At 62.8% G+C, this 115,343-nt stretch carries 92 protein-coding genes, 1 tRNA gene and 2 riboswitches (2 of these 95 cut by a window edge); of the genes, 62 read left to right on the top strand and 31 right to left on the bottom strand.

The window, feature by feature from the left end:
* Nucleotides 1-489 carry the final stretch of an aminotransferase class I/II-fold pyridoxal phosphate-dependent enzyme gene (locus Q7P63_13960; GenBank protein MDP0501195.1) on the top strand. The gene continues 654 nt to the left of window position 1, outside the view, so the window shows 489 of its 1,143 coding nt (coding positions 655-1,143); the start codon falls outside the window, past its left edge; its stop codon occupies nt 487-489.
* A gap of 106 nt (nt 490-595) precedes the next feature.
* A complete protein-coding gene (locus tag Q7P63_13955) occupies nt 596-1,756 on the top strand; it encodes a histidinol-phosphate transaminase (protein ID MDP0501194.1) in 1,161 nt (386 codons plus the stop codon).
* Nucleotides 1,757-1,926: 170 nt separating this feature from the next.
* Here the strand turns inward: Q7P63_13955 and Q7P63_13950 are convergent, their stop codons facing one another.
* Both Q7P63_13950 and Q7P63_13945 read right to left on the bottom strand, forming a co-directional pair.
* A complete protein-coding gene (locus tag Q7P63_13950; GenBank protein MDP0501193.1) occupies nt 1,927-3,117 on the bottom strand; it encodes an MFS transporter in 1,191 nt (396 codons plus the stop codon).
* A 14-nt stretch (nt 3,118-3,131) separates the two neighbouring features.
* Complete coding sequence (locus Q7P63_13945; GenBank protein ID MDP0501192.1) at nt 3,132-5,489, bottom strand: TonB-dependent receptor; 2,358 nt, start codon at nt 5,487-5,489, stop codon at nt 3,132-3,134.
* 464 nt (nt 5,490-5,953) lie between these two features.
* Between Q7P63_13945 and Q7P63_13940 the strand changes: the two genes are divergently transcribed.
* The 9 genes from Q7P63_13940 to Q7P63_13900 all read left to right on the top strand — a co-directional run bounded on the left by Q7P63_13940 (nt 5,954) and on the right by Q7P63_13900 (nt 16,248).
* Complete coding sequence (locus tag Q7P63_13940) at nt 5,954-8,731, top strand: TonB-dependent receptor (protein MDP0501191.1); 2,778 nt, start codon at nt 5,954-5,956, stop codon at nt 8,729-8,731.
* 194 nt (nt 8,732-8,925) lie between these two features.
* On the top strand, nt 8,926-9,690 hold the full coding sequence (locus Q7P63_13935) for a DUF3450 family protein (GenBank protein MDP0501190.1): 765 nt from the start codon (nt 8,926-8,928) through the stop codon (nt 9,688-9,690).
* 13 nt (nt 9,691-9,703) lie between these two features.
* A complete protein-coding gene (locus Q7P63_13930) occupies nt 9,704-11,128 on the top strand; it encodes a MotA/TolQ/ExbB proton channel family protein (GenBank protein ID MDP0501189.1) in 1,425 nt (474 codons plus the stop codon).
* Between the two features lie 22 nt (nt 11,129-11,150).
* Nucleotides 11,151-11,786: a MotA/TolQ/ExbB proton channel family protein gene (locus tag Q7P63_13925; GenBank protein ID MDP0501188.1), complete on the top strand. Its 636-nt coding sequence runs from the start codon at nt 11,151-11,153 to the stop codon at nt 11,784-11,786.
* 9 nt (nt 11,787-11,795) lie between these two features.
* On the top strand, nt 11,796-12,203 hold the full coding sequence (locus Q7P63_13920) for a biopolymer transporter ExbD (protein MDP0501187.1): 408 nt from the start codon (nt 11,796-11,798) through the stop codon (nt 12,201-12,203).
* 66 nt (nt 12,204-12,269) lie between these two features.
* On the top strand, nt 12,270-12,950 hold the full coding sequence (locus Q7P63_13915) for an energy transducer TonB (protein MDP0501186.1): 681 nt from the start codon (nt 12,270-12,272) through the stop codon (nt 12,948-12,950).
* Nucleotides 12,951-12,962: 12 nt separating this feature from the next.
* Entirely contained in the window at nt 12,963-14,330 is a 1,368-nt protein-coding gene (locus Q7P63_13910; GenBank protein MDP0501185.1) for a tetratricopeptide repeat protein, read from the top strand.
* A 138-nt stretch (nt 14,331-14,468) separates the two neighbouring features.
* Nucleotides 14,469-14,909, top strand: a complete 441-nt coding sequence (locus tag Q7P63_13905; GenBank protein ID MDP0501184.1) for a heavy metal-responsive transcriptional regulator — start codon at nt 14,469-14,471, stop codon at nt 14,907-14,909.
* 19 nt (nt 14,910-14,928) lie between these two features.
* A complete protein-coding gene (locus Q7P63_13900) occupies nt 14,929-16,248 on the top strand; it encodes an SO_0444 family Cu/Zn efflux transporter (GenBank protein ID MDP0501183.1) in 1,320 nt (439 codons plus the stop codon).
* Between the two features lie 95 nt (nt 16,249-16,343).
* On the opposite strand, the gene Q7P63_13895 is transcribed toward Q7P63_13900, so the two are convergent.
* On the bottom strand, nt 16,344-17,549 hold the full coding sequence (locus Q7P63_13895) for a PatB family C-S lyase (protein MDP0501182.1): 1,206 nt from the start codon (nt 17,547-17,549) through the stop codon (nt 16,344-16,346).
* Nucleotides 17,550-17,672: 123 nt separating this feature from the next.
* On the opposite strand from Q7P63_13895, the gene Q7P63_13890 reads away from it, so the two are divergent.
* From Q7P63_13890 to Q7P63_13870, 5 genes are all read left to right on the top strand, one after another.
* Nucleotides 17,673-18,383: an SDR family NAD(P)-dependent oxidoreductase gene (locus tag Q7P63_13890; protein MDP0501181.1), complete on the top strand. Its 711-nt coding sequence runs from the start codon at nt 17,673-17,675 to the stop codon at nt 18,381-18,383.
* Nucleotides 18,384-18,459: 76 nt separating this feature from the next.
* Nucleotides 18,460-18,900 (top strand): arsenate reductase ArsC, encoded by a 441-nt coding sequence (locus tag Q7P63_13885; GenBank protein MDP0501180.1) that lies wholly within the window; start codon nt 18,460-18,462, stop codon nt 18,898-18,900.
* Nucleotides 18,897-19,964 (top strand): ACR3 family arsenite efflux transporter, encoded by a 1,068-nt coding sequence (gene arsB / locus Q7P63_13880; GenBank protein MDP0501179.1) that lies wholly within the window; start codon nt 18,897-18,899, stop codon nt 19,962-19,964. Before Q7P63_13885 ends, arsB begins: the two co-directional genes overlap by 4 nt.
* Before the next feature lie 316 nt (nt 19,965-20,280).
* Nucleotides 20,281-21,783: a DUF1800 domain-containing protein gene (locus Q7P63_13875; protein MDP0501178.1), complete on the top strand. Its 1,503-nt coding sequence runs from the start codon at nt 20,281-20,283 to the stop codon at nt 21,781-21,783.
* A 19-nt stretch (nt 21,784-21,802) separates the two neighbouring features.
* Nucleotides 21,803-23,041 (top strand): DUF1501 domain-containing protein, encoded by a 1,239-nt coding sequence (locus Q7P63_13870; GenBank protein ID MDP0501177.1) that lies wholly within the window; start codon nt 21,803-21,805, stop codon nt 23,039-23,041.
* A gap of 30 nt (nt 23,042-23,071) precedes the next feature.
* On the opposite strand, the gene thiE is transcribed toward Q7P63_13870, so the two are convergent.
* Both thiE and thiM read right to left on the bottom strand, forming a co-directional pair.
* Nucleotides 23,072-23,692, bottom strand: coding sequence for a thiamine phosphate synthase (thiE, locus tag Q7P63_13865; GenBank protein MDP0501176.1), 621 nt, complete (start codon nt 23,690-23,692; stop codon nt 23,072-23,074).
* Nucleotides 23,689-24,495, bottom strand: coding sequence for a hydroxyethylthiazole kinase (gene thiM, locus Q7P63_13860; protein ID MDP0501175.1), 807 nt, complete (start codon nt 24,493-24,495; stop codon nt 23,689-23,691). The genes thiE and thiM overlap by 4 nt, the downstream gene beginning before the upstream one ends.
* A gap of 53 nt (nt 24,496-24,548) precedes the next feature.
* Nucleotides 24,549-24,645, bottom strand: a riboswitch (TPP riboswitch).
* 228 nt (nt 24,646-24,873) lie between these two features.
* Here thiM and ileS point away from each other — a divergent pair.
* The 4 genes from ileS to Q7P63_13840 are packed head-to-tail and all read left to right on the top strand — an operon-like array spanning nt 24,874 to nt 30,043.
* Entirely contained in the window at nt 24,874-27,636 is a 2,763-nt protein-coding gene (gene ileS, locus Q7P63_13855; protein ID MDP0501174.1) for an isoleucine--tRNA ligase, read from the top strand.
* A 42-nt stretch (nt 27,637-27,678) separates the two neighbouring features.
* The gene (locus Q7P63_13850; protein ID MDP0501173.1) at nt 27,679-28,626 is read left to right on the top strand and encodes a TraR/DksA C4-type zinc finger protein; all 948 of its coding nucleotides are present in this window, start codon (nt 27,679-27,681) and stop codon (nt 28,624-28,626) included.
* 11 nt (nt 28,627-28,637) lie between these two features.
* Nucleotides 28,638-29,132, top strand: a complete 495-nt coding sequence (gene lspA, locus Q7P63_13845; protein MDP0501172.1) for a signal peptidase II — start codon at nt 28,638-28,640, stop codon at nt 29,130-29,132.
* Nucleotides 29,129-30,043, top strand: a complete 915-nt coding sequence (locus Q7P63_13840; protein MDP0501171.1) for a phosphodiester glycosidase family protein — start codon at nt 29,129-29,131, stop codon at nt 30,041-30,043. Before lspA ends, Q7P63_13840 begins: the two co-directional genes overlap by 4 nt.
* 516 nt (nt 30,044-30,559) lie before the next feature.
* On the opposite strand, the gene acs is transcribed toward Q7P63_13840, so the two are convergent.
* Nucleotides 30,560-32,521 (bottom strand): acetate--CoA ligase, encoded by a 1,962-nt coding sequence (gene acs, locus Q7P63_13835; GenBank protein ID MDP0501170.1) that lies wholly within the window; start codon nt 32,519-32,521, stop codon nt 30,560-30,562.
* A gap of 142 nt (nt 32,522-32,663) precedes the next feature.
* Between acs and Q7P63_13830 the strand changes: the two genes are divergently transcribed.
* Nucleotides 32,664-33,233: a TlpA disulfide reductase family protein gene (locus tag Q7P63_13830; protein ID MDP0501169.1), complete on the top strand. Its 570-nt coding sequence runs from the start codon at nt 32,664-32,666 to the stop codon at nt 33,231-33,233.
* Between the two features lie 72 nt (nt 33,234-33,305).
* A complete protein-coding gene (locus tag Q7P63_13825; GenBank protein MDP0501168.1) occupies nt 33,306-33,818 on the top strand; it encodes a DUF3016 domain-containing protein in 513 nt (170 codons plus the stop codon).
* Nucleotides 33,819-34,029: 211 nt separating this feature from the next.
* Here Q7P63_13825 and Q7P63_13820 read toward each other — a convergent pair whose 3' ends face one another.
* Entirely contained in the window at nt 34,030-35,544 is a 1,515-nt protein-coding gene (locus Q7P63_13820) for a sigma 54-interacting transcriptional regulator (GenBank protein MDP0501167.1), read from the bottom strand.
* A gap of 190 nt (nt 35,545-35,734) precedes the next feature.
* Between Q7P63_13820 and Q7P63_13815 the strand changes: the two genes are divergently transcribed.
* On the top strand, nt 35,735-35,914 hold the full coding sequence (locus tag Q7P63_13815; GenBank protein MDP0501166.1) for a hypothetical protein: 180 nt from the start codon (nt 35,735-35,737) through the stop codon (nt 35,912-35,914).
* A 48-nt stretch (nt 35,915-35,962) separates the two neighbouring features.
* Nucleotides 35,963-36,232, top strand: a complete 270-nt coding sequence (locus tag Q7P63_13810; protein MDP0501165.1) for a hypothetical protein — start codon at nt 35,963-35,965, stop codon at nt 36,230-36,232.
* A gap of 65 nt (nt 36,233-36,297) precedes the next feature.
* On the opposite strand, the gene Q7P63_13805 is transcribed toward Q7P63_13810, so the two are convergent.
* The 3 genes from Q7P63_13805 to Q7P63_13795 form a co-directional block, all read right to left on the bottom strand.
* Complete coding sequence (locus Q7P63_13805; protein MDP0501164.1) at nt 36,298-38,034, bottom strand: alpha-amylase family glycosyl hydrolase; 1,737 nt, start codon at nt 38,032-38,034, stop codon at nt 36,298-36,300.
* Nucleotides 38,035-38,215: 181 nt separating this feature from the next.
* Nucleotides 38,216-39,013 carry a PEP-CTERM sorting domain-containing protein gene (locus Q7P63_13800; GenBank protein MDP0501163.1) on the bottom strand — a complete coding sequence of 266 codons (798 nt, stop codon included), beginning with the start codon at nt 39,011-39,013 and terminating at the stop codon, nt 38,216-38,218.
* Between the two features lie 156 nt (nt 39,014-39,169).
* Nucleotides 39,170-39,406 (bottom strand): ferredoxin, encoded by a 237-nt coding sequence (locus tag Q7P63_13795; GenBank protein ID MDP0501162.1) that lies wholly within the window; start codon nt 39,404-39,406, stop codon nt 39,170-39,172.
* Between the two features lie 149 nt (nt 39,407-39,555).
* Between Q7P63_13795 and Q7P63_13790 the strand changes: the two genes are divergently transcribed.
* Nucleotides 39,556-40,470: a rhomboid family intramembrane serine protease gene (locus tag Q7P63_13790; GenBank protein MDP0501161.1), complete on the top strand. Its 915-nt coding sequence runs from the start codon at nt 39,556-39,558 to the stop codon at nt 40,468-40,470.
* A 25-nt stretch (nt 40,471-40,495) separates the two neighbouring features.
* Here Q7P63_13790 and Q7P63_13785 read toward each other — a convergent pair whose 3' ends face one another.
* Together Q7P63_13785 and Q7P63_13780 are read right to left on the bottom strand one after the other, a co-directional pair.
* Nucleotides 40,496-41,230: a glycosyltransferase gene (locus Q7P63_13785; protein MDP0501160.1), complete on the bottom strand. Its 735-nt coding sequence runs from the start codon at nt 41,228-41,230 to the stop codon at nt 40,496-40,498.
* A complete protein-coding gene (locus Q7P63_13780) occupies nt 41,227-42,438 on the bottom strand; it encodes an aminotransferase class I/II-fold pyridoxal phosphate-dependent enzyme (GenBank protein MDP0501159.1) in 1,212 nt (403 codons plus the stop codon). Before Q7P63_13780 ends, Q7P63_13785 begins: the two co-directional genes overlap by 4 nt.
* Before the next feature lie 129 nt (nt 42,439-42,567).
* On the opposite strand from Q7P63_13780, the gene Q7P63_13775 reads away from it, so the two are divergent.
* On the top strand, nt 42,568-43,380 hold the full coding sequence (locus tag Q7P63_13775) for an ABC transporter permease (GenBank protein MDP0501158.1): 813 nt from the start codon (nt 42,568-42,570) through the stop codon (nt 43,378-43,380).
* 102 nt (nt 43,381-43,482) lie between these two features.
* Here Q7P63_13775 and rsmG read toward each other — a convergent pair whose 3' ends face one another.
* The 4 genes from rsmG to Q7P63_13755 are packed head-to-tail and all read right to left on the bottom strand — an operon-like array spanning nt 43,483 to nt 45,381.
* A complete protein-coding gene (gene rsmG, locus Q7P63_13770) occupies nt 43,483-44,211 on the bottom strand; it encodes a 16S rRNA (guanine(527)-N(7))-methyltransferase RsmG (GenBank protein MDP0501157.1) in 729 nt (242 codons plus the stop codon).
* Nucleotides 44,212-44,220: 9 nt separating this feature from the next.
* On the bottom strand, nt 44,221-44,583 hold the full coding sequence (locus tag Q7P63_13765) for a hypothetical protein (GenBank protein MDP0501156.1): 363 nt from the start codon (nt 44,581-44,583) through the stop codon (nt 44,221-44,223).
* Nucleotides 44,584-44,602: 19 nt separating this feature from the next.
* Complete coding sequence (locus tag Q7P63_13760) at nt 44,603-44,848, bottom strand: AbrB/MazE/SpoVT family DNA-binding domain-containing protein (protein ID MDP0501155.1); 246 nt, start codon at nt 44,846-44,848, stop codon at nt 44,603-44,605.
* 41 nt (nt 44,849-44,889) lie between these two features.
* A complete protein-coding gene (locus tag Q7P63_13755) occupies nt 44,890-45,381 on the bottom strand; it encodes a MarR family winged helix-turn-helix transcriptional regulator (protein ID MDP0501154.1) in 492 nt (163 codons plus the stop codon).
* A gap of 199 nt (nt 45,382-45,580) precedes the next feature.
* On the opposite strand from Q7P63_13755, the gene Q7P63_13750 reads away from it, so the two are divergent.
* Nucleotides 45,581-47,071: a succinate CoA transferase gene (locus Q7P63_13750; protein ID MDP0501153.1), complete on the top strand. Its 1,491-nt coding sequence runs from the start codon at nt 45,581-45,583 to the stop codon at nt 47,069-47,071.
* 218 nt (nt 47,072-47,289) lie between these two features.
* On the opposite strand, the gene Q7P63_13745 is transcribed toward Q7P63_13750, so the two are convergent.
* From Q7P63_13745 to Q7P63_13720, 6 genes are all read right to left on the bottom strand, one after another.
* On the bottom strand, nt 47,290-50,256 hold the full coding sequence (locus tag Q7P63_13745) for a glycoside hydrolase N-terminal domain-containing protein (protein MDP0501152.1): 2,967 nt from the start codon (nt 50,254-50,256) through the stop codon (nt 47,290-47,292).
* Nucleotides 50,257-50,396: 140 nt separating this feature from the next.
* Nucleotides 50,397-51,830, bottom strand: a complete 1,434-nt coding sequence (locus tag Q7P63_13740) for a pectate lyase (protein MDP0501151.1) — start codon at nt 51,828-51,830, stop codon at nt 50,397-50,399.
* 148 nt (nt 51,831-51,978) lie between these two features.
* Nucleotides 51,979-52,659, bottom strand: coding sequence for a hypothetical protein (locus tag Q7P63_13735; GenBank protein MDP0501150.1), 681 nt, complete (start codon nt 52,657-52,659; stop codon nt 51,979-51,981).
* 29 nt (nt 52,660-52,688) lie between these two features.
* Entirely contained in the window at nt 52,689-56,846 is a 4,158-nt protein-coding gene (locus Q7P63_13730; GenBank protein ID MDP0501149.1) for a hypothetical protein, read from the bottom strand.
* 195 nt (nt 56,847-57,041) lie between these two features.
* Nucleotides 57,042-58,910 (bottom strand): right-handed parallel beta-helix repeat-containing protein, encoded by a 1,869-nt coding sequence (locus Q7P63_13725; protein MDP0501148.1) that lies wholly within the window; start codon nt 58,908-58,910, stop codon nt 57,042-57,044.
* Between the two features lie 185 nt (nt 58,911-59,095).
* Nucleotides 59,096-59,944 (bottom strand): helix-turn-helix domain-containing protein, encoded by an 849-nt coding sequence (locus tag Q7P63_13720; GenBank protein MDP0501147.1) that lies wholly within the window; start codon nt 59,942-59,944, stop codon nt 59,096-59,098.
* A 158-nt stretch (nt 59,945-60,102) separates the two neighbouring features.
* Between Q7P63_13720 and Q7P63_13715 the strand changes: the two genes are divergently transcribed.
* The 15 genes from Q7P63_13715 to Q7P63_13645 all read left to right on the top strand — a co-directional run bounded on the left by Q7P63_13715 (nt 60,103) and on the right by Q7P63_13645 (nt 82,011).
* The gene (locus Q7P63_13715; GenBank protein ID MDP0501146.1) at nt 60,103-61,524 is read left to right on the top strand and encodes an L-fucose/L-arabinose isomerase family protein; all 1,422 of its coding nucleotides are present in this window, start codon (nt 60,103-60,105) and stop codon (nt 61,522-61,524) included.
* A gap of 7 nt (nt 61,525-61,531) precedes the next feature.
* Nucleotides 61,532-62,383 (top strand): transketolase, encoded by an 852-nt coding sequence (locus Q7P63_13710; GenBank protein MDP0501145.1) that lies wholly within the window; start codon nt 61,532-61,534, stop codon nt 62,381-62,383.
* Between the two features lie 17 nt (nt 62,384-62,400).
* Nucleotides 62,401-63,381, top strand: a complete 981-nt coding sequence (locus tag Q7P63_13705) for a transketolase C-terminal domain-containing protein (GenBank protein ID MDP0501144.1) — start codon at nt 62,401-62,403, stop codon at nt 63,379-63,381.
* A gap of 67 nt (nt 63,382-63,448) precedes the next feature.
* Complete coding sequence (glpK, locus tag Q7P63_13700) at nt 63,449-64,939, top strand: glycerol kinase GlpK (protein MDP0501143.1); 1,491 nt, start codon at nt 63,449-63,451, stop codon at nt 64,937-64,939.
* A 6-nt stretch (nt 64,940-64,945) separates the two neighbouring features.
* On the top strand, nt 64,946-66,997 hold the full coding sequence (locus Q7P63_13695; protein ID MDP0501142.1) for a glycoside hydrolase family 127 protein: 2,052 nt from the start codon (nt 64,946-64,948) through the stop codon (nt 66,995-66,997).
* 48 nt (nt 66,998-67,045) lie between these two features.
* Nucleotides 67,046-68,530, top strand: coding sequence for a hypothetical protein (locus Q7P63_13690; GenBank protein ID MDP0501141.1), 1,485 nt, complete (start codon nt 67,046-67,048; stop codon nt 68,528-68,530).
* 4 nt (nt 68,531-68,534) lie between these two features.
* The gene (locus tag Q7P63_13685; protein ID MDP0501140.1) at nt 68,535-68,744 is read left to right on the top strand and encodes a hypothetical protein; all 210 of its coding nucleotides are present in this window, start codon (nt 68,535-68,537) and stop codon (nt 68,742-68,744) included.
* A 27-nt stretch (nt 68,745-68,771) separates the two neighbouring features.
* A complete protein-coding gene (locus Q7P63_13680) occupies nt 68,772-71,486 on the top strand; it encodes a family 78 glycoside hydrolase catalytic domain (GenBank protein MDP0501139.1) in 2,715 nt (904 codons plus the stop codon).
* 1 nt (nt 71,487) lies between these two features.
* Nucleotides 71,488-72,729: a ribulose-bisphosphate carboxylase large subunit family protein gene (locus tag Q7P63_13675; GenBank protein MDP0501138.1), complete on the top strand. Its 1,242-nt coding sequence runs from the start codon at nt 71,488-71,490 to the stop codon at nt 72,727-72,729.
* Nucleotides 72,729-74,087: a four-carbon acid sugar kinase family protein gene (locus tag Q7P63_13670; protein MDP0501137.1), complete on the top strand. Its 1,359-nt coding sequence runs from the start codon at nt 72,729-72,731 to the stop codon at nt 74,085-74,087. The genes Q7P63_13675 and Q7P63_13670 overlap by 1 nt, the downstream gene beginning before the upstream one ends.
* 19 nt (nt 74,088-74,106) lie before the next feature.
* On the top strand, nt 74,107-74,766 hold the full coding sequence (locus Q7P63_13665) for an aspartate/glutamate racemase family protein (GenBank protein MDP0501136.1): 660 nt from the start codon (nt 74,107-74,109) through the stop codon (nt 74,764-74,766).
* A gap of 58 nt (nt 74,767-74,824) precedes the next feature.
* Complete coding sequence (locus Q7P63_13660) at nt 74,825-76,108, top strand: bile acid:sodium symporter family protein (protein ID MDP0501135.1); 1,284 nt, start codon at nt 74,825-74,827, stop codon at nt 76,106-76,108.
* Nucleotides 76,109-76,120: 12 nt separating this feature from the next.
* Nucleotides 76,121-78,898, top strand: a complete 2,778-nt coding sequence (locus Q7P63_13655) for a glycosyl hydrolase (protein MDP0501134.1) — start codon at nt 76,121-76,123, stop codon at nt 78,896-78,898.
* 38 nt (nt 78,899-78,936) lie between these two features.
* Nucleotides 78,937-80,337 carry an L-fucose:H+ symporter permease gene (fucP, locus tag Q7P63_13650; GenBank protein ID MDP0501133.1) on the top strand — a complete coding sequence of 467 codons (1,401 nt, stop codon included), beginning with the start codon at nt 78,937-78,939 and terminating at the stop codon, nt 80,335-80,337.
* A gap of 57 nt (nt 80,338-80,394) precedes the next feature.
* Nucleotides 80,395-82,011 carry a fucose isomerase gene (locus Q7P63_13645; protein MDP0501132.1) on the top strand — a complete coding sequence of 539 codons (1,617 nt, stop codon included), beginning with the start codon at nt 80,395-80,397 and terminating at the stop codon, nt 82,009-82,011.
* 325 nt (nt 82,012-82,336) lie between these two features.
* Here the strand turns inward: Q7P63_13645 and Q7P63_13640 are convergent, their stop codons facing one another.
* Nucleotides 82,337-83,629, bottom strand: coding sequence for an aminotransferase class V-fold PLP-dependent enzyme (locus Q7P63_13640; protein ID MDP0501131.1), 1,293 nt, complete (start codon nt 83,627-83,629; stop codon nt 82,337-82,339).
* Between the two features lie 237 nt (nt 83,630-83,866).
* Between Q7P63_13640 and Q7P63_13635 the strand changes: the two genes are divergently transcribed.
* Together Q7P63_13635 and Q7P63_13630 are read left to right on the top strand one after the other, a co-directional pair.
* Complete coding sequence (locus tag Q7P63_13635; GenBank protein ID MDP0501130.1) at nt 83,867-84,610, top strand: SDR family oxidoreductase; 744 nt, start codon at nt 83,867-83,869, stop codon at nt 84,608-84,610.
* 75 nt (nt 84,611-84,685) lie between these two features.
* On the top strand, nt 84,686-85,690 hold the full coding sequence (locus tag Q7P63_13630; GenBank protein ID MDP0501129.1) for an AraC family transcriptional regulator: 1,005 nt from the start codon (nt 84,686-84,688) through the stop codon (nt 85,688-85,690).
* Between the two features lie 69 nt (nt 85,691-85,759).
* Here Q7P63_13630 and Q7P63_13625 read toward each other — a convergent pair whose 3' ends face one another.
* The gene (locus tag Q7P63_13625) at nt 85,760-88,888 is read right to left on the bottom strand and encodes a hypothetical protein (protein ID MDP0501128.1); all 3,129 of its coding nucleotides are present in this window, start codon (nt 88,886-88,888) and stop codon (nt 85,760-85,762) included.
* A 155-nt stretch (nt 88,889-89,043) separates the two neighbouring features.
* Complete coding sequence (locus Q7P63_13620) at nt 89,044-91,083, bottom strand: glycoside hydrolase family 28 protein (protein MDP0501127.1); 2,040 nt, start codon at nt 91,081-91,083, stop codon at nt 89,044-89,046.
* 281 nt (nt 91,084-91,364) lie between these two features.
* Here Q7P63_13620 and Q7P63_13615 point away from each other — a divergent pair, with 281 nt between their 5' ends.
* Both Q7P63_13615 and Q7P63_13610 read left to right on the top strand, forming a co-directional pair.
* Nucleotides 91,365-92,132 carry an HNH endonuclease signature motif containing protein gene (locus Q7P63_13615; GenBank protein ID MDP0501126.1) on the top strand — a complete coding sequence of 256 codons (768 nt, stop codon included), beginning with the start codon at nt 91,365-91,367 and terminating at the stop codon, nt 92,130-92,132.
* 211 nt (nt 92,133-92,343) lie between these two features.
* Nucleotides 92,344-93,990: a DUF2326 domain-containing protein gene (locus tag Q7P63_13610; GenBank protein MDP0501125.1), complete on the top strand. Its 1,647-nt coding sequence runs from the start codon at nt 92,344-92,346 to the stop codon at nt 93,988-93,990.
* On the opposite strand, the gene Q7P63_13605 is transcribed toward Q7P63_13610, so the two are convergent.
* Nucleotides 93,972-94,044 (bottom strand) — tRNA-Ile (locus tag Q7P63_13605). The genes Q7P63_13610 and Q7P63_13605 overlap by 19 nt on opposite strands.
* Before the next feature lie 203 nt (nt 94,045-94,247).
* Between Q7P63_13605 and Q7P63_13600 the strand changes: the two genes are divergently transcribed.
* The 4 genes from Q7P63_13600 (at nt 94,248) to Q7P63_13585 (ending at nt 99,415) form a co-directional block, all read left to right on the top strand.
* A complete protein-coding gene (locus tag Q7P63_13600; protein MDP0501124.1) occupies nt 94,248-95,537 on the top strand; it encodes a hypothetical protein in 1,290 nt (429 codons plus the stop codon).
* 7 nt (nt 95,538-95,544) lie between these two features.
* Nucleotides 95,545-95,844: a SelT/SelW/SelH family protein gene (locus tag Q7P63_13595; GenBank protein ID MDP0501123.1), complete on the top strand. Its 300-nt coding sequence runs from the start codon at nt 95,545-95,547 to the stop codon at nt 95,842-95,844.
* Nucleotides 95,845-95,893: 49 nt separating this feature from the next.
* Nucleotides 95,894-97,099, top strand: a complete 1,206-nt coding sequence (locus Q7P63_13590) for a class I SAM-dependent methyltransferase (protein ID MDP0501122.1) — start codon at nt 95,894-95,896, stop codon at nt 97,097-97,099.
* Nucleotides 97,100-97,171: 72 nt separating this feature from the next.
* Nucleotides 97,172-99,415 carry a hypothetical protein gene (locus tag Q7P63_13585; protein MDP0501121.1) on the top strand — a complete coding sequence of 748 codons (2,244 nt, stop codon included), beginning with the start codon at nt 97,172-97,174 and terminating at the stop codon, nt 99,413-99,415.
* Nucleotides 99,416-99,629: 214 nt separating this feature from the next.
* Here the strand turns inward: Q7P63_13585 and Q7P63_13580 are convergent, their stop codons facing one another.
* Nucleotides 99,630-100,337, bottom strand: coding sequence for an RNA methyltransferase (locus Q7P63_13580; GenBank protein MDP0501120.1), 708 nt, complete (start codon nt 100,335-100,337; stop codon nt 99,630-99,632).
* A gap of 251 nt (nt 100,338-100,588) precedes the next feature.
* Here Q7P63_13580 and Q7P63_13575 point away from each other — a divergent pair, with 251 nt between their 5' ends.
* The 6 genes from Q7P63_13575 (at nt 100,589) to Q7P63_13550 (ending at nt 106,597) form a co-directional block, all read left to right on the top strand.
* Nucleotides 100,589-101,071: a PEP-CTERM sorting domain-containing protein gene (locus Q7P63_13575; protein ID MDP0501119.1), complete on the top strand. Its 483-nt coding sequence runs from the start codon at nt 100,589-100,591 to the stop codon at nt 101,069-101,071.
* A gap of 305 nt (nt 101,072-101,376) precedes the next feature.
* Nucleotides 101,377-102,996: a peptide ABC transporter substrate-binding protein gene (locus Q7P63_13570; GenBank protein ID MDP0501118.1), complete on the top strand. Its 1,620-nt coding sequence runs from the start codon at nt 101,377-101,379 to the stop codon at nt 102,994-102,996.
* A 4-nt stretch (nt 102,997-103,000) separates the two neighbouring features.
* Nucleotides 103,001-103,921 carry an ABC transporter permease gene (locus Q7P63_13565; GenBank protein ID MDP0501117.1) on the top strand — a complete coding sequence of 307 codons (921 nt, stop codon included), beginning with the start codon at nt 103,001-103,003 and terminating at the stop codon, nt 103,919-103,921.
* The gene (locus tag Q7P63_13560) at nt 103,914-104,807 is read left to right on the top strand and encodes an ABC transporter permease subunit (protein MDP0501116.1); all 894 of its coding nucleotides are present in this window, start codon (nt 103,914-103,916) and stop codon (nt 104,805-104,807) included. Before Q7P63_13565 ends, Q7P63_13560 begins: the two co-directional genes overlap by 8 nt.
* Before the next feature lies 1 nt (nt 104,808).
* A complete protein-coding gene (locus Q7P63_13555; GenBank protein MDP0501115.1) occupies nt 104,809-105,816 on the top strand; it encodes an ABC transporter ATP-binding protein in 1,008 nt (335 codons plus the stop codon).
* A 10-nt stretch (nt 105,817-105,826) separates the two neighbouring features.
* On the top strand, nt 105,827-106,597 hold the full coding sequence (locus Q7P63_13550; protein MDP0501114.1) for an ABC transporter ATP-binding protein: 771 nt from the start codon (nt 105,827-105,829) through the stop codon (nt 106,595-106,597).
* Between the two features lie 208 nt (nt 106,598-106,805).
* On the opposite strand, the gene Q7P63_13545 is transcribed toward Q7P63_13550, so the two are convergent.
* Nucleotides 106,806-107,282, bottom strand: coding sequence for a hypothetical protein (locus Q7P63_13545; protein MDP0501113.1), 477 nt, complete (start codon nt 107,280-107,282; stop codon nt 106,806-106,808).
* A gap of 49 nt (nt 107,283-107,331) precedes the next feature.
* Nucleotides 107,332-108,948, bottom strand: a complete 1,617-nt coding sequence (locus Q7P63_13540) for a TrkA C-terminal domain-containing protein (protein MDP0501112.1) — start codon at nt 108,946-108,948, stop codon at nt 107,332-107,334.
* An 86-nt stretch (nt 108,949-109,034) separates the two neighbouring features.
* Nucleotides 109,035-109,182, bottom strand: a riboswitch (cobalamin riboswitch).
* 141 nt (nt 109,183-109,323) lie between these two features.
* On the opposite strand from Q7P63_13540, the gene Q7P63_13535 reads away from it, so the two are divergent.
* The gene (locus Q7P63_13535; protein MDP0501111.1) at nt 109,324-109,998 is read left to right on the top strand and encodes a hypothetical protein; all 675 of its coding nucleotides are present in this window, start codon (nt 109,324-109,326) and stop codon (nt 109,996-109,998) included.
* Here Q7P63_13535 and Q7P63_13530 read toward each other — a convergent pair whose 3' ends face one another.
* Entirely contained in the window at nt 109,999-110,697 is a 699-nt protein-coding gene (locus tag Q7P63_13530) for a hypothetical protein (GenBank protein ID MDP0501110.1), read from the bottom strand. It lies immediately after the preceding gene.
* A 150-nt stretch (nt 110,698-110,847) separates the two neighbouring features.
* Here Q7P63_13530 and cutA point away from each other — a divergent pair, with 150 nt between their 5' ends.
* The 3 genes from cutA to Q7P63_13515 all read left to right on the top strand — a co-directional run bounded on the left by cutA (nt 110,848) and on the right by Q7P63_13515 (nt 112,411).
* A complete protein-coding gene (gene cutA, locus Q7P63_13525) occupies nt 110,848-111,183 on the top strand; it encodes a divalent-cation tolerance protein CutA (protein ID MDP0501109.1) in 336 nt (111 codons plus the stop codon).
* 73 nt (nt 111,184-111,256) lie between these two features.
* On the top strand, nt 111,257-111,415 hold the full coding sequence (locus Q7P63_13520; GenBank protein MDP0501108.1) for a small basic protein: 159 nt from the start codon (nt 111,257-111,259) through the stop codon (nt 111,413-111,415).
* Nucleotides 111,416-111,625: 210 nt separating this feature from the next.
* Nucleotides 111,626-112,411, top strand: coding sequence for an alpha/beta hydrolase family protein (locus tag Q7P63_13515; protein ID MDP0501107.1), 786 nt, complete (start codon nt 111,626-111,628; stop codon nt 112,409-112,411).
* On the opposite strand, the gene Q7P63_13510 is transcribed toward Q7P63_13515, so the two are convergent.
* Nucleotides 112,377-112,886: a hypothetical protein gene (locus tag Q7P63_13510; protein MDP0501106.1), complete on the bottom strand. Its 510-nt coding sequence runs from the start codon at nt 112,884-112,886 to the stop codon at nt 112,377-112,379. The genes Q7P63_13515 and Q7P63_13510 overlap by 35 nt on opposite strands.
* Nucleotides 112,887-112,978: 92 nt before the next feature.
* On the opposite strand from Q7P63_13510, the gene Q7P63_13505 reads away from it, so the two are divergent.
* Complete coding sequence (locus Q7P63_13505; GenBank protein MDP0501105.1) at nt 112,979-113,950, top strand: hypothetical protein; 972 nt, start codon at nt 112,979-112,981, stop codon at nt 113,948-113,950.
* A 250-nt stretch (nt 113,951-114,200) separates the two neighbouring features.
* Nucleotides 114,201-115,343: the 5' portion of a S8 family peptidase gene (locus Q7P63_13500; GenBank protein MDP0501104.1), read on the top strand. Its footprint extends 516 nt past the window's final position; only the first 1,143 of its 1,659 coding nucleotides appear in the window; the start codon lies at nt 114,201-114,203; the stop codon falls past the right edge of the window.

Genomic DNA, 115,343 nt, shown 5'->3' with positions numbered 1-115,343 from the left:
ATGGCCAAGCTGGTCAAACAGCGCGAAAACCTGATCGTCTCCCGCACCTTCTCCAAGGCATGGGGCCTCGCTGGCCTGCGCATCGGCTACGGGATCGCCCAGCCGCAGGTCCTCGAGAAGCTTGAGCCCTACCACATGCAGTATCCGTCGATCCTCAGCGCCGTGGCCGCCGTGGCCGCAATCGAGGACCAGGACCACTTCGCTTACAACGTCGAGCAGTATCACAAGGTGCGCGACGAATTTAAGGCCAAACTGGACGCCTGGGGCCTGAAATATGCTGAACCCAACGGCAGCTTCATCTTTGTGCACACCGGCGTGCCGATCGAAGAACTGCAGGCCGATATGGCCGCCGAGCAGGTCCTGATCGGTCGCCCCTTCCCTCCCCTGATGGACTGGGCCCGCATCAGCATCGGCTCGGAGGAAGAGATGGCCGTCTTCTACGAGGTCTTCGAGAAGGTGATGAAGCAGAAAGGCAAGATTTCTACCTGATCTCGCGCCGCTGCCCGCCCTCCTCGCGGCAGTGCCGCGCCTCAGTTAACGGTCGCCTTTCCTGGCGGCCGTTTCTATTTTTAAAACCCATTCCCGATTCTCACGCATGGACTTCCCCACCCTTTCCCGTCGTCGCTGGCTTCAACTCTCGGGCGGCACTCTGCTCGCCGGCGCCCTTGGCAGCCGCCTGGGCGGCCAAGCCACCGCCACCAACCCCAATACGCCTGCGGCCGCGCCCGATGCCGGCCTGATCGCCCGCTACCCGGATCTCAAATACATCAACCTGGCGGGCAATGAAAACCCGCACGGGCCCTCCCGCCGCGTCGTCCAGGCCATCTTCAACGCCACCCCGGAGAGCTGCCGCTACCCCTGGCGCGAAGAGTCGATCCTGCGCGACGACATTGCGGCGCTCGAGGGCGTGCAGCGCGAGAACATCGTGCTGGGCAACGGCTGCGACGAGATTCTGGGCCTGACGGGCTTTGCCTACGGCCACCCCGGCGCCACGCTGATCGCGACCGAGCCCACTTACCTGTGGCTGATGGAGTGCGCGGAGAAGATGGGCGCCCACGTCGAATGGATCCCCCATCGCGAGAGCGACATGAAGCACGACCTCGCCGCGATGGAGGCCAAGGTGGATAGCGCGACGAGCCTCGTCTACGTCTGCAACCCCGATACACCCAGCGGCACACGCCACGGGCCCGCCGAGATCGAGGGTTTTATCCGCCGCGTCACCCCCGGCACGACGGTGTTCCTCGACGAGGTGTATCTGGACCTCGACGATGAGTTTCGCCAGCAGACGATGGTGCCGCTGGTCAAGGAGGGCCTGCCGGTGATCATCGGTCGCTCTTTTTCGAAGATGCACGGGCTGGCCGGCCACCGCCTCGGCTACGCCATCACCACACCCGAGATCGCCAAGCGGCTGGAGCACTTCAAGATGTCGAGCCCCAACTGGCTGGGCGTGGCAGCGGCCCGCGTGAGCTTGCGCGACGACAGTTTTCACCAGCTTTCGCGCCGCCTGATCCGCGAAGAGCGTACGCGGTATACGCAGCTACTCGACGAGTTGGGCCTGCGCTACACGCCCTCGCATGGCAATTTCGTCTTCCACGAGATCAAGATGCCGATCCGCGACTACGAGGCCGCGATGAAGGAAGAAGGCCTGCTCATTGGCCGCCCCTTCCCGCCTTATGAAGACTGGTGCCGCACCAGCATGGGCAATCGCCGAGAGATGGATCAGTGCGAGCGGGCGATGCGGAAGATTTTCGGCTGATTTTTGACATCAGCGGCATCCTACCGGCTCCAGTCTGGCTAAAAGTAAACAGTTGAGCAAAGATATACGGTGCTTTTCGGTTGATTTTTGACCAGATTGGATAAAATATGCGTCTTACGCTGCCTCGGATGGGACCGCCGCAGTTTTTCGGGACATCTTCTGCACAGGTCCTACTCCGAGGCGGGCGTGCCTTTATTTTGCCAGCCCACTTCTTGAGAGTGGGAAAGCCATGGCAATGCCAATAGAGCCAGCGCCGCCAAGAGCCCGCTGGCCAGCGCCACCCCGGCAAATCCTCCCTGCGGGTAAATCCACCCCGCAGCCGAGGCTCCCATCGCACGGCCCAGCTCCGCGACGCCGTAACACAGGCTCAAGCGCACCGCTTGGCTCGCATCGCTGCCACGCGCAAAAAGGCTCTCCTGGATCGCCGGGATCCGGCCAGCGCGCGTCACCAGCATCAGCAACACCCACACCCCGGCACTCATGGGCGAAAGCTGCCACCAGAGCGGCCCCGTCAGGCAGACAAGGCCGGAGGCGCACATCCAGCCGCCGATCCGGCGCACCACCGAGCGCTGCACCTGTAGTTGGCTGAGCAAAATCAACACCCCCGCCTGTACCACCCCGGCGATGCACAGCCACACCGCCAGTTGACCGGAGCTGCGCACCTTTTCTTCGGTCCACCAGACTGGTAAATACGCCAGCAGCGCCCCGCCGATGGCGAAAGAAACAGCATAGAGGCTCGCGGTGCCCAGCGTAGCAGGCGTCCGCACCTCCTGCCCCAACGCCTGCCAGAGCGCCCGGATTTTCTGCACCGCCGCCGGGGGCGCATCCTTCGCCAGCCGGAGCACCGCAGTCGACACCAGCAAGAGGCCGCCCAGCCCACCCAGCACAAAGGCCGGAGAAATGGCCGCGCCTACCACCAGCGCCAAGGGCAAGCCCGCCGCCTGCCCCGCGACATAGCCAGCAGTGGAGAGCGACAGCGAGCGGCGGGGCGAATCTTCGCCGCGCACCGCCACCATCGGCACCAGACCGCGACTGAGCCCGGTGGCAACTCCTGCCAGCGCCCTCAACGCGGCCCAATAAAAAAGGCCCGCCTGCGGCACGAGCAAAGCGAGCGAAAAAGCGGCCACGAGCCAGGACGACCACCGGACCATCCGGGCCGCGCCCCAACGAGCCGCACACAGGCCGGCGAGCACAGAGCCGACGGCAGTGCCGGTCGCCTGCGCAGCGAGGACGAGCCCCGTCTCCTGCAGGCCCCAGCCGATTTGCGCGCCCCACAGCGGCACCAGCAGCCACGCCGCCTGAGCCTGCAGGGAGAGCAGGCCCTGATGGAGCGAGAGGTGCCAGAGGGAAGCGCGCGGCATAAAAGGGTGAGCGATCAGAACGTATAGTCAGCACTCACCACGCCGTACCAGAGGCTGTATTGGTTCTTCGTCTGGCGCAGCTCGTCGCCCATGTAGCTGCGCTCGGGCGAATCCAGCAGGTTGAAGACTTGCACCCCTACGCGCCAGTGTTCGCCGATCGCGCGACTGGCCGCCGCGTCAAAGGAAATGACCTTCTCGCGGTAAGTATCGCGACCTGCGCTCTGGTCCACATCGTCCAACGACTCGCTCTGATAGGAGAAGCCGAGGGAGAAGCGGTAGCGGTCGTCGTTCAAATCCACCCGCGCCTGCGCGAGGTGATCCGAGCGGCCCGGCACGGCAATCGTCTCGTCCGGACGGGTCGGAGTGTCGATTTTTGCCTCGTGGTCGGAATAGGTATAGCCGAGCGAGGTGGCCAGCGCCCAGGTTTCCGTGAGCTTGAAGCGCTTGTCCCACTGAGCCGTAAAGCCTTGAATGTGGCCTTCTTCGCCGTTTTCGACGCGGCTGACGGTGTAGGGAGCACCACCGATGTATTCGGTATCGGCCGCGCCGTAGAAGAAGTTGCTGATCTCCAGGTAGTAGAGCTCGACCGAAAGGGTGCCCCAGCTCTCGGTGCCGTGGACGATGCCGAACTGGTATTGATTGATCCGGGTCGGTTCCAGATTGGGGTTACCCTCACTGATGGTCTGCGTGGGGATGGCCACGCGGCGGTATTGAACGATGTCGAAATACTGGGGCCGCATGAGCACTTGCGACCAGGCGCCGCGCAGCGTCCAGTCTTCGGCGAGCTTGTATTCGAGCTGGAAGGACGGGAGGTAATTCCAATACGAGCGGTTCGCCGTCCGCTCCTTGACCACCACATCGCCCACCTGGTCGATTTCGCGGCCCACGCTGGGGTCGTTGACGCTTACCGGCACCTGCTCGATCCCGAGCGTGTCGGTCTTGGTGTGTTCGGCGCGAAGGCCGGCGGACACGTTCCACTTGCCCAGGGCGCTGGCCAGCAGGAGGTAGCCGCCCGAGACGGCCTCCTCGGCGTCATACGTCTGCTGGTAAGATTCGAGCTTGGAGGCGTTTTCCTCGAAGCCGAAGTAAGCGTCCTTGTTATCGTAGAAGAAATGGGCGCCGGGGGTCGCGGCCAGACCGGCGGGCTGCTCAAAGCGGTCGCGGACGATGGTGCCCGGCGCGTAAGCCTGATCGACCCGATCAAGGGTGAAGCCGCCATTGGCGGGGTTATAGACTTCGCGATCTTCGCGGTTGGTGCGCTTTTTTTCGCGGTGGAGCACGCCCGAGTAGATCCAGATCGGCTGGTCAAAAGTTTCCAGCCGGTACTCAACATCGGCCCGCCCTGCGTAATCTTCATCCGTGGTTTCGGTCGGGTGGAGGCGCAGGCTCTGGAATTCTGCCGTGCTGGTGTCCATCAGGTCCTGGCCGCTGAGGATCTCGTAGGTCGGGAAGGCCGGATCGCTGATGTCGTAGCGCATGTCGAGGCCGGAGTCCTTGAAATTCCAGTCCCACCACATGTCAGACATATCCCACTTGTGGTAAAAGGCGGAGTAGCTGATCGCGCCCCAGTCAAAACGGGTCTCGCCGCCCGCTGTCAGGCGGTAGCGCTCGCGGTTGGTGATCGTGTCGCCAAAATAGCGGCGCGTGCGGCCGTCTTCCACCTGGCCTTGCGTGACGGTGTCGCCTTCGCTGGCAAGCACATCGAAGTCGCCCGCCCCGAATTGCAGCTCCAGGCGGTTGCGGTAAAAGCGGTCGTAGTAGTCCTGATAGAAGGCGCGCAGGTAAAAGAGCTGATTTTCGCTCGGCGCCCACTCCAGTTGGCCCGTGTAGCGGTTGTCGCGCGTATAAATCGTGTCGCGCGAGTAGCGCGGGCGGTCGAGGAAGTAGGCTTCATCGTCCGTCGTCGCATCGTCTCCATCGTAGCCGCCGCGCAGCGTGGCCCAATAGGCTTCATAGTGCTCTACCGCGCGGTCGGCCGCCGAGGAGCGGGCTTGAAAGGCGAAGGCCCATTTGTCTTCGCCCCAGCCGACGAGGCCTTGCACGCCGCCGCCCCAGGCGCTGGAGCCCGACATGTGGTTGTAGTTGAGTTCGAGGCCGGTGCGCAGGCTGTCTTTGCGGCCCAGGATGGTGGACCCAGGAAAGAAGGCGCGGTAGTCGACGCCTTCGCCGTCGCCATCGGCGGCGCTGCCGAGGCCCACATCGCCAAAGGCTTGGTACTCAGAGGCAATCGGGTTGCGCTTCTGGAGCACGCGACCGCGTTCGCGGGGGCTTTCGTTGGCGCTGCCGGAGGCGTCGCTCTCGACTGGCAAATTTTGCACATCCGCCGCCGGGTCACTCAACGCAGCCTCGTCCGGAGTGGTACGTTCGCTCACCCCCAGGCCGGCTTCGGCCGTGGTTTGAGCGGTCTGCCCGGGCAGTGCGTGAAGAAAAAGGCTGCATCCCAAGAGACAGGACACGGTTCTATAAGAAGGAAGCAGGGACATCTGATTAAAAAGTTGAGCCACTCACAGTGGCCGCAGCGCCTTTGAGCAAAGGGTATACCATCCGCTAAATTTTACCCTACTGTTTAATAATGGTCATTAAACACCATGATAACCGCCTTCACGGCGAAAACTGATCAGAGGCTACTCACCAGTAGGGTTTGGCACACCTTCTGCAACTTCCGGGAACAGCTTCGATCTCCGTAGCTAACCAAACACCAATCAAAAAGATGTCCCACTTAAAACTGGAAGCCCCCGTCCCAGGGGCCGTTAGCTCTGCTCATGCCGGTTCTCAAAGCGCGCCGCGCCGCACCGGTTTCTGCTCACGTCTAGCTGTTGCCAGTACCCTCGGCCTTATGTTGAGCGCTGGCACCCTGGCCCACGCCCAGGAGTTGGAAATGCTGGATACCTTCACCGCTATCGGCCGCGGTGAAACTCGCGCCAGCAACTCGCTGAACCTGGAAGACCTGGAGGCCTCGCTGCCCGGCCTGTCGCTGGAAAAGTCCATCGACGTCCTCCCCGGTGTGAATGTCACCACGACCGACCCGTTTGGCTTCTACGAATTCGGCTCGGATGTGCGTCTGCGTTCCTTCCGTCTCGACCAGGTCGCCGTTACCGTAGACGGCGTGCCGATGGGCTCGAACGACCCGCGCTATGGCACTCGCGCCACCCGTGTGGTCGACACCGAAAACATCGGTGGCATCGACGTCTCCCAAGGTGCTGGCGACTTGACCACGCCCGCCTATGAGGCCCTCGGTGGTTCCATCAAGTACCGCGTGCGCATGCCTTCCGCCGAGCCGGAGGTGATGATCAAGTATACCCGTGGCGACTTCAACGCCGAGCGCGTCTTCGCCCGGGTCGACACCGGCGAGATCCTGCCGGGCCTCACCGCCTACGTCAGCGCTTCCGACTTTTCCTTCCGCAGCGCCGGGATCCCGGCCGACTCTCTGCGCCGGCACATGGATGTCGTGACGCGCTATGAGTTCGAGAAGGGCTTCATCAGCGCCCAGTTCGCCTACAACGACCGCGACGACTACGACACCGCCGCCCTGAGCTACGCCGAGTGGAATGCCCTCGAAAACGGCAACCCCGGCGACTACAACATCAACGCCAGCGAAGCTGCCACCTGGTTGCACGTCCTCGCCGCTCATGGCTACCGCGAATACTCGCCGTTCATGACCTACACCACGGCGGACGGTCAGCCCATCTACCGCGATAGCCGTATCAACGCGGACGGCGAACGTGAAACTTTTGGCACGACCACCAACACGGGCACCCCGTGGACGCCGGATCGCTGGGATATGGGCAACTATAGCGACAGCGCTCGCGAATACGGCCCCCCCACCTACATCGACCCCGACCTCGGGCCCGGCGACGGCGTAAACGCCATCTACTACGACAAGTGGCGCAACGGCCGGATCGACCAATTTACCCGCCTGGTGGGCGAGCTCGAGATCACCGAATCGATCAAGATCTCCGGCAACGCCTACTACCAGGAGAAGAACAACTACGGCACCTGGGGCGTCGATCGCTCCGCCGCCGAGGGTGAAATCCGCACGGCGTATGAGTATGCCACCCTGAGCGAGCGCCCCCGCACCGATATGTGGCCCGTGATGCTCTACAACGCCGCTGGAGAGCCCCTCCGCATGGACGGCAGCGTGATCCCCCAAGTCCTCGACAACCAAGGCCGAATCCTCTACCGCGCGATGGGCCCCGAGGGCATCTACACCACCGCGACCCCTCAACCAGGTGAGACCTTCGTCGAAGCGCGTAACTTCAGCTCGGGCCACGCAGTCGTTGCTCCTGGCTCGACGCCCACCGACATCACCCCGGGCGTCCCTGGGCGCACTGGCCGCGATGAAGACTTCGGCGGGCACCGCTACGGCATCACGACCTCCCTCGAATGGGATATCACCGAAACGAATACCTTCGTGGTTGGTGGCTGGTATGAGCATGACCGTCACGGCGCCAACCGCCCGAACTTCAACCTCGTCGGCGGCGGTGTCACCAACTGGTTTGCCTACGATCAGCCGCTCTTCAACAACTACAACCGCCGCTTCACCAGCAAGCACATGATGGCTTTCTTCCAGGACACGCAACGTCTCCTGGACGAGCGCCTGACCATCACCGGCGGCTTCAAGATGCTGAAGGTCGACCGCGAGATCGACGGTATCCTCTCCAACCAAATGTGGCGCGAGAACACGACCGAGTTTCGCTCGGTGGTCTACAAGGACAACTTCCTGCCGCAAATTGGCGCAACCTTTGAGCTGACCGACCGCATCGAGCTCTTCGGCAACTACTCGGAAAACATGTCGGCGCCCGACCACGGCACGCTGGCCGACGCGAGCGGCTTCAATTCCGGCCTCTCCCCCGAGTATGCCAAGAACTACGACTTGGGCGTGCGCTACTCCGGTGGCAGCATCCAGACCTCGTTCGCCGTCTACTACATCGAGTATGACGACCGCGTCCTGGCCGTGCCGGCCCCGGCAGGCGACTCGTCCTTCACCACCGGCCAGACGACCTACCGCAACGTGGGTGGCCTGGAGTCCATCGGGGCGGAAATCGGCTTCGACTGGCGCACACCGATCGAAGGCCTGAAGTTCGTCGGCTCGATCGCGGTGCAACAAACCGAGTTTGCCGAAGACCTCTACGACGGCCTGACGAACGATGCGGAAGACAACGACAACTACTACACGCTGCCCAACCCGCGCTTTGTAGCGGTCTTGCCGCCCACCGACCCGAACTACGACCCGAGCTCCCCCGAGCAAAACCAGTACGAGCGCTATGAAAACAGCTCGGGCAAGGACATGGGCAACACGCCGTTCCTCACCGTCAACCTCGAGGGCACCTACCGCATTGGCGACTTCACCCTCAGCCTGGGCGGCAAGTACTACGACGACGTCTACATCAACACGCTCAACACGCAGGAGATCCCCAGCTACGTGCTCGTCAACTCCGGCATCTCCTGGGCTGCCCCGGCCGACAGCAAGTTCAGCGGCCTGAAGCTCTCCGTCAATGCCGACAACCTGTTCGACGAGGAAGCCTGGTATGCGACCTCCTACAACAGCACCGACGGCGAAGTCATGGCCGACCGCGGCCGCAACGTCTACTTCGTTGCCGAGGTCACATTCTAAAGACCTCCGTCTAAGCCAACCGCTTTAGCTTCTTTCATCATCGGGAAGCACGCTGCGATCACGGAGGTGGAGTGGGGCCAGTCCCCACTCCCCTCCCCTATCGAAACCCGGCCCCACTGGCCAAGGTAGAGCGCCACCTGCAAAAAGGCGGGCCCTCCCCCTTGTTCAATTTACCGGAACCGTTTGAAGCAGATATGGAAAAAGCAACTCACCAATGGCTGCCTTGGCTGGCCGTGGCGGCACTCGCCACCCCCCTCCAGGCGCAGGAAAACGCAAAAGTCACCCAGGAACTGATCCAGGAGTGGGTCTCGACCGAAAAGCGCATCGTCGATGAACGGAACGAGTGGGATCTCGAAAAGGAGATCATGCAAGACTCGATCCAGGCGCTGAAGGAAGAGAAAAGCTCGCTCCAGAGCATCATCGAAGATGCCGAGGCCTCCGCGGGTGAAGCCGACAAGAAGCGTGCCGAACTCCTCGAAGCCAAGGACAAGCTCCAGGCTACCTCCAAGGATATCGCCGCCTCCATTTCCACCTACGAAAAGGAGCTGCTGGCGCTCGCACCTCGCTTGCCCAAGCCGCTCCAGCGCATGATCAAGACGCCCCTGGGCCGTATCCCGACGGATGAGGAGACCGAGGTCTCCCTCTCCATCCGCACCCAGAACGTCGTCGCGATCCTCAACGAGATCGACAAGTTCAACGGCGTCGTGACCAAGGAGACGGACATCCAGGAGCTGGACGACGGCTCCACCGCCGAAGTCACCACCCTCTACTTCGGCCTCGGTGGCGCGTTCTTCACCGATCCCGAAGGCACTTACGTGGGCGTTGGCAAGCCCAGCACCGATGGCTGGGTCTTTACCGCCGCGCCCGAATCCGCTGATGCGATCAAGCAGCTGGTGGCCGTCTACGACCGCTCGGTCGAGGCCTCCTACGTCAGCGTGCCCTACGAAATCATCGACTAATCGCCCGTCTCCCATGAAGATGTCCCGTAACACCATTTCTGGTTTGGTCCTTGGTTTGGTCTGCCTCTCGGGGACTGCCTTCGGGCAGTCCTCGGCGTGGCAGCAAGCCCACGAGAAGGCCGAAACCAAACTCGAGTCCTCCCTCGGCCAACTCGCCGAGCTGCAAACGCAGATCAAGGACGAAAAGCTGCCTCTGGCCCGCGAACGCCAGGCGCTGCTCGACGAATTGAAGACCATCCGCCGCGAGGCCGACCGCGTCCAGCGCCTGCGCGACAATAGCCGCACCGATGTGGCCAGCCTGGAGCAAAACGTCCAGACCCGCCGCGAAGAGATGGACTACCTGGCCAACCTCACGGCCGAGTATTCCCGCTCGCTCGAAACGCGCGCCGACGCCGCCGAAGTCCCCGGCTACCAGCCGCTCTTCGACGCCTCGCTCGCCGCGATGGAAAACCCGTCCTTTACCTCGGTCGACAAGATCGGCGCCCAGCTCGACACCGTCGGCGCCGGCATCGACCGCGTGGAAAAGCTGCTTGGCGGCACCCGCATCCAAGGCCAAGCCGTCGCCCCTAATGGCACGCTGGTCGACGGCACGTTCGTGCTCTACGGCCCGCTGACGTTCTTTGCCAGCAGCGATGGCGCCATCGCCGGTGAGGCCGCTCGCGGCCAGTCCGACCAGCCCACGGTGCTCGCCGTCGGCAAGGGCGCGTTCGACGGCCAGATCGCTTCCGTCGCCTCCAGCGGCGCGGGCCTGCTGCCGACCGACGCCACCCTCGGCAACGCTGCCGCCGTGGCTTCGACCAAGGAATCGCTGCTCGACCACGTAAAGAAGGGCGGCGTGTGGGTATGGCCGATCATCGGCTTTGCGGTGCTCTCGCTGATCGTGGCGCTCTTCAAGAGCTTCGAGCTCTTCTCGCTGCCCAAGCCAAAGCCTACCCTTACCTACGAAATCCTCGCCGCCCTGCACGATGGCAAGACGGAGGAAGCCAACCGCATCGCCAACAGCGTGCAAGGGCCTCCCGGCAAGCTGCTGCAAACCGGCGTGAAGAACTACCATCGCGATCCGGAGCTGCTCGAAGAGATGCTCTACGAGACCATCGTGGAGACGCAGCCCAAGGTCATGCGCCTGCTGCCCTTCATCTCCGTCACGGCGGCCGTCTCCCCCCTGCTGGGCCTTCTGGGCACCGTTACGGGGATGATCAACACCTTCAACATGATCAAGATCTTCGGCACGGGCGACGCGAAGAGCCTCTCCGGCGGTATCTCCGAAGCGCTCATCACCACCGAATTCGGCTTGATCGTGGCCATCCCGGCCGTGCTCTTCTACGCACTGCTCTCCCGCTACGCCAAGGGCTACCTCAGCACGATGGAGAACATGGCGATCAGCTTCGGCAACGGGGTGAAGGCGCTGCGCACCGACAAGAAGGCTACCGTAGCCTAAGCCCTCCACCACCCGGCACGCCATGTCGTTCTCATTCCAAGAACTAGTCGACCAGGTGATCGAGATCTGGATGGCAGGGGGCTCCCTGATGATCCCCCTCGCGATCCTCGGCCTGATGATCTACCTGGTGCTGGGCGAGCTGTTCCTCCACCTGCTGGCCAACAGCTACTTCAAGCTCGACCCGAACGAATACGGCCACTGGGTCGACCGTCCAGACGAGGCCAAGGGCAAGGTGGGCGAAGTGATTCGCTACAGCCAGGAGGGCTGCCAGAGCGCCGCCGACGTGCGTCTGCGCGTCGCGGAAATCCGCCAGGCCTCCATCCCGCCCATCCAGCGCCGCCTCGTATTCGCCACCATGCTCATCAACGCCGCGCCCCTCACGGGCTTGCTCGGCACGGTGATGGGCATGCTCTCCACCTTCCTCGGTCTCTCCGTGTCCTCCGGGGCCGGCAACACGATCGACATGGTGGCGGGCGGCATCTCCGAGGCCCTTATCACCACGCAGACCGGTCTGGTCTTCGCCATCCCCGGCTACGTCCTCGTCAGCTACATCAAGAAGCAGCTTGCCGAGCTCGACCACTTCTTCACGCAGCTGGAAATCCTGACGGCCATCAAGTTCGAGCGCCGCAACAGGGAAAAGTCTCAACCCGCAGCTTAGCACATTCCCATGAAATACCGTCGTTCCATTACCGAGGGTGAATCCGAAAGCGACGAGATCAACATGTCGCCCCTCATCGACATGGTGTTCATCCTCCTGATCTTCTTTATCGTCACCACCGTGTTCGTCGAAGAGACGGGCGTCGAGGTCGACAAACCGCAGGCGGCCTCCGCCAGCGACCTGCAGAAGAACAGCATCCTGATCGCAATTACCGACAAGGGGCAAGTCGTCTACGGCGGCAAGGAAGTCGGCCTCACCGGCGTCCGCTCCGTCGTCAAGAACCTGCTCACCAACGAGAAGATGCCCGTGATCATGCAGGTCGACAAGGCCGTGCCCACCGACCTCACCGTCCGTGTGCTCGACGAGCTCAAGCTCGCCGGGGCGGAAGACATCAGCATCTCAACCGACGAGATCTAAGCCATGGGTACCACGACCGCACCGGCCCCCAAGGCCTCTCCGCGGGCGGGCCGACCACCGCACAACATGCCAAACTCTTCGTTTTCGTGGCGCGGCTACCAGGCGCCCAAGGTGTCCAAATCAACCCCCGGGGGCGTGGTCTTCGCGATCTTCGGGGTGGCCGCCATGCTCGTCCTGGTGCCCCTCGTGCAATCGATCACCGGTGGCCCGCCGGAGCAGGTAACCGTCCGCGAGTTCAACGTGTCGCTGCCGCCCCCTCCCCCACCCCCGCCGGAGCCTCCGCCCCCGGTCAACGAGGTGGTGGAAGAGCCGCCGCCGCAGATGCAGCCGCCCCCCATGAACCTCTCCCTCAGCCAGCTCTCCATGGCGATCAACCCCGGTGTGGGTGGTGCCTTGGCCGGAGACTTCGGCCTCGGGGAGGTTAACCAGGTGAGCAGCGCCGACACGATCCAGGACATCCAGCTCTTCGACATCAGCGAGCTCGACGAAAAGCCGCGCGCGCTGACCAACGAGCAGTTTGACGCTCCGCCTCGGATCCGCCAGCAGCGCATCCCGATCAAGGCGATCGTTGAGATCGTGATCAACCCCGACGGCTCGGTCAACTTCACCAAGTTCCACGAGGTGAGCCCGTCCGGCGTCGAGGAATCGATCATCAACTACGTGAGCCGCATGCGCTTCACCAAGCCCATGAAAGACGGCCGCGCCGTGAGCGCCCGCTACGGCATCCCGATTGTCATCAACTGGTAATTCAACAGACACATGTTCAAGCACTTTCGCACGTTCAGCACCCTGGCGCTCGCCCTCGTATCCGTGGGCAGCGTGCATGGGCAACTCTTCCCCCTCTCCGAGAACAGCTGGTCCAACCCGGAATTCCGGGAACGCTTCCTCGGCAGCTACGGGGTCGACACCTCAGTGAACCCCGAGATCAGCCTCGACGAGAAGACTCTCTTCGAAGAGATCACGCCGCTCATCCAGTCCAACAACGCCCGCGGGGCCATCGCGGCCCTGCAACGCGGCATCAAGCCAGAGTCCAGCGCCGCCTTCGACTTCATCCTGGGCAACCTGTATTACCAGGAGCAGGACATGGCGAAGGCCATCCCGGCCTATCAGCAGGCGATCAAGAAGTTCCCGAACTTTTACCGCGCCTACGTCAACATCGGCCGCAGCTACGTGAGCCAGAACAACTGGTCCGAAGCGCTCAAGCACCTCCAAAAGGCGATGGAGCTGAAGCCGGGCGACGGCTCGCTCTACGGCCTGCTGGGCTACTGCTACATGAACCAGGGCGAGTACACCACCGCGCTCGACTCCTACCGCATGGCCATCATGCTCCAGCCCTCCAGCAAAGACTGGAAGCTGGGCAAGATGAAGTGTCTCGAAGCCCTCAACGAGCATGAAGAGACCATCGCCATGCTCTACGAGTTCATCGAGAAGGAGCCCGAGAACGCCGAATGGTGGATGCTGCAGGCCAACGAATTCCTCGACCTGCAAAAGCCAGAGCTCGCCGCCGCCAACCTAGAGATCGTGCGCCAGCTGGGCAAAGCCAAGCCGGCCACCCTCATGCTCCTGGGCGACATCTACATCAACCAGGGCCTGATCCAGCAAGGCACCGAGGCCTACGGCGACGCGCTCACCTCCGGCGAAGTCAAGACCGACCGCGTCTTGCGCGTGGGCTACAACCTCGCCTCGCACGAGCGCTTCGACGAAGTGGCCGAGATCATCTCGAAGTTCCGCGCCTCGCCGGCCGGTAGCAAGATGACCGAAGCTGAAGAGCTGGAAGTGCTCAACCTCGAAGCCAAGGTCGCGCTGGGTAACAACCAGAACGAGAAGGCCGCCGAATTGCTCGAAAACGTAGTCTCGCGCGACCCCATGAACGGGCGCGCACTCCTCTCGCTCATCGACTACTACCAACAGGCGGGCGATGCCGTAAAGGCCACCTACTATGCGGAACAAGCCGCCAAGCTGGAAGAATTCCGCCACCCGGCCCTGCTCTCCCTCGCCCGCATCAAGGTGGGCCAGAAGGAGTTCGGCGCCGCCTCCCGCTATTTGCGCCAGGCACAGGACATCAAGCCGCTGGGATACGTGGCCGATTACCTGGCCCAGGTGGAGAGAGCGGCCGACAGCCAATAGGGCTTTCAACACGGTTCCACACCGCCCTCTCTTACCCTTATAAACCTGAGCGCAAAAGGGGGAGATCGTTCCAACGGTCTCCCCCTCACCGTGTACACGCGGCTTGCGATGGCCGGTTCGGCGGCTTACCTTGCCACCATGCAACGCATGACCATCGGCCAACTGGCGAAGGAGACCGGCGTGACGGTGGAGACGCTCCGCTTTTACGAGCGCGAGAGCCTGCTGCCCGAGCCGATCCGCCTCAGCAACGGCTACCGCGCCTATGCGCCCGAGGCGGTCGACCGCGTGGCCTTTATCCAGCGCTCCAAGGCCCTGGGCTTTTCGCTGAAAGAGATCGCCGAGCTGCTGGAGCTGCGTCAGGACGACGAGAGCGATGCGGGAGACTACCACCACCTCGTGACGGAAAAGCTGCACCACATCGAAGAGAAGATCGACGACCTCCAGAGGCTGCGCACGGCCCTGCAGCGCCTGCTCGAAGCCTGCCCGGGCGAAGGCTCGGCCAGCGAATGCCCTATCGCCCGCACCTTGAGTGGAAATACAAAAAAGCTCCACTGCACGCTTGACCCTGTAGTAAGGTAGAGGGTGTAAGCTGGCCCTCATGAACTGGGTGAGTGAACTTTTGCGCGGCGTCTGGGCTCTTGTGGCCGAGATGGCCCCTTACCTCTGGCTGGGCTTTGGCATTGCGGCCCTGCTCCACGCGGTTGTGAAGGAGAGCTGGGTGCGCGAGCACCTGGGCAAGCGCGGCTTTTGGCAGACCGTCAAGGCCACCCTGCTCGGCGTCCCCCTCCCCCTCTGCTCCTGCGGCGTGATCCCCGTCGCGGCAGGCATTCGGCGGCAGGGCGGCAGCGCAGGGGCGACGGCGGCCTTTACCGCCTCCACCCCGCACACCGGGGTCGACAGCATCCTCGCCACTGCCGGCATGATCAGTTGGCCCTTCGCCCTGGTGCGCATCGGCGTGGCAGCGGTCAGCGGCGTCGTCACCGGGGTGATGGTCGACCGCTTTGGCCAGGCCGACGACGTGGCACCCAAGGACATCGACGCTGGTTGCGGTTGCGGTTGCGGCTGCAAGGGCGAAGAAGCCGCCTGCGCCTGCGAAGACGAGCCGGAGGAAGCGCATAGCTGCTGTTCTTCCAGCAAGGCCAAGGAGGCGCACACCTGCTGCGCCAGCCAGCCCGTGGAGGCCATCGCCCAACCCGAGTCGAGCTGCTGCAGCTCCAAGACTCAACCTGCCGTCACCTCCTGCTGCAGCCACGAAGCGCCTGTCGAGGAGGCATCGTGCTGCTCCAGCCACAAGGCCGCAGAAAGCTCTTGCTGCAGCTCCCATGGCGCGGAGCACGCTCATCACGCACCGTCGAAGCTGGCGGAGGGCCTGCGTTTCGGATTCGAGACGCTGCCGCGCGACCTCTCGCGCTCGCTCCTGCTGGGCTTCGTGCTCGCAGGCGTGCTGACCCAGCTTTTGCCAAGCGGCGCGCTGCAGGACTACATCGGCAGCGGCTGGATCGAATACGTTGCCGCTACCGTCATCGGCCTGCCGCTCTACGTCTGTGCCATCGGCTCGATCCCCATCGCAGTGGCCCTGCTGGCGGCAGGTCTCTCGCCTGGTGCGGCGCTGATCTTCCTCGTGGTAGGCCCGGCGACCAGCGTGGCAACCATGGTGGCGCTACGAAAGATCATCGGGGCCCGCTCCACCGTACTTTACATCGCCTCGCTGACCGTTACCGCCTGGATTGCGGCCCTGCTGGTCGACCTCGGACACTGGAACGTGATCGGCCATGTGCACCCGATGGAGATGCAGGCGGCCTGGTGGCAACACGTGCTCGGCGCCGGCCTCATCGCCCTGCTCGTCTGGCCCTGGCTGCAACGCCTGTTGCCCAAGGCCAAGGCAAGCGCGAAGGAAGAAGCCCACGCCTGCCATTGAGAAATGGCTTTTAGCCGCAGTTTCACGCAGATGAAACGCAGATAAAACAAATCATCATCTGAGAAAATCTGCGTCGATCTGCGGCTGAATCTATCTTACACCGCCTGCGCCACCGCGGCGTCGTAGGCGGCCTTGAGGCGTTCGAGGCCCTTTTCCATCATGGCGGGCGGGCAGCCGAAGTTGAAGCGCAGGAAGCCCGGCGCGTGGAAGTCGCCGCCGTTGCTGAGGCCGATGCCGTGCTGCTCGAAGTGGGCGACGGGGTTGTCGAGACCCAGCGCGCGCACGTCGAGCCAGGCGAGGTAGGTGGCCTCCATTGGTTGCATCACCACCTGGGGCAAGTGCTCGCGCACAAAGGCATAAAGACGGTCGCGGTTGGCGCGCAGCACGCCAATCAGCTCCTGTCGCCAAGGCTCGCCGTGGTTGTAGGCGGCGGCGCAGCCGGTGTAGCCAAACGAATTGACTTCGGTGATGAGGCCGCGCGCGCAGAGGCGGTAAGCCGCCCGTACCTTGGTATCGGGGATGACGAGGAAGGCGCAGGCGAGGCCCGGCAGGTTGTAAGTCTTGCTGGGCGCATACATCGCCACCGTGCGGCTGGCGATCGACTCGCTGACGTTGAGCATCGGGAGGTGCTTCGCGCCGGGCTCGAGGATCAGGTCGCAGTGAATCTCGTCGGACAGCAGCACGAGCTTATGCCGCTCGCAGAAGTCGGCCAGGCGCTCCAGCTCCTCTTGCGTGTAGACGCGGCCCACCGGGTTGTGCGGGTTGCAGAGGATGAAGATCTTGGTCTGCGGGGTGACGGCGGCCTCCAGCTTTTCCCAATCGAAGGTATAGCGGCCATCCTCCAGCTTCAGGTCGACCGTCTTGAGCGTGCGGTCGCGCCAGACGGGGGCACTGAGGAAGGGCGGGTAAACGGGCGTGCAAGTCAGGATCTCGTCGCCCTGCTCGGCAAAGGCGGCCGCCGAGACGTTGAGCGCAGGCACCAGGCCCGGCATCCACACCAGCCACTCCTTCTCGGCCTTCACGCCATGCACGCGCTGCAGGTAGCTGAGCACGGCTTCCACCACCTCGTCGTTGGGCAAGGTGTAGCCAAAGATACCATGGTCGACGCGGGCCCGAAGGGCTTCCAGCACCGGCGGCGGCGACACGAAATCCATATCGGCCACCCAGAACGGCAGCACATCGCGCCCGCGATACTTGTCCCACTTCAGGCTCCCGGTGCCAGTCCGGTCGCTACACGTCTCGAAATCAAACGACATGGGGAGAAACTGCAACGACCCCGCCGAAAAGACAAGTTTGTCCATCAACCCGGGAGGAGCGGAAGAGCTATTTAGCCGCAGATGAAACGCAGATTGGCCGGATAGATTTTTATGCCGGAAGATGCCTCACGCTTTGACCTCTCAGCCGACCGCCCGTATCTAAGCGGCATGACCCGCTCCGAACCCGTCTTCCGTGCCCTCGTTACCGGGGGCAACCGTGGCCTTGGCCTCGCCATCGTGCACCAGCTCCTCACGCAGGGCTATGAAGTGCACGCGCTCAACCGCAGTGCCAGCGATTCGTTGAAGGACCAGCAGGCGCAGTTTCCGGACCACCTCTTCCTCTACGAGGCGGATGTGCGCGACGAGGACTCGGTCAAGCGAGCGGTGGCGCAGGTGGCCGAGCGGGTCGACGGGCTGGAACTGATTGTGAACAACGCCGCCATCCACCCCGACCCGGAGCGCGTGCCGCTGGAGGATGCCGACTTCAGCCGCTACCTGGAGGCATTCGACATCAACGCCGTCGGCCCCCTGCGGGTGCTGAAATACGCCCTCTCCCTGGTGCGCAAGGGTCGCGAGCCGCGGGTCGTCAACATCAGCAGCGAAGCCGGCTCGTGCGCGGATAACTGGCGCAGCTCCGAATACGGCTATTGCATGAGCAAGGCGGCCCTGAACCGCGCCACCATGATCCTCCACGAGCACCTCAAGGACACGGGCGTGCGCGTCTTCGCGATGCACCCGGGCTGGTTCAGCAGCGACATGGGCGGGCAAAAGGCTCCCATCACCCCCGAAGACGCCGCCTCCAACATCATCAAGCTGTTGACCGGGCCCGCGCCGCAAGCCCTCTACGTCGGCCCAGACGGCCAGCCGATGGCCTTTTAGGAGGTGCTCGATTGAATATTCCATCACCGGAATATTCCCCTTGCATTATATAGCGTGAGCGACCAGAACCGAGGACATGCAGCGTCCTCGCGTTTTGATCCTCTGCACGGGCAACTCGTGTCGCAGCCATCTGGCGGAAGGCATCCTTCGCCATGCGGCGAGCGATCTCTTCGAGGTGCACAGCGCCGGCTCCAAACCGGCAGGCTACGTGCATCCGTTTGCCGTCAAGGTGATGGCCGAGATCGGCATCGACTTGAGCGGCCATACATCGAAGCACCTCGACACCTTCCTCGACCGCGAGATCGACACCGTGATCACCGTCTGCGGCAACGCCAACGACGTGTGCCCGGTCTTCCCGGGGCAGGTGCGGCGCTACCACTGGGGTTTTGAAGACCCTGCGCATGCTACGGGCAGCGAAGAGGAGGTGCTGGCGGTCTTCCGCGATGTGCGCGACCGCATCCGCCTGACTTTCGAGGCTTTTGCCGCCGGTTATCGTCAAGCCCAGGAGGCCCGATGAGCGACGCCGCAGCCTGTGCCCCTTGCCGCCGCTCGCTCGGCTGGCTCGACCGTTTCCTGACCGTCTGGATCTTCGCCGCGATGGCGGTCGGGGTGGCGATTGGCGTCATCTGGCCCGGAGTGGCGGACGCCATCGACGCTCTCTCTATCGGCACCACCAACGTGCCCATCGCAGTCGGCCTGATCCTGATGCTTTACCCGCCGCTGGCCAAGGTGCGCTACGAGGAGCTGCCCCGCGTGTTGCGCAACCGCCGGATTCTCGGTCTTTCGCTGCTGCAAAACTGGATTATCGGCCCTGCGCTGATGTTTGGGCTCGCGGTGCTCTTCCTGCGCGACCACCCGGAGTATTTGACCGGCGTCATCCTGATCGGCCTCGCCCGCTGCATCGCGATGGTGCTGGTGTGGAACGAGCTGGCGGAGGGCGACAACGAATACGCCGCCGCGCTGGTCGCCTTCAACAGCGTGTTCCAGATCGTGTTTTTCAGCGTCTACGCGTGGTTCTTCCTCAGCGTTCTGCCACCGTTTTTTGGCCTGCAGGGCAGCGTGGTCGACATCACCATGGGCGAGGTTGCGCAAAGCGTGCTGATCTACCTGGGTATCCCGTTTTTTGGCGGCATGGCGACCCGCTGGATCGGGCTGCGCCTGAAGGGCCGCATGTGGTATGAGCAGCGTTTCCTCCCCCGCATCGCCCCCCTGACGCTCGTCGCGCTGCTCTTCACGATTGTGGTGATGTTCAGCCTCAAGGGCGACCGTATCCTCGCGCTGCCGGGCGATGTGCTGCTGATCGCGGTGCCGCTCACGCTCTACTTCCTGCTCATGTTCTTCGTCAGCTTTGGCATGGGCAAGCTGGCCGGGGCGGACTATCGCCAGAGCACCACGCTGTCCTTTACCGCAGCGAGCAACAACTTCGAGCTGGCGATCGCGGTGGCCGTCGCCGTTTTCGGGCTCAACTCGGGGGCTGCCTTTGCCGCCGTGATCGGCCCGCTGGTGGAGGTGCCGGTAATGATCGGCCTCGTGAGCGCCGCCTTCTGGCTGCGCCGGCGGTGGTTCAGGCCTTCGCAGTAGTGGCACCCACTCCGGGGTGCGTTCTCCGATCCGGGAATACCCGGGGTGTCGGTCCGCCAAGGCTGACCTCAACCCCGGGCTAAGATCTGGCAAGCCGCTGGCTTGCAGGATGATCCAGCATCCTGAAGGGATGCCATCCCTTAGCCTGCAGTTGAGGTTCGCAAAGCGAACCGACACTGCAGGAAATGTCTACCCCCCAAATGCACCCCGAAGGGTGTGCCACTCCGGCATAGACAGAGGAATCTACCTGCCCACTGCCGCGCAACCGTCCCGATTGGCGGGGGTTTAATGGCGGAGTAACCTCCTCTTACTGGCCATGAGTGATTCGGAAATCCGAGCCTTCACTCCCGCCGAGGCTTGGGCGCCTTTGCCCGAATCCCAGTGGAATGAAGCCAACGCAGCCCACCTGCTGCGTCGCCTGGGCTTTGCCGCCCCACCCGAGGCCGTCCGCCATGCCGTGCAGACTGGCCTCCCCGCCACGCTCAAGCGCTATTTGGGAACCGCGCTTTCGATGCCCGAGCCTGAGTCGTTCCCCGAATTGCGGGTGAGTGCGCAGGAGACCTACGAGGGGCTCGATGAACTGGAGCCGCGCGAAAAGCGCATGGCGCAGCGCGAACTCCGGCGCGACGGGCGCGAAGTCTTCTTCCTCTACGAGGTCGACTGGCTCCAGTTTGCGCGGCCTTTCGAGCGCCAGCCCTACGAGAAGTGGGTGCTCTTCCTGCAAGACGTGTTTGTGGTGGGCTCGCCCAAGGTGCAGGACCCGCTGGTGCTCTACGCCTACCAGGAGTTGTTGCGCCAACGGGCGACGGGATCGTTTGGCGACCTGTGCAAGGCCGTCTCGCGCTCGGCTGCGATGGTGCGCTACCTCGACCTGAACGGCAGCAAGAAAGACGCGCCCAACGAGAATTTCGCCCGCGAGTTGTTCGAGCTCTTCATGCTCGGTGAAGGCCACTACACCGAGCACGACATCAAGGAGGCCGCCCGCGCCTTTACCGGCTATCGGGTGCGCCGCGACGGCACCTTCACCTTTGCCCGCCGACAGCACGACGAGGGCGAAAAGACGATCTTTGGGCAAACGGGCCACTTCGACGGCGATGCGGTGATCGACCTCGCACTGCAACAGCCTGCCGCCGCCACCTTCCTGCCCGGCCAGCTTGCCGCCTACTACCTCGATGCCGACCATCCGCTGCCGGAAGCCCACCTGCAGGCGCTGGGCGAGATCTGGCGCGAGTCGGGCTTCAACCTCCGCACGCTGGCGGACACGTTTTTCGGCAGCCAGTTGTTTTACGCACACCAATTTCGCGGCAACTACATCAAGAGCCCCCTGCAGTTCTACCTCGGCCTGTTGACCGATCTGGAGCTGGACGTGCCGCCTTTCCCCGAAATCGTCCACCGCAGCCTGCGCGGCATGGGGCAGGCCTTCTTCATGCCGCCCAACGTGCGGGGCTGGGTTTATGGACGCAACTGGATCAACGCCAGCACCCTCGCGGCGCGTCGGCAAGCCGTGCAGTGGGTCTTCTCTCCGCTCGACGAAGAGAAGATGAACGCCGACGACCTTCGCCGCCTCGAAGAGGCCCGTGCGGCCGGTCGGAGCGAGCTGAAACTGACCCGCGAACGGCTCCAGCCACTGCTGAAGCTCAAGGACGAGGCCGTGCTGGATCACCTGGTCGAGCGCCTTTACGGCCAGCCCCTGCCCGCCCCGCAACGGCGCAGCCTGCTCGCCTATCTCCAGCAGCCGGGCGAAAAACCGGGCCGCGGCGAACGCATCCGGCAGCTCGCGATCACGCTGCTGCAGGGGCCGCAGTATCAGTTGTGCTAACCTTTAGCCCCCTTTTCGTATGAACAACGCCCACGCCATCTGCCCCTGCACCCGTCGCGAATTCCTCGATGCGGGCGTGAAGGGGCTCGGGCTGATCGCCTTTTCGCAGTTCGCCCCCGCCTTTCTCACCCAGGCCGCTGCCGCCAAGCTGCCCGGCGCGGAAAAAGACCGCACCGTGCTCGTGCTCATCCAACTCGCGGGTGGCAACGACGGGCTCAATACCCTCGTGCCTTACGCCGACGACCATTACCACCGCCTGCGCCCGACGATCGGTCTCAAGCCCAAGGATGTGCTGAAGCTCGACGACCACCTGGGCCTGCATCCGAGCCTCCAGCCGCTGCTCGCCCTGCGCGATCAGGGCCAGTTGGGCATCATCCAGAACGTCGGCTATCCCAACCCCAATCGCTCGCACTTCCGCTCGACCGAGATCTGGGAAACGGCTTCCGACGCCGACGAGACGGAATATACGGGCTGGCTGGGCCGCTACCTCGACAACGCCTGCAATGGCCGCCCCGAGAGCGACCCCGAGGCAATCCACTTCACCGATCAGGTGCCGCAGAGCTACTTCAGCCAGGATACGCACCACATCTTCAGCTCGCGCCCCACCGGCCGTTACGGCACCAACCAGCCGAATCGAGACCTGCTCAAAAGTGTGGCCGAGGCGCCGCTGGACGAAGACAACGCCGCCTACCTTTCCCAGACCTTGATGGACGCGCTGGTGACGGAGGAAAAGATCGAGCGTGTCTTCCGCCGCTACAAGACGGAGGTCGATTACCCGCAAAACCAACTCGCGCAGTCGCTGAAACGCATTGCCGCGCTGATCTCGGCGGGCATCGAGACGCGGGTCTACTATGCCTCGCTCGGCGGCTTCGACACGCACAACAATCAGGCGCAGCAACACGCGCGGCTGCTCGGCGAACTGGCGGGCGCGATGCAGGCCTTTCAGCAAGACCTCGACCGCAAGGGTCTCTCCGATCAGGTGCTGACGATGACCTTCAGCGAGTTTGGCCGCCGCCCGAGCGAAAACGACAGCAACGGCACCGACCACGGCACCGCCGCCCCGCTCTTTGTCATGGGCAGCCAGATCAAGGCCCCGCTGCTCGGCTCCCCCGCAGACCTCAATCTGCAGAAGAATCAGGACCTCACCTTCTCCACCGACTTCCGCAGCGTCTACGCCACAGTGCTCGACCGCTGGTTCCAATGCGACCAGGCCGAAGCCGTGCTCGGTCGCAAGTTCGACCGGCTGGAGTTTATTTAAGGGGAGCTGAAAATGCAAGGCCTCTTCCCCTTACTTCAGTGCCAGGAGTGCGCGGGCGGCGGCTTCGGGGTCTTGAGCGTAGGAGAGGGCGGAGACGACGGCCAGGCCGTCCACGCCGGTCGCGAACACGTCGGGGGCGTTGGTTGTGTTGATGCCGCCGATGGCGACCGTCGGCAGCGGGCTGCGCGCGACAAGGCGGCGCAGGGCTTCGAGGCCGAGCGCCGGAGCGGCGTCGTCTTTGGAACCAGTGGGGAAGACCGGACCGAGGCCGAGGTAGTCGACCAGATCAGGCTCCACCTCGTCCAGCTGCTCCGGGGCGGTGATGGAGAGGCCGAGCAGGCGGTCGGGGCCGAGCAAGCGGCGCGCGACCGCCACCGGCAAGTCGTTCTGGCCCAGGTGCAGCCCATCGGCCTCCACGGCCAGAGCGAGGTCGAGGTAATCGTTGACGATCAGGGGCACGCCGTAAGTGGCCGTGAGCTGGCGCAGGGCCAGACAGGTATCGTAGAGCTGGCGGCGCGTGCCAGTGGTGGAGCGGTATTGCACGACCGTCACCCCACCCTCCAGCGCGGCCTCGACGCCTTCGAGCAGGCCAGCGGCGTAGCGGTCGGGCGCGTCCGTCACCAGATAGAGGGTGTAGTCGATGGGCTTCATCCGAGGCGGGTGCGGGCGTTGAGGGTGTCGGCGTCGAGGGCATCCAGCGCATCGAGGAACGCAATCTGGAATGAACCGGGGCGCTGCGCCCGCTCGGCGGCAACTTCCCCGGCCACGCCGACGAACACCGCCGCCGCGAGCGCCGCCACCAGAGGCGATTCCGCTACCGCAGTGCAAGCGGCCACGATGGCACCTTGCGCGCAACCGACACCCGTCACGCGGGTCAGGAGGGGGTGGCCGTTGTGACAGGCACAGACGGTTTGGCCATCGGTCGCGTAATCCACCGGGCCCGTCACCAGCACGACGCCACCGCTCTGGGCGGTGAGCGCCTTGGCCGCATCGAGAGCCGCTTCCGCCGGGTCGCCACTGTCGACGCCACGGCCTTTGCCCTGCATCCCGGCCAGCGCGATGATCTCCGAAGCGTTGCCGCGAATGATCGCCGGGCGCTGCGCCACCAGATCGCGCGCCAGGGCCGTCCGCACGGCCAGCGGGCCGACGGCCACGGGATCGAGCACCCACGGCTTTTTCGCGGTCACGGCGCTGGGCACCGCACGACGGATGGGCGCCTCTTCGGCCTCTCCCAACGTGCCGACATTGACCAGCAGAGCGTCGGCCATCGCCGCAAAGGCCTCGGCCTCCTGCGGATGCTCGACCATCGCCGGAGCGGCGCCGAGGGCCAGCAAGGCGTTGGCGGTGAAGTTTTTGACGACCCCGTTCGTGAGGCAATGCACGAGCGGCGGGTGGGCGCGCAGGCGCTGGAGGACGTCGATCAGCTCGGCGGTGGTGGGGGTGGGTTGCGGCATGGCGGGCGGTGGGGTGAGGCGAGGCGGGCTGCCCCAGTGCCGCCGATGCGCTCGACCGCTGCCGGTGACAGTCCCTTCGCCGGCATGATCCGGAATCAGGTTCGACGGGTATATTCTCAGCCCGGTTGGCGGGCACCCCGTGTCACAATTTCTGCGTCCAATATGGCCCCTCGATCCGCCCATGTCAAAACGAAGGAGCATCGCGTCAAGCGGCTGCCTGCGCCTGCTCCCGCCCCTAAGGCGGTCGTTCACCTGCCCCTTGGCCCAGCTCCTGCTAATACTAAATCTGCTCCAAATGCGCGGCTTAGCTTGACATTTGGGTGTAGATTCCCATTTTCGGCGGCTTCGTGCGCCCCAGCCCGCGCCGGATCCCTTGTTATGGCCGACTTTAAGGACACTCTCAACCTCCCGCAAACTTCATTCCCGATGCGCGCTTCGCTGGCCCAGCGCGAGCCGGAACGCCTCTCCCGCTGGGAGCAGGACAAGCTGTATGAGCGGGTGATTGCGGAGCACGCCAGCGACACGCCTTTCGTCCTGCACGACGGCCCGCCCTATGCCAACGGCAACATCCACATGGGCCACACGCTCAACAAGGTGTTGAAGGACTTGATCCTGCGCTTCCAGAGCATGGCCGGCCACCGCTGCGATTACGTGCCCGGTTGGGACTGCCACGGCCTGCCGATCGAGCAGCAGGTGCTCAAGCAGGTGGGCGACAAGATCCACGACATGGAGCCGCTGGAGCTGCGCAAGCTGTGCCACAATTTTGCCATGAAGTGGGTCGACACCCAGCGCGACCAGTTCAAGCGCCTGGGCATCCTCGGCCAATGGGAAGACCCTTACCTCACGACCAACCCGCAGTACGAGGTGGGCATCCTGCAGGTGCTCGAAGCCCTCGTGCAAAAGAGCCTGATCTACAAGGGCTTCAAGACCGTCTCGTGGGATCCCGTTTTCCGCACCGCCCTCGCCGAAGCCGAGATCGAATACGAGGAGCACGAATCGCCCTCGATCTACGTGGCGATGCCGCTGAAGAACGCCAGCGCATACCCGAGCCTCGCAGCCGCCGGCGTGACCGAAGCCAGCTTTGTCATCTGGACGACCACACCGTGGACGATGCCGGCCAACCTCGGCATCTCGCTGCATCCGGAGTTTGACTACATCGCGCTGCAGGCGGGCGAACAGACCTACCTGATCGCCGAAGGGCTGCGCGAAGCCTTTGAAAAGGCCTGCAAGCTGGAAGACACCACCGTGCGCGCCAAATTCAAGGCCACGGAGTTTGACCGTGCGCTCGCCCAGCACCCGATTTTTGACGACAAGGACAGCCTGGTGATGCTTGGCGAGCACGTGACGCTCGAACAGGGCACGGGCTGCGTCCATACCGCCCCCGGCCACGGTGCCGACGACTTTATCATCGGCCGCGCCTACGGGCTGCCGGTCTTCTGCCCCGTCGATGCCAAGGGTTGCTACACCAACGAGTACCCGGCGATGGAGGGCACCTTCGTCTTCGACGCCAACCCGAAGGTGGTCGACTTGCTGCGCGAAAAGGGCCTGCTCGTAGGCTATCGCAAGATCAAGCACGACTACCCCTACTCCTGGCGCTCCAAGCAGCCGATCATTTTCCGCGCGACCGAGCAGTGGTTTGTCGACCTCAGCTCGCAGATCCGCGACCGCGCCCTGAAGGCCATCGACGAGGAAGTGGAGTGGATCCCCGCGTGGGGCCGCGACCGCATCCGCGGCATGGTGGAGCGCCGCCCGGAATGGTGCATCAGCCGTCAGCGCCACTGGGGCGTGCCGATCCCGGCCCTGCGGCAGAAGTCGACCAACTCCAGCGTGCTCGACGCCGCCGTGGTCGCCAAGTTTATCGCGCTGGTGGCCGACAAGGGCACCGACGCCTGGTACAGCGAGCCGCTCGAAAGCTTCCTGCCCGAGGGCTGGGACGCCAACGACTTCGAAAAGGAGTTCGACATTCTCGACGTGTGGTTCGACTCCGGTGCCAGCCATACCGCCGTGCTCAAGCCGCGCGACAACCAGAGCTACCCGGCCGACCTCTACCTCGAAGGCAGCGACCAGCATCGTGGCTGGTTCCAAAGCTCGCTGCTGCTGGGCGTGGGCGCGCACGATTCCGCCCCGTTCAAGGCAGTGCTCACGCACGGCTTCGTGCTCGACGGTAAGGGCGTCGCCATGTCCAAGAGCATGGGCAACGTGATCAGCCCGCTCGACCTGATCGAGAAATATGGGGCCGACATCCTGCGCCTCTGGGTGGCCAGCACCGACTACCGCAACGACGTCGCCCTCTCCGAGGAAATCGTCAAGATCACGGCCGACACCTACCGCACGATCCGCAACAGCCTGCGCTTCCAGCTGGGCAACCTCTACGATTTCGACGTTGCCAAAGACGCGGTCGCCCTCGACGACCTGCTGCCGCTCGACCGCTGGGCGCTGCATGAGCTGGCTACGCTGGTCGAAGACGTGACGAAGGCCTTCGCCTCCTACGAATTCCACCGCGGCTACCAGTACATCAACCGCTACTTCGTCGTCACGCTCAGCTCGCGCTACCACGACTTCCTGAAGGACCGCCTCTACACGATGCGGGCCGACGGCCTGGAGCGCCGCTCCGCGCAGACGGTGATCTATCACCACTTTGTGACGCTGACCAAGCTGCTCGCACCGGTGCTCGTCTTTACCTGCGACGAAGCCTGGAGCCAGGGCACCGAGGAAATCGGCCTGCCGAAGGGCTCCGTGCACCTGCAAGGCTACCCTCAAGCCCAGCCGGAGTGGAAAAATCCGCAACTGGCCGAGGATTTCGAGCGTTTACTCACCATCCGCGACCAAGTCAACGAACGCCTCGAAGCGCTCCGCACCGCCAAGGTGATCGGTAAGTCCACCGATGCCGCCGTCGAGCTGAAGGGCCCCGCCCAGGATGCCGACCTGAGCGTGCTGCAGCGCTACGAGAGCAGCCTGCCCGAGCTTTTCGTCGTCTCCCGCGTGCTCCTGGGCACCGACGAAGCCGCCGAAGCCCTGCAGATCGAAGCCCGCGAAGCCGAGGGCGAGCGCTGCCCGCGCTGCTGGCGTCGCGTTGACGAGCTTATCCACACCGAGGCGGGGGATGTCTGCCCGCGTTGCGCCGAAGCAATTGTGGGTTAAGATACAGACACTCTTTCCAACCTTTCTCCTTTCACACACATCATGCCTGCCAAGAAAGCCGCCAAGAAGATCAGCAAGACGACTTCCAACAAGCAAACGTCCCCCGCCGACGAGGAACAAATCGCCTCGCAGGTGGCCGGAAAAAGCGATGTTGACGAAGCGACTGCCGCGGCGAGCGACGAGACTTCCAGCGATGTCAAGGCCGCAGCCGGAGCCGTCGCGCGACGCAAAGGTCGCAACACGCCCGCCATCTTCAAGGTGCCCGCCCGCAAGTCCGCCCCGGTAATGTTTACGCTGGAGGACGTGCGCGAGGTGCTGAGCAAGCGCAAGACGGCCAAGAGCGACCCGACCGCCGCGCCCGATGTAGCCCCCGATGCCGTCAAGGGCGCACCCGCCGCGAGCCAGCCCGCCGCCGCCAAGCCGGTCGACGACACGCCCGCGCAGGCCACCAAGCGCAACGCCGCCTCCCTGGCCGATATCCTCGGCTTCAGCCTCGGCGGCAGCACCGGCGGCTCGACCGTCGTGACCCCGAAGGGGGAGCGCAAGGTGCCCGAAAAGTGGAAGAAATACCACAAGCTGCTCGTCGAGCTGCGCGACAGCGTGCGCAACGAGCTGAGCGAGCACTCCAACGACACCCTCAAGCGCAGCCAGAAGGAAGACACGGGCGACCTCGCCACCAGCGCCGACTCCGGCTCCGACAACTTTGACCGCGAATTCGCCCTCAGCCTCCTCTCGACCGAGCAGGAAGCGCTGAAGGAGATCGAGGCCGCCATCGAGCGCATCTACAACGGCAGCTATGGGGTGTGCGAGATCACCGGCCACAAGATTGCCGACGAGCGCCTCGAAGCCGTACCCTTCACCCGCTTCTCCCTCGAAGGCCAGCGCCAATACGAGTCCACCTCCCGCCGCCGGGTGCAGCGCGCCGGGGCCTTCCTCAACGAAGGCTCTGCCGACAATGTGTCGTTTGGCGACGACGACAGCGATAGCTAAGCGCCGCACACATGACGCGGCTGTTGCGCTACCGATGGTTCTGGGGAGTGGCAGGGGTAATCCTGCTGCTCGATCAACTGACCAAGATTTTCATCGCACGGTTCTCCGGGCTGCCGCTGCATGATCCGCAGGGAGGCTGGGAGATCATCCCCGGCTTCTTCCGCATCGTCTACAGCGTCAACTACGGCGCCGCATGGGGCATGATGGCCGGCATGGGCTGGCTGCTCATCCTGTTGGCCGCCGTGGCGCTGATCGCGATCTACGCCTTCCGCCATGCGCTGGAAATGCGGCAGCGCGGCATGCAAATCATCTTCGGGCTCATCGTAGGCGGCATCCTCGGCAATACCATCGACCGTGTGGCGCACGGCTACGTGATCGACTTCCTCGACTTCGACCTGCAGTTCTACCAATGGCCCACCTTCAATGTGGCCGACTGCGGGATTGTGGTGGGCATCTGCCTTTATCTCTTGTGGTCTTTCCGCCCTCAGCCCAGGGTTGAGCCGTGAGCCGCCGCCACTGGTCACTGCCCGGAATCCTCGCCCGAGGGTTCGTCGGCCTCGCCCTGCTGGGCGTCTGGGCCCTGATGGGGGTGGCGAGTGCGGTCTTCTGGTATTACGAGCGGCCCCAGCCACCGGCCGTCTCACGCGTCGTCGAGCCCGGCATCACCTACACACGGCACGTGATCGAAGGACCGCTGCCACAGGTGATCCACGTGGCCACCATCGACCTCCACCACCCCGGCATCTCGTGGTCGATCACCCGTCCGCTGACCACCGAGCAAGGCCGCCCTCCCCTGCTGGCCCAGACGGTCGAGGAATACGCCAAGGCCAGCGGCGCAGCGGTGGCCCTCAACGGCGATTACTTTACGCCCTGGCACTTCCACAGCCCGTTCGACTATTACCCGCGCAGCGGCGATCCGGTCGACGTCAACGGCTTTGCCATCTGGGGTGGCCAGCTCTACGCCAGCACGGTCGAAGAGCGCCCCATCCTCGTGCAGATGCACACCGGCGAAACGGTCATCAGCAGCGAGATCCCCGCCGGCTCACTGCTCGCCATCTCCGGCTACCCTTGGCTGGTGATCGACGACCAGCCGCTGCAGGAGGCCGACGCCCCCACTTATTGGCTGGATCGCAACCCGCGCTCGGCCCTCGGCCTTTCCGAAGACGGCCGCTTCCTTTACCTCGTCGCCAACGACGGGCGCCAACCCGGCTACTCCGCCGGCCTGACCCTGCCCGAGCTGGCGGCCTTCCTGCACGAGCTGGGCGCCTACCGCGCCTTCAACCTCGACGGCGGCGGCTCCACCGCACTCGTCATGGGCGGCTGGTTCGGCCCCCACGCGGTCAACTCCCCCGTCCACAGCTACATCCCCGGCTGGCAGAGACCAGTGGCGAACCATCTGGGCGTGTTTGTGGAGTAGGAGGGAGAAAAAGCTGTTTCAAACCGCCGTTCGCACCCTACTCCGAACAGGCGATAAGCTTGACCTCGGCCCAACTGGAAGTAGGATAACCTCAATGAGAAACGAGGAGCCGTGCCTGCGGCCCCTCGGAGAGCTACGGGTCAATACCCTTACTCATCTCGCTGCTTAGTGATCGACCCGACTGCGACAACAATCAGGAAGATCATGAGCAGGATCAGGAACAGAGCCACAAGGTAATCCATTCCGACCTCCTTTCCCATTGAGGTTACCACGAAGCCCCCTGTTGACAGCAGGGGGTTTTCCGTATCGTTACGGAAAGATAACCGCCAACGGCTTTAATAGGGGCGAAGCACCTCTCCCTGTCGAGGACAAACGGATCTTTTGCAGACCTTTATATGCAGCGGGCACCCCTCAATGCCAACGGGATATATATCTCACTTCCAGCAAGACAAGCGTTGCTTGCGAGACATGGCACAATCATGCCTCGCAAGCAGCCTAGCGTCAAGTCGCCCCGCGTTAGCCGGCGTATTGGCTCTTGAGCTTTTCGACGACGCTGGGGTCGGCGAGGGTGGTGACGTTGCCGAGGGCGCGGCCGGTGGCGATGTCGCGCAGGAGGCGGCGCATGATCTTGCCGCTGCGGGTCTTGGGCAGGTCGGCGCTGAAGATGATCTTCTCCGGGCGGGCGAACTTGCCGATCTTCTCCTCCACCATCTTGTTGAGCTCCTTGCGCAGGGCGTCGCTGCCTTCGGCGTCGGTGCCGCGCAACAGGACGAAGGCGACGAGGCCCTGGCCCTTGATGTCGTGCGGCACGCCGATGACGGCGCTCTCGGCCACGTTGGGGTGCTCGACGAACACGCTTTCCAGCTCGGCCGTGCCGATGCGGTGGCCGGAGACGTTCACCACGTCGTCGACGCGGCCCACGATCCAGAAATAGCCGTCGTCGTCGAGGCGCGCGCCGTCGCCGGGGAAGTAGTATTGGCCATTCCAGTGGTTCCAGTAGGTGGCCTTGAAGCGCTCGGGATCGCCCCAGATGCCGCGCAGGATACTGGGCCAGGGCTTGCGGATGGCGAGCAGCCCCGCCTGTTGCTCGTTGCCCTCGGCGTCGAGGATGGCGGCATCTACCCCAAAGAAGGGCTTGGTGGCGCTGCCGGGCTTGGTCGGGGTGACGCCGGGGAGCGGCGAGAGCAGGATGCCGCCCGTCTCCGTCTGCCACCAGGTGTCGACGATGGGGCAACGACCGCCGCCGATCTTCTCGTGATACCAGATCCACGCTTCGGGGTTGATCGGCTCGCCCACAGTGCCGAGCAGGCGCAGGCTGGAGAGGTCGTGTTTTGCAACCCATTCGTCGCCCCACTTCATGAAGGCGCGGATGGCCGTAGGGGCGGTGTAAAAGACGGTGACCTTGTGGCGCTCGACCATTTGCCAGAAACGGTCGGGCTCGGGATGGTTGGGCGCACCTTCATACATGACCACGCGGGCGCAGTTTTGCAGCGGCCCGTAGACTAGATAGCTGTGGCCGGTGATCCAGCCCACGTCGGCCGTGCACCAGTAGACGTCTTCTTCGCGCAGGTCGAAGACGTAGCGTGTGGTGAGGTAGGTGTAGACGCTGTAGCCGCCGACCGTGTGCATGATGCCCTTGGGCTTGCCGGTCGAGCCGCTGGTGTAGAGGAGGAAGAGCAGGTCTTCGCTGTCCAGCTCTTCGCAGGGGCATTCGTCGCTCACCTGGTCGACGAGGTCGTGGTACCAGTGGTCGCGACCGTCCTTCATCTGGCACTCAAAGCGTTCGCCCTCGGGGTTACGGGCCACGGTCAGCACGTTCTTGACGCACGCGCAGTCCTTGACGCCCTGGTCGACGATTTCCTTGAGCTTGAGGGGGTTGCCGCGGCGCCATGAGCCGTCGCCCGTGATCACGAGCTTGCTTTGGCCGTCGAGCACGCGGTCCTTGATCGATTCGGCGCTGAAACCGGCAAAAATGACACTGTGGACAGCCCCGATGCGGGCGCAGGCGAGCACAGCAATGGCCAGCTCGGGCACCATCGGCAGGTAGATCGCCACGGTGTCGCCCTTCTGGATACCGAGGCGCTTGAGCACGTTGGCAAAGCGCTGGACTTCGCGGTGCAGGTCGCCGTAGGTGAGGGTGCGGAGGTCGCCCGGCTCGCCTTCAAAGATGATCGCCTCGCGGTCCGCCTTGCCGTCGAGCACGTGACGGTCGACACAGTTGTAGCAGGCGTTGAGCTTGCCGCCGGTGAACCACTTGAAGAAAGGCTTGTCGCTCTCGTCGAGCACGCGGTCCCACTTCTTGAACCAGTGCAGCTCCTGGGCGACGTCTCCCCAGAAGCCCTCCGGGTCTTCGATACTGCGGCGGTATTGCGCCTCGTAATCTTCCCAGCGGCCCATACGGGCCTGGGAGGCAAACTCGCTGGAGGGAGCGAACTTGCGGGTTTCCTGCATCACGGATTCAATGTTTTCGACACTCATGGGGTATGATATAGACGTTCGGAGGTGAGACCCACACAGCGTATTTGCGACCGGGCTACGGCGCAAGACTAGAGCACGATCAACCGGCAGCCCCCCGGAATAAACCCGGCGCCCCTGCCCTCCCACTCGCGAAGAATTCATCATGGCACTGTTGCAAAAACTGAAACGGCACTGGTTTGAAGTCGTCCTCGTGGTGGCGTTTGGCGGCTATCTTTACGCCGCGCGCTCGTCCGGCAGCTGCCCGGCTACCCTCGTCGGCAGCTGGCTCGGCGGGGGTGAAAAGGTGGTCGGCCAGCCGGCGCCGGCTTGGCAAATGCCCACCCTCGACCAACAGCTGTTGGCCAGCGGCCAACTGGAGGGCGAGGTGGTGGTGCTCAACTTCTGGGCCACCTGGTGCCCGCCCTGTCGCGCGGAGTTGCCCGACTTTGTTGCATTGCAAACCGAATGGGCGGGCAAAGGCGTGCAATTTGTGGGGGCCAACGTAGAAGAACCCAGCCAAGTGGAAAAAGTCCAACGTATGGCCGATCAGTATGAGCTGAACTTCCCCGTAACGTTTGCCGATCCTGCTATCCTCGAAGCGTTTGGCGGGGTGCAGTATCTCCCCACCACCGTGGTGATCGATGCTCAGGGCCGTATTGTAAAGCGTTTCGAGGGCCGCGTGAGCACCGATAATCTGCGGCGCGCAGTGGAATCGGCACAGGCATCGCTGTAAAATTACATACACGAAACTATTCGCTGGAAACAGCGTTTAAACGGCTGTTAGAATACCAACTGTATCAAGACCATGAAATCCATCATCACTCCCCTTCTCGGCCTGCTCGCTTTTACCCCCCTGGCGCAGGCCCAACTGACCGTCAATTACCTCGAACCCGACGAATACCGGGACATCGCTTATCCGACCGACCGCGACGATCAGAAGGCCCTCGACGCGGTCGCCCGTGAGCTCAATGAAAAGCTCGGCACTCTGTACGAGAAACGCTTCTCTGGCGAAAACAAGCCGAAGCTCGAGCTGACCTTCAAGGAGATCGACCTCGCGGGTGAATACGAATGGTGGCGCGTGAACCTGAGCGATACCCGTATCGTGAAGGACATCTACCCGCCCCGCCTCGTCATCGATTACAAGCTGACTGACGACAACGGCAACGTGCTCAAGGAAGGCACCAAGAAGCTGACCGACCTCAGCTTCCAGATGACCGCCTCCCCCCGCGCCAACACCGAGCAGCTCTACTACGAAAAGCGCCTCCTCGAGGACTTCTTCCGCTACGAGCTGAGCAAGGACTCCGTCGCCCAGAACTAAGGTTCGAGGCCTTTACAATCTTTCCCCAGCGGACGCGCCCAGCCCGGGCCGTCCGCTTTTTTGTGGCTGAAGGGATGCCCCGCAACCGTGGCACGCCCTCCGGGGTGCAGATTTTCGGGAGGGCGGTCCCCGGGGTCGAGGGCCGCAAGGTCCGATACCCCGGGGGGCCAACGCCTAAATTATGCACTCTGGAGGAGTGCCACTGCTCGCCCTACTTCTCCGGCAGAAGGGACTCGTCGAGGTATTTTTTGACGGTGCGGCGGTCGAGGCCGAGGCGGCGGGCCGTTTCTTCGTAGTTGCCGTAGCGGGCGTACGAGCGGGTGATGTATTCGCTCAGGAGGCGGTCGGTGGTCCAGTCGATCTCGCCGAGGGCTTCGCGCCAGTCGCCGCCGGTGGACTTGCGGGGGCGTGGGTCGGGCCGATATTCGCGGCGTAGCAGGATGTTGCGCACGGCCTGCTCCAGCTCGCGGAAATTGCCCGGCCAGGGGTAATTTGGGTGTTGGCGTGCCCACGCGAGCACGTCGGCAGTGAGGTCTTCCGCGTCGGCCTCGCCCGTGACGCGGGTGGCGACGAAGCGGACGAGGTATTCGAGCTCGGCCGGCTGGCCGGCGAGGATCTCCTGCAACGAGGGCGTGGTGATCACGTCGGCCCGGAGGCGGTAGTAAAAGTCTTCGCGGAAGGTGCCGTTGGCGATCTCCTCCTGCAGGTTGCGGTTGGTGGCGGCGATGACTTTGCCTTGGAAGCGCCGCAGGCCCGTGTCGCCCAGACGCTGAAACTGTCGGGTCTGCAGCACGCGCAGGAGCTTGACCTGGATGCTGTGATCGGTCTCGCCAATCTCGTCGAGGAAGACGGAGCCGTAGGGGCCGCAGGCCTCGAAGTAGCCGGTGCGGTCTTGCAACGCACCAGTAAAGGCGCCTTTGCGGTGCCCGAACAGCTCCGACTCGATCAGCGTGGGCGAGAGCGCGCTGAGGTTGATCGGCTGGAAGACCTGCACGAAGTCTTCGGCAAAGCGCAGCGTTTCGGGCTCGAACGGGAGGTATTGCGAGAGGCCGATGGCGCGCGCGACCAGCTCTTTACCCGTGCCGGAGGGGCCGGTAATGAGCGTCGGGATCTCCGACATCCGAGGGTAGAGCACCCGCTGGTAACGGTCGAGGCTGTGGGTGAAGATCGACTGCCAGACGGAGGAGCGCAACCGCATCGCTGCCGCACTGCCGCCGACAAAAAACCGGAAGATGTGGAAAAAGGCTCGCCGGATCTGGAAAAACAGCGCGAAGAGATGCGCCGGGGCGATAGGCTGCTCCGGGCCGAGGGTCTGCTGATAACGCGCCAAAAAGTCGCGGTAAAAGACGAGGCGCGAGCTGGCCGTACCCTCTTGGTGCGCCTGGTGGATATACTCGTCGAAGAGGTATTGGTAGCGGTGGAACAGCTCGAAGACAACCATGTCTTCAAAGCAGTGGCGGTCGCGCTTGCCGCCTTTCCCGTCGCGATAGCCAGGCCCGGCTTGCTTTTCGATTTCGCGGACGCGCTCGAGCATGCGCTGGAGGTTGGCCTCTTCGCGCGGGGCCATCGGGTCGAGGTTCCAGGCTCGCGGAGGCGGTGTGTATTCGGCCCCCAGCGCCTGACGCTCCAGCTCCACCCGCTGCGGGGCGAAAGGATCGCAATAGGTCAGTTGCGAGATGGCTTCGGCAAACGCACGATCTTCCGACGATAACAGCGCAGCAGGCATGACATTTTGTGTAGGCAACACTTCACAGGATGTCAAGAAGCCAGAGACCAATCAGGAAGAAACTCCAAGACGAGAAAACTATATCACACTTTCAATCAATGACTTAAAATCTACAGAACAGCAAATGGCACCAAGGCTGATATAAGAGATTTCATCAACGCAACAGTATCACCTTCATTCCTTTACTGCCATGAACCAACAACAGCTTTCCTTCGCCTTCAGCCCCAGTTTGAACTCCCGCCGCGTGCCGAGCGTCTATCGCTCCAAGCATCGGTACTACGCTGCGCGGACGGCGATTTCGATTGTCCTCGGCACTGCCCTGCTGATGCTCACGCTGTGCTGGCCGCTGGTGGCGCTCAAGGGCTTTTAAGGCCTTGGCACGCAAGCTGCAAGACTCTGGAAAAACCCTGTAAACGCCATGATTGGTATCTCTTCCCGCACCGTCTACTATGCCGTGGTAAATCTGGTTCGCCTCGGCGCGATCGGCCTCGCCCTCTTTGCCCTTGGTGCCCTCGGCTACGAAATTTTCGACGAAGACACGCCCAAGATCAGCGCCAAGCCTGTGATCAAGGCGACCGAGAACTTCGTCAAAGCTACGCCCGGAGCGGTGGCCAACGAGGTAAAGGTGCTCGCCATTGAGACGCCGCGCATCTTTGCCGGCCCGGCGGGCAAGCATGCACCCCGCTGAAATCTCACCACATTTTAGCTAAACAGACCGCAAGGAGTGGCTTTTATCGCCACTCCTTTCTCTTTCTACACGTTTAGGGCGATCCAATGGGCGTAGAAGGGCTGGAGCGTCAGCTTGGCCTTGGGGCCGGTCTTCACGTCCTTGGCGTTGAGGATGTCGCGGGCGGTGCCGGCTTCGGCCAGCTTCGGGTGCAAGTCTGCCAGCGAGACTTTTTGCTCTTCGCGGCTGAAGTTGAAGATACAGACGATGTGCTGGTTGCCGTGGCGGCCTTTGCGGACAAAGCCGAAGAGCTTTGAGCCGAGGTCGAGCATCTCCATCTTCGCATCGGGGTGGAAGGCGGGATGCCCGGCGCGGCGGCGGAGCCATTGCAAATAGCGGCCATAGATGCGCGCCTGCTTGTTCTCCGGATCGGAGAGCGCATCGGTCAACTCGCCCACGTGCCACTTGCGGCGGTTGATGGTGCGGTTGTGGCCGGTCTCGGCGACCCCTTCCTGCCAGTTGGGCGTGCCGAGCAGGCTGTGGATGTAGACGGCGGGCATGCCGCGGAAGGCAAGCGCCACAGCCTGGGAGCAAAGGAAGCGCGCGACGCCGAGGTCTTCGTTGTCCGCATCCCCCATCGCATCGACGTAGGTGATGTTGAGCTCGTAGGGGCGCTCGGTACCGTCGCCGAGCGCGCGCATGGAGACGCGCCCGCCCTTTTCCCGCACCTGATCGACGACCCACTGCAGTTCGTCTTCGGCGAGCAGGCCTTGCAGGGGGCGCACGCCAATACCGTCGTGCGAGGCGGTGAAATTGAAGAAGGTCTGCCCCTCCGGCAGCTCGGGCAGGCTCTTGGCCCACTCGGTGAGCAGGGTCGAATCCTCCCGCAGCAAGTTGTGCAGCATGAGGGGCGGCAGGGTAAAGTTGTAGACCATGTGCGCCTCGTCGCCCTGCCCGTAGTAGCTGATGTTTTCCTCGTGGGGCACGTTGGTCTCGGTGATGATCACGGCGTCGGGCGCCACGATGTCGACCACGTCGCGGAAGAGCTTCACCACCTCGTGCGTCTCGGGGCGGTGGATGCAGTTGGTGCCCAGCTCTTTCCAGAGGAACGCCACCGCGTCGAGGCGGAAGATCCGGCAGCCTTTGGCGAGGTAGAGGAAGAGGATGTCGAGGAACTCGAAGAGCACGTCGGGGTTGGCCCAGTTGAGGTCGACCTGGTCTTCGCTGAAAGTCGTCCACACCCAGGCCTCGCCGTCGCGGGTGGCCGTGCGGGTAAGCAGCGGCCAGGGGCGCGGGCGAACCACCTCGGAGGTGTCGGTCTTCGGGTCGAGCACGTGGAAGTAGTCGCGCGCCGGGGCAATGCCGGTGACGAAGTCCTTGAACCAGCGGCCTTCGCGCGAGCAGTGGTTGAGCACGAGGTCGAACATCAGGCCGAAGTCCCCGCCGATCTGCTCCACATCGCTCCAGCCCCCGTATTCGGACTTTACCTTGCGGTAGTCGATCACGCTAAAGCCATCGTCGCTCGACCAGGGGTAAAACGGCAGCAGGTGGATGATGCTCACCGCTCCGCGCAGGTGCTTGTTGGCAAACTGGTGCAACACCTTGAGCGGTGCCTGACTGTCGTCCTGCAGCGAATCGGCGTAGGTAATGAGGGCGACGTCGTATTCGTCCCAGTAACGCGTGTGAGTCGCCACATCTTCCCCGATGCCGTAACGCCCGAGCAGCATGTAAAAGCGCTCCATCAGGCGAGGGGCCTTGTCGCCATAAAGGCGCGTAAGGCGGCGTTGAATCAGTTGTGCCTTGTCTTTGTTGATAAACTTCATGGCCGGACCCTTTGCGACGGAGAGGCATTTTAACCGGCAATCGCGCTCTCGCCAAGCCCGCAAGGCAATAAGTGAGAAAGCGACGCTGAAACAACGTTCTCAAGCATGAGCGACTTCTAAAGCAGAAACGGCGGCCGGACATCATCCGACCGCCGCAGGCAAAGGGACACACTTCCTGCTTTCAGGCGCGGCGGCGGCGCAGGCCCACGACCGCGAGGGCAGTCAGGCCGGCTAGCGCAGCGTAGGTGCGTGGCTCAGGCACCGAGGCCGCAAAATTGTCGACCGTGGGCGTGCCAAAGCCCCCGTCGAAATAGAAGAACGGGTAGAGCGTGCCGGAAGACGAGAGCCCCGAGTTGCTGAAATTCTGCGAGCCTTCGATGATGGCGGCGCCCAGGTTGCCGTTGGAGTCGCTGAGGCGGGCGGCGTAATCGGCGGTATAGTCGGTGCCGTTGTAAGTGATCGCCAGCGACATGTAAACCCAGTCGCCCACCGCGAAGGCGGCTGGCGAGGAAACGGTGTTCTGGAGTGCGCCGGTGCTGTCCCAGAAACCCTCGTCGGCAGCGTAGCTGGTGCCGGTGCTGTTCAGGTCGAAATACTGGGGCGTGTTGGCGTTGACGCCGTGCAGGATCGAGTTATCGGGATATAGCGCGCCAGTAGCGGCGGTGGGTGAGTAGGTGAAGCCGATGCCGGCGTAGCTGTCGGCCCTCAGGTAGGCGGAGACGGTGTAGGTGGTGCCGGGGGCAAAGCTGAAGCCGTTTTGCGCGATCCACGCCTGGGATTCGTAGCTGCCGTTCATCTGCACGGCGCCGCTGCCCGAGAGGCCGCCTGTCGCGGTATAGTCGGCGGCGTCACTGCTGCCGTTGTAGCTGATGCGGACGTTGAAATCATCCACGCTGGCCGCGGTATCGAAGAGGGATACACTGGCGGAGGCCAGGGGGGCAAAGGCCAGCGCGAGACAGGCAGCAGGTAATAGCTTCATGAGGTGAGGATCGGGTGAAAGAAGAAAGACGAACAGGGCGCTATTCCTACCGTCGGCCCAGCCCCCCGGCAAGCCCGATGAGGGCCGAAGAACAAAAAAGCCGAAGCAGATGGGTTCTGCTCCGGCTTTGGTAAAAGAGTGGGTTGGGTGCCCGACCTACTCGTTGCCGTCGTCGCCGATAGCTTCAACCGGGCAGCCTTCAAGGGCCTCCATGCAGAGGTCCATGTCTTCAACCGTCTTGGGCTGGTTGTAGACGAAGGAGTAGCCGCCGTCTTCGTTACGGGTAAAAAAGTCGGGCGCGGTTTCGCGGCAGAGGTCGCAGTCGATACATTGCTCATCGACGTAGAACTTACCTGCCACATTCTCGGGCCATTTGTCAGCTTTGTCCGCCATACGAGCACTACGCTAGCAGGAAATTCACTCAAGTAAAGCCAGCTTTAGGGGCGGATATGCGCGACGGGCTGGTGAATTTTACCGCTACGGCAAGTGCTTCCGTGTCTTGCACCTCGGTAGAGAATGTGCCTTACTGCAGTTTCCGAACGATGGGGATCTACAATCGGAACTACATGCAGCCGGAACGCGGCTATGCGGGATTTGACGCGCTCAAGGGGCTTTTGATCACCTTGGGCGTCGTGTTTGTCCTGCAGGCGGTTCTGACACACTGGGTAAGAATGCCGCTCCTGACGGAGTTCGGGGCGCTGAGCCTGAGCAACCTGATGCGCGGGTTTGTCTGGACGCCGATCACTTACGGCTTCCTGCATGACCCGACGAGCCTCTGGCATATCCTGTTCAACGGGGTCGGCCTTTATTTTATCGGGCGCTACGTGCAGGGCGTGCTCGGATCGGTGCGGCTGCTCGAAATCTTTTTCTTCACCGTGCTGATGGGGGCGGCGCTGTTCATCGTCACGCGGCTCTTCGCCTTCCCGCAGGTGCCGGTGATCGGGGCCTCCGCCGCCGTGCTGGGCATGCTCACGATCCTGTGCCTGATGCTATGGGATGAGGAGATCCGCATGATCTTCCCGCCCATCGCGATCAAGGCCAAATACATCCTCTACTTCACGCTGGTGCTGGAGGGCTTCAATTTCCTCTTCAACGAGCTGCCGGGCACGTCGTTGACGGCCGACTCGGCCTCGGCACACGTCGGCGGCATGTTGGGTGGCTTCCTGTATCATCGCTACCTGATGAACCGCCCCACCCTCACCTCGATCGTCCAGGGCGTAAAACCCGCCGCTGCTTCGGTGCCGCAGTTTGGGCAACAATTTGGCAAGACGAAGGCGAGCAACCGCCCCAAGCCGGCCAAGACGGGCAAATACAAGGTCAACCTGAGCAAGGGCACCCCCAAAGACGTGCGCCAGGAGGTCGACCGCATCCTCGACAAGATCAATACGCAGGGCTTCGGCTCGTTGACCGAAGAGGAAAAGCGCACCCTCGACCGCGCCAAGGACGCCTTGAAGTAGGCACGCGACGAGCCAAGCAGGCCGTTCAGCTCGCGGCTCGCGAGAAGTCGATCGGGCGGCCGTAGGCTTCGCGGAAGTAGGCGTCGTCGCCCTCCATCAGGGCTTTGTCGCGACCGGCGTAGTGGATGGCCCAGGCGCGGCGGCGCAGCGTATCGTTTTCGAAGGCCTCACCGGCTACGGGCATGAGGTTGCAATGGGCGGGCAGCACGCGCAGGGCGTAGTGGTCGCGCACGGCATAGTAGTTGAGCGTATTCTGATCGGGCCAGCGCCCGGAGGCAAATTTGCGGCCTTTGGTGGTAAAGAGCTCGCGGTGGTGGGGGCCCATGACCATGACCCCCGCGTTAAAATAGCCCGCCGGCGGCTTTGGCAACGGCCCGAGGCGCTGCTGGGCTCGCTCCCATTCTTCCAGCCGTTTCGGCTCTTCGTGGTAGAGGTCTTCATAGACCACGCCCAGCTCGTCCGGCGGCACGAGGTTGAGGAAATTGGGGGCGCGGGGGTGCAGGATCACGTCGGCATCCACGTAGAGCAGCCGCTCGAACTGCGGGAACAGATCGTAGAGCTGGAACTTCTCCAGATACAGGTTGACCCGAGGCTTGAACCAGCGGACGACCTTGCGCACGCGGGGCTGTGTGAGCCGCACGTAGGCGAGCCCGTGCCGGGCGGCATAGGCCTCACGCCAGGGCTCGGTATGGCGCAGCCAGGGCATCTTGCCGATGGCGAGCGTCACCAGAGCGGCACGCGCGGGCTGGGCGGGGCTCATGCGAGTTTCTTGAAGGCCCGGCCGATGGCTTCGAGCGCCTTGTCGAGGTCTTGCCGCGAGAGGCGGGCAGAGACGGCAGTGCGCAGCAGGTCTTTGCCGGGAGGCACGGCGGGCGCAATGGCCATGACGGTGAAGACGCCGTCCTTGAGCAGCTGCTTCCAGATGCGGTAGGTGCGCTCACGGTCGCCCACGACCAGGGGCACGGCGGGTGTTTCGCTGCCCCAGGTGTCGATGCCGAGCTCGCGCAGGCCTTTGAGGTAGTAGCGGGTATTTTCCCAGAGGCGCGCGCGGTGTTCGGGCTCGTTGATCAGCACGTCGAGGGAGGTGCTGGCGGCGGCGGCCTGGCTGGGGCTGAGCGCCGCACTGAAAATCGTCTGCTTGGAGTGGGTGCGCAGGTATTCGATCAGCGCCTTGTCGCCTGCGAGGAAGCCTCCCGTGCTGGCCAGCGACTTGGAGAGGCTGCCGACCACAAGGTCGACTTCGCCTTCGCAGCCGCAATGGTTGACGGTGCCTTGCCCGCGCTCGCCCAGCACGCCGAAACCGTGGGCGTCGTCGAGCACCACAAAGCAGTTGTGCTCTGCCGAGAGGTCGAGCATCTCGCGCAGGCGGGCCACGTGGCCTTCCATCGAGTAGATGCCTTCGATCACGAGCAGCTTGGGCGCCTGCTTGTCTTCGGTGCGCAGGATGTCTTCGAGGTCGCGCGGGTTGTTGTGCGCAAAGCGTTCGACCCGGGCGGGCGTCTGGTTGATGCCCGCCCAGAGCGAGGAGTGCACGTTGCGGTCGACCAGGATGAGGTCGCCTTTTTGGGCAAAAGTGGCAATCGAAGTCTGGCAGGCGAGGTAGCCCGCGCTGAGCACCTGACAGGCCTCGACGTTCAGAAACGCCGCCAGCTTGTCCTCCAGCTCCCGATGGTAGGAGCGCGAGCCGTTGGCCATGCGGGCTCCCGTGGTGCTGGTGCCCCAGGTGCGGATGGCTTCCTGCGCGGCGGCCTGCACCTTGGGGTGATCCGTCAGCCCCAGGTAATCATTGCTGCAAAGCATGATCAGGTCTTGCCCGTCTTTGTAGACGTGGGCCCCGCGCTGGCGGTCGAGGTGGAGATACCAGGGCTCGAAGCGCAGACGTGCCTGAGTAGCCGCATCCTGCTGGCAGCGGGAGGCAATGCTATTGTTGCGTGCGCGGCGCGCGAGGCGGCGCAATGGAAAACTCAAGGATTCAAACAAGGCTGCGAAGTGTTACTGGTTACCCCCGTGAGAGCTAGGATTGCCAAACAGCTTATCCTATGGCTATACCCATGTGTTTGGTGGTGTCAACGTCCTGCCACTACCGCCCAACGCATTATGCCATCCGTAGCATCGTCATTTCCAGGCGCTTCTATCTTCCGGTTCCGGGAGTTGTTCCTGCAACTGAGCCAGCGCAAGATCGACGAACAGACCAAGGGAAGCCTGCTGGGCTGGGGTTGGTCGGTCTTGCACCCGCTACTACAGCTGGGGGTCTACACGGTCGTGTTCGGCCTGATTCTCGGCGGCTCGTTCGGTAACGAGGGCGAAGGTCGCTTCGATTTCCCGCTGGGGATTTTTATGGGGCTGGTCTTCGTCAACCTGATCAACGAGACGTTGTCGATCTCTCCCGGCACGGTGGTCAACCACGCCAACTTCGTCAAAAAAATCGTCTTCCCGGTCGAGCTGTTGCCCGCGGCGGCGATCAGCAGCGTGCTGCACAAGGCGCTGATCTCCCTGCTGCTTTACCTGGTGGGCCTGGTGGTGTTGGGGCATGGGCTGACGGTGCAGGCTTTGTGGCTGCCGCTCTTCATCGCTCCGGTCATCCTCATGGCCTACGGGCTGGGCTGGGCCTTGGGCGCCATCGGCGTCATTTTCCGCGACAGTGCCCAGATCGTCCAGTTCCTGACCCAGGTGGTGTTTTACGCGAGCGCGGTCTTTTATTCGCCCGACGAGATCCCGCCGTCCATCGCCCGCTGGCTCAACCTCAACCCGCTGCTGCACGCAATCGAGCTGAGCCGCGATGTGACGCTATGGAACCAGCCTTTCGACTGGCGTGCCGTCGTCTACCTGTGGTTTTGCGGTTTCCTGACCTTTTTCCTCGGCTACAAGCTCTTCGCGCGACTGCGACCCAACTTCGCCAACTACCTGTAAGGCGGTAGCACGCCCTCCGGGGCGCAGATTCCCGGGTGCACAGCCCCGGTGGTGTCCCACCGGGATGCTGGATCAACGCTCAAGTATCAGGCGGACCTTGCCCTACTTGCGCGGGGGACGTCCTTTTTTGACGGCCGCCTTCTTGGCTTTGCGGGCGACGAGCACCGGATCTTCCCAAGGCTTTACGTGCTGGGCCAGCGCGCTTGCGTCGAGGTGGATCAGATACTTCTCCGCAAAATATTCGCGCGGGAAGACTTCGTGGAGGTCGTAGACCGCAAAGGGCTGCACGCCTAGCTGCTCCAGCTCTTCCTTGTAGAGCGAGCCTTTGAGGTAGAGCACACCGTGCGGAAATTTTTCGGTGCCGCCCGCGCGCACGTTGTCCACCACCCAGGGCAGGAAGTTCGGCAGCGCCGTAACGGCCCGGCCGGTCACAAACTCCCACTTGCTTTCGAGCTGCTCGGCGCGTTTGTGCACGGCCTGCACGTTGCGGAGCTTGAGCTGCTGCGCCATGTCCGACACGGCCTGAATCTTCTTCGCGATGGAATCGCAGAGGAAGAACTGCACCTCCGGGAAGAGGATCGCGAGGGGCAGGCCGGGCAGCCCCCCACCCGTCCCCACGTCGAGCACGCGGGTGCGCGGCTCCCATGGGGCCAGCTTGGCCAGCGAGAGCGAGTGCAGCAGGTGGTGCTCCTCCCAATGGTCGATGTCTTTGCGCGAGACGAGGTTGATCTTGTCGTTCCACTCACGGAACAGCACCGCAAGCTGCTCGAGCTGCGATTGCTGCCGCGGGGAAAGATCGGGGAAGAACTGTTGCACCAACTCCAATGCCATCCCGTAGACCTAGAACAAAAGCCGCGCGTTTGGCAACTGTGCCATTTTGCGGTCGTTCGTGAGAATGGTCGCGCCCACCTGGGCGTAGCCTTGAGCAATGAGGCGGTCCATCAGCCCACAGCCGCCCTTTTCTCGCAAAAGATCCAGCACCGGTTGGCCGTTTTGAGGGGAGATGGAAGACCGCGAAAGCACCTTGAAGAGCGATTCTCGGGCGACCTGCTTGGATATCTGGTAAAACTTCTGCAGCACGATATAAGCTTCCCCAATCGCCTGATTGGATGCGACAAAAGCGACGCCAGGGTTTTCGTCCCTTAGTTGCTTCAGCGCCTCAACCGTCCTGATATAGTCCGGCTCCGGATCGGCAGTCAACAAGCGGAGCAGGACGGAGGTATCAATCCCGAAGACTTGGGTCGCTGGCGGCTTCATAGCGTACTTTTTCCAGATCCAGCGGGGGCAGTCCGCTCGGAATCAAATGCTTCAAGGAGCCGAAACCCTCGGTAGAAAAAGTGCTTGGGCGCAATAGCACCCCTTCGGCTGTTTCAGTCAATTCCAGCACATCGCCCTCTTTCAGGTTCAACTGCTCCATCATCTTCTTTGGGAAGGTGACCTGTCGCCGATTGCTGATTCGCACCTGCATGAAGGTATTCAATCACGGGCCGCAGGGGCCGTCAAGCGGGGCTAATTCTGCTCGGGCTTGAGGCGGCCGCAGACTTCGCCGATCTGGGCGAGCAGGCCGTTGAGCTGCTGGGGGCCGAGCAGGGTCTCGGTCTTGACCTGGGCTTCCTGCCAGCGCTCGTAGCCCTCGCACAGCGCTTCGTCGCCCATCTCGGTGAGGGTGATGCGGCGGGTGCGGCGGTCTTTCCCCGGCTCGATCTGCAGCAGGCCACGCGCTTCCAGAGGGCGGAGGTTGCGGCTGAGCGCAGAGCGGTCGAGCCACGTGAGGTCGGCCAGCTCCTGGATCGTGGGACGCCCGAGCAGGCGGATCCCGATGAGCAAGGCGAACTGGCCGCTGCGCAGATTCAACGGACGCAAAACGTCGTCGTAAATCTGCGTCATGGCGCGGCTGGCCTTGCGCAGGTTAAAGCAGGCACAACCGATAAAGGCTTGTTGTGCTTGTTCATCCGACAGACCCAACGTCTGTGCAGAGAGGACTGACTCTTCCAGCGGCATAGGACCGCGAGGATGAAGCCGCCTTTTGCGTGCAAATTCAAGCAAATTTCTGCCTCGGGGCAAAACTGTCGGTAAAAACGGCGGCAGGCGAAAAATGCCGATTCGCTCGATTATGCGCTTGAAGACTGTAGCTTGCCTTAATAGAAATTCTCACATCTTAAGCACTTCTAATAAGGAAATACCCAGAATGAAGACTGCCATGCCCTACACCGAAATGACCCCGGAGGAAGCCGCCTCGCTGATCCAGCACGGCCAGACGATCGGGTTCAGCGGGTTTACCCCGGCGGGCGCCGCCAAGGTCGTGTCCCGCGCCCTCGCTGCACGCGCCCGGGCTGAACATGAAGCGGGTCGCCCCTTCCAGGTGGGCGTCGTCACCGGTGCCTCCACCGGGCAGTCTCTCGACGGGGTGCTGGCCGAGGCCGACGCGATTGCCTGGCGCACGCCCTACCAAAGCAACGGCTCGCTGCGCAAGGCGATCAACGAGGGGCGCACGCGCTTCTTCGACATGCACCTTTCGCTGCTCCAGCAGTGGGTGCGCTACGGCTTCCTCGGCAAGTTCCACTGGGCCATCGTCGAAGCCGCCGAAGTGACGCCCGATGGCGAGATCACGCTGACTTCCAGCGTCGGCGCCGCCAACACCTTCCTCAATCAGGCGGAAAAGGTGATCATCGAGATCAACCGCTTCCACCCGAAGTCCCTCTACGGCCTGCACGACATTTATGAGCCGGAAGATCCGCCCCGCCGTCGCGAGATCCCCGTCTTCAGCGTGCGCCAGCGCTGCGGCTCCCCGGTGGTGAAGATCGACCCCAACAAGATCGTGGGCGTCGTCTACAACGACATGGCCGACGAGGTGGCGGGCTTCAAGGACTCCGACCCGATCACCAACAAGATCGGGCAGAATGTGGCCGACTTCCTCGCCGCCGAAATGCGCGCAGGCCGCATCCCCCGCGAGTTCCTGCCCATCCAGAGCGGTGTGGGCAACATCGCCAACGCCGTGCTCGGCGCGATGGGCGAACACCCGGAGATCCCCGCCTTCGAAATGTATAGCGAGGTGATCCAGGACAGCGTGATCGGCCTGATGGAGGCCGACCGCATCAAGTTTGCCAGCGGCACCTCCTTGACGATCAACGAGGAGCTGATGCGGAAGGTCTACGACAATTTCGACTTCTTCCGCCGTCGCATGATCCTGCGCCCGCAGGAAATCTCCAACAACCCGGAAGTCGTGCGCCGCCTCGGCGTCATCACGATCAACACCGCGATCGAGGTCGACATCTTCGGCAACGTCAACTCCACCCACATCATGGGCAACGACATGATGAACGGGATCGGCGGCAGCGGCGACTTTACCCGCAACGCCTACATCTCCGTCTTCACCTGCCCCAGCCTGGCCAAGAAGGGTGCCATCAGCCCCATCGTGCCGCTCTGCAGCCACCTCGACCACAGCGAGCACAGCGTGCAGGTGGTGGTGACCGAGCAGGGCGTGGCCGACCTGCGGGGCAAGGACCCGCACGAGCGCGCGCTGGAGATCATCAACAAGTGCGCCCACCCGGACTACCGCGACGTGCTGCGCGGCTACTCCAAGGACGTGCAAGGCGGCCACACGCCGCAGACGCTCGACCGCGCCTTCAAGATGCACCAGCGCTTCCTCGAAACCGGCTCCATGGCCGGCACCGAGTGGAGCAGCAAGTAGCGCGCACCGCAGCTTTATCTTCCCGACTATCCCCCCAGCTGCCGGACCCGCAAGGTCCGGCAGCTTCTTTTTGGCCCGGGCCGAGAGGCAGACGCCGACTCCAGTCGCCCAAAAAGAACAGAGGGTGCCGCCTCCAAAAGGCGGCACCCTCAATTACTACCTAGTAAGCCCCCCGGCTTACCATTTACACTCCCCAATCTCTTGGGTCAAAATCGGCCTCAATCGACGCTGGCCGGGCTCCAGTAGTAGAACTGGACGCCACTGGGGGCCGGCTGTTCGATGCGGACGTCGCCGTCTTGCACGGACACATCGGAGGCGGAAAGGTTTACGGGCTGCCAGTTCTCGGCATCGGCGGAAGCGACGAGCGAGAGATCGAGCACGATCTTGCCGTCTTGCACCGCGATCAACGGGGCGGCGGCCAGCGCTTCAAGTTGCTCGCGGGTGTAGAGACCCACGGCTTGGGCGTTGGCCTGGAGCACGGCCATGAGCGAGCTGGAGTCGACCAGCGGGTCGAAGCCGAGGCTGGCGAGGGCGACTTCCACCCCGTCGTCGATGCCGTCACCGTCGGTATCGGCTTCGGTCGGGTCGGTGGAATACATGGTGATCTCGACGCCGTCTTCGATGCCGTCGCCGTCGGTGTCGGCCTTCAGCGGGTCGGTGCCGGTGTCGGTCGGCGAGACGTAGACGCCGGTGTTGGTCTCGACCGAGTCGAGCAGGCCGTCGTTATCGCTGTCGATAGGGCCCGAATAGGGCTCACCAGCAGCCACCGCATAGGTCTGGCCGGCAATGGCGTTAAACTGGTAGACGCCGGTTTCGACTTCCGGGGCGGAGACGAGGTTGCCGTCGAGCTTCACGTTGAGCGGCGTGGCCGAGCGCACGCGCGCAGTGCCAGAGTCCACCGCATGGATGGTCGCTTCGGTCATCGCACCGTTTTCCCAGGTGATGTCGACTTCGTAGCCGCCGCGGGCCTTGAGGCCTTTGACGCTACCGGAGGCGAGGGCGCTGGGGAGCGCGGGCAGCAGCTCGATCTCGCCGCGGTCGCTCTGCAGGAACATTTGTGCGACACCGGCGGCCGAGCCCATATTGCCGTCGATCTGGTTTTCGCCGCCTTTGCGGGAGAAGACCATATTGTCGGTATGGGACTTGGCGAAGAGGTTCGCGAGGATGCGGAAAGCGTGGTCGCCCTCGCCCATCGAGGTGCGCAGGCACATTTTCCAGGCCTGGCTCCAGGAAGTGTTGTTGGTGCCGTCGCCCTTGCGGTCGAGGCTTACCTTGACGGCTTCGGCAAATTCGGGCGTATGCTGCGGGGTGATCTCGTCGCCCGGGAACATCGCGACGAGCGGCGAAAGGTGGCGGTGCTGGTCGTTGGGCGAGTCGACGTCTTCCAGCCACTCCTGCAACTGACCAAAGCGGCCGATCATGTTGGGCGGCAGGCGGTCGCGGTTACTGATCCACTGGGCGCGCAGGTCGGCATCCACATCGAGGATTTCGCTCGCCTCGATCATGTAGTTGTAGAGGCCGCGGATGAGCTGGTTGTCCATCGTGGTGCCGGCCACGATTTCGCCTTCGTCGCCCAGACCGGTCTGGGGCTGCTCGGGCGAGTGGGTCGGGTTGGTCACGAGCCAGCTGTTGTAGCCTTCGCGCGGGTCTTCGACGAGGAAGTCGTCGAAGAACAGAGTCGCGCCCTTCATCAGCGGGTAAATTTCCTGCAGGATCGCGGGATCCTTGCTGTATTGGTAATGCCACCACAGGTGCATGCTGAGCCACGCACCGCCGGAAGGCCAGAGGCCGCCGGGGTTGTTGATCGGGGCTGCACCGCGCCAGAGGTCGGTATTGTGGTGGACCATCCAGCCGTCGGCCCCGTAGTGGCGCTCGGCGACCTTTTGGCCCGACTCGGTCAGGTCGCGCACGAGATCGACCATGGGCACGTGGGTCTCGCTCAAATTACCGATCTCAGCCAACCAGTAGTTCATCTCCTGGTTGATGTTGAGCGTCATCTTGCTCTCCCATGACGGGTTGAGTTCGTTGTTCCACTTGCCCTGGAGGTTTAATGGCTGAGAACCCGCACGGGAGCCGGTGATGAGCATGTATCGGCCCATCTGCAAGCTCAGCTCGACGAGGTTGACGTCCTGCGAAAGTGCAGCGACGCGGGCAGCCTCGGTATTGGCGCTGGCGTCGATCGCATCGAGGCGCTGATCGATCGGCAGGTTGTCCTTGGACGGGCCGTCGAGGTCGAGGCTCACGCGGTCGAAGAGCTCCTCGAAGTCTTCGAGGTGGTCGGCCCGGATGGCGTCGTAGTTCTTGCCGTCGATCGCATTGAGCACGGCGAGGGTACGGGCTTCGGGGTCGGCGGAGAGGTCGTCGAAGCTCTCGACGTTGGACGCCACGCTCATGATCAGCGTCACGCTGTTGGCGCCCGCCACGGAAATGCTGTTCCCGCTGGGGGTGACGGTGCCGCCGTCGTTGAGGATGCGCACGCGCGACTGGAAGTGCACGTCGCTCGTCTGGTTGCGGCGGGTGTCCACGTCGACGTTGACTTGCGCGTCGAGCACGAGCTGGTTGCCCTCGGTCGAAACGCTGCTGCGGGTGTGCTGCGTATCGAGGCCGTAGGAAAAGGTGAGGGAGCCCGGCTGGCTGGCGGTCAGGCGCACCACGATCACCTGGTCCGGGTAGCTGGCGAACATCTCCCGGGTGTAGGTGACGCCGCCGCTGGTGTACTGGACGCTGGTGGTGCCGGTCTCGAGGTCGAGCGCACGCTTGTAGTCGCTCGTGCTGCCGTGGTTGAAATTGAGGCGCAGGTTGCCGGCCGGCTGGTAGGGGCTCTGCCGCAGCGGGATCGACATGAAATTGTCGCGCGCGGCGAGGTTCCAGGCGTTGACGCCTTCGCCCTTCCAGACGTATTCGCGGATGTCGTCGAGCCAATCGACTGCACCGGGTTGCGAGTAATCGTTGACGGTGCCCGCCCAGACGGTGTCTTCGTTGAACTGAATGATTTCCTGCGAGGTGCCGCCGTAGATGAGGGCGGCCAGCTTGCCGTTACCAATGGGCAAGGCTTCGTTGGAAGTCTGTGAAGAAGAGTACGTCGCGGGGCTGTTCAGGAAGAAGCTGAGGGGGCCGGCCGACAGGCTGGCGGCAAAGCTGCAGCCAAGCAGCACCGCGCGCACGGAGTTACGGGAGAAAGACATGCGTGAGTTCTGGGGGGGAAGGGTAGTAGCTAAAAAACCCCGAAGGGGACGGGGTGCATCAAGCCAATCCAACCCAGAAGCTTCGGTCAAATGAAATCCCTATGAATCTTCAAAAAATCGCGTTACAATTTCATGAATCTTCACCTCGCTTGCGCTGAAGGCAAATGCGCCACGAGACCGTTGAGGTAGTCCTCCAGCGCGGTGTAGCCGTCGCCATCGCGGTCGAGGTTACGGTCCGCCGGATCGGCGGGGTCGAGGCCGTGGGCTTCCTCCCAGGCATCAGGCATCCCGTCGTGGTCCCGATCTGCGGGGGCCTCGGCCGAGCGGAGTTCCGGCCAGCCGCCCACCTGCTCCTGCGAGTCGATGAGGCCGTGGTCGCCAAAGTGGTAGGTGCCGTCGCGAACTTCCTGCACCACCCGGGCGTCGACGGCATCGCGCGTGGGGAAGACGGCGCCCGCCTCGGCCAGCACCTGGGCGTAGGCCTCTTCCGCGCTCTGCGCAGCGATGGGCGGCAGCGGTACGGGCTCGGCCCGGCGGGCGCTTTCGGGGATGGTTTCGCCTTTACTCACGTGCATCCCGCGCCAGTTGTCGGCCGTCGTCTGCTCGGAGGCGGTGGTAATGTTGCCGGCGACGTAGAACTCGCTGTAGTAGCCGTCGACCGGGGTGGGGTTGAAGATGCGGGCGGCGGTGCGCTCGGGCGTGGCGGGCCCGGCTTTATAGTAATTGCCCACGATGTTGTAGCGCGAGGGCAGGCCGTCGCTGCGGGGCTCGCCAGCGTAGGCGCTGTTGATCGTCCAGTTGTAGATCACGTTGTTGCGCAGGTCCGTCTCTTCACGCTGGAAATCGGTGCCGTCGATCGTGCGGGGCATACCGCGGCTGCCGTTGAGCCGGGGATTGCGCGATGAGTGGTGCGCCAGGAGATTATGGTGAAAGGTGGTGCCCTGCCCGCCCCAGATACCACCATAGCCGTGGGCGTCCTTGGGGTGCAGCGACTCGCGCAGGCTTTCCGAAACGATGCACCATTGCAGGGTAAAGCGGGTGTTGAAATAGGCGCTGGCCGCTTCGTCGATGGACCACGAGAAGGTGCAGTGGTCGATGATCACACGGTCGGTGCCGCCGACGGAGAGCGCATCGCGGCCGCTCGCCCCTTCCGGCCCTCCCCGGTCGCCCACCCGCACGCGCAGGAAGCGGATGATCACGTTGTCGGCTGCGACGTTGAGGGTGTAATTGGCGAGGCAAATGCCGTCGCCCGGGGCCGTCTGGCCGGCGATGGTCAAATCACCCTCGCGGATCCGGAGGTTCGACTCCAGCGGGATGGTGCCGGAGACGCGAAAAACGATCGTGCGCGGCCCTTTGGCCTCGACTGCCGCGCGCAGGCTGCCCGGCCCGTCGTCGTGCAGGTTCGTGACTTCATAGACCGCCCCACCCCGCCCTCCGGTAGCCTCCCGGCCCGCTCCTTCCGCGCCGGGGAAGGCCGGTATCTGCGGCGTAGCCTGGCCAAACATACTGCCCCCTGCACCGAGCAGGGCCAGCGAAGCAAACACTGGTAAACGAAGCGAATGGGGATCCAGCATAATCGTAGTAGATGGGGTTGCCTCCAGAGCTTGGCCGCCTCGGGCAACTTTCGCGAGCCGCACGGGCGTCAACGTGTTGACTAGTGAGCACAAAAAAGCCGTCTGCCCGCTAAGGCGATACGGCTGGGGAAGAAAAGGAGAGTTTCTTCTACCAATCTGGCGCACCACTAAAACCGGCACCCTGTAGATAGCTTGAGATACGGCTCAACGAGGTGGAGAAGTCACGCAGCTCCTTGTCCAGCGCCACACTTTGCTGGGTCAGCAAATTGATCGTCGGAATGTTCTGCTGGTAGGCTTCCACCGTAGGGGTAGTTCCGACCGCAGCCAGTAACTCGGCGTAAGTCTCTCCATAGATTTCGACTTGCCGCTGCAGATCGGCAATCTCCACTCTCAAGCTGCGCAGCGAGTTTTTTTGAATGCGACGAAGCTCACCTGACGAATGTCCAATATAATTGATTTGGTAGATGCTCCCCATCTCGGAAAGCTTTTGCCAAAACTCGGTCGGGTCCGCCGAATCAAATGAACGACTCAACCGCTGCATTGCGTTAGCAAATTCGCTGAAGCGCGGGTAAGCGTTAGCTACTGTCGCCATCGCCTCCTGCGGATTGGAAGCACTGCCGTCTGCCAGCGAAGTCATCGCCGTGCGGGCCGCATACATTGTATCCAGGAGGTTGAGCGGCTGTGAAGTTTGCCCCACGGAGGAACGGCCACTTTCAGCGTTGTCGCCACCCGTTGTTTCACAGCCGGTGAAGCCCACCAGCGGCCCCAGGAACAGGGCGAGAAGGGCCACAGCCCTCAGACCGTGGCTTTTATTTTTCAGGAGTATCATAGGAGAAGATAGGTGTGCCGGAACGCTATCTAACGTGTAGATCCTTGGCGAGCCCGAATATAAAACGGCGTCGTGTCCAAGCCGTCCACCGGGAGCTCCTGCAGCTCGCCCGTGCCTTCCACGTTCCGCCAGAATTCCCAGGTTTCAAGGTCGGCGGAGGTTTCGAGCACATAAGGCGCACCATTGAGACCCTCGAACCAGATTTTGAGGCCGGTCGTCTCAATGGTGAGATCGACGTAGGGGCGATCGGGTTCGTTAGGGTTGCTGCCGTAGAGATTGACTTCCTCCCCATCGAGCAGGCCATCCCCGTCACTGTCTGGGTTGTTCGCATCCGTGCCCGTATCGGTTTCCGATACGTAGACGCCGGTGCCTGTTTCGTAGATGTCGGCCAGCCCGTCGTTGTCGGTGTCAAGCGGTGCACTGTCGCCAATGTAGGTGAGGACAAGATTGTTACCCGATACGGAAACACTGAAGCCTTCGGGCACTGCTTGGAAGCTGCCGCTGACACTGCCGGCTGATGCGATTGTCCAGCTTGTATTGGAGGCCGGCACATAACCATCAAGCAGATTGACGCTCAGGTTACCATCCAGCGAGAGGCCATTCCCCACCGACAGCTTGTCCGCCGAGGATCCATTCGCAATATCGATCGCGAGAGTACCGCCAGAATGGATCCACATGTCGCCGCCCACGGAGGTGGTGCCAATTCGAGAAATCCCCGAGGCGTCTCCATCCAATGCAGCATGAATTGTGACCGCTTCCGCACTCCTCCCCGGCGCAAGGGTGCCCTTGACCGAGAGGTTACTGTTGATGGAGCGGACATGCAGGGTGCCACTGTTAAAATTCAGGCCGAGGCTCGAGTTCCAAACCACCGTATCGACATCCAAGATGCCCCCGTCCAGGACGTAGGGGTCTCCATTGAGCGTCAGCATGTCGTCAACGATGACAACACCTCCGGTCTGAGTGATGGTGCCAGCCCCTTCTATTGACGTCGGGTTGCCGGTCAAGTCGAGTTTCCCGAGCACATGCAGCCAACCGCCGCTGATCTGCAACTCGCCGCTGTTCGCCACCTCAAGGGCACCCACCATCTGGCCAGGGCTATCGAGCGTCATGGTCACGCCGTCGATCAAGGCTGCGTCGTAGTGCGAAGGCTGCCAGTCCTGGCTCCAGTTGGCGTAGACTTCGAAGCGCCCGCTCTTGTCCGCCACCAGCGTTGCCGGGGCCGGGAAGGCGCCGAGGGCATTCACAAACTCCTCGATGTCGGTGTAGGTGTCGCGGTCGGAATCGCCGTTGGCGCTGGCCACGTTCGGGTCGAGGCCCATCGCCTTTTCCCAAGCGTCCGGTAAGCCGTCGCCGTCGGTATCGTAACCAGCCGGGCGTGCATAGTCACCCGTGCCGCCTACCCCGCCGTGGCGAGTTGCCGAGCGCTTGGCCATCAGGTCGTTCCACTCGGTGCCATGCCACGGATCGGCGAAGTCGATGATCAAGCCGGTAACAGTCGCCGTCTCCTCAAAGATGCGGGCATCGATCGGGTGGCGGTTGTTCCAGTTGGCCCCGGCAAAGCTCACGACACGGTCGAAAGCGTCACGGGCTGGCAGCGTCGTGCCATAGTAGGGCACTTCACTGAAGGGCTGGGCTTGTCGTGTGAGCGAGGTGAAGGCACTCGACACCCCGGCCTCGGTCACGAGCTGGAAGTCGTCCGCGTCGCCGTCCTTGTTGCGGTCGATCATGTTGCCCGCGTGGTAGACGAGCGTCAGGGCCGTGTCGTTGCCGGAGAAGACTCCCGTGCCACCATCCACCAGGTGCAAACCGGTATCGGCCCCACCAATGGGGTCCCAGCCGCCGTTGCCTGCGAGATAGAAGTTGTTGACGAAATTGGCTTGCGCCGGCTGGCCACCCGCGCCTGTCCCAGCCGTGCCGAGCCAGTTGTAGACCACATTGTTACGGAAGTCGACATAGGCGCCGCGCGTCGGATCGGTCAGCTTGCTGACTTCGGTGCCGATGCGGGGCAAACGGCCCTTCTGGTGCGCGTAAAGATTGTTGACGATACTGACCTTGGCGTCGGTGCCCGGCTGGGCCAGCGAACCGAGGGCGTGGCCGGTGTATTTGACGCCACTCGCCTCCGCATCGGCCTGCGGGTAATTCTGACCTTGCGAGATGCTGCTGTACTGGATCGTCACATGGTCCGCACGTTCGTCGACCGAGATGGTTTCGTCGGTCGCAAAAATGGTCGTAACGTGGTCGACCATCACTTTGTGCGACGAGACATTCATCGCATCGTAGGTAAAGGAATCGGGCAAATCATCCGACTGCGGGGTGAAGCCGCGACCGCCATAGCCCGGAGCGATGATCAGGTTGCGCACGATCAGGTTTTCTCCGCCCGTCTTGAGGCCACCGCCGGCGATCACGATGCCGCCGGGTGCCGTCTGGCCGGCAATGGTGATGTGCGAGCCCGCCGTAATCGGATCTTGGGTATCCCAGCCCACGTTGTTGACGGATGCGCGCTGGCCGAGCCAGATTGTGCCGCCCACATCGAAGACGATCACCCGGGGCTGCACCACGCCGTCGACCGTAAAGTTGGCGTCGTTGAGGCCGTAGGGGAGCGTGCCGGGGGTGTTGCTGCGGTCGCCGTCGATTTCGCCGTCGAGGCTCGTCACGTGATAGACGATACCGCCACGACCGCCGCTGGTATAGCGGCCGGCGCCATCGGCACCTGGGAACGCAGGGGCCGCGCTCAGCGGGAGCGGGTCCGCCCCATCGAGCGCGCCGTCGCCGTCGGTGTCAGGGTTCAGAGGATCGGTGCCGGCCAATGCCTCCTCTTCGTCAGTAGAGCCATCGTTATCGTCATCGAGGTCGGCATTGTTTCCTATGCCATCACCATCGGTATCGGCCCATTCCTCAGGATCGAGCGGGAAGACGTCATCCGGGTCATCAATGCCGTCGCTATCGGTATCGGCCTTCAGCGGGTCGGTCCCGGCCGCGACCTCATCGACATCTGGAATGCCGTCGTCGTCGTCGTCGAGGTCGGCATTATTGCCGATGCCATCGCCATCGGTGTCAGCCCATTCGCTGCTGTCCAGCGGGAAAGCGTCTTCACCGTCGATGACGCCATCCAGATCGGAATCCGCGTAAGTCGGGAAGGTACCGAGGATCGCCTCTTCAGCGTCGGTCAGGCCATCATTGTCATCGTCGGGGTCATCCGCATCCAGGATGCCGTCATTATCGTCGTCCGGGTCGTCGACGTCCGGGATGCCGTCGCCGTCGCCGTCATCCAGCTTGCTCGGCGTAACCGAAGCCCAGGTGCGACCGAGGCGAATTTCGTCGAACTCCATCTGCGATGCCGGAGCCACGGCGGTGCCCGCGGAGGCCTGTAGTCCAATCGCCGCAAAATCCGCGCCTTTGAGTGCGTATGCCGCACCGCTACTGGTGATATTTTGCGACACGGGCGCATTCACGCCCTCATCCCCCAATTGGGGGTTGGTAAAGAGCGAGACCTTGGTCCCGACTGCTCCACCGCCAGCATCGATAAAGTCGAAGCGCACCACGACAAAGGTCACTTGATCATCGGGGGTATTGGAATCAACCGTCGTGGACTTGCTGGCGACCTGCCAGCTCTGGTAATTGCGCACAGTTGTAGGCGTGGCGCTCAGTTGGTCCAACGGGTGCCCGATTAAAGCATTGGCAGTGGTTGTGCCTGCTTTCTGAACGGAAACGCCCGCAGGAATAGGGTAGACCGTCTTGAAACGCAGCGGCAACGTACCCCAATCGGGATCATTGATGTCCGCCTTTTGGCCAACATTCCGCGCGATGAACGAGAGGTAGACGGTGTCGCCGATGTTGCCGGTCACCTGGCTGGCGAGATTGCGCCAGAGGCCGAGGTTGGAGCCTTCGCCGGTGGCCAGCACCGAGCGACCGCCAATTTCGAGGCGGTAACCGGAAGCATCGCGATAAAACATGCCCGCCTGGCGGATAGTGGCGTCGCCCCCTTGGTTGGTGGCCCAGCCGCTACCCCAGCCCGTACCGCCGTTGTAGGTGCCGGTGGCGGTTAGCTCGGCACCGACGGCATAGTCGAAGCCTTCGTAGGCAATCAGATCGTTGGAGCCTTGGCCAAACGCCCAAACCGGCGCCATCGTGATCAAGGCCCAGCACGTGGAAACGCGGGCAGGGCGGATGAGGGAACTTTTTAACATACCGAGGAGAGTAGTGGAAGGGGCACCCCGCTCTGATGCAGTCGCCCTACTACTCGACCTTGGGGAGGGCCGAGAGCCAGACAGGGGTAACTGCGCGGGGTTTACCCCACAGCCTTGCATTTCGGGTAAGCGAACGCAATGGGATTTTTCATGCCTCGTTCATGAAATCCCACTACGTTTCGCGAGCGCTCGCCCCTATTTCACGGTCGCAAACTGCAGCAACGAACGGTATTCACCCTGCAGGCCCGCGTTTTCGCGCACTTCGTCACTGACGTCGGGCCCGTTGTTGCGCCAGACATTGCCGGGCCCGTTGGCATTGGTGGAAAACTTGATCCCCTCGGCCCAGTTGTTCTCGATCGTAATGTTGGCGGAGCCCTCGTCGAGGTAGATGTAGGACCAGTGGTAGGGGTCGTGCACGAAGGGCGGGCGGTAGATGGTGTGGACTGCGTTGCCGCTGATCACGGTGTTGGGCTGGTTGGAGAGCGTATAGATGCCACCCGTGTCGTACATGGCCTTGCCGAAGTGGTGGATGTGGTTGTTTTGCACGCGGTTGTCGCGCATCACCGTCTCGGTGCGCGTCCAGCCCCAGCCGAGGCTGATCCCGGAGTAGGCCACATCGGAAATCTCGTTGTGCGCGATCTCGATTTCGCTCACGTAGCCGGCCGCAACGCCCACGCAGCCCCAGTCGTCGTGCGCCACGTCGTTGACGAGGTTGTTGACGAAGCGGGTGCCGACGCAGTGGTCGACTTCCGGAGCGCGGTTGTAGGGGATGTGGGTCTCGACGCCTTCTTCCTGGAAGGGGCCGACGACAAAGCCGTTGCCGCCGATGTCGCGGAAGACGTTGCCCTCCACCGTGTCGTGCTTGGCACCGATCACGTAATCGAGGCCGCTGGAGGCGAGGTGTTCAAAGAAGCAGCCACGGAAGGCCGTGCCTTGGGTGTAACGCAGCTCGACGGCACCCGGCTTGCGGCCCACCCAGGCCTGATTCTCAAGACCCGCCTTGTCTTCCGTGCCGGGCTGCTTGAGCTTGTAGGCCTCATACATATAGAAGCCGGCCTGCAGGGGCACGTAGCCAAACTCCGAAGGGCGCATCCAGGTGGTGTGCGAAAATTGCAGGCCTTCGAACTCCACGTGCTCGACCGGCCAACCCGGCGCACCGGCCACCTCGACCAGCGTTTCCAGCACCGGCGCGATCACCTCGGCTTTGGCCGGCGTCTCACCCGCGCGCGGGTAGTAGTAGACCTTCCCGCTCTTCGGATCTTGATACCACTCGCCGGGCTCGTCGACGAACTCGAGACGGTTGGCGAGGTAGTAGGCGGAGTTACCGTATTCTTCGTTGATCACCACCGGCGGCCAGGGGTGCTCGAACTGCACTTGATGCTCGGGCTGGTGAAACTGCAGGCGCGCCTCGTCGCCGTCGATCTCGATGGACTTCACGCGCAGGATCGCGATGGCCCACATCTGGTGGATCACAAATTCGAGCCCGGCCGGTTCGCCGAGGCCTTCGACGGCGCTGGCCTCGATCACGCCCACCTCGTTCTCCTTGTCCCAGGCGAGCACGCGGTGCAGGTCTTCGCCATCGGCCTCGCGGGCACGCTGGCCGCGCTCGCCGTTGATCCAGAGGTTGCGGAACTGGAGCGGACGGTCGCCCACGAGCGGCGCATCAGCCACCCACAGGGGCGAATTGGCCTGCTGCTGCCAGCCTTCGAGCGACACACCGCCGGAAATAACCGGGCGCTCGCCCTCGGCCGCCGCGAACACGGTGGGGCTCTCGGCGGTGCCGGAGTCTTCCCAACGCACGAGCATGGGCTGGTCGAGCCGGTAGGTGCCGCCACGGATGACGATGCGGATGCCTTCGGCGATGGCCGGATCCTTCAGGCGGCGCAGGTCGCGGGCCTGCCGCTGAGCGCGTTCTATCGTGGCCAACGGGGCGTCTTGAGTGCCAGCTTGGGCGTCGTCACCATCGGGCGAGACCCAGATTTCGTGGGGTTGGGCCGCGAGCGGCGTCACCAGGCAGCCCAAGAGCGCGGCGAGCGAGAAGAAGCGTGTCGGGGATGTCGTCATAGGGGAAAGGGATTGAAAGGTCTTTTATTAGCCGCAGATGGACGCAGATTTACGCGGATAAAGGCAGAAATACTGGATCAAAAATGTGTTCTGTGCAGAGCTGGGGTCAAAGGTGGGCGAAAGGTGTAAGTAGCCTTGGGTTTCATCATTATATGCGTAAATCTGCGTTCATCTGCGGCTGAAAATTAAACCTTCACGGCGTGCTGTCGGCGGTATTCGCGGGGCGTCACGCCGCAGGTCTTGCGGAAGGCGTCGTTGAAGCGGCTGAGGGAGCTGAAGCCGGACTCGAGCGCGAGGTCGACGATCTTGCGGTCGGTGGTGGCCAATAAACGCTGCGCATGCGAAACGCGGTGGTGCAACAAATAATCCATCAGGGTGGTGCCGAAAGCGGTGCGAAAGAGGCCCATGGCGTAGTTCGGGTGCAGCTCCACCGCGCCGGCGATTGCCTCGACGGTCAGCGGCTCGGTGTAGCGGCGGGCGATGAAGAGGGCCATTTGCTCCGCCTTGTTCAACCCGCCCTCGGCCAGATTGGTCGCACGATCGGGTGCAGAATCGGTCGGGTGGGTCAGCGCGAGGCGGCGCAGGCGGGCCTCCATCTCGGCGAGGGCCACTTGCTGGGGCTCCGTGCCGGGCAGGCCCAGATCGCGCTCCCACTGCTCCACGAGGCGCAGGTCCAGCTCGCGGCGAGCGGGGTCGAGCTCCTGCACCATCTCGCCGCGCAAGAGGGGCTGGACGATGCGCTCGGGCAGGCGAAATTGCAGGAACCACGCAAAGGGGATCGTGACGACGAAATAGCCGGCGTTTTCGCTGAAATCGATGATCTGGTGCGGGATAGCGGCCCAGAAGAGGCTGAGCTGCCCGGCCTCGACCTGCACCTTGCCTGCGCCCAGCAGGTAGGTGACGGAGCCTTCCCACAGCAGGTTCAGCTCGATCTCGTTGTGGTGGTCGGGCCGCTTCATCAGCGAGGGCACCCAACGGACGCAGGTGAATCCGTAGGGCGCGAAGTCGGGGCGGCTGGGATCAAAATGAAACACGCGTGGCGATCAGACCTTAGTATCCGGGGAGAATCAACGAATATTCGGGTGGAACAAGCGCGATGCTTATTCTATGATACCCGTGAGTTCCAAGCTGGATGAATTCTATTGAAAATCCAGCCTATCCTGCCATTTCATTAAACTTCACTGCTTTTTTCATGAAAAACACCCCGTTTGCCCTTGGTGTCATTTTTGGCAACCGCGACTTCTTTCCGGATCGGCTGGTCCCCGAAGCCCGCGAAGACGTCAGTAAGCTGTTGGCCGAAATGGGCATCGAAGCGGTCATGCTCGATGAATCGACCACGAAGCTCGGCGGCGTAGAGACGCATGCCGACGCGCGCGCCTGCGCCGAACTCTTCCGCGCCAATCGCGACAAGATCGGTGGCGTGCTCGTGTGCCTGCCCAACTTTGGCGACGAAAAGGGCGTGGCCGACACGCTCAAGCTGGCCGGCCTCAACGTGCCCGTGCTCATCCAGGGCTACCCGGACGACCTGAACCGCCTCGACGTGATCCGCCGCCGCGACGCCTTCTGCGGCAAGATCTCCGTCTGCAACAACCTGCGCCAGGCCGGTATCCCCTACTCGCTCACCACGCAGCACGTCGTCCACCCCACCTCCCCCATTTTCCGCGCCGACCTCGAGCGCTTCCTGGGCGTCTGCCGCGTGGTGCGCGGCATGAAGGGCGTCCGCATCGGTGCCGTGGGTGCCCGCCCGGGCGCTTTCAACACCGTGCGCTACAGCGAGAAGATCCTCGAGCGCAACGGCATCTCCGTCACCACGGTCGACCTCTCCGAAATCCTCGGCAGCGCCCAGAAGATCGGTGAACAGGACCAGCGCCTCCTCGCCAAGATCGCGGAGATGAACGCCTACGCCGACACCACCAGCGTGCCCAGCCCCAAGATGGTCCAGATGGCCCGCCTCGGCGTGGTGCTCGATGAATTCGTGACGGCCAACGCGCTCGACGCCACCGCCATCCAGTGCTGGACCTCCGTGCAGCAAAACCACGGCTGCAACGTGTGCACCAGCATGAGCATGATGAGCGAGAACTTCCTGCCCAGCGCCTGCGAAGTCGACGTGACCGGCGTGTTGACCATGTATGCCATGCAGCTCGCCTCCAACTCCCCCAGCGCACTGGTGGACTGGAACAACAACTACGGCGACGACCTCGACAAGTGCGTGCTCTTCCACTGCGGCAACTGGGCCAAGTCGTTCCTCGACAAGGCCAAGGTTTCGACCGCGCCGATCCTCGGCACCACGGTGGGCGAAGAGAACACCTATGGCGCGCTCGACGGCCGCACCCCGGCAGCCCCGCTGACCTACGGCCGCATCACGACCGACGACATCAACGGCACCATCCGCGCCTACGTCGGCCAGGGCCAGTTGACCAATGACGAGCTGAAGACCTTCGGCAACCGTGCGGTCGCCCAGGTGCCGCAGCTCCAGCGCCTGATGCGCTACATCTGCGAAGAAGGATTTGAACACCATGTGGTGATGAACGCCTCCCATACGGCCGGCATCCTCGAGGAAGCCTTCGCCAAGTATCTCGGCTGGGGCGTCTACCACCACGCATCGGAAGCCTAAAGAGACCATGCCAACCCAAGCGCTCACTGACCAAGACCTCGCCCGGAAGTCGCTGCAATATCGCCGCGACGTCCTGCGTTGGATCTCGCATGCCGGCGCCGGCCACACCGGCGGCAGCCTCTCGTGCCTGGATATCCTCAACGTCCTCTACAACCGGATCCTCAACGTCTCCCCCGAGACCTTCAAGGACCCGATGCGGGACCGCTATATCCAGAGCAAGGGCCACTCCGTGGAGGCACTCTTCGTCGTATTGGCGGACAAGGGCTTCTACAAGGCAGAGGAGCTCGAACAGCTCTGCTGCTACAACTCGCACTTCGTCGGCCACCCCACCCGCAAGATCCCGGGCGTGGAGCAAAACACGGGCGCCCTGGGCCACGGCCTGCCGATCGCGGTCGGCAACGCCATCGCCGCCAAGCTCGACGATGCGCCCTACCGCGTCTTTACGCTGATGGGCGACGGCGAGCTGGCCGAAGGCTCGAACTGGGAAGCCGCCCTCGCGGGTGCCCACTACGGCCTCGACAACCTCACCGCCATCATCGACTGCAACCACCTGCAGATCACCGGCCCCACCAGCGCCGTGATGAACAACGAGCCGCTGGTCGACAAGTGGGAAGCCTTCGGCTGGGCCGTGCGCCGCATCGACGGCCACGACTACGCCGCCCTCACCGACGCCCTCAAGGGGCCGCTCGAACCGGGCAAGCCCAACATGATCATTGCCGACACCATCAAGGGTAAGGGTATCAGCTTTATGGAAAACGCCGGACAGTGGCACCACAAGGTGCCGACCGCTGACGAATTGAGCCGCGCCTACGCCGAAATCGACGCAGCCCTCGCCCAACTGGAGGTGGTTTCCGCATGAGCGCCCCCGCCCCCTCCATGTACAGCCCGGCGGCCAAGGCCGTCGCGGAAAAGCTGGGCCTGAAAAAGGGCCGCGCCAACCTCGAAGTTTTCGCCGACGTGATGCTCGAGCTGGGCAAGGCCGATCGCTCGATCATCGCGGTGACGAGCGACTCGCGCGGCTCGGGCAAGCTGAAGCCCTTTGGCGACGCCCTGCCCAAGCAGATCGTCGAAATCGGCATCGCCGAGCAGAACCTCGTGGGCGTCGCCGCCGGCCTCGCCTCGGGTGACAAGAACGTGTTCGCCGTGTCCCCCGCCTGCTTCCTCACCGCCCGTTCGCTGGAGCAGATCAAGAACGACATCTGCTACTCCGACCACCCGGTGACGGTCGTGGGCATCAGCGCCGGCGTCAGCTACGGCGCGCTCGGCACCACGCACCACTCGCTGCACGACTTTGCCGTGCTGCGCGCGATCAACAACATCACGATCGTGGCCCCGGGCGACAACTACGAGGCCGCCGAAGCCGTCAAGGCCGCCGCCGCGCACAACAAGCCCGTCTACCTCCGCTTCGGCAAGGCCGCGCTTTACGACCTGCCCGCGACGGACAAGCCCTTCAAGCTCGGCGAAGCCCGCGTGCTCCGCGAAGGCAGCGACCTGGCCTTCCTCGCCACCGGCGAAGCGACGATCCACGCGCTGCTCGCCGCCGCCTACCTCGAGGAAAACGGCGGTTACAAGTGCCGCGTCGTCAGCCTCCCCTCGGTCAAGCCGCTCGATACGGAAGCCGTGCTGGCAGCAGCCGGCGACTGCGGTCGCGTGGTGACGGTGGAAGAGCACATGGTCAACGGCGGCCTGGGCGAAGCCTGTGCCTCGGTGATCGCGCAATCGGGCTTGCCCTGCAAGTTCCGCATCGTCGGCATCCCCGACGAGTATACGGTGACGGGCAGCCAGTCCGACATCTTCCGCCATTACGGGATTTCGATGGAGGGCCTCAGCGATGTGGCCCGCGAAATCCTCGGTTAGGTTTGTTTATATTTTCCCCACCGCTCCCTGTTCCCCGCAGGGAGCGTCCCCTTTTTCTGAAGCCCCGATGTTATTCCTCGCCCTCGATCAGAGTACCTCGGCGACGAAAGCCCTCCTGTTTGACCGGGAGGGCCGCGTCGTAGATAAAGTTTCGCGCGAGCACACGCAGCACTTCCCCCGGCCCGGCTGGGTGGAGCACGATGCCGAGGAGATCTGGCAGAATACGCTGATCGTGCTCAAGACGCTGCTGGAGCGCCACCGCGAACACCGCAAGGAGATCCGCAGCCTCAGCATCTGCAACCAGCGCGAGACGACGGTCGTGTTCGACCGGGCATCGGGCAAGCCTCTGCGCCGCGCCATCGTGTGGCAGTGCCGCCGCAGCGTCGACATCTGCAAGGCACACCGCGCGGCAGGCCATGAGGAAACCATCCAGCGCAAGACGGGCCTGCTCGTCGACGCCTACTTCTCGGCCTCCAAGCTGCAGTGGCTGGTCGAAAACGAGCCGCAGATCGGCGCCGCGCTCGAATCGGGTCAGGCCTGCGCCAGCACGATCGACGCCTACCTCGTCCACCGCCTGACGGGCGGCGAGGTCTTCGCGACCGACCACACCAACGCCTCCCGCACCCTGCTTTTCGACATCTCCACCCGCCAGTGGGACGACGAGCTGTGCGGCCTCTTCGGTGTGCCCCGCCAGTCGCTGCCGGAAGTGCGCGAGTGCACGGCCCATTTTGGCGAAACGACCCTCGGCGGCGCGCTGGAGCAGCCGATCCCGATCGTGGGTGTAATGGGCGACTCGCAGGCCTCCCTTTTTGCTCAGCGTTGCTACGAGCCCGGCGGTGCCAAGGTCACCTTCGGCACGGGCTCTTCCATCCTGCTCAACATCGGCCACGAGATCGTCCCGGCCCCCAAGGGCGTCGTCACCACGCTCGCCTGGGTGCACAACGGCGTGCCTACCTACGCCTTCGAAGGCATCATCATCAGCTCCGCTTCCACGCTGGTGTGGCTGAAGGACCAGTTGGGGCTGATCCACGATATCGCCGAGTGCGAAGAAATGGCGACGCAACTGGAAGACAATGGCGGGGTTTACCTGGTCCCCGCGTTCTCCGGTCTCGGTTTGCCGCACTGGGCTCCCGCCGCCAAGGCAGCGATCGTCGGCCTCACCAGCCAGAGCGACCGCCGCCACCTGGCCCGGGCGGGCCTCGAATCCATTGCCTACCAGATCCGGGATGCGCTCGATGCCATGTGCAACGACGACATCCAGGTCGCCCAGCTCTACGGGGATGGCGGCCCGACTGCGAATCGCTTCCTCATGCAATTTGTGGCCGACCTCGTCGGCGTCGAACTGAGCATCAACACCGTGTCGGAGTGCTCGCCCCTCGGGGCCGTGCTCGCCGGCATGCTGGGCCAAGGCGAATTCGACTCCCTGGACGCGATCGCCGCCTCCCCGCGCTACGATATCCGTTATGAACCCGTCAACAATGGCAGTGCCACTTCCGAGGCCTACCTCGGCTGGCAAGCCGCCGTACAGCAACTTCTCAACTCCCCTTCTTCCTCCTAAATAATCATGTATAAAGCGTTCTCCCTCTTAGCCCTTTGCAGTGTCGGCAGCCTCGTTTCGGCCGCCGGCGGACCTTTGGTAGATACCTCCAATTCCCCGCACACCACCCAATACATGGTCGACATCGACGATGTGCATTGGAACGGAGGCTTCTGGGGGGAGCGCTTTGAAGTGCTCCAAGATTCGATGATCCCCTACATGTGGGATCTCTTCCAGGACGACTACGAAAGCCACGCCTGGTCCAACTATCTCCTCGCCGCCGGTCTCGGCAATGGTCGCGACGGCCACTTCCACGGCCCCCCCTTCAACGACGGCGACTTCCTCAAGTGGTTCGAATCCGTCGCTCAGGTCTACGCGGTGACGAAGGACCCGGAGCTGGACAAGCTGATGGACGAGATCATCGAAGTAGTCGGCAAGGCCCAGCGTGAAGACGGCTACCTGCACACGAAGGTGATCATCCCGCAGCGCCAGGGCGTCGCCGGAGCTCATGAATTCGAGGACCGCGAGCACTTCGAGACCTACAACATGGGTCACTTGATCACTGCGGGCATCATCCACTACCGCGCTACCGGCAAGCGCACGATGCTCGATCTGGGCATCAAGGCGGCCGACTACATCGAAGGCCTCGCCGACAACGTGCCCGAAGAGCTGGCCCTCAACGCCATCTGCCCCTCGCACTACATGGGCGTGATGGAGCTCTACCGCGTGACGGGTGAGGAGCGCTACCTGCGCCTGGGCGAGAAGATGATCGACATCCGCAACCTCGTGCCCGAGGACGTGGGCAGCGATCACAATCAGGATGCCCAGCCCTTCCGCGAGCAGACGGAGGCCGTGGGCCACGCCGTGCGCGCCAACTACCTCTACGCGGGCGTCGCCGACGTGGTGGCCGAGAATGGCGACGACACTCTGATGCAGCCGCTCGACCTCATCGCCGACAATGTAGCCAACCAGAAGCTCTACATTACCGGCATGACGGGTGCGCTCTACGACGGCGCCTCCCCCAACGGCTCTTCCCAGCACTCGCAGATCAAGCTCGTCCACCAGGCGTACGGCATGAACTACGAGCTGCCCAACACCACCGCCTACAACGAGACCTGCGCCACCATCGGCTACAACCTGTGGAACTGGCGCATGCTCACCCTTACGGGCGACGCCTCTTACGCCGATCTCTACGAGCGCACGCTCTACAATGGCGTGATGCCGGGCATCAGCCTCGAAGGCACCCATTTCTTCTACGTCAACGCGCTGCGCAAGAGCCAGGACTTCCCGGTCGACATGCGCTGGTCGCGCGAACGCACGCCCAACATCAAGTCGAGCTTCTGCTGCCCGCCCAACGTGTTGCGCACCATCGCCGAGACGCATAACTACTTCTACGGCCTCTCCGACGACACCCTGTGGGTCCACCTCTACGGCGCCAACACCCTCGATACCGAGTGGAAGAACGGCGACCGCATCAAGCTGCGCCAGGAAACGGATTATCCGTGGGCCGGCGCGGTGAAGCTGGTGATCGAAGAGGCCCCGGCCAAGGAAACGACGCTGAAGCTGCGTATCCCCGAGTGGTCGAAGGCCAAGACCAACCGCCTGCTCGTCAACGGCAAGGCCGTGAAGGCCGACCTCGAGCCTGGTACCTACTACGATCTGGAGCGCGAGTTCCAAGCCGGCGACGAGGTGCTGCTCGACATCGGTTTTGAAGTGACGCTCTACGAAGCCCACCCGCACGTCGAAGATTCCCGCAACCAGGTGGCCGTGCAATACGGCCCGCTCGTCTACTGCGTGGAGTCCAACGACTTGCCCGAGGGCGTGGACATCGACCGTATCGCGGTCGACCCGAAGGCGACATCCAAGGCCAAGTTTGGCGAGATGCACATCGTCAACACCACGGTCAAAACCATCACCATTCCCGCCCTGCAGCTGCCGGACGAAGAATGGGATCTGCAAACGCTCTATCGTCCAGTCTCGACGGCGAAGCCCAAGACGTTCAACCTCACGCTGATTCCCTACTACGCCTGGGATAATCGCGGCGACACCGAGATGACCGTCTGGATCCCCCGCCGCTAGACCTGGGCTCCCTTACCCCCGACTCCCACCAACAGGTCACCCTGCAATATGAGCCAACCCGAATCCTCCTCGCTCGTCGATCGCCTCGACGCGCTCTATGAGTATGATCGCGAGCCGATCAAGGAAAACAAGCTGCACGGCCACAAGACGTTCATCGCGATGTTCGCGGGTGAGCACGTGGCCGGCACCGAGCTGGTCCTCGGGCCGTTGATGCTGGCTCATGGTGTCACGGCCAAGGACTTCTTCCTTGGTTTGATCGTGGGCAACCTGCTCGCCGTCTTGAGCTGGGCGCTGATCTGCGCCCCCATTGCGGTGAAGACGCGCCTGACGATCTACTGGCAGTTGAAGAAGATTGCAGGCCCCTACCTCATGGTGATCTACAGCGCCCTGTATGCGGTGGTGCTGTGCTTGTTGGCGGGAGCGATGGTGCAGGTATCGACCTCGGCGGTCTCCCTGCTCTTCCCCGCGATTCATAATCCGGAGTCGAGCGCGTGGCTGGCCAGCCCGAGCTGGATTACCCTGGCCGTCTTCGTCGGGGCCGTCATCGCAGTGCTCGCGGTGCTCGGCTTCGAGAAGCTGGCGCACTTTTCCAAGATCTGCGCGCCCTGGATGGCGCTCGTTTTCGCCGCTTGCGGCATCGCAGTGCTGCCCCAGCTGGGCGTAACCGGCCTGGGCGACCTCTGGACGGTCTTCGACGAGAAGATCTTCACGGGCGTGCCCTTCGAGGGCTTCTCGAAGTATACCTTCTGGCACGTGGCGGGCTTTGCCTGGCTGTGCAATGCCGCCCAACACTTGGGCATGAGCGATATCACCATCTTCCGCTACGCCAAGAAGTGGACGAGTGGCTTCGCCTCCGCCTTCGGGATGTATATCGGCCACTTCATGGCCTGGATCTCCTCCGCCCTGCTCTGCGCGGCCTATGTCAAGATCAACGAAGGTGCCACGAGCTTCCCCCCTGGTGAGATCGGCTTCCTCGGCGCGGGCCTCGCTGGTGCCATCCTGGTGGTGATCGCCGGCTGGACGACCGCCAACCCCACGCTCTACCGCGCCGGCCTGGCCATCCAGGTGGCGACGCCCAACTGGCAACGCTGGCAGGTGACCTTCCTCGCCGGTGGCGTGATGATCGTGCTGGCCTGTATCCCGGCCCTGCTCAAGAGCCTCGACCTCGTGGTGGCCTCCTACGGCCTCTTCTTCCTGCCCTTCGGCGCCTGTGTGTTGATGGATTACTGGGTGCTGCCCAAGATCGGGCTGAAGCGCAACTTCGCCGAGCTGGCCAACATCGGCTTCAGCTGGCCCACCTTTGTCGCCTGGATCGGCAGCTTCCTGCCCCTCTGGCTGCTCTGGGCCAAGGACAACGTGGCCTTCCTCAAGTGGATCAACGACATCGTGCCCGGCTTCATTGCCGACTTGCACGTGGAGCTGATGTTCCTTGCCCTGCCCGCCTGGATCGCCGCCATGATCCTGTATGTGGTCTGCTCGACGATCCAGCAGAAGAACGCCCCCGCCCACCTCACCCAAACCGCCCAGGCCTAAGCCCATGAAACAGATCCTTCCCTACATCTCCTACGTGGGCCTGGCCCTCTCGATCATCCCCCCGGTGCTCGTATTCATGGGTGTGATCGACATCGACTTCCATTACACGCTGATGGCCGTCGGCATGCTGCTGTGGTTCGGCACCGCGCCGTTCTGGATGAAGCCGACCGACCTGGAAGAAAAAGAACCCGAAGAAACCACCGGCCGCATCTAGCGCGGCCCTTTTCCATCGCCCCCTCTTATGCCCGAACTGACGGTCACCCACCTCCGCTGCGAATACCTGACGAACCCGCTGGGGATCGACGAAAAGGCGCCCCGCCTCAGCTGGGCCCTTCAGTCCACCCGCCGCGGCGCGCGTCAACAGGCCTACCGCATCCAGGTAGCCACCTCCCCCGAAGCCCTCGCGGGCGACCGCGAGCTGCTCTGGGACAGCGGGCGGGTGGAGAGCCGCCGCACCACCCATGTCGCCTACGCCGGCCAGCCCCTCGCCTCGCGTCAGGAAGTCTGCTGGCAGGTGACGGTGTGGGACGATGCGGGCGCGGTCGTCAGTTCGGAAATCGGCCGCTGGTCGATGGGCCTGCTTGAGCCCAGCGACTGGTCGGCCCAATGGATCTCCTACGACCCGGAGATCCTCAAGCGCGACCCGGAAGCCGTCGAGCCGACGCTGACGGAGCCGGGTACGCCTACCTATTTCCGCAAGGGCTTCGACGTCACCACCCGCGTCAAGCGGGCCACCGTCTACGCGACCGCACGCGGCGTGATCGAGCTCTTCCTCAACGGCGAGAACATCGGCCGCGATTACCTCGTGCCCGAGTGGACCGACTACGACCACCGCATCCAGTACCGCACCTTTGACGTGACGGACATGCTGCGCGACGGCGGCAACGCCATCGGCATCATCCTGGGCGACGGCTGGTGGAGCGGCTACGTGGGCTGGCAGGAGACGCGTGCGCGCTACGGCTCGCTCGTCAACAGCCTGCTGGTGCAACTGGAACTGGAGCTGGAAAACGGCGAAACCGTCGTCTACGGCACCGGCCCCGACTGGCGCTGCGACACCGGCGCGATCCGCCGATCCGACTTCATGCTGGGCGAGATCTACGACGGCATGCGCAAGCAGAAGAACTGGAACGGCCCGGGCTTCGACGAAAGCAAGTGGCTGCCCTCCCTCCCGGTCGAAGCGCCCACCGTGCCCCTCGTGGCCCAGCGCGCCGAGCCGGTGCAGGAGACGCAGATCCTGCAGCCGATCAGCCGCACCGAGATTCGCCCCAACGTCTACATCTACGACCTCGGGCAAAACATCGCCGGCTGGGTCTACCTCAAGACCAAGGCCAAGCCCGGCACGCGCATCAAGATCCGCCACGCCGAGCGCCTCACGCCCGCAGGCGAGCTCTACACCGAGAACCTCCGCCGCGCCACCTCCGAAGACGAGATCGTGGTCGGCACCAATGGCGAGGTGGACTTCCGCCCGCACTTCACTTTCCACGGCTTCCAGTATTTCGAGATCAGCGGGCTTGATGAAGCGCCGCCCGAGGGCGCCGCGACCGGCCGCATGATCCAGAGCGCCACCCCGGCCACCGGGCACTTCGAGTGCTCGAACCCCGACGTCAACCGCCTGTGGCTCAACGGCGTGTGGTCGCAAAAGGACAACTTCCTCAGCGTGCCCACCGACTGCCCGCAGCGCGACGAGCGCCTCGGCTGGATGGGCGACGCCCAGATTTTCTGCCGCACGGCCGCCTATAACGCCGATGTCGCCGCCTTCTTCACAAAGTGGCTGACCGACGTGACCGACGCGCAGACCGAGGACGGCATCTTCCCCGACACCGCGCCGCGCCTGCGTGAAGACGACAACTTTATCGGCCTCGACGACCTCGTGGGCGGTGCCGCCTGGGCCGACGCGGGCGTCATCATCCCCTACACCATGTGGCAGGTCTACGGCGACTTCCGCCTGATCGACCGCATGTGGGGCGCGATGGTCGCATGGCTTTCCTACCTCGAGCGCACCAACCCGGAATACCTGCGCCTCAACGAGCTGCGCAACAATTACGGCGACTGGCTCTGCATCCCGTCGGACCGCGAGTTCCGCACCCACTCGCCGATGAAAAACCTGCTCGCCACGGCCTTCTGGGCCGACGACGCCAAGAAGATGGCGCACATGGCGCAGGCCCTCGGCAAGCAGGACGATGCCGAGCGCTTCCAGCAGATGTACGAGCGCGTGCGCGCCGCCTTCCAAAAGGAATTCCTGCGCCCCGACGGCAGCCTGACGGTCGACACCCAGACGGCTTACCTCCTCGCGCTCGACTTCGAGCTGATCCCGCAGGAGCTGCGCAAGGCCGCCGCCGACCACCTCGTGGAAAACATCCGTAAGCTCGACTGGCACCTCAGCACGGGCTTTGTCGGCATCCGCTTCCTCAACCCGATCCTTTCCGAGACGGGCCACAACGACGTCGCCTACCGCCTGCTGCTGCAAGACACCTACCCGTCGTGGCTCTACCCGGTGAAGCACGGCGCCACCACGATCTGGGAGCGCTGGAACGGCTGGACGGAAGAAGGCGGCTTCTTCGACCCGCTGATGAATTCGTTCAACCACTACTCGCTCGGTTCCATCGGCGAGTGGCTCTACCGCTACGTGGCGGGCATCGAAGTCGACCCGACAAAGCCGGGCTTCCAGCACTTCCGCCTGCGCCCGTTCCCCGGCAAGGGCCTCGACTATGCCAAGGCCAGCTACCGCACGATGCACGGCGAGGTCGCCAGCTCGTGGAAGCAGGAAGGCACCAGCTTTAACTGGGAAATCACCATCCCGGCCAACACCGAGGCGGAGGTCTCCATCCCCGCCGCAGAGGGTGTGACGCCGCGTATCGACGGCCAGGAAGCGCAAGGCCTGGCCGCCGACGGTCGCTTTGTCACCACCCTGCCCGCCGGCACCTACCGCATCACCTCCACCCTGCCCAGCGCCTAGCATGGAACGTATTCGCGCTACTTACCTGATCGAAACCCCGGTGGCGGTCGCCGACGCGGCCGCCGTGCTCGCGGGCGAACAATCGTGCGGCACCTTCGTGGCCGTCCCGGGCGAGACCGATGAGCTGCGCGAACGCTTTGCCGCCCGCGTGGAGGCGATCGAAGACCTCGGCGCGAGCGGCTCCCCCAGCCTGCCGGGCGGCAAGAAGAGCGGGGCCTACCGCCGCGCCCGCGTCACCATCTCGTGGGCGCTGGAAAATGTGGGCTACAACCTGCCGACGCTGATCTCGACCATCCAGGGCAACCTGTACGAGATCCGCCAGTTTACCGGCCTGCGCCTGCAAGACATCGAGCTGCCCGCGAGCTTCGCCCAGCACTTCTCCGGCCCCAAATTCGGGGTCGAGGGCTGCCGCAAGCTGACGGGGGTCGAAGGCCGTCCGCTGATCGGCACGATCATCAAGCCCAGCGTCGGCCTTTCGCCAGAGCAGACGGCCGAGATTGTACGCGTGCTGGTGGAGGCGGGGATCGACTTCATCAAGGACGACGAGCTGATGGCCAACCCGCCGCACTCGCCGTTTGACGCCCGCGTGAAGGCGGTGATGGACGTGATCAACCGCCACGCCGACCGCACGGGCAAGAAGGTAATGTATGCCTTCAACCTCACCGACGAGCTGGACGCGATGCAGCGCCACTACGATACCATCGTGGCGGCTGGCGGCACCGCAGCGATGATCAGCCTCGTGAGCGCAGGCATGGTGGCCAGCAAGAAGATTTGCGACCGGGGCGAGCTGGCCATCCACGGCCACCGCAATGGCTGGGGCATGATGACCCGTCACCCGATGATCGGCATGGACTACACCGCGATGGTAAAGCTGTGGCGCCTCGCCGGGGTGGACCAGCTACACGTCAACGGCATTGCGAACAAGTTCTGGGAAGACGACGACTCGGTGGTGGCCTCGATGGAGGCTTGCGCCGCGCCCTTCCTCGGCGGCAAAAACCCGCTGCCCGTCGTCTCCTCCGGCCAATGGGGCGCGCAAGCCCCCGAGACCTACCGCCGCACACAGACGACCGACCTGCTCTACCAGGCCGGGGGTGGCATCATGGCCCACCCGGATGGCCCCGCCGCTGGCGTGCGTTCGCTGCAACGCTGGTGGCAGGCGGCGGTCGAAGGCCTCACGGCCCAGCAGGCCCTCGCCACCTATCCCGATTTGCAGCCCTCGTGGGATAAATTCGGCCCTCTCTGATGCCCGACCGCGCGACGCAGTTGAAACTGGCTTTTTACGGCGACGACTTCACCGGCTCGACCGATGCCCTCGAATCGTTGTCGCTGGCGGGTGCGCACACCATCCTGCTGCTCGACGTGCCCGACGCCGCCACGCTGGCCCGCCATGCGCAGGCCCAGGCGGTCGGCATCGCCGGGCATAGCCGCTCGATGACGCCTTCCTCGATGGAAGACACGCTGCGGCCCGCCTTCAAGCGCCTGAAAAACCTGCGCGCGCCCTTCGTCCATTACAAGGTCTGCTCCACCTTCGATTCGTCGCCCAAGGTGGGCAGCATCGGCCATGCGATCGGGATCGGGCTGGAGATCTTCGACTCGCCCTTTGTGCCGGTCGTGGTGGGCGCGCCCGCGCTGGGCCGCTATTGCGCGTTTGGCAACCTCTTTGCGCGCCTGGGCACGGGCAAGACGGGCGAAGTCCACCGCCTCGACCGCCACCCGTCGATGAGTCGCCACCCGGTGACGCCTGCCGACGAGAGCGACTTGCGCCGCCACCTGGCCCGCCAGACCGACCTCAAGATCGGCCTGATCGACGTGACGCAGCTCAGCCGCCCGCTGGAGGAGGCCCGTGCGGCCCTCGCGGAGCTGGTAAAGACGGGCCACCGCATCATTTTCTTCGACGCGCTGGAAGAGCGCCACCTGGAGACGATCGGCCACTTGCTCGCACCCTACGGCACTCCCGAGCAGCCGCTGTTTTGCGCCGGCTCGTCGGGCCTCGGGCGCGCGCTGGGCTTGCACTGGCAATCAACCGGCGAATTGACGCCCCCTGCCGCGTGGACGCCCGCCGAAGCGGTCGAGCCCCTGCTGGTGATCTCGGGCAGCGCATCGCCGGTGACAGCCGCGCAGATCGCCGCCGCCCGCGAGGCCGGGTTTGCCGAAGTGGCCCTCGATACCGCCTCGCTGCTGGCCGGGCAAGTGACGCACCTCGGCGAGCCGCTGGAGCGCACCGTCAAGGCCCTCCGCGCCGGCCAATCTGTGGTCGTGCACACCTGCTCGGGCCCCGATGACCCCCGGCTGAAGGTGCGCGTGCCCTCCGGCGTCGATACCGCCAAGGTGCTGGGCACCGCGTTGGGGCAAGTGGCCCGCCAGTCGGCTGGTGCCGTCAACCTCGAACGCGTGATCATTGCCGGCGGCGACTCGTCGAGCTATGCGGGCCGCGCGATGGGAATCCAGGCGGTGGAGATGCACGCGCCTTTTGCCAGCGGCGCTCCGCTCTGCCGCGCCCGCGCCCCCAGCTCCACCCTCGACGGCGTGCAACTGAATTTCAAAGGCGGCCAGGTCGGCGCTCCCGACTATTTCCTGGCCGCGCAACGTGGTCACCTCTGAACCGAAAAAGCCTCTCACCATGCCCAAGACCCTCGGATTCCTCCACACCTCCGCCACTTTGGTCCCCATCTTCCAGGACCTCGCCAAGACGCACCTCCCCGGCGTCGAGACGTTTCACCTTTCCGACGACAGCCTGATCAAGGACGTGATCCGCAAGGGCAAGCTGACGCCCGAGACGGCCCGCCGCGTGGTCGACCATGTGGCCTCCGCCGCCAATGCGGGTGCGGACCAGATCCTCGTCACCTGCTCGTCCATCGGGCGTGCCGTCGAGGCGGCTGCCGCGCTGACCTCGGTGCCCGTTTTGCGCGTGGACCAGCCGATGGCCGACGAAGCGGTGCGCACCGGCAAGAAGATCGGCGTGATCGCCACCTTGCCCACCACACTCGACCCGACGGCCGACCTGGTGGAGCGCCGCGCAGCCGTCGCCGGCAAGCAGATCGAGCTGACCGCCCGCCTGTGCGAAGGTGCCTTTGAGGCCTTGATGAGCGGCGACTCTGCCACGCACGACGCCAAGGTGGCCGCCGCCCTGCGCGAGCTGATGGAGCAGGTCGACGTGATCGTGCTGGCACAGGCTTCCATGGCCCGCGTGGTCGGCACGCTCTCGGAAAGCGAGCGCAAGGTGCCGATCCTGGCCAGCCCGCCTTTGGCCATGCAGCACCTGGCTACGATCTTAGGTTAGTTTTCCGTAACGTCTTCTCTTCTTACCCCGTGTCTCACCCCTCCTTACCCCCCACCCCATGCAGAAATTCCGCCAAGCCCTCCTCGCCGGCAGTGCTGTCGCCCTCATCGTATTCCTTGTGGGCCTCGCCCTGGGCAATGCGGGGCTGTGGCAGCCAGCGGCGCTGATCGCTTGCGTCCTCTTTGCGCCTGGGCTGGGAGCGATCCCCGCCCTCGGGGGCTACCAATATACCGCCTGGATCCTCACCGCCGTCGTAGCGGGCCTGCTCTACCCGCAGGAGCTGCTCTACGTGGGCGATTTCGACCTGCGCAACAAGTGGTTGATCCTCTTTGTGGTGCAGGCGGTGATGTTTGGGATGGGCACGCAGATGAGCCTGCGCGACTTCAGCGATGTCGTGCGCTCGCCGCGCGGGGTGTTGATCGGGATGGTCTGCCAGTTCACGATCATGCCGTTCAGCGGCTACTTTATTGCCAGGGCGTTCGGCTTCGAGCCCGAGATTGCCGCTGGGATCATCCTGATCGGCGCGTGCTCCAGCGGCTTGGCTTCCAACGTGATGGCTTACATCGCCCGGGCCAATCTCGCACTGTCGGTCACCGTGACGGCCGTCGCCACCCTCGCCGCCCCGCTCGCCACGCCCTTCATGATGAAGCTGCTGGCGGGGACGATGGTGGAGGTGGTCTTCCTGGGCATGATGCTGCAGATCATCAAGATCGTGGTGGTGCCCATCGGCTCGGCCATGCTGCACGACTACCTCAAGACGGCCTCCGCGACAGGCTGGAAGGTGGTCGGCTTCCTCGCCTTGCTCAGCTTGGCTTGGCTTGGATCGTTGGCTCTGGGTGCCTGGGGCTTCTGGACGGCCCATGCGCCGGAGTCGCTGCTGCCGTTCATCGGGATCGTGGGCTTTGTGGCGGGTGCGATCGTGATCGGCCTGGTGTATCACCTACTGGTGCGCGGCCTGCCGCAGATCGAGCGCCTGATGCCGCTGCTCTCGATGGTCGGTATCGTCTATTTTACTACCGTCACCACTGCCGCCGGGCGCGACGACCTGCTGCGCGTGGGCCTTTTGCTCTTCGCCGCCGCCGTGATCCACAACGCTGCGGGGTATATCCTCGGCTACTGGATGAGCCGCCTGCTGGGCCTCGACCGCAATTCCGCTCGTACTGTTTCACTGGAAGTGGGCCTGCAGAATGGTGGAATGGCTTCCGGTATCGCGGGCTCGATGGGCATGCTGGGCACTTTGGGCCTGGCCTCGGCCGTTTTCAGCCCGTGGATGAACATCTCCGGCTCCATCCTGGCCAACTACTGGCAAAAGCACCCGGTGGACAAACCCTCTTCCGAATAACATCCCCCTCCCATGAATCCCCTCCGAAACCTGACCCTTTTGGCCCTGCTGCCGGTTGTTTTGCCGGTCGTGGCCCAAGCTGACCGTGCTGAAGAATTTGCCCAACCGGGCCGTGAATATCAGGCCAAGTTCCGCTGGTGGTGGCCGCATGGGCTGGTGGACAACGCCGAAATCGCCCGTGAAGTGCGCGACATGGCTGCCGCTGGCTTTGGCGGGGCCGAAATCGCCGACGTGCACCACAGCGTGCGCGATCGCGAACTCGCCCCCGACACCCACGGTTGGGGCACGCAGCCTTGGGTCGACGCTGTTACCGTAGCCTTCGAGACGGCGCGCGAGCATGGCATGGAGCTCGACCTGACGATCGGGCCGTCTTGGCCCGCCGCCGTGCCCACCGTCGACCCCGACCACCCGGCAGCCATGAAGGAGCTGGCGGTAGGCTTTGGGCAAGGCAGCTTCCCCATGGAAGTGCCGCAGCCTCGCGTGCATGCAGAGCGCGGCGTAAACCGCCAGGAGCTGCGCTTTGTGCAGGCCGCACGCGTCGTCTCCGGCGACCCGGCGGAAAAGGGCAAGTGGGTGCTGCAGCAGGATTCGCTCGTCGATGTGACCGACAAGGTGCGCGACGGTGTGATCCACTGGACGCCGCCCTCCGACGGCGAATGGGTCGTATTGGCCTACTGGCTACGCGGCTCGGCTCAACAGCCGGAGCGTGGGCCGCATACCGAGCCCGAGTCTTACGTGGTCGACCACTTCAGCGAGGCCGGCACACGCGCCGTAACCGATTTTTGGGAGCAGAACATCCTCAACCCGCACCTGCGCGAGCTGATCAAGGACGCGGGCGGCAACCTGTTCGAAGACTCCCTCGAAATGGAGACCGACTCCACCATCTGGACCCCCGGCTTTGCCCAGGAGTTCCAGAAGCGCAAGGGCTACGACCTGATGCCCTACCTGCCGCTGGTGGTGCAGGAGCACGAGAAGAACATCATCACCTATGAGGGCTACAACGGAAGCCAAGTGGTGCACGATTTCTGGGATGTCCTGTGGCAACTCTACATGGAGCACCACCAGCACGCCCTGCAGGCTTGGGCGGCGGAGCTGGGCCTCGGCCTGCGCACGCAGCCCTATGGCATGCCGACCGACGCCATGCTCTCCGCCGCACACCTCGACATCGTCGAAGGCGAGTCGCTCGGCTTCAAGAACCTCGACGACTACCGCTCGTTGGCGGGCGGGCGCGACATGGGCGGCCATACCGTGATGTCCAACGAAGCGGCGGCCTATGCCGGCGGAGCCTACAGCACCACCTGGCAGCGGGTATTGACGACCCTCAACCCGATCTTCGCGGCGGGGGTCAACCAGACCTTCTTCCACGGCTACGCGTATGCCGAAGTGCCGGACGTGAAGTGGCCGGGCTTCGCGGCCTTTTCGCCCTATGGAACCGGCCCTGGTTACGCCGAGGCCTGGGGGCCGCGTCAGCCGAGCTGGCAACACGTGCCCGACATTGCCGACTACTTTGCGCGCGTGCAATGGGTGCTGCAGCAGGGCAAGCCGCAGGTCGACGTGGCGTTCCTGCGTCAGGAAGGCTATGCCGGCTCGGGCTTTGGCGCCCCGTGGTTCACCACCGAGGGCGACGCCACCGGCTGGACGCACTCCTTTGTCGCCCCCTCGCTGCTGGAGCTGCCGCTGGCGAAGGCCAAGAACGGCCGCCTCGCACCCGACGGCGCGAATTACCAGCTGCTCGCCTTCGAGGGCAACGCCTTCCGCGGCAAGAGCATCACCATGCCGGTGCAGACGGCGGAGAAGCTCTACGACTACGCACGCAAGGGCAAGCTGCCCATGATCGTGGTCGGCGACTGGTCGCAACCCTCCACCTCCGGCCTGCCGCAAAAGGGCGAAGAGGCCGAGCTGAAGAAGATCTTCGACAAGCTGCTCAAGCTGCCCAACGTGATCAACGTGCCCGACCGTGAGTCGATTGGCGAAGCGGTGGCCAAGCTGGACCTCGACCGCCCGGTCAAGCACCCGAACGCTTCGCTCGTGCACGCGCACCGCCGCGACGGCAAGATCGACTACTTCTACTTCTCCAACGCAGGCAAGGACGCCACCGGCGAGGTGCCTGTCTCGATCCGCCCGAGCGCCAAGGGTGCCCAGGCCTTCGAGTTCGACCCGTGGACGGGCGAGATCTTCCTGCTGCCGCAGGCCCAACGCGAAGGCGACCGCTACGTGATCCCCGTGTCGCTCTCCCCGGGCGATTCGCGCATCCTGGCCTTCGCCCCCAAGGGCACCTTCCCCCAAGCCAAGGAGCACCAGCCGCTCGGCCCCGTGGCCGACACACTGACCCTCGGCGACTGGCAGCTGACGATCGAGGCCTGGACGCCGGGCGATAAGGCCACCGAAACGAAGAAGACCGAGCACGAGGTGGCGCTCGATACGCTGCAGCCGTGGACGGAGCTGCCCGGTCATGAGTTTACCTCGGGCCTGGGCCGCTACACGACCGAAGTCGAGGTGCCCGCCGAGTGGCTCGACCGTGGCACGGTGACGCTGAGCCTGGGCGAAGTCTTCGACACCGCACAGGTGACGCTCAATGGCCAGACGCTGCCCACGCTCAACCCGCTGCACCCGGTGGTCGACGTGACCGAGCACCTCCAGCCGGGCGAAAACACCCTGCAGGTGGAAGTCAGCACCACGCTGAACAACCAACTTCGCGAGGCGCACAAGGAAGTGTTTGGCAATAACTCCGCACAGCCCTATGGCATGATGGGGCCGGTGGAACTCCGCCACCACCAGCCGCAGCGCTAGCCGCGCCTCTCTCCCCTTCCTCCTACCAACCCACGTCCATGAGCGATACCCCCGCGAAAAAGCTACCGGTCGTCCCGCCGCAGTACATCTACCCGTTCATCCTGGTCACCAGCCTGTTTGCCCTCTGGGGCTTTGCGAACGACTTCACCAACCCGCTGGTGCGGGTGTTCAAGGAAGTCTTCCTCATCAGCAATGCGCAGAGCAGTCTGGTGCAGTTCGCCTTCTACGGCGGCTACTTCACGATGGCGATCCCGGCGGCGCTGATCATCCGCAAGGTGTCTTACGCGTGGGGTATCTACATCGGCCTGGGGCTTTACGCCCTGGGCGCGCTGCTGACGATCCCGGCGGCGACGATGATGGAGTTCAACCTCTTCCTGGTCGGCTTTTACGTGCTGACGTTTGGTCTCGCCTTCCTCGAGACCAGCGCCAACCCCTACATCCTCTCGATGGGGCCGCCGGAAACGGCCACCCGTCGCCTCAGCCTCGCCCAGGCCTTCAACCCGGCGGGCTCGCTCACGGGCATGGCGGTCGCGACCTTCCTGATCTTGCCCAACCTGCAGATCGCCGAGTTTCGCGAAGCGGAAGTCGCCGCCAATCCGGAATACGCGACCATGCTGCCGTCGGAAGTCGACGGGCTGGTAACGCAGTCGATGGAAGCCTTTGCGGCGAATGAACCCGCCGCGCACCAGCAAATGGTGGCGCACGACCTTTCGGTGGTGATCATCCCGTATGTGACGATCGCCGTGATCGTGCTCGGCGTGCTGGCGCTCTTCCTCTTCTCGAAGATGCCGGACGCGGGCGACGAGAGCGAACAGATCAGCCTCGGGCGGTTGATCAAGCGCCTGATGACCTTCCACTACCTCGGGGGTGTTCTGGCGCAAGCCTTCTACGTGGGCGCGCAGATCATGTGTTGGACGTTCATCATCCACTACGGAATGATCCTGCTCGGCCTTTCTGCCGCCGAAGCACAGGGCTACAACCTCATCGCGATGGCGATTCACCTCGCGGGCCGCTTTATCTGCACCTACCTGCTGAAATACGTCAACCCCGGCAAGATGCTGGCGCTGCTGGCCATCGGCGCGCTGATCTGCACCCTCGGCGCGATCTTCGCCCCGGGTATGGCGGGCCTGTATTTCCTCATCGGCATCTCGGGCTGCATGTCGATCATGTTCCCCACGATCTATGGCATCGCGCTGGAGGGGCTGACCCCGAACGACGCCAAGCTGGGATCCGCCGGGCTGATCATGGCCATCGTGGGCGGCGCCTTGATGCCGCCCCTGATGGGCCGAATCATCGACGGGCCCGACCAGAACGTGCTGGGCATCGCGCTGGAATCCGTGCGCTATTCGTTCTTCCTTCCTGCCGTCTGCTTTGTCATGATCGCCCTCTACGGCTACCTCGCCCAACGCATGGAGCGTCGCGACCCGGCGCTCGCGTAGGCGGTGGAGCTGCCTTACACCCCCAGTCTTTAGAGATCCCCTTAATCGATTCAGATCATGAAAGAAGTTCTTCTCGTGGCCAGCGGCGACCTTCGCCTTTCGGCCAACCAACAGTGCTGGCCTGAACAGGCGGCCATGGAGCAACAACTGTCGGACGTAGTGGCCTCCCTGGGCTACACCATCCGCCGCGCCCACCCCTACAAGGCGGCAGAGAAGCATGGCTTTATCGCCAGCCAGCGCGAGGGTATGGACGTGTTTGCCTCCATCGACCGCGACCAGCCGCTGATCGTGGCCGAAGCCGTGTGGCAGTATTCGCACCACGTGCTGGCGGGCCTGATCTCCCACCGCGGGCCGATCCTCACGGTGGCCAACTGGTCGGGCACCTGGCCGGGCCTCGTCGGTATGCTCAACCTCAACGGCTCGCTGACCAAGGCGGGCGTCGAGTACTGCACGCTGTGGAGCGAGGACTTCAAGAACGACAAGGCTTTCCAGGAAAACCTCGAGCGCTGGCTGAAGAAGGGCAAGGTAAAGCACGACCTCAGCCACACCCGCCCCTACAAGGCCGACGGCATCAACGCCGACACGGTGAAGGTCGCCGAAGCCATCGCGCAGGACCTCGACCGCAAGAAGTCCATCATGGGCGTCTTCGACGAGTTTTGCATGGGCATGTATAACGCCGCCATCCCGGACGAGCTGCTCTTCCGCACGGGAGTCTACAAGGAGCGCCTGAGCCAGAGCGCCCTCTTTGCCGCCATGCAGGAGGTGTCCGACGCCGAGGCCGAGGAAGCCTACCGCTTTATCGAAGAACGCGGCTTCAACTTCCACTACGGCGAAGACCCGGCCACCGAGCTGACCCGCGAGCAGGTGATCGAGCAGTGCAAGATGTACATCGCCGCCTGCCGCATTGGTGACGAGTTTGGCTGCGAAGCCATCGGCATCCAGTATCAGCAGGGCCTGAAGGACCTCTGCGCCGCTTCCGACCTCGTCGAAGGTATGCTCAACAGCACGGAGCGCCCCCCGGTCAAGAATGCCGCCGGCCAGATCATCAAGGAAGGCCTGCCCTACCCCCACTTCAACGAAGTGGACGAGTGCGCCGGCCTCGACGCCATCCTGACCAACCGCGTGCACCGCGCGCTCGGCCAAGCCCCTGAAACGACCCTGCACGACCTGCGCTGGGGCGATTGGGACCAGTCGGGCACGACGGACGAATACGTGTGGGTGTTCCTGATCAGCGGCGCCGCCCCGGTCGAGCACCACGTAGGTGGATGGTCGGGCAGCCACGGCTTCCGCCAGCCCCCGATGTTCTTCCGCAAGGGCGGTGCGTCGCTGCAAGGCGTCGCCAAGGAAGGCGAACTCATCTGGAGCCGCGTCTACATCGAGGAAAACCGTCTCAAGATGGACATCGGCCGCGCCAAGGCGATCAACCTGCCCGAAGCCGAGACCCAGCGTCGCCTCAACGAGACCACCCCCCAGTGGCCGATCATGCACGCCGTGCTCTATGGCGTGAATCGCGACCAGATGATGGCCAAGCACAAGGCCAACCACCTCAACGTCGCCTACGCGTCCGATGCGGCCGCCGCCGACGCCTGCCTCCAGGCCAAGGCCGAGCTCGCCCGCCTGCTGGGCATCGAAGTCGTGCTCTGCGGCACCCGCGCCGACGGCAAGGCCCTGTAAGGCCGACGTAACGCACGTGAATTGAACCGCCGGAGATCCGCCCAGGGTCTCCGGTTTTTTTGCGTCCGAAAAAACCCAATGGGATATGGAGTGCGGCGCTCTGCGCCGATCTGATTTGGGGAGGTGTGGCAGGGATTGCGGGGCTCGATTAGGCGCTGGCATCCCTCCGGGATGCAAGAACTGCCTGAAAGGCACCGGCAGGAGAATAAGCACCCGCAAGGGTGCGAGCAGCTAGCCGGAAGGCGCCGGAGGCGACTTCCGGTTGACGCTCCCATGTGAAAAGCACCCTTTGGGTGCCACTTCCCCTTGCCCAAACTCTCAGCCCCTACACGAGCGCCTTGACCCCGGCGATGGCGCGGTCGACCTGGGCTTCGGTGTTGTAGATGTGGGGGCAGATGCGAAGGCCACCGGTGGGCGCACAGGCAATGCCGTATTGCTCATACATGGCATTGGCAACCTCGGCACGGCGGGCTTCCGGCACCTCGACGATCACGACACCGTGGCTGAATTCGCTGCTCTCGGGCGTCACGAGGTTCGCGCCGTTCTTCAACAGGCCCTGCTTGAGGCGGTCGGCCAAAAACACGACCCGGTCGTGCACCGCTCGCTTGCCGATGGCGCGGTGGAGCCGGATCGCTTCGGCCATCCCGGCGAGGGCGGCGTCGTCGCGCTGGCCAAGGGTCTCGAAACGGCGGGCGTCGGTGGCGTCGACGGTGGCCCCCGGCTCGGCCCCATAGCCGAAGTTGTACTGCCAGATCTTCGGGGCGTGTTCCTTCTTCACGTAGAGAATGCCGACCTCCTTGGGGCCGCAGAACCACTTGTGCGCGCTGGCGGAAAAGCTGTCGCAACCCATGTCGGCAAGGTCCAGATCGAGCGCGCCCCAGCTCTGCGCGCCGTCGACGTGGACAAAAACGTCGAACTCGTGAGCCATCTCACAAAGCTCCTTCGCGGGCAGCTTCAGGCCGGAGACGTTGGAAACTTCAGTAAACGTGAAGAGCTTCGTCTTGCCGGGCTCGATCTGGCGGCGGAAAAACTCCACCACCGCGCTCTTGCTGGGCGGCGTCTTCCAAGGCAGCTCGACCCGCTTGATCTCGAACCCGAAACGTTCCTGCCGCTTTTCCCACGCCAGGTAATTGGTCGTGTGATTTTCGGTCCAGAGCAGCACCTGATCGCCCGGTCCGAGCGGGAAGCCGTTGTTGATGATCGAATTGGCCTCGCTGGTGTTGCGCACGAAGGCGACATCGCCGGGGCCCACGTTGAGGTAGTCCGCCAGCGCGGCACGGGCCTTCTGGACGATGCCCGCAAACTTCGCACGGTTGTTGAAGGACACGTCGCGGTTGAGGTTGCGCGTCACTTCAAAGACCTTCGCCTCCACCGCATCGAACGAGGGGCAGAGGTTGGCGGCATTCATCGGCGCAATGCCGGAGCTGAAGCTGAACATGCCCGCCACCTCCCGCCAATTCGCCGGAGAAATGCCTGCCTCCGGTGCCGGGGCCGCGAAGCCCAGTTTGGCCCCCAGGGCGCCGAGGCCGAGGGTGGCGAGAAATTGCTTGCGCGTCAGATGACGCGGCGGGGCCACGAGGGCCTGTCCATTGCCAGTAGTATGCGTTGATGCTTCCATGTGCTCTGAGTGGTTGAAGGGCGCAAGGAGGGGATCGGCCACAGAGCCGGGAGCAAAACCCGGCAACGCGCGAACGCCATCCCACCCCGCTCGGGGAACAGGAAGCACTGCTGGCGATGCCAACGACTAGGGCGGAAGCCCGAAAATGTAAACCACTTCTTCACTTGGCGCGATTTGCATATGGCTTGGCGCGCCCTGCCAATGACGTGACGGGGTTTTTAGGATAAGCTGTCGACCATGAGCCAAGACAATATCCAAGGAAAAACCGTCGTCATCACCGGAGCCAGCAGCGGTATCGGCGAAGCCATCGCTCGCCGCCTCGCGAAGGCCGGGGCCAACGTCGTGCTCGGCGCGCGCCGCCAAGACCGCCTCGACGCCCTCGTGAAGGAACTCGAAGCCGCCGGTGGCAAGGCCATCGCCCGCGCCACCGACGTCACCAAAGCGGACGACCTCGAAGCCCTCGTGCAAGCCGCGATCGACACCTACGGCCGCATCGACGTGCTGGTAAACAACGCCGGCCTCATGCCCCTCTCCCCGCTCGAAGAGAAGCGCCTCGACGAGTGGAACCAGATGGTGGACGTAAACATCAAGGGTGTGCTCTACGGCATCGCCGCCGCCCTGCCCCACATGAAGGCCCAGCAGAGCGGCCACATCATCAACGTGTCGTCGGTGGCCGGGCACGTGGTGTTCCCCAGCAGCGCCGTCTACTGCGGCACCAAGTTTGCCGTGCGCGCCATCACCGAAGGCCTGCGCCAGGAAGCCAAGCCCTACCTGCGCACAACGATCATCAGCCCCGGCGCGGTGGAGTCCGAATTGCTCGACGGCGTGAAGCACGGCGCGACCAAGGAGGCCCTCAGTGGCATTGCCGCCCTGCGCATCCCCGCCGACTCGATCGCCCGCGCCGTAGCCTATGCCATCGACGAAGACCCGGCGGTCGACGTAAACGAGGTGCTCGTGCGCCCGACCGCCCAGCAGCTGTAAACTTACTCCACACGAACCTGCCATTGCCCTGCCCGCCCTTGTGCGGGTAGGGTTGTGGTGTATCCGCCCCCGCCCATGGAAGACCGCTTCAAGCTCCACGGCCAGGTCTTGCGCCGCCTCGAAGACCTCGGCCTCTCGCCCGCCGCCGTATTGCGCCACGCCGGCCTGCCGCTGAGCCTGTTCGACCAGGATGTGGTCGCAGTAAACACCGCCCAGATGTTTGCCCTCTGGACGGCGATGACGGAGCTGAGCCAGCGGCCCGACATCGGCCTCGCCTTCGGCAGCCAAAACCAGATCGAGCACTACGACCCGCTGATCATCGCCGCGCTCTACGCCCGCTCTTTCCGCGACGCGATCCAGCGGCTGGCGCGCTACAAACAGCTCGTCTGCCCCGAAGAGGTGCACGTGGAGGAGCGCGACGGCGAGGCAGCGGTGTCGTTTATCTGGCTGCTCAAGGATGCGCCGGAGCCCCCCAGCCTCATGGACATGTGCTTTGCCTCCATGATGATGCTGCTCCAGCGCGGCACCGGCCAGCCCCTGCGCCCCGTGCGGCTGGAGATGCGCCGCCCGGAGGCCCACCGGGAGCTCTACGAGCGGCACTTTGGGTGCAGCGTGCGCTTCAATGCCGGCCACGATGCGCTGATCTTCCACAGCGCCGACCTCGACCGGCCCTTCCTCACCCACAACCCGGAGATCTTTCGCATGTTGGGGCCGCAACTGGAGCAAGAGCTGGCCGCCAAGCTGGCCGAACGCACCCTGCCCGAGCGCGTGAAGGGCGTGATCAAGCGCCTCCTCGCCGGCGAGCGCCCCACCATCGGCCGTGTGAGCCGCGAACTGGGCATGAGCGCCCGCACCCTCCAGCGCCGCCTCGCCGCAGAGGGCCGCACCTTTCAGGAAGTGCTCGAAGCCGCCCGCCGCGAGCTGGCCCGCCACTACCTGCTTCACTCGTCGCTCGAGCTCAACGAAACCGCCTTCCTCCTCGGCTACGGCGACGCCAACTCCTTCTTCCGCGCCTTTCAGCAATGGGAAGGCGAATCCCCCGGCCGCTGGAGGTCGGCGCAGCGTGGGGTGGCGGTGTAGCGGGAAGGGGGCGCAAAAAAAGCGAAGGTGGAAAACCTCCGCTGGGATGTGGCGCAATGAAAAACTAGATTACCGCAGCTGGGTGCGCAGTTGTTCGAGCTCTTCGCGCTGCGTTTCGATGGCGGCCTTTTGCTCTTCCAGGGCCTTGTTCTGGTCGATGACGATCAGGGTCAGCTCTTCGATCTTCTGCAGCATGGCTTGCTGAAGCTGTCCGATCGGCACACCGTTCTTGGTCTCTTCGGCCGACGGAACGCCAGGCAAGTGCCCGTTTTCCTCGATGAACGCTTCCCAATCCGTAATTCTCGGGCGAGGGTAGTCATCTTCGAAGACGAAGTCCGCATAGGTGTTCTGGTCGGTCACCAGTTCACTGGCGTAGATTTTGCCGTTTACGTAGAGGTGGTAGCCTTGATGCTGTAGATCGTAAGCTTTGGCGTTGATCGCCACAATCGAGTTGAAGGTATTGATTGCGCCGTTGTTGATGCCTTGACGAACCCCGTTCATGCTACTCCAGACAAGCGTGCCAGAAGTGGCGGGCGCTTCGGTATTTCCGGTCGCCGAAGCAACAGGCTGCAGGATGGATACGGTGCTCCCCCCAATGGCAAACTGAAGGTGTGCGAAACGCGAGCCACTACCTTGGCGGTAGTAGAGCACATAGAAGTCATCTCCGTTGATCGTTTCCTCGTAGACGGCCCAACGGTGGTTGTCGTTGTTGGCGTAGGAGCCGTTATAGCCGCCGTGGCCAGACTCGTCGAGCAGAGGAACGATGGCTGCACCGTCGCCGCGGGAGCCGAAGGAGAACTCGGCGGTATAACCGGAATTCTGCGACCAGTAGCCCTTGGCACTTGCCATCAGGCGCCCCTGAATGAGTGCGCTGGTAGCGGTCGTCCCATCCTGCTTGGCAAGGCGAGCAATGCGGTACCACTGCGGCGAATCGGCCACGCCATTTGTCTGGCCGGTGGGGCCAAGATCAACGCTCGTGTATCCATCGACCGACATCGCATCTAGCACTTCCACCTTGGAGCTGGAAATCGGATGGGCGAAGTTCTGAAAGCCGTCACCATCCGTGGGGCCAGAGACGGTACCAGAAGGCGACACGTCGAGCTTGCCTGCAAGGGCGGTCGAATTGGTGGCTATGCTGGCCTGCGCAGAGGTCAGAGTGGTATCCAGCGTGGAAACCTCACTTTGCAACGTTGAGATCGCTGAGTAGGCTTCGATATTCGGCTGCCCATCTCCTTTGATATTGAGCAATCCATAAACAGCAGCGTTTCCGAACACCACAGCCTTATCCTGAACGTAAAGCTCATCAGACCTGGTTTTCTCATAGCGGCTAGTACCAACATGAACCATGCGACTGGCATCATCTGCAACTGATGACAGGAATCGGATATTCACCAATTCATTGTCGGTTGTGAGCCGTGCAAGCTTGAACTGCTTATTTGGATCACTGTCATTTAGATACAGATTATTAAGATCCTGATCCTCCCCACCTGAAGCGTAGAAATGAACATCGAGATCAGCGCTCCGAAGGTCTCCATAAACGAAACTTGCGAGGGTAGCTCCCCCCATATTTCGAATCTTCCAGTCGATGTCTCCCTTTAGACCTCTAACGTTGCTGGTGCGAATAATACCCGGCATGTCTATCGCTCCAACGATCGACCCTCCTTCCTCCTGCGTCCCCGAAATCCAATGTGAATCCGGGGTAACGGTCACATAGCTGAAGCTGATCTGGTTGAGGTCCTTGAGGTCGAACACCGGCAAGCCATTCCCATTGCCGTCTGTTCCGAAATCACCTTCGAACTTACAGTCACTCAAACGAATGTGGTTACTGCCATTACCGCCATTCGCGGCCTGAAATGCGGTGCCGAAAAACCGCTCGAAATGACACCCGACGAAGAATATCTCGTTTGCAGTTCGATCGGCACCCTGCAGCTTGATCATTGGCTTCCCGACCCCACCATATAGCGCCTGTTGTGCTGGCAAAAGCAAATAGGAGTCGATCTTGAATCTTGAATTGTTTATCCGTGCATCCCACACCTCGCTCAGAAGCAATTGAGTGCAAGTGGGCCACGTATCGATATATAGCTTGTTGATAAATACCAATGAAGCCGAATTCGCAATCTCTACCATGGTGCTAGTGGGCGCAACAAGGCCTTGTTGCCCTCCCTTATCTGCGAAGACAAGGGAGTCGATCTCAAAACCTTGAACTCTTTGATTCGAGTCGCCCGCGCCCTCCACGCCTTTTAATCTTAATGCAACGACATCTCGCATTCGGCGGATCTCCCCGCGGTCCACGCCATGCTGCGTCCCGTGCCAAATGGTGCTTCGCCACGGCCAGTGTCCGCTCGTGCTGGTCAAGTCGATCGTCTGGTAGATCTCATAGACACCTGTCGAAAGGACGCGGGTGCCGACCTTGAGCGCCTTCATGAGTGCGCGCTCGTCGCCAGCCTCTGATCCACTTGTCGTCTCGGCAGGCAGACCGTTGGTGGAGACTCCGAACCATTCGGGGCGCGTCCACGTGTATTTCATGCGGCCAACCAGTTCGTCTTCATCGGCCTTGATGATATACTGAAGGGTATCTTCAATGGTGCCCCGTAGCGTTAGCGTTTTTCCAACGCCGTCCATCGAAATAGAGCCCTGCTCTTCGAAGCGAAGCGTGTAGCGTTCCTCCACCAGATAGGAGTCCCGGAAAGTAAGCGGAGAGTGAATCGCGATGTGGGTCCCCGTCCGCTTTGCGGCACGCATGGCGACCTCATCGCCAGCGGTACCGGCGGCCTTGCCGTTGGCGTCGACCCCATACCACTCGGGGCGCACCCAACTGTTGTTGATGCTGCCGGTGACGTTGCTGGGGGCTTCGAGGCGCATGACCCACTGCATGGTGTCGTGGATCGAGCAGTTCAGGGTGAGCAGGTGCGTGGTGCCGCGGAGGTCGAGGTAGCCGCCGTTTTCAAAACGCAGCGTGATCTCGTTCGGGATCGTCAGGCTGTCGTCGAGCGGCGTGGCTTGATTGATGACAATGGTGCCATAACCGACGGCTTGAATGTCGGTGATGAGAGCAGCGAGATCGTCGCTCCAGTCGCCGTCCGCCGTGATTTCATGGTCGGACAGGATGTAGACCCCTTCAGCAGTCGGGGTAGAAAGCGCAAACGCACCAGAGGATGCAGAGAGTAGCGCGGATAGGGTTAGAATAGTTTTTTTCATGCAGAGGCGGATTGAATCCGCCATCCTCCTAATCAAAACTACTTAACGCTGCGATAAGAAATTGTTTAAAAATAAGCGACCGCCTGGTGATACAAAAAACGCCACCAGCCTCATCGGCCGGTGGCGTGAAAGGAAACTGAGCTAACCGCCCTACCCTACTCGACGGTGACGGCGGATTTCTTCGCGCTGTCTTCGAAGGCGATGGCTTTTTTCTCGGTGTCGGCGAGCTTGACCTGGCTGAGCGTGATGTCGCTGGATTCCTTGCCGCGCACGACGAGGAAGGGCGCGTCGGCGGTGGGTTGCTCGCTGCCGGCGATGGTGATGTCGTGGCTGCGCACGATTTCGAAAGCCGGGCCTTTTTCGGGCGCGATGTGGACGTTGCGGATGGTGATGTCGGCGCTGTCGGTGGTGATGAAGCCTTGGTTGGCCTTGATGCGCATGTTCTCGAGCGTGATGTTGCGGATGGGCATCTCGGAGAGGCCGATCATCTCGATCGCGCGGGCCGCGCCGTCGCACTCGATGTCGCGGAAGGTGAAGTTGCGGAACGAGGGGGGCACGTCGGTCAGGGGCTGCACGGTGCTGCTGCCGTAGAACTCGTTGAGGCGGATGGCCTGGCCGCCCATGTCTTTCATGCGCAGGCGCTCGACCCAGAAGTTTTCGACCACGCCGCCGCGGCCGCGCATGGACTTGACGCGGATGCCGCGGTCGGTGCCGACGAAGACGCTGTCGTGCGCGTAGACGTTGCGCACGCTGCCCGACATTTCGCTGCCGACGACGATGCCGCCGTGGCCTTCGTTGCCGTAGATGCGGCGGATGACGACATTTTCGGTCGGGCGGCCCACGCGCCAGCCGTCTTCATTGAGGCCGGCCTTGAGCACGATGCAGTCGTCGCCGGTGGAGAAGTAGCTGTCTTCGATCAGGATGTTCTGCGTCGAGTCGGGGTTGATGCCGTCGTTGTTGGGGCCGACGGTCTTCACCTTCACGCCGCGCACGATCATCTCGTTGACGTAGATCGGGTGGATCGTCCACATCGGGCCGTTGGTAAAGGTGACGTTTTCGATCAGCACGCGGCGGCAGGAGACGAACTGCACGAAGCTGGGGCGCAGGCCTTCGAACTTGTCACCAAAGATGCGTTCGTTGGGCGGCACGCCGTCGACCACCATCTGGTAGAGCGCGGGGGCGGCTTCCTTCTGCTTGGTCGTCTTCCACTCCCACCAGGCTTCGCCCTGGCCGTTGAGCAGGCCTTCTCCCGTGATGGCGACGTTGGTGGCGCCGTAGACGTAGATGGGCGCGCTGTAGTTCCACAGCTCCATGCCTTCCCAGCGCGAGAACACGACGGGCAGGTAGTCGTCGCGGTTTTTGCTGAAGAGCACGGTGGCACCCTTCGACACGTGGAGCTCCGTATTGCTCTTGAGGTGAATGGGGCCGGTCAGCCACTGGCCTTCGGGGATGACGATGCGGCCGCCGCCGGCCTTGACCGCTGCGGCAATGGCGTCGGCAATGGCATGGGTGTTCATCGTGGTGCCGTCGCCCTTGGCCCCGAAGTCGCGCACGTCGAAGTCGCGGTCGGGGATGTTGGGCACTTCGAGGTCGGGCATGTCGAAGTAGGGCGACAGGTTGGTGTAGCGCTGGGTGTCCTTGGCGCGGATCTCGGAGGGGTCGATGCCGGCAAAGGCGTCGGCCTGGCCGGCAGGCACGAGCTTGAGCTGGTCGAGCATCGTTTCCGACGAGCGGTGGCCGAGCACGAGGCGGTGCTTGCCCTTGGTCAGGTCAAACGAGATGTTCTCGGTCACGTCTTCGGTCGTGAAGCGGCGCCAGACCCAGTTGTCGGCCCAGTCGTGCACGCGCCACACGAGGTCGCGACCGGCAAAGCTGACATAGTAGGAGTCTTCGCGAACCCGGGGCTTGCCGGGCGTGAACACCTTGGCCCACAGCTCGTAAGTGCCATCGGCGGGCACTTCGACTTCGTAGACCACCTGGCCTTTGGACTGGCTGCGCTCCTGGGCCATCGGCACGCTCTTGGGGGCGTAGACGTAGCGGCCTTCGGAGGCTTCGCCGTCGCGGCCCACTTCATAGGGCGCGGTGACTTTGCCGCTTTCAGCTTCGAAGATGATGTCTTGATCCTGGGCGCTGGCCGCATGGGCGAACCACGCACCCGCCACGAGGAGAACGGATTGGAGGAAGGGGCGGAACATGTGTGTCAATACGGGTTGGGGAAGATAGGTGCCCCAACCGTAGGCGCGCCCTCCCAAGGGTTCAAGACAGATCGGGCGGTTTTGGGAGGAGGGGGGTATAGAACATGGTTCCTCCGCATGTCTAGCTACTGTAAACTAATAAAGCTTGCTTCCGTTAGCGCATCCTATAATATATTCACCCCAGCAGGCGGTGGAAATCTAACCTAGGCGCCATGCCTACAAAATTACGGCTCACAATCGGGCGGTAAATTCTCATTACTCCTTAAACTGTAGCGGCTAAAATGGGAAAAAGCGGCAGAAAGTCTTTATCAGAACCTACTAAAATCAAGCTGCTTGCACAAGCAAGGTCGAGTTGCCCAAAGTGTGACTTAGCTTTGTTTTACCAAAAGAACGGCAGAACTAACGGTCATTACGAGATAGCTCACATCTACCCACTAAATCCGACAAAGGAGGAGGCCGAACTCTTAAAGGATGAAGAGCGACTAGGAGATGGCGATCCAAATCACGAAGATAATTTAATACCTTTGTGTCCGAATTGCCATACGATTTTTGACAAGCCAAGAACAATAGATGAATACAGAAGCCTGCTCAGCATTAAGAAGGAATTCATTCACCTCGAAGACCGAATAAGCTTATACAGAGATAGCACCTTAGAAAAATCTATAGGAAAAGTGATAAACCTTCTATATTTAGCATCCGAAGAGGACCTTACAAGCAGTCTTAACTACAACGCAAAAACAATCGACAATAAAATAAATAATGATATCCAAAAGCCAACAATCCGAAAAATAAAACATAACGTCTCAGACTACTATGAGGTTATCACAAATCACCTAAAAGCTCTTGAAACTACCGAACCAAATTCAACTACAATAATTGCCACACAAGTTAGAGCGTTTTTCCTCCAACTAAGACGAAAGAATTTTTCAAAGCAACAAATCTACTACAGCATTGTTGACTGGATTAAAACAAAAACCAAATCGGAGAACATGGAAGCTGCAGAAATATTGACGTCTTACTACATCCAAAACTGCGAAATATTCGAATGATCTTCCCTAATAAAACAATTCCACTTGATGAATCTCTACTTTCAAAGACGCCACACGTTTTATCACTGATAAACACCGGAATCCACGTCAACCAACTAGCAGAACAGTTCACGAGAAATCACGAGAATATCCATGATCTAGTTTTAATCTTAGACATTCTTTACATCCTAAACAAAATCGGACTAGATCCACACACCGAGTTAATCACGCCATGCTAGCCGAAATTCGATGCAGTAAATTCAGACGCAACCCAGCACAATTCAAAAGTGGGCTGAATGTCATCACCGGAGACAATGTCGCAACCAATTCAATCGGTAAGTCTACGTTTTTAATGGTAGTCGATTTCGTATTTGGAGGAAACACCTTCCTAAGCACAAACGCAGACGTCATATCTGAACTAGGCCACCATAAATATTTATTCAAGTTCCGATTCGACAATAGAGAATTTTATTTTTTCAGGGATACTGGAAATCCGGATCGCGTGTTCCAGTGCGGTTCAGATTACACTTCTGAGGGATCAATTGATGTAAAAGAATTTCGTGAATTTTTGCAGAAACACTACAACCTAAGCCCTACGGGCCTCTCATTTAGATCGATAGCATCACTTTTCACAAGAGTCTGGGGAAGGGACAACCTTAACCCCAAAAGGCCTCTCGACCCTGCACCCAAAGCGCGGGGGAGTGACTCCATTGAATTTCTACTGAAGCTTTATTTAAGTTATAACTCAATCGAGCCATTAGCAACGCAATATCACCACCACGAAGATAAAAAGAATGCCATCAAGAAAGCACAGAAGCAAAGGGTAATTCCTCAAATCAGCAAAACTGCCTATACAATAAGCACAAAACGAAAGCAAACAATCGATGAAGAATTCTCTGAGATTAGAAAAGAATTATCAAGATCATCGTTAAGCATATCTAAGCTATCCTCAAAAGAAGTAAAAGAGATTAAATTCCAAAAAGACGATCTCACTCAATCAAAAATCAAACTTGAATCCCGCCTCAATCGCGCAACCCGCTCACTCAAAGAAAGTCGTTATATTACCAGCAAAACCTTCAAGCCGCTCAAGGAGCTGTTTCCAGGTTTGGATACAGAAAGGCTATCCCAAGTCGAGGAATTTCATTCCGCAATATCTCGCATCCTCAAAAAGGAAATTGAGGAGTCGATTATGTCACTGACAGTAGCCGTCAACACCATAGATGAAGAAATCAATCGCTTGGATGACAAATTGTCTTCGCTTTTAAAAGATTTAGACAACCCCAAGCCAATCATCGACAAAGTTTACAGCCTAGCTCGTGAACACGAGTACATATCATCTACCACTCAATTCTACGAGGCGCTAGTCAAACACGAAGCTGAATCCAAGAAATTCAAAATCGAATTACAAGAAGAAACCAACAGGCAACTATCAAATATTCAGAACCTCATAAATGAAGAAATACAAACCCTGACCGCTCAACTCTACGGAGAGCAGAAGAAAAGCCCTCACATAACACTGAACACAAACAACTACACCTTTGATGTCTTTGAAGATACAGGAACCGGAACTGCTTATGCAAACCTGATACTATTAGACTTATCAGTAGCTTCAACCGCAAACATCCCCGTCCTTATACACGACTCTGTTTTATTTAAGAATATTGAAAACATGGCGGTTTCAAGGATACTTCAAGCCTACAACACCCTTAAAACTCAAATTTTCATTTCTATAGATGAAACCGACAAATATGGTGAAGCAGCTATGCGCATCATAGATGCAAATCGTGTTTTGGATCTTTCAAATACCAGTGTTCTGTACACGAAGGATTGGAGAAGAAAACCCCAAGAAGCACCAAACAGTGGGCCCACTCGGATTTGAACCGAGAACCAAGGGATTATGAGTCCCCTGCTCTAACCATTGAGCTATGGGCCCGTAGGGAAAGGGGGTTATCTAGGCGGGGAGCGGGTGCGTTGGCGAGCGGAAAAAGCGGTGGGTGGCGTTTCGGTGGCTCGGCATGTGGGCGTTCTCGGGGCGGGCGGAGACGGGAAAGGCGTTTAGTGGTGGGGTGTGGCCTTGCCAGCTGGCAAAAGGCGGCCATCTTGAGGTGAGAGACAAAGTTTGACCGGTCTTGCCCGATGGACGCTGCCACCCTTTTGACTTCCGATTCGCGTTTCAGTGCCGAGCGCACGCACATCCACCAGCTACTGTTGCAGTCGCTGGAGGGGTTGGCGCAGTGCCCGGACGAGGAAGAGGTGTCGGAGCTGATCGAGCTGCTGTTTGCGGCCAGCCTTTTGCGCGAAGAGGGGCGCGCGGTGCAGGCGCGCATCGTGCTCGCGCCGCCGATGGTGTTCGACTCCGACGATGGGCCGCCGAGTGGCTGGCAGGTGCACCGTTTCGAGATCCCGCGCCGGCTGACGGCCGACGAGCTGCGTCGCCTGAGCCCGGCGGCCGGCTTTTTCCACTCGTTGCTCGGCGTGTGGCGCGAGAAGGACCAGTTCCAGATCTGGGGCGTCATCAACAGCGGCACCAACTGGATGAACGCGGTGCACGGGGGCCGCCGCCTGGGCCAGCGCAAGCACCGCTTCCCCGTGCTGCACCTGCGTGACCCGGGGCGCATCACTTTTTACCTCGACGACCAGCAGGTGGCGGAGGTGTTTGGGCACCAGACGAGCCTGGGCGGCCTCGACGTCTTTCAGGCGCGTTGGCTGGGCGACCGTTTTGCGCGCGCCCGCAGCGGCCTGATCGAGGAGCTGCGCGAGCGTTACGGCTTTACGCACTGGACGACGTTGACGCTCGCGGTGTTGATCCGGCGGCTGGCGCAGCAGTTCATCCGCCGCATGATCAGCCTGATCCGCATCAGCTCGCACGGCGGCACGATCCTCATCCTGCCTTCGGGCGAGCGCGGGCGCACGATGGCCGACCAGTGGCTGGAGCCGAAATACAGCCTCAGCACCTCGGGGTCGGACTTGCGGTTCCGGCGCCTCACGTCCCAAATCGTCTGCCGGCTCGGTCAACTCGCCGGCCCGGCGGACAACCTGGAGGAGATCTGGCGCATCTACCGCGAGAGCCGCGACGGTGGGCTGGAAGAGCTGGACGAGGCGTTCTTTGAGCTGGCCCGCTTTTACGCCGACTTCATGCGGGTCGATGGCGCGCTGGTGCTGACCCGCCGCTTCGAGACGTTGAGCTTTGGCTCCGAAATCCGCGTGCCGCACAACCTGATCTCGGTGATGGAAGCGATGGACCTGGAGGGCGATATTCTGGAGCCGCGCGACCCTCGGGCCGACGGTACCCGCCACCGCTCGGTCTACCGCCTCGTGCTGGCCGAGCCGGAGGCGTTGGGCATCGTGATCTCGCAAGATTCCAGCGTGCGCTTCATCGCTCATCATCAGGACCAGGTGACCTACTGGACCCACAACGCCGGTTGATTTTCCCATGAGCACCCCTGCCCGCCCCGTCGTCGAAATCCACTTTTGCCCCGGCTGCCGCTGGTGGCTGCGCGCTGGCTACACCGCGCAAGAGCTGTTTGCCACCTTTGGCGGCGAGCTGGCGGAGGTGCGCATCATCTCCGCCGAGCAGGGCACGTATGTGATCAAGCTCGATGGCCAGACGATCTGGGACCGCCGCGTCGACAACGGCTTCCCCGAAATCGCCGACCTCAAGCGCCGCATCCGCGACCTCACCGCCCCCGACCGCGAGCTGGGCCATCTCGACCGCAGCAAGGCCGAGGCGTAGGCTAAAATACGTTCGACAATGGGCTGCTCAGGCCACATCTACAGAACCGATGAGCAGTTCCCCCGCTGAAGACCGCGCCGCTTTCCTCGCAGAAATCAATAAGCACATCCCGGCAGGGGTGGACTGGAAAAAGGGGGCGATTGACTACGTTTCCAACCTCATCCAGCAAGGCGGGGATGGCAACCGAGCTTACCTGATGGCAAAGCCCTTCATCGGCGGGCCCGACTACAAGTCGTTCTATGACCATATCTACCGCTTCCTGAATGCCTTTGAAACGATGGATCTTCCGATGCGGGCGCGGGTATTGGATGTAGCGGCCGGCCCGGGGTGGATTTCCCACTACCTCGCAAAATTAGGTTACCAAGTCGTCGGCACCGATATTTGCGCCGATCTGCTGGAGCTGGCGCGCGAGCGTTGCGAAACCGAACCTGCCCCGCCCTATGGGGCCAACGTCCCCTTGTCCGCCCGTTTTATTACGCACGATCTGGAGGAAGGCCCCATCGAAGGCGAGGAGCCTTTCGACGCTGCAATCATCGAGTCGGCCCTGCACCACTTTGTCGACCCCATCTCGGCGCTCGAGAATGTTCGCGCTTCGCTCAAGGAAGATGGCGTGCTCTGCATTCTGGAAGGCGTACGCGCTGGCACCCCTGAAGAGACGGCCGAGCTGCTGGAGGTAATGGAAAAATACCAGACGCTCGAACGCCCTTATTCCCGCGACCAACTCGTGCGCATGCTCAAGATGACGGGCTTTAGCCACTTTGAGTTCTTCAGCTCGATCAACGGCTGGTTCAATCTTGAACAGCCCCAGGATCAGCAACGCCTGAACACCCAAAAGCAGAGCGTGAAGCACTTCAATTTCCTGCTCGCCTCAACCTCGGACAAGTTTTTCAAGGACGTGCTAAAACGTCCGGCAGCCTCCGAAACCGTCGCGCTTGAAGGCATGTTCCCGCCCGAGGTGAAAGGCTTCCGCTGGGCCGAAGCCAACGCAGAGATTTATTTACCACCCCATCAACCGCTTACCCTCAGCCTGCGCAATCCGATACTACCTTCTGGTCAGCACCAACTTGTCCAGATCAGCAGTGACGGCGTGGAAGTTGCACGCGCTACTCTAACACATCCCGGCAAAACAGGGGAGGTTGTGATTGAGGCAGACGTTACCGCTCGACGCCTGCGCCTGCGATCGAGTTTCCAGTGGTCTCCAGCCTGGGACGGGCAGAATGACAGCCGATTGCTTTCGTATCAGATAAAGTGGTAGCTTACGTCCTTTCTCCGGGCGGCGCTTGAAACTTCGGCGGAGTCGGGGCTCATTGCGGGCATGTTCCGGTGCATGAGCCTCTCTTGTCTCGCCCTGCTCGCCACTGCCGGCCACGCACGCATCATCCACGTCAATCAGGCGGCGGAGCCTGGCGGCGATGGCACCAGTTGGGGCTCGGCCTATCGTTACCTGCAGAATGCGCTGCAGCAACTGCAGGCGGGGGACGAGGTCTGGATCGCTCAGGGCACCTATTACCCGGACATGGGGACGGGGATCGACAACAACGATACCACGGCCAGTTTTCACCTCGACCAACCCATCGTCTTGCGGGGTGGTTTTCTGGGCTCCGAGACTGCGCCCAGCCAGCGCCCGACCCAAGGCGCGGCGACTGTGCTCAGCGGCGACCTCGGGGCCGGGGCCTACAGCCAGCGGCTGGTGACGGTCGACTACGCTACGGTAGAGGCCGAGACCGTGCTGGAGCGTTTGCGCTTTGACCGCACGGGCACGACCCACTCGGGCGCCATCGTGCACATCCAGGCCAATACGCGCCTGCGCCGCTGCGTGGTGGCGGGCGTCACGACCAGCACCCAGCCTTTTGCCGCCGACGCCGGGCGCTTCTTCGTCGAGGATTCCCAACTGACAAATATCAACCCCGACCTGTCCAACACGGATCTGTTCGTGAACCTCGGGACGCCCGGGGAAATCGCGATCGAGGCCGACGGCAGCCGTTTCAGCCAGAGCACGGGGCGCGTCCGCCTGGAGGGCAGCTTTAGCAACACTTGGGTCGAGGGCGCGATTGACGCCGTACTGCACGAGACCGATACGGTGGTCGTAACGAACGTCAGCAGCGCACGCCCGGCCGTAACGCTGGGCAAAAGCCCACTGCTGAGCCGTACCATGTTGCTCAACGCCTCGCTCGATCCCAGCACCGGGACGCCGGCCACCGGGCGCGAAACCTTCTCGCAAGTCGCCTTTGTGCGTACGACGTTCTTGCAGCCGGTCAGCTCGAGGACCTCCGCCGCGCAATCGCTCTTTTACGAGCCGCAGCTGGCCAACTCCGGCAGCTACCTCTTTGCGGGCTCTCCCACCACCAATTCCATCGTCGTCCTTGGCAGCCTCGCCCAAGATCGCCTCTTCGACCCGGGCACTCCCCTGCCCTCGCCTTTCCATCCGGTCATGATCCCGGGCTATACCGGCAGCATCCCCGAGATCGTCAATGCCCAGCCTCTATTCCGCGACGCGCAAAACCCGCTGGGGCTCGACGGCCGCCTCGGCACGCTCGACGATGGCTTCCGCCACGCCGCCGGCTCTCCGGCGATCAACGCAGGCAGCAACGCGCTGGTGCCGCCCGACCGGCGCGACCTTGATGCCGATGGCAACACGACCGAAGGGCTCGCGCGCGATATGTCGAACTTTCGCCGGGTGCAGGACGATGTGGTCGACTTCGGCCCTTACGAGGATGGCAACGAGCTTGAGCTGATCCATACCGTCACCCCCGTCGTCGCGCCGGACAACGCGGGCACCGTGATCGGCGTTTTTCAGGTCGAGCACGACAAGGAGACGACGCTGACCGCCAAGCCCAGGTTGGGCTACGTCTTTACCGAGTGGAGCGGCGGGGCGACCGGCAGCACCAACCCGCTGGAAATCATCGTGACCGACGATGTAGAGATCACCGCCAACTTTGGGCAAGACTTGACCGATGCCGACGGCGATGGCCTGACGGCGTATCAGGAATATGTGCTCTACGGCACCGACGATACCAAAAAAGACACCGATGGCGATGGTTTGACGGACAAGCAGGAGGTCGACAACGGGCTCGACCCGACCCACGACGACTCGGCCTTTGTCGACGCCATCAGTGACAATCCCGGGCTGCTCGGGCTCTACTCCGCCGCTCAAGTGGAAGCGGCGCGGCAGGAGGGCATCAACACCGTCGTCTCCAACCCTGCCAGCTACAACCTCTTTACCGCCACAGAGCGCGATGCCGCCCGCCAAGCGGGGATCGACACCGTCGTGGCCAGCCCGGGCGACTACGGCCTGTATACGGCCCCCCAAGTCGACACCGCCCGTCAGGAAGGCATCGATACCGTGCTCGCCAACCCGGGCGCTTACGGCCTCTCCGCAGGCAGCCCGATCACGCTCGAAGTGACCGTCGGCGAGATGACGATCGACGTAGCGGGCCAGACCTTGCGTGCCGAACTGCTCTTGCGCGAAGGGGACAGCGAGTGGACGGTCTTCGACACGCTGGAATTTGAAGTCGCCGCTCCCAGCACCGCCGAAGCTCAGCTCTACCGACTGGAGTTCAGCGCACCGTAGGCAGGCTTGACTTCGGAACGTTTCTAAACCGAAATCAGGAATAGGATTTCCATTCCGACCTCCTTTCGTTGGGATTACCAGTATGCCCCCTGTCGCTAGCAGGGGGCGTTCTTTTTGGTCCTCAGGACCAAAAGCAATCCAACGTGCTCGAAAAAGTGCCTCTACCGGCAGACGTCAAGACTGGCGGAGCGACTGTTGCGAGCGTGTGCACGCGTCACGCGCTGGCTCGGGCATTGAAGAAGGCGCGCATGTGCAGCTCGGGGCGTGGGATCGTCTTGCTGAGCCAGGCGAGGTAAGTCTCGCGCTGCTCGTCGGCGGGTAGCTCCCAGCCGGTGCCGAGGCGAATGCGACGGGTCAGCTCCTGCAGGGTCAGCGCCACGCTCACGGAGATGTTGAAGCTCTGGGTGAAGCCCAGCATGGGGATCTGCATCGTCACGTCGGCCAGCTCCAGCGCGCGTGGGCTGAGGCCGTTGCGCTCGTTGCCGAAGCAGATAGCCAGCGGGCGGTCGACCGGCAAGTCGTAGAGCGAGACGGAGTCTTCCGCCAGCGCAGCGGCCACGATGGTAAAGCCCTGCCCCTTCAGCTCTTCCAGACACGCCGTGGTGTTGTCTTGCTGCCGGCGCGAGTAGCGGTGCAGGGTCAACCACTTGTGGGCACCCATCGCGACGTCGCGGTTGATGTAAAACTTGTAGAGGTTCTGGATGTTGTAGAGGTGCTGCAGGCCAAAGATCTCCGTCGTGCGGAGGCAGGCGCTGCTGTTGTGCGGGTCCTGCAGGTCTTCGAGCACCACGCGCAGGTTGCCGATGCGGCGCGAGAGCACGTCGCGCATCCGCTCGCAACGCTCGGGCGTGGCGAAGCCTTCGAGGTAGGTCGTCAACGCTTCCTGCCCGGCAGCATCCAGTTTTCGCCAAGGTGCGTCCATCGCTCACTAGGAAGGCACCGGGGCGCGGCAGGGCAACCGGAAAATGCCCGGCGAACCACCCTGAGGCGAGACAAGGGCTTGTCACAAGACTGTAAAAGGCGTCATCAGAGGTATTTCCCTTTGCTCCACCAACGCATGCCACCCATAACCGCCAAGAGGTTTATACCTATTTCCTTATTCACACCACCATGCGTCTCACTCCTTTCCTCACTCTTGCTGGCGTTCTCGGCCTTTCGTCTGCGGCCCACGCCATGATTAACATCAGCATCACCGATGCTGGCGCCGGGCAGATCCTGCTCGCCTACTCCGGTTCGAATACCTTCGACGCCCCTTTTTCCGACGCCTTCATCCGCTACCAAAACACGGAGACCCTCCTGATTGGCTCGAGTGTATATGTCAATGATGGGCCCGTGGGCGACATCATGATCAGCGTCGACGGCGGCACGGCGTTTGCGCCCTACGAAATTGAAATGGTCGGTCTCCTGAGCGGAGGCAACTACCTCGGCGCCCGCGCCGGGATCTCCGGCAACAGTTCGATTGTCGTCTCCGGCTCGACCCTCCTGAACGTCGACTACAGCAACTTCATTGAGGGCTCGACCACTGTCACCTCTCCGGTCGGGCCGATCACGCTGACCGTCGGCACGCCGGTCGTGCCCGAGCCGACGACCGTCGCCGCCCTGATGGGTGCCGCCGCGCTGGGCTTCGTGGCCGTCCAGCGTCGCCGCAAGGCATAAGCCGTAGCATCGCTCTTTCCCGGGTGGCATCCCTCCAGGATGCTTGCGGGGCGGACGTTTCCTGCAGTGTCGTTTCGCTTCGCGAACCTCAACTGCAGGCTACAGAGATGGCATCCCTCCAGGATGCTGCCTGAGTCCCAAAATCAGAGGCTCTCAACCTTGTAGGGTCCATGATGGCGGACAGGCCCCGAGCCTCGACGATCTCAATAATACACGCAGGGGCGGGAAGCGATTCCTGCCCTTTCGCTTTTTAAAACTCCCGCTCATCATTGCCAGTAGCGGCGGAATCCCTCTACACTGGGGCCATGCGAATTGCTTCAGTGTGCCTTTGGGTGCTCTCGCTCGCCCTGCTGGCGGGCTGCGGCCAACGTGAAGCCCCCGTCGACCGGGCGGCGAAGGAAGGCATCCTGTTGATCGACAGCGGCGCAGAGCCCGCCACGCTCGACCCTCAACTCGCCTCCGGCCAGCCGGAGCACAAGGTCATCGTGGCGCTCTTTGAGGGGCTGCTCGTGCCCCACCCGGAGCGCGAGGGCGAGGTGTTGCCCGGAGTAGCGGAAGAGTGGGAGCACAACGACGATGCCAGCGTCTGGACCTTCCGCCTGCGCGAAAATGCCCGGTGGTCCGACGGCTCGGCGCTGACTGCCCACGACTTCGTGCGCTCTTACCAGCGCATGCTTTCGCCTGAGCTGGCGGCAGACTTCGTGACGCTGCTCTACCGGCTCAAAAATGCGGAAGACTACCATCAGGGCCGGCTGAGCAACTTCGGCAAAGTGGGCGTCAAGGCGCTCGACGAGCACACGCTGCAGCTCACCCTCGTCGGCCCCACCCCGTATTTCCCCACCCTGCTCACCCACTACGCATGGTATCCCGTGCCCATCGGCACCATCGAGGCCCACGGCGGCTTGTTTGATCGTAGCGGCGCGTGGACCCGCCCGGGCAACATCGTGGGCAACGGGCCCTTTGTCCTCACGCGCTGGGAGCCCAACAGCCGCCTGCAGGCCCGCCCCAACCGTTTTTACTGGAACCGTGAAAACGTGGCGCTCAAGGGGATCGACTTTTTCCCGATCGAGAACGACGAGACCAGCGCCCGGATGTTCGACGCGGGCGAGCTGCACCTCACGCACAGCCTGCCGACTTCCGACTATGAGCGGCGCAAGATGCGCGGCGATCCCACCCTGGTCGAGGGCCAGCAACTGGGCACCTATTACTACGCCCTCAATACCGACCGGAAGCCGCTCGACGACGCCCGCGTGCGGCGCGCGCTCGCCTTGGCGCTGGATCGTAGCGTGATCGTCCAGCACATCACCCGCAGCGGCGAGCGCCCGGCCCACCGTTTTGTGCCCGACGGCTTCAACCAGTACGCCTACGAAGGCCCGGCCCGCTACAAGCCGGCGGAGGCAAGGCGGCTCCTGGCCGAAGCCGGATTCCCCAATGGGGCAGGCTTCCCCGAGCTGACGCTGACCTACAACACGCTGGAGGGCCACCGCCGTATCGCCGAAGCCGTGGCCAACCTGTGGCGCGAAAACCTGGGCATCGGGGTGCGGCTGGAGAACATCGAGTGGCGGACCTACCTCGAACGGCGCGCACAAGGCGAATTTCAGATTGGACGAATGGGGTGGGTCGCTGACTATTATGACCCCCTGACGTTTCTGGAGATCATGATCAGCGAAAGCGGCAACAACGACAGCAACTGGAGCAACGCCGAATACGACCGGCTGGTGGCCCAGGCCATGCGCGAGCCCGACATGGCCGCGCGCGGGCGCCAGATGGCCGCCGCCGAAGCGATCCTGATGGAGGAGATGCCGGTGGTGCCCGTCTACTTCTACGCCCGCCGCTGGCTGCAGGATGAGCGCGTGCAGGGCTGGCACTTCAACCTGCTCGACCAGCACCCCTACCAGTTTGTTTCGCTCGAAGGCGGGAACTGAGACCATGGGCCGCTACGTGTTGCAACGCCTCCTGCAGGCCGTGGTGGTGTGGTGGGCCGCCGTCACGCTCTCGTTTGTCATGCTGCAGATGACGCCCGGCAGCCCCTTCAGCTCCGAGCGCGCCTTGAGCCCGCAGGTGCAGGCGCAGCTCAACACGCTTTACGGCCTCGACCAGCCCGCCCCGGTGCAATACGTGCGCTACTTCGCCAACCTCTTCCAGGGTGAGTTTGGGCCCAGCTACCACAGCTCGCGCAGCGTGGGGGAGATCCTCGCGCAGACGGTACCCGTATCGCTGGAGCTGGGCGCGTGGTCGCTGCTCGTGGCACTGGCCATCGGCCTCAGCGCCGGCATGGCCGCCGCGCTGCATCACAACCGCTGGCCCGACTACACCGTGATGTCGTTTGCCATGATCGGCATCTGCCTGCCCACCTTCGTGCTCGGCCCGCTCTTTTCGTGGCTTTTTGGCGTGGAGTGGCGACTACTGCCTGTCAGCGGCTGGTTTTACCCGGAGCACCGCATCCTGCCTGCGCTTACGCTGGGGCTCGTTTACGGGGCCATTGTGGCCCGCGTGACCCGGGGCGGCATGCTGGAGGTGCTCAACCAGGACTTCCTCAAGACGGCCCGCGCCAAGGGCCTGCCGCCCATGCAGATCCTCCTGCGCCACACGCTGCGCGGCGGCCTGCTGCCCACGGTGTCGTTCCTCGGGCCGGCGATGGCCGGGGTGGTCAGCGGCTCGTTTGTGATCGAGACGATCTTCCAGGTGCCGGGCCTCGGCCGACAGTTTGTGCAAGCTGCGCTGGGGCGCGACCAGATGCTCGTGCTGGGCACGGTCAGCGTCTACGTAGGCTTCGTCACGCTCTTCAATCTGCTGGTCGACTTGGCGGTCGGCTGGCTCGACCCCCGCGTCAAGGCCCGCCATGGTTGAGCCGCACGCCACCCCCATCGTCGACGAACTGCCGCCGCCGTCTCGCTCCTTCTGGGGCGACGCCTGGAGCCGCCTCGCGCGCAACCGGCTGGCGCTGGCGAGCCTCGTCATCCTCATCGGTATCACACTCTTTTGCGTCGTGGGCCCCTGGCTGCGCGGCTACGGCTTCGACGCGCAGGATTACAGCCGCATCTACGCCCCACCCTCCGCCGCGTTTCCCTTCGGCACCGACGACCTGGGCCGCGATCAACTGGTGCGTGTGATGGTGGGCGGGCGCGTCTCGCTGGGCATCGGCATTGTCGCGACCGCCATCACGCTGCTGATTGGCGTCACCTACGGGGCCGTGGCAGGCTACGCGGGCGGGCGCATCGGCGGCCTCATGATGCGGCTGGTCGACGTGCTTTACGCGATGCCGTTCACGATCTTTGTGATCATGCTGCTGGCGTTTTTCGGGCGTAACTTCTGGCTGTTGTTCGTCGCCATCGCGGCAGTGGAATGGCTGACGATGGCCCGTATGGTCTACGGCCAGGTGCGTTCGCTGAAGGAGCGGGACTTTGTGCTCGCGGCCCGGATGCTCGGCACCCCGTGGTGGGAGATCGTGCGCCGCCACCTGCTGCCCAACGTGCTGGGCGTGATCGTCGTGTATGCCACCCTCACGGTGCCCACTGTAATCCTGCTGGAAAGCTTCCTCAGCTTCCTCGGGCTGGGCGTGCAGCCGCCGGACCCCTCGTGGGGTTCGCTGATCAAGCTGGGGGCGGAGCAGATGACGGGCTCGCCGCACCTGCTGATCATCCCCGCCGCGTTTTTCAGCGTGACGCTCTTTTGCCTCAACTTCCTCGGGGACGGCCTGCGCGACGCCCTCGACCCCCAATCCCGCCGCCACTGAGATGCCACTGCTCGACGTCCAAGGATTGACCACCCGCTTTGCGCTGCGCGGCGAAACCGTGCACGCGGTCGAAGATGTGTCGTTTACGCTGGAGGCGGGCGAAGTGCTCGGCGTGGTCGGCGAGTCCGGCAGCGGCAAATCCGTGATGGCCAGCAGCCTGATCGGCCTGCTCCCGATGCCGCCCGCGCAGATCGTGGCCGGGCAGGCCCGCTTCGAGACCGAGAGCGGCCCCATCGACCTGCTGAAGCTGGGCGAGAAGGCCCTGCGCGGCGTGCGGGGTCGTGAGATCGGCATGATCTTTCAGGACCCGATGACGTCGCTCAACCCTTACCTGCGCCTCAGCACGCAGTTGACCGAGGGCCTGCGGCATCACTATGGGCTGGGCAAAAAGGCGGCGCTGGACCAGGCGGTGGCGGCGCTCGAACGGGTGGGCATCGCCGACGCCGCCCAACGCATCCGCAGCTACCCCCACGAGTTTTCCGGCGGGATGCGCCAGCGGGTAATGATCGCGCAGGCCCTGCTCCTGGAGCCGCGCCTGCTCATCGCCGACGAGCCCACGACCGCGCTCGACGTAACGGTGCAGCGTCAGATCCTCGACCAGCTTGGCGAGCTGTGCCAGGCGCAGCGCACGGCAGTGCTCTTCATCACGCACGACCTTGGGGTGGTGGCCCAACGCTGCCACCGGGTGATGGTGATGTATGCCGGGCAGGTAATGGAGATCGGCCCCAGCGAGGTGATTTGCGAGCGTCCGCGCCATCCCTACACGCAGGCGCTCTTGCGCGCCCGGCCCAGCGCCGCGCTGCGAGGCCAGCCCCTTTACGCCCTGTCCGGCAATCCACCAGACCTGCGTCGCCCGCCGGTGGGAGACCCGCTGCTGCTGCGCCCGGGCGTGACCGGCGGCGACCGCTGGCGCAACGAGCGTCCGCCGCTCGAAGAAGTGGCACCGGGGCATTGGGTGAGGGCCAGCGACGCGGTCTTGCCCGCCTGGGAAGGAGGCCCACGTGGCTGAGCAAGGACATATGCGCATCGAAGACGTGCGGGTGACGTTCCCCGCGCGCGGCAAGAGCCAACCGGTGCAGGCGCTCAAAGGCGTATCGCTTGAAGCCCGGCCCGGCGAAGTGTTGGGCCTCGTCGGCGAGTCCGGCAGCGGCAAAAGCACCCTCGCCCGCAGCATCCTGCACCTGCAGACGATGGACGCCGGGCGTATCTGGCTCGATGACCTCGAATGGAGCAGCCTGCGCGGCACCGCGCTACGGCGTCAACGCCACCGCGTGCAAATGGTGTTTCAGGACCCGCACGCCTCGCTCAACCCGCGCCTGACGGTCCGCGAATCGCTGCTGGAGGCCCTGCGCTGCCGCCCGGGTCGCATGGACGCCAAGGCCGCACGTCGCGAGATCGAGCACTGGCTGGACCGCGTGGGCCTGCCGGCCGACGCCGCCCAACGCTACCCGCACGAGTTTTCCGGCGGTCAACGCCAACGTATCGCCATCGCCCGCGCGCTCCTGCCCCAGCCCAGCGTGGTGGTGGCCGACGAGCCCGTCTCCGCCCTCGACGTCTCCATCCAAGCCCAGATCCTCAACCTGCTGGAATCCCTCCGCCGCGAGCTGGGGCTGACGTTTGTCTTCATCACGCACGACCTCGAACTCGTCGGCTACTGGGCCGACCGGGTCGCCGTCATGCGCCGCGGCGAAGTCGTCGAGCAAGGCCCCGCCGAAAACGTCCTGCACGCCCCCCAACACCCCTACACGCAAGAGCTACTCGCCTCCGCCGCCGACAAGCGGGTACGATAAATAAATGAGGTTCCTCTAGTTTCCTAACGCGCTATAGAGTGCGGTGCTCTGCACCGATCTGGATTGGAATAGAAGCGGCGCACAACTCCTATCGTAAGTCTTTGGAAGCTTCCAGCCGGACTTCAAAAACCAGATCGGCGCGAAGCGCCGCACTCCACAGCGCGTTAGGCAAATCGTGGGTGCAGCTTCCTTCCAGCCGCTATCGCTCCTAGGGCTCCGAATTCGATAACGGAAAGGCGTAATCGAGATTGTCTGCCGGAGCGTCGCGCTCACCGGCGTCGATTTGCTCGGTAACAATGCCCTTCTTGAGCTTGTAAACGCGAAACTCAATCCGATCCTCGACCAGGCGCTCGCAAATTAATTCGCCCGTCGGCGTGGATCCTCCGTAGGGCATTTGGGGAGCATGAATCGCTTCCAGAAACTCATTCAACGGCTGCCCAAGTTGAGCCGCCTCGAAGTCGATCGCGGCCGACGTCACGCGAAAGCTCCTCTTGCCGTTCACCCGAGACATGTGCGCCGACCCTACAGTATGCACTTTCACGCCCTCAGGAGAAGCCGTGGTGCCCAGCTGGAACGGCTTAGGTTCCTCCACTCCCGCCGCGTGGCCAAGCCAGACCCCGGCGACAAAGCCACCGACCACTCCGAGAAATCCTCCCACCGCCAAGCCGATCCAAAAACGCTTCATGCATCTAGCATTTTGCCTGAGCGAGGGAGCGCAAGAACGATTGCTCCCCCTACAGCATCCCGACGGCCTGCATGAGCAGCTTGGCGAGCAGGGCCATGAGGATGACCGCGACGGGGTAGACGGTGGCGTAGCTGACGATGGGGGCCTGCAGGGGCGTCTTGGCGACAATAGTGCCGAGGGCGGGGGTGCTCGTCATGCCGCCGCAGATGCCGCCGAGGGCTTGCGGGAGCGGCATGCGGAAGATCTTCCGGGCGGCGAGGAAACCGAAGAGCATCGGGACGAGCGTCACGACAGCACCGATCACAAAGATGATCGCGCCTTGGCTGGCGATGGCTTCGGCCATGGTAGCGCCGCCCTTGGTGCCGGCATCGGCGAGGAAGAGCACGAGGCCCATCTCTTGCAGCAGCAGGCGCGTGGGGCGCGGGATGTAGCCGAGGATGCCGCCCACCTTGCCGAAGTGGCCGAGCAGCAGCGCCACCATCAAGGGGCCGCCGGAGAGGCCGAGCGAAAAGGTGCCGCCCCACGGCAGAGGCACCGTAATCAGCCCGAGGACGATGCCCAGCGCGATGCCGATGGCGAGCGAGACGAGGCTCGTCTCGGTGTAAGCGTTGGCATGGTGGCCCACGATTTTGGCGAACTTCTTCAGGCGGTTTTCCGAGCCGACCACCGTGATGAAGTCGCCCTTTTCCAGTCGCGTGTCCAGCTGGGGCACGAGCGTGAACTCCAGCCGACTCATCCGGGTGATCACCACCCCGTGGTTGCGCAACGGGTCGATCTCCTTGAGCGACTTGCCGACCACGTCCTGACTCGTCACGACCATCACCTGGCGCTCGTTGTCGGCATCCAGCACCACCTTGCGGTCGCTCGCGCGACCCACGAACTCGGTCGCCAGCTCCAGCGCACTGGGCTCGCCCACCAGCAGGAGCAACTGGCCGGGCTCGAAGGTGTCTTCGTAGGTCACGGGCTCCAGGCGCTCGTTGCGCCAGACGCGCGAGACAAGGCAGGCGCCGAGCTGCGGCAGCTTGCTCTCCGCAAAACGCTGGCCGAAAAGGTTGGGATTCGTCACCTCGATCAGGCGACGGGTAACGGTAGGCGTCGGGGCAGTTTCTTCTTCGCCCGCCTCGTCTTCCAAACGCTTGCCGAGCAGCTTGGGCAGGAGTTGCACAAAGAGCACCACGCCAATCACCCCAAAGGGGTAGGCGATACCATAGCCGACCACTACCGGGCCGGCCGCGCCCTGCCCGGCTCCCTCGATCGCCGCCGCGAGGGCGGGCGTGCTGGTGAGCGCGCCGGCAAAGATCCCCGCGATGAGGCCCGGCTCGATGTGGAAGATCCAGGCGGCCAGCAGGGCGGTCAGCGCGCCGGAGCCGACGACCAGCACCGCGAGCTTGGCCAACTGGCTGCCTTCGCGCTTCATCGCGCCAAAAAACCGGGCGCCCGCACCGATGCCGACGCTGTAGACGAAGAGCACCAGGCCGATCTGCCCTACCCCGGCGGGCACTTTCATCCCCAGGTGGCCCGCCAGCAGCGCGACGAAGATCACGCCGGACGAGCCGAGGTTGATCCCGCGAAACTGGAGATTGCCCAGCAGCAGGCCGAGGCCGATCAGGCCGAAGAGCACCAGCAGCGGGTTGCTCAGGATGGTCTCGAATATGGTTGAGTTCATGTGCGGCGACAGGGTCTATGGGGCGTTGGCATAGCGGCCCCCGGACTCGCCACATGTCGGCGCGCCGCGCAGGCCACCCTCCAGACGCGGGATCGATGGTCGTTCGTGGGCATTCTGGCTCCCACCCGGCGTGGGCAGTCACAGTTGCGCGTCAGCTCCCGATTCACACGGGATTCCCCCGAAGCTCCCCGGATGGCTCCCGAGAAGTCGAGGCCGATCATGCCCGGAGCCGGCCTTCAGTCAAGTTTTCTTTATGCAAAACATGCCTTGGATTAACAAAACTTATCAGAAGGCAACCTTATAGAAGCGAGCAGCTCCCTCTGCCACCCCTACTTTGCACTCGCTCCTCCAAAAGCAGCGCTTAATGTGCCTGCCATGCGCGTGGCGGTTCAAATCCCGATCAAAGCCCGGACGAGCACCCGGGTGCCCAACAAGAATTTCCGCGACCTCTGCGGCAAGCCGCTCTGCTGCTGGCTGCTGGACGAGCTGGTGCGGTGCGCCCCGCCCGAGTGGGACCTCTACGTCGATTCCGAGCACGAATCCGTCATGGACATGCTGGGCGCGCGCTATGGCGACCGCCTCAAGTTCCACCAGCGCCTCCCGTGGTTTGCGGGCGATCAGGCCAACGGCAACCACCTGATCCACCAGTTCGCGCTCCAGCACCACGAATACGACGCTTACCTGCAGGTGTTCGTGACGGCAGTGACCCTGAAGGGCGAGATCCTGATGGAAAGCGTGACGCAGTTCCTCAACTGCCTCGACCAGTACGACTCGATGTTTCTCGTGACGGAGGAGCCGGGTTGGATCTGGTATCAAGGCAAGGCGATCAATTACGACCCGCACCGCCCCGACGGCCTGCCCCGCTCTCAGGACGCCATGTATCTGCTCGAAACGACGGGCCTCTACGCCATCACGCGCGACGCCGTCTTCCGCACCGGCTGCCGCATCGGCAACAAGCCCCTGCTTTACCCCGTGGAGCCCCAATACGCCCTCGACATCGACACCATGGCCGATCTCCAGGAGGCCGAGCGCATCTTGGGCATCAAGTAATTATCTTCTCCAGCGCCTCCAGCCCACGACGCACACGGCGAGCAGACCAAGCACTCCCGCCGTGGTGGCAGGTTCGGGAATCGCCGAACCGGCAGTAACCGTGAAAGAAGTGAGATCGACGTCGTAATACTCGAACTCATTGCCGGAATTCAGCGCGGTGATGGTGAAGGCCCCAAAGGCGAAATCGCCAATGCCGTCGGCGTCCCAGATAGTGTTGGGGTTCGCCGTCTCGTCCCCCGGAAAGGTCTCGAAGCCCGGGTTGAGCCCTTCGACCGTCAGCCAGATCGTCTGAATCTCCACGTTGCCCGCGAAGAGGCCGATCCCGCCGTCACGGTCCGTACTGGCAATCATGGAAATGGCCGAAAGATCGTCACTATACACGAAACTGTGAGGATCGAGGCCATCGGGGGTGTCCGCCCATTGGCCAGTCGTGCCCGTGAGTGCCACCTGACTCCAGATCGGCGTCTCGCCTTCGATGGTGTAGGAGTATTCGACGGCAGTCGTGTCGTTGGTGGTGTTGGGCGCGAGGGCGTCGAGAGCCGGGTGAGTCACCAACACCAGCGTCAGGGTCTGGCCTAGAGAAAAAGCGGTACCGTCGGCATGGGAGACGGTGCCGGTGGCCGTGAACATGACGATGGCGGACAGAGAAGGAGCGGCAAACAGCGCAGCCGAAGAAGCAAGTAGGACACAGGAACGCATAGAGCAACGGAGAAGAGGCTGAGGCTGGTGATATGCGAGCAGCCGAAGAAGACAAGAGTATTAGCAACGCGATCGATAGTTATCACCTGGCAGCGCCTCGAAAGGCAGCTCTCTCTGGCATTCTGCGCCAAAAGACATATTTTGTCCGACATGGCAGAGATCTGGATTGGCTATACGACACTCGAAGATGAGGGCCAAGCGGAGGCGCTGGCGGGCAGGCTGGTTGAGCAAAAGCTGGCGGCTTGTGTGCAGGTGGAGGGGCCGGTGCGCTCGTTCTACCGCTGGCAGGGCGAATTGAAGCGTGAGGCGGAATACCGCCTGGTGGTGAAGTTCCCACGCGAGAAGCTGGTGGAGCTGGAACGCTTTATCCAGCGCGAGCATCCCTACGATACTCCGGAGTGGCTGGCCGTGCCGGTGGAGCGGGCAGCGCCGGAATATGCACGCTGGGTACGCCGTTCTTGCCTCTCCGAGCAAGAAAACGCTTGATCTCCCTCCCGCGAAGTGCTTTCTTTGCCGCTTTTCCTGGTTTCGACCATCCATTTTCAACGGAATACAGACCATGTCCCAACATCCCAGTTTCAAGGCCGGCGGCAGCGGCAAAAAGAAGGCGCGCAACGTTCTGAAGCGTTTCCAACGCATTGCCCTGCTCAAGAAGCGTGGCCAGTGGAAGGAAGGCGACCGCGTCCAGGGCCTGCGCAAGACGCTGCCCGAGGAATAGGTCTGTCCCCGACCCACTTTCCGGCCTGTTCACTTCGGTGGACAGGTTTTTTTGTGCCCAAACAGGGCGCCCGAGACGGCGGAAACTGCCGCGCAGGCCTTTTCAAATCGGTCGATTCGTCTTACCGTCCGTCCCAAAGGAGCTTGGCCACTGGCTGCCGATCGGATTGGCTCAGGAGGTCTTGTCCCCAGTAACCCCTTGTTCGGAACGATGGCGTTTTTGCAGGTCAACTTTTTCTCCGAAGTGCTCGAGATGGCGAGCACGCTCAATGTCATTTTGCCCGAGCGCACCCACCGCCAGATCGGCCTCCAAGGGCGCGCAAGCGACGGCCCCCACCCCACGCTCTACCTGCTGCACGGCCTCTCGGACGATCATACGATCTGGTGCCGGCGCACGAGCATCGAGCGCTACGTGGCACCGCTCGGCCTCGCCGTCGTGATGCCCAACGTGCACCGCAGCTTTTATACGGACATGCACTCCGGCGGGCGCTACTGGACGTATGTGAGCGAAGAGGTGCCCGAGGTCGCCCGCAGCTTTTTCCGCCTCTCCGCCGCGCGGGAAGACAACTTCGTCGCCGGGCTGAGCATGGGCGGCTACGGGGCCTTCAAGCTTGCCCTGCGCCAGCCGGAGAAGTGGGGCGCGGCCGCCAGCCTCTCCGGTGCGCTCGATCTCGCCAACCGCCCGTGCGAGGAGCGTATCCACGACGACTTTGTCCGCATCTTCGGCACCCACAAGCGCCTCGTCGACTCCCCCGACAACCTGTTGCGGCTGATCGATGAGGCGGAAATGACCGGCCGCGTGCTGCCACGCCTCTGGGCCTGTTGCGGGCGCGACGACTTTTTGCTGCCCGATAACCGCCGCTTCATCGCCCACGCCCACAAGTGCGGGGTGCCGGTCGAATACGTCGAGAACGAAGGGGCGCACGATTGGGGCTACTGGGACACACACATCCAGACCGCCCTCAAATGGATGCTGGCCTCGGGGGCGGAAGCCTGAAGCTGCGCACCGCCCGGTGGTGCACCCAGGCCACAATCAGCAGCTTGCCCCCCAGGACGCCGCTCATCACGACCAACGTGCCGTGCCAGACGATGCGCAAGTAGTCCGCACCCGTCCACCCCATGGGCGCCACGGCCTGCTCCACCCCCTGTTGCAGCAACGGCGGCAGCTCGGCAAAAAGCGCCTCGAAATCCAGCGCCCACAGCGCCCAGGAAGTCAGTGCCCACAAGACGAGGATCCACAACTGGTGCCAACAGAGCGCACGCGCGGTCCCCGGGCCCGGAGCAGCCTGCAGGCGGCGGCTCAGCACCAGCTCGCCCGCCCCGATGATCAGCGGCACCACGATACCCAGCCACGTGAGCCACGAGCGGTCGAAGAGCAGCCCCACCACCCCCAGCGCACCGAGCGCGGCATAGCCCCAGCCGAGTGTTTGACTCGTCCGTACCGATCGTCTCACCTCCGGCCGCTGCATCATGTGCCGAGCATGAAAACGCTTGGCAGCGCCAGTGGCCAGCCTCACTTTTCGGCATTGCCATTCATGCTTACGGCTGGCATACTAACGCTATCATGCGCCGACAAACGCCCCTCCTTCTCCTGACCCTGCTCAGCGCGGCCCTCGCCGGGCTCGCCCTGTTCCAACACCGCCAGATCGACCGCCTGCACGCCCAATTGGCCGAAGCCCTCGCCCAGTCGACCGCCATCACCACCCAGGAGCCGGCCGAGCTTGCCATGGTGCGCGAAGTCGAACGTCTCAAGGCCGAGCTGGAGGACGTCCGCACCCAAGCGGTCGCCACCCCACCCGCGGCAGCTTCCACCCGCCAGCGTCAGGAGTCGACCCTGATGGACGAGATGGCCAACATGATTGAGAACAACCCCGCAATGAGCGAGATGGTGACCGCCCAGCAGCGCAGCACCATGGAAGTCCTCTACCGGCGGCTGGCAGAGCAGTACGACTTTGCCCCGGAGGAGCGGGAATACTTCTACGACTTGCTGCTGGCCCGTCAGATGGGGCGCGTCAACTTTGGCCTGCTCGGCATGCGCAGCAGCGTGACCGATGAGGAGCGAGCCGCCGCCCTCCAGCAGATGCAGGAGACGGAGGCCCAGATGCGCGAAGACCTCCGCACCTTCCTCAACAGCGAGGAAGACATGGCCGCCTTCAACTACTTCGAAGACACCCTCGGCATCCGCATGGAGCTCGACGGGCTCGCGGGCAACCTGCGCAACACCGGCGAACCCCTCGGGGCCGATACCTACAATCAGCTCGTCGACGTAATCCACGAGACGCGCCGCCAGTATCCCTTTACCTCCACCTTCGTCACCGACCCCAACAACAGCGACCTCACCCGCATCAACGAAGCCAACATCGACACCTACGCCACCGAGATGCGTCAGGCCAACGAACTCGTCGCCCAAGCCGTCGTGCCCTACCTCACGCCCGCGCAACTCGAGGTCTTCCGCCGCAATCAGGAGCAGCAACTCGTCCTCCAGATCGGTCAATTCCGCATGGCCGCCCAGATGTTCGGCGGGCAGGGGGAGTAGGGAGCAAACGATAATGAAATCAGAAAATCAAAAACGTTACTTATACCTTACCCAAGCGATGTTTTAAGCTCACCATTATCACTCGAAAAATAGTTGACCTATCGTTGTCATCAATGCAAAAGAAGCACGCCTTCTGGCTATACATATCGCATTAACATGACAAAATGTACCCCCCCCCCTCGGGCGTTTCTCGCTCGCCCTTCTGACCTCCATCGCTGCGCTGCCGCTGGCCGCACAGCCCACGACGCCGATGCCTGATTATGGGCCACTGACGCCGGCGCCCACCTACACCCCCGCTCCGCCCAGCGAAGAGGCGCTGAAGGCCGGTATTGCTGAAATCCGCTTCCAGCGCGCAGACGCGCAAGCTGAAGCCCGCGCACTGCGCTCTCAGCTCTTCAAGGAAGAGCTGGCCGACCTGGAGCCGGTGCCTAGCTGGCTCACCGTCACCACCCGCCAGCCCAACGCCGCTGAAATCCAACGCGCGGGCTCCAGCTATGCCGCCCGCGCCAACTTCGCCCACTCGATGGGCCTCGACGCGGTACCGGACCAGTACATCGTTACCTTCGACGAATCACTATTCCCCTACAAGCTGGTCGCCGAGTCCCGCTACGAGAGCAAGCGCGTGACCGACGCGGGTGAAACCCTCGACGCCTTGGCCGAGCGCCTCGTCTCCGAAGTCGGCGGCGAACTCCACTCTGCCTGGAACTTTGCCATCGCTGGCTTCTCCGCCCAGCTCACCGCCGAACAAGCGACCGCTCTGGCCAAGCTGCCTGGCGTGAAGAGCGTAGAGGCGGACAAGCCCTTTGCACTTTCATATACTGATCAGTTAGCGCCTTGGAATCTTAGCAGAATAGACCAACGAAATCAAAGCACACCTGAGGACAGCACTTATCGATATGATTATGAGGGCGACGGTGTTCACATCTACATTATCGACACCGGGCTCAACGCAACCCACCAAGACTTTAGCGGTCGAGTAGGCACTTTATATGATGCCACAGGCCAAGGCGTTCAGGATTCCGAGAACCACGGAACATTCGTCGCGGGACTAGCCGCAGGCACATATTTTGGAGTTGCAAAACACGCCACAATTCACTCTTACAAGTGGTTTCATACCCGCGCTAATCCCCATAGCTCGACCAGCACAATCATCTCCTGTATTAATGCAGTCTTAGCGGATCATAATATCAGTCAAGCAGGTGTAGCAAACATGAGCCTTGGGGGTAATCCTTCTCCGGCCATGGACCAAGCCGTCGAACAAATGATTAGCGAGGGCATCGTCGTTGTTGTTTCAGCTGGAAACGAATCGACAAACGCAGCAAACAGGTCTCCTGCCCGCATCATTAATGCAATTACAGTGGGGGCCTTGACTCGGGACGATGCAAAAAGCCCC

It is taken from the genome of Verrucomicrobiota bacterium JB022 (genome assembly GCA_030673845.1).
Lineage (GTDB): Bacteria > Verrucomicrobiota > Verrucomicrobiia > Opitutales > Oceanipulchritudinaceae > WOUP01.
This window is presented reverse-complemented; position numbering and strand designations above follow the sequence as displayed.

Excerpts from the sequence above, each read along its gene's own strand:
- Q7P63_13585 (MDP0501121.1), top strand. The coding sequence starts at position 97,172 with ATGAGCCTCTCTTGTCTCGCCCTGCTCGCCACTGCCGGCCACGCACGC.
- Q7P63_13705 (MDP0501144.1), top strand. The coding sequence starts at position 62,401 with ATGTACAGCCCGGCGGCCAAGGCCGTCGCGGAAAAGCTGGGCCTGAAA.
- Q7P63_13950 (MDP0501193.1), bottom strand. The coding sequence starts at position 3,117 with ATGCCGCGCGCTTCCCTCTGGCACCTCTCGCTCCATCAGGGCCTGCTC.
- Q7P63_13940 (MDP0501191.1), top strand. The coding sequence starts at position 5,954 with ATGTTGAGCGCTGGCACCCTGGCCCACGCCCAGGAGTTGGAAATGCTG.
- Q7P63_13615 (MDP0501126.1), top strand. The coding sequence starts at position 91,365 with ATGGGAAAAAGCGGCAGAAAGTCTTTATCAGAACCTACTAAAATCAAG.
- Q7P63_13735 (MDP0501150.1), bottom strand. The coding sequence starts at position 52,659 with ATGATACTCCTGAAAAATAAAAGCCACGGTCTGAGGGCTGTGGCCCTT.
- Q7P63_13955 (MDP0501194.1), top strand. The coding sequence starts at position 596 with ATGGACTTCCCCACCCTTTCCCGTCGTCGCTGGCTTCAACTCTCGGGC.
- Q7P63_13640 (MDP0501131.1), bottom strand. The coding sequence starts at position 83,629 with ATGGAAGCATCAACGCATACTACTGGCAATGGACAGGCCCTCGTGGCC.
- Q7P63_13540 (MDP0501112.1), bottom strand. The coding sequence starts at position 108,948 with ATGAACTCAACCATATTCGAGACCATCCTGAGCAACCCGCTGCTGGTG.
- Q7P63_13850 (MDP0501173.1), top strand. The coding sequence starts at position 27,679 with ATGCCTGCCAAGAAAGCCGCCAAGAAGATCAGCAAGACGACTTCCAAC.
- Q7P63_13565 (MDP0501117.1), top strand. The coding sequence starts at position 103,001 with ATGGGCCGCTACGTGTTGCAACGCCTCCTGCAGGCCGTGGTGGTGTGG.
- Q7P63_13600 (MDP0501124.1), top strand. The coding sequence starts at position 94,248 with ATGGACGCTGCCACCCTTTTGACTTCCGATTCGCGTTTCAGTGCCGAG.
- Q7P63_13560 (MDP0501116.1), top strand. The coding sequence starts at position 103,914 with ATGGTTGAGCCGCACGCCACCCCCATCGTCGACGAACTGCCGCCGCCG.
- Q7P63_13870 (MDP0501177.1), top strand. The coding sequence starts at position 21,803 with ATGAACAACGCCCACGCCATCTGCCCCTGCACCCGTCGCGAATTCCTC.
- Q7P63_13545 (MDP0501113.1), bottom strand. The coding sequence starts at position 107,282 with ATGAAGCGTTTTTGGATCGGCTTGGCGGTGGGAGGATTTCTCGGAGTG.
- Q7P63_13750 (MDP0501153.1), top strand. The coding sequence starts at position 45,581 with ATGCCCTACACCGAAATGACCCCGGAGGAAGCCGCCTCGCTGATCCAG.
- Q7P63_13590 (MDP0501122.1), top strand. The coding sequence starts at position 95,894 with ATGAGCAGTTCCCCCGCTGAAGACCGCGCCGCTTTCCTCGCAGAAATC.
- Q7P63_13745 (MDP0501152.1), bottom strand. The coding sequence starts at position 50,256 with ATGTCTTTCTCCCGTAACTCCGTGCGCGCGGTGCTGCTTGGCTGCAGC.
- Q7P63_13790 (MDP0501161.1), top strand. The coding sequence starts at position 39,556 with ATGGGGATCTACAATCGGAACTACATGCAGCCGGAACGCGGCTATGCG.
- Q7P63_13715 (MDP0501146.1), top strand. The coding sequence starts at position 60,103 with ATGAAAAACACCCCGTTTGCCCTTGGTGTCATTTTTGGCAACCGCGAC.
- Q7P63_13825 (MDP0501168.1), top strand. The coding sequence starts at position 33,306 with ATGAAATCCATCATCACTCCCCTTCTCGGCCTGCTCGCTTTTACCCCC.
- Q7P63_13760 (MDP0501155.1), bottom strand. The coding sequence starts at position 44,848 with ATGCAGGTGCGAATCAGCAATCGGCGACAGGTCACCTTCCCAAAGAAG.
- Q7P63_13695 (MDP0501142.1), top strand. The coding sequence starts at position 64,946 with ATGTATAAAGCGTTCTCCCTCTTAGCCCTTTGCAGTGTCGGCAGCCTC.
- Q7P63_13805 (MDP0501164.1), bottom strand. The coding sequence starts at position 38,034 with ATGAAGTTTATCAACAAAGACAAGGCACAACTGATTCAACGCCGCCTT.
- Q7P63_13645 (MDP0501132.1), top strand. The coding sequence starts at position 80,395 with ATGAAAGAAGTTCTTCTCGTGGCCAGCGGCGACCTTCGCCTTTCGGCC.
- Q7P63_13670 (MDP0501137.1), top strand. The coding sequence starts at position 72,729 with ATGCCCGACCGCGCGACGCAGTTGAAACTGGCTTTTTACGGCGACGAC.
- Q7P63_13775 (MDP0501158.1), top strand. The coding sequence starts at position 42,568 with ATGCCATCCGTAGCATCGTCATTTCCAGGCGCTTCTATCTTCCGGTTC.
- glpK (MDP0501143.1), top strand. The coding sequence starts at position 63,449 with ATGTTATTCCTCGCCCTCGATCAGAGTACCTCGGCGACGAAAGCCCTC.
- Q7P63_13935 (MDP0501190.1), top strand. The coding sequence starts at position 8,926 with ATGGAAAAAGCAACTCACCAATGGCTGCCTTGGCTGGCCGTGGCGGCA.
- Q7P63_13575 (MDP0501119.1), top strand. The coding sequence starts at position 100,589 with ATGATTAACATCAGCATCACCGATGCTGGCGCCGGGCAGATCCTGCTC.
- fucP (MDP0501133.1), top strand. The coding sequence starts at position 78,937 with ATGAGCGATACCCCCGCGAAAAAGCTACCGGTCGTCCCGCCGCAGTAC.
- Q7P63_13520 (MDP0501108.1), top strand. The coding sequence starts at position 111,257 with ATGTCCCAACATCCCAGTTTCAAGGCCGGCGGCAGCGGCAAAAAGAAG.
- Q7P63_13635 (MDP0501130.1), top strand. The coding sequence starts at position 83,867 with ATGAGCCAAGACAATATCCAAGGAAAAACCGTCGTCATCACCGGAGCC.
- Q7P63_13920 (MDP0501187.1), top strand. The coding sequence starts at position 11,796 with ATGAAATACCGTCGTTCCATTACCGAGGGTGAATCCGAAAGCGACGAG.
- Q7P63_13725 (MDP0501148.1), bottom strand. The coding sequence starts at position 58,910 with ATGACGACATCCCCGACACGCTTCTTCTCGCTCGCCGCGCTCTTGGGC.
- ileS (MDP0501174.1), top strand. The coding sequence starts at position 24,874 with ATGGCCGACTTTAAGGACACTCTCAACCTCCCGCAAACTTCATTCCCG.
- Q7P63_13905 (MDP0501184.1), top strand. The coding sequence starts at position 14,469 with ATGCAACGCATGACCATCGGCCAACTGGCGAAGGAGACCGGCGTGACG.
- Q7P63_13530 (MDP0501110.1), bottom strand. The coding sequence starts at position 110,697 with ATGCGTTCCTGTGTCCTACTTGCTTCTTCGGCTGCGCTGTTTGCCGCT.
- Q7P63_13895 (MDP0501182.1), bottom strand. The coding sequence starts at position 17,549 with ATGGACAAACTTGTCTTTTCGGCGGGGTCGTTGCAGTTTCTCCCCATG.
- thiM (MDP0501175.1), bottom strand. The coding sequence starts at position 24,495 with ATGCCGCAACCCACCCCCACCACCGCCGAGCTGATCGACGTCCTCCAG.
- arsB (MDP0501179.1), top strand. The coding sequence starts at position 18,897 with ATGAGCGACGCCGCAGCCTGTGCCCCTTGCCGCCGCTCGCTCGGCTGG.
- Q7P63_13885 (MDP0501180.1), top strand. The coding sequence starts at position 18,460 with ATGCAGCGTCCTCGCGTTTTGATCCTCTGCACGGGCAACTCGTGTCGC.
- Q7P63_13815 (MDP0501166.1), top strand. The coding sequence starts at position 35,735 with ATGAACCAACAACAGCTTTCCTTCGCCTTCAGCCCCAGTTTGAACTCC.
- Q7P63_13515 (MDP0501107.1), top strand. The coding sequence starts at position 111,626 with ATGGCGTTTTTGCAGGTCAACTTTTTCTCCGAAGTGCTCGAGATGGCG.
- Q7P63_13665 (MDP0501136.1), top strand. The coding sequence starts at position 74,107 with ATGCCCAAGACCCTCGGATTCCTCCACACCTCCGCCACTTTGGTCCCC.
- Q7P63_13810 (MDP0501165.1), top strand. The coding sequence starts at position 35,963 with ATGATTGGTATCTCTTCCCGCACCGTCTACTATGCCGTGGTAAATCTG.
- Q7P63_13595 (MDP0501123.1), top strand. The coding sequence starts at position 95,545 with ATGAGCACCCCTGCCCGCCCCGTCGTCGAAATCCACTTTTGCCCCGGC.
- Q7P63_13690 (MDP0501141.1), top strand. The coding sequence starts at position 67,046 with ATGAGCCAACCCGAATCCTCCTCGCTCGTCGATCGCCTCGACGCGCTC.
- Q7P63_13555 (MDP0501115.1), top strand. The coding sequence starts at position 104,809 with ATGCCACTGCTCGACGTCCAAGGATTGACCACCCGCTTTGCGCTGCGC.
- Q7P63_13830 (MDP0501169.1), top strand. The coding sequence starts at position 32,664 with ATGGCACTGTTGCAAAAACTGAAACGGCACTGGTTTGAAGTCGTCCTC.
- Q7P63_13660 (MDP0501135.1), top strand. The coding sequence starts at position 74,825 with ATGCAGAAATTCCGCCAAGCCCTCCTCGCCGGCAGTGCTGTCGCCCTC.
- Q7P63_13510 (MDP0501106.1), bottom strand. The coding sequence starts at position 112,886 with ATGATGCAGCGGCCGGAGGTGAGACGATCGGTACGGACGAGTCAAACA.
- Q7P63_13755 (MDP0501154.1), bottom strand. The coding sequence starts at position 45,381 with ATGCCGCTGGAAGAGTCAGTCCTCTCTGCACAGACGTTGGGTCTGTCG.
- Q7P63_13820 (MDP0501167.1), bottom strand. The coding sequence starts at position 35,544 with ATGCCTGCTGCGCTGTTATCGTCGGAAGATCGTGCGTTTGCCGAAGCC.
- Q7P63_13785 (MDP0501160.1), bottom strand. The coding sequence starts at position 41,230 with ATGAGCCCCGCCCAGCCCGCGCGTGCCGCTCTGGTGACGCTCGCCATC.
- Q7P63_13550 (MDP0501114.1), top strand. The coding sequence starts at position 105,827 with ATGCGCATCGAAGACGTGCGGGTGACGTTCCCCGCGCGCGGCAAGAGC.
- Q7P63_13680 (MDP0501139.1), top strand. The coding sequence starts at position 68,772 with ATGCCCGAACTGACGGTCACCCACCTCCGCTGCGAATACCTGACGAAC.
- Q7P63_13800 (MDP0501163.1), bottom strand. The coding sequence starts at position 39,013 with ATGAAGCTATTACCTGCTGCCTGTCTCGCGCTGGCCTTTGCCCCCCTG.
- Q7P63_13710 (MDP0501145.1), top strand. The coding sequence starts at position 61,532 with ATGCCAACCCAAGCGCTCACTGACCAAGACCTCGCCCGGAAGTCGCTG.
- Q7P63_13535 (MDP0501111.1), top strand. The coding sequence starts at position 109,324 with ATGCGCGTGGCGGTTCAAATCCCGATCAAAGCCCGGACGAGCACCCGG.
- Q7P63_13910 (MDP0501185.1), top strand. The coding sequence starts at position 12,963 with ATGTTCAAGCACTTTCGCACGTTCAGCACCCTGGCGCTCGCCCTCGTA.
- cutA (MDP0501109.1), top strand. The coding sequence starts at position 110,848 with ATGGCAGAGATCTGGATTGGCTATACGACACTCGAAGATGAGGGCCAA.
- Q7P63_13915 (MDP0501186.1), top strand. The coding sequence starts at position 12,270 with ATGCCAAACTCTTCGTTTTCGTGGCGCGGCTACCAGGCGCCCAAGGTG.
- lspA (MDP0501172.1), top strand. The coding sequence starts at position 28,638 with ATGACGCGGCTGTTGCGCTACCGATGGTTCTGGGGAGTGGCAGGGGTA.
- Q7P63_13630 (MDP0501129.1), top strand. The coding sequence starts at position 84,686 with ATGGAAGACCGCTTCAAGCTCCACGGCCAGGTCTTGCGCCGCCTCGAA.
- rsmG (MDP0501157.1), bottom strand. The coding sequence starts at position 44,211 with ATGGCATTGGAGTTGGTGCAACAGTTCTTCCCCGATCTTTCCCCGCGG.
- Q7P63_13570 (MDP0501118.1), top strand. The coding sequence starts at position 101,377 with ATGCGAATTGCTTCAGTGTGCCTTTGGGTGCTCTCGCTCGCCCTGCTG.
- Q7P63_13655 (MDP0501134.1), top strand. The coding sequence starts at position 76,121 with ATGAATCCCCTCCGAAACCTGACCCTTTTGGCCCTGCTGCCGGTTGTT.
- Q7P63_13730 (MDP0501149.1), bottom strand. The coding sequence starts at position 56,846 with ATGTTAAAAAGTTCCCTCATCCGCCCTGCCCGCGTTTCCACGTGCTGG.
- Q7P63_13900 (MDP0501183.1), top strand. The coding sequence starts at position 14,929 with ATGAACTGGGTGAGTGAACTTTTGCGCGGCGTCTGGGCTCTTGTGGCC.
- Q7P63_13795 (MDP0501162.1), bottom strand. The coding sequence starts at position 39,406 with ATGGCGGACAAAGCTGACAAATGGCCCGAGAATGTGGCAGGTAAGTTC.
- Q7P63_13505 (MDP0501105.1), top strand. The coding sequence starts at position 112,979 with ATGCGCCGACAAACGCCCCTCCTTCTCCTGACCCTGCTCAGCGCGGCC.
- thiE (MDP0501176.1), bottom strand. The coding sequence starts at position 23,692 with ATGAAGCCCATCGACTACACCCTCTATCTGGTGACGGACGCGCCCGAC.
- Q7P63_13740 (MDP0501151.1), bottom strand. The coding sequence starts at position 51,830 with ATGCTGGATCCCCATTCGCTTCGTTTACCAGTGTTTGCTTCGCTGGCC.
- Q7P63_13610 (MDP0501125.1), top strand. The coding sequence starts at position 92,344 with ATGCTAGCCGAAATTCGATGCAGTAAATTCAGACGCAACCCAGCACAA.
- Q7P63_13620 (MDP0501127.1), bottom strand. The coding sequence starts at position 91,083 with ATGTTCCGCCCCTTCCTCCAATCCGTTCTCCTCGTGGCGGGTGCGTGG.
- Q7P63_13580 (MDP0501120.1), bottom strand. The coding sequence starts at position 100,337 with ATGGACGCACCTTGGCGAAAACTGGATGCTGCCGGGCAGGAAGCGTTG.
- Q7P63_13625 (MDP0501128.1), bottom strand. The coding sequence starts at position 88,888 with ATGAAAAAAACTATTCTAACCCTATCCGCGCTACTCTCTGCATCCTCT.
- Q7P63_13925 (MDP0501188.1), top strand. The coding sequence starts at position 11,151 with ATGTCGTTCTCATTCCAAGAACTAGTCGACCAGGTGATCGAGATCTGG.
- Q7P63_13685 (MDP0501140.1), top strand. The coding sequence starts at position 68,535 with ATGAAACAGATCCTTCCCTACATCTCCTACGTGGGCCTGGCCCTCTCG.
- Q7P63_13890 (MDP0501181.1), top strand. The coding sequence starts at position 17,673 with ATGACCCGCTCCGAACCCGTCTTCCGTGCCCTCGTTACCGGGGGCAAC.
- Q7P63_13875 (MDP0501178.1), top strand. The coding sequence starts at position 20,281 with ATGAGTGATTCGGAAATCCGAGCCTTCACTCCCGCCGAGGCTTGGGCG.
- Q7P63_13675 (MDP0501138.1), top strand. The coding sequence starts at position 71,488 with ATGGAACGTATTCGCGCTACTTACCTGATCGAAACCCCGGTGGCGGTC.
- acs (MDP0501170.1), bottom strand. The coding sequence starts at position 32,521 with ATGAGTGTCGAAAACATTGAATCCGTGATGCAGGAAACCCGCAAGTTC.
- Q7P63_13930 (MDP0501189.1), top strand. The coding sequence starts at position 9,704 with ATGAAGATGTCCCGTAACACCATTTCTGGTTTGGTCCTTGGTTTGGTC.